The organism is Campylobacter parajejuni (assembly GCF_046764905.1).
Classification (GTDB): domain Bacteria; phylum Campylobacterota; class Campylobacteria; order Campylobacterales; family Campylobacteraceae; genus Campylobacter_D.
On the sequence record NZ_JBKORB010000002.1, the window covers coordinates 115,343 to 230,137 of the forward strand.

The following is a 114,795-nucleotide window of genomic DNA, read 5'->3' on the forward strand; positions in this document are numbered from 1 at the left end:
ACTCATTACAAGCTCTTCAATAGTATCTCTTGTTCCTGAGCTTGATGGAGGTCCATAAACGCTGATTTTGCGATTAGGTAAATTTTTATTGATTTGATTCCAGTTAGTGTAAGGATTTGGCACGAGTTTGCCATCTTGAGGAATTTCTTTAGCTAAGGCTAAAAAAAGCTCTTTTTTAGTGATATTAAGCGGGGTGTTGGTTTTATTTTGTGCTAAAACTATACCATCATAGCCTATCATAACCCCTACTATATCGGTAACTCCAGCCTTTTTGCAAGTTTCAAATTCACTTGGCTTAATGGCTCTTGAAGCGTTTGAAATATCGGTTGTGCCTTCACAAAATACCTTAAAGCCTCCACCTGTTCCTAAGCTTTCTATTATAGGAGTTTTTGTATTTTTAACTGAAGCGTATTCTTCGGCTACAAAAGAGCTAAAAGGATAGACCGTGGATGAACCCGCTATCTTTAAATCCGCCGCAGATAAAACACTTGACAAAGCAAAACTTGCCACACTCAAAGCTAGAATTTTTTTCATTTTTTCTCCTTAAAATTTAAAAAAGTGCTAGAAGTTTAGAAAAACTTGGAAACATTTTAGAAACATTTTTAACTTCGCAGCAAAAATAAATTTTGCTTTGCGACAGGGAGTTACACTCCCTTGACCCACCTAAAGCCCAAGCCGTCTGTGCCTTGTTTTGCTTTTAAATTTCACTAAAGGCTACCCGACCCTTTTACTTCGCAAAAGCCCCGTTACTTGCCTTTTTTATTTTTACACTCCCTTGACCCACCTTATGCCCCCGTCCCACTGAAGTGGGCATAGTCATTGCGAGGCGTAGCTAAGGCAAAAGCCACATTAATTAGAAATTCTTAAGCTTTGCGACACTTTAATCCACTCAAAAGCATATCTACATAAAAGCTTTATAAATTTTAATCTTTAATCTTTAAATTTTTAGCTTGTTTTCAAAAAAATAATATATCATTATGAAATAATTTCAAAACAAAAGGAGTTAAAATGCTTTCTAAAGAAGTTGTGAATTTGCTTAACGAACAAATAAACAAAGAAATGTATGCGGCAAACTTATACCTTAGTATGAGTTCTTGGTGCTATGAAAATAGCCTTGATGGTGCGGGAGCATTTTTGTTTGCACACGCAAGCGAAGAAAGCGACCACGCAAAAAAACTCATCACTTATCTTAACGAAACAGATTCGCATGTAGAACTCAAAGAAGTTAAGCAACCAGAACAAAATTTCAAATCCTTGCTTGATGTTTTTGAAAAAACTTACGAACACGAGCAATTCATCACAAAATCCATCAATACTTTAGTCGAACATATGCTAGTGCATAAAGACTATTCTACTTTTAACTTCTTGCAATGGTATGTGAGCGAACAGCACGAAGAAGAAGCACTTTTCCGTGGAATAGTTGATAAGATTAAACTCATCGGCGACAATGGAAACGGACTTTATCTAGCCGACCAATATATCAAAAACATTGCACTAAGCAGAAAAAAATAATCTTTGCCCTAAATTTAGGGCAAAACTTCATTTTGGATTTTAAGGTATGACTTATTTTTCTTTAGAATTTAGTATTTTAATGCTAACTTTTTTTGCTATTTATTGGACTTTTAAAAATGATTATAAAATACAAAATATTTTAATTTTAATTTTCTCTTACACAATTTATATTTTAATCAACCCTTATTTTGCTTTGGTTTTATTTATATATACCTTTTTCATACACTATTTTGCCTTGCTGATTTTTGTGCGTAGGAAGCGTTATATATTTGCTACTTGTATGACTTTTATTATTTTAAATTTATGTTTTTTCAAATACTTTGCTAGTATCAAAACAAGCTTAGATGAATTGCTTTATTTTTTTGGTTTAGAATTCTTAAATATTGATTTAGTATTGCCTTTGGGCATTAGCTTTTATACCTTTACTTCCATTACCTATCTTGTTGAAGTCTATCAAAAACGCCGTTTGGAGAGCTTTTTAAATTTGGCTACCTTCTTATCCTTTTTTCCTACTTTGCTCTCAGGTCCTATTATGCGAAGTTCTTTTTTCTTTGAACAAGCCTATCAAAAACGCGAATTTAAACATGCGAATTTAATTATCATCTTGCTTATTTTTGGTATAGTCAAAAAGGTCTTAATCGCTAATTATTTAGGAATTTACGCTAAAAGCATTTTAGACTTTCCACAATCTTATAATTTCGTGCAGCTTTTAAGTGCGATTTACGCTTATGCTATACAAATTTATTGTGATTTTAGCGGTTATATTGATTTAGTTTGTGCCTTTGCCCTAATGCTGGGCTTTACATTGCCGCCTAATTTTAATATGCCTTATCTTGCAAAAAATCTCAAAGATTTTTGGGCTAGGTGGCATATTAGTCTTTCAAGCTTTATAAGAGACTATATCTACATACCTTTAGGGGGCAATAGAAAAGGAATGCCACGCACCCTGCTTAATATACTCATAGCCTTCATACTTTCAGGTCTGTGGCATGGCAATACACTTGCCTTTGCTATTTGGGGTTTATTGCATGGTTTGGGTGTGGTTTTCATACATTTGCTGGCTTTAAGCAAATTAAGCTTACAAAAAATTCCAGCCTTAGGAAGATTTTTAACCTTTCAATTTGTATGTTTTACTTGGATTTTCTTTTATTATAGTAAAAATCTAGATGACGCAATAGAATATTTTAAAGCTTGTTATTATAATTTTTTCCAAATTCCATCTTACAATGACATTTACGCACTTGTAAGCTTTGGAGTGCTTTTTATGATTTATCCTTTATTTGTTAATTTTAAAGAATATTGCATTAAAATTTTAAATCTTACCCCCTTTTTACTCAAGCCTTTTATCATAGCCTTTATTTTACTTTTGGTTTTTGCCTTTATGCCCGATGGAATTCCTGATTTTATTTATTCGAGTTTTTAGATGAGTGTAGTTAGATTTTTCTTTATTTTGATTATAGTGCTTGCTTTAGTCGTTGTAGTTATGAATGAGAGTATTAGTTCTTATATAGAACAAAAATATCATTTTGCCTTCTATCCACAAAATGAACTTTTAAAAGAAGCCAATGGCTTTAAAATCAAGCTGGAGCAAATTCGTGCGATTTTAAGCAATGAACCTCTACCCAAAGTCAGCGAAGAGCAAGCTAATGAAGAATTAAAATTTCAAGAAAATAACAAAGCGGATGAAAATTTAAATCAAGATTTTAAAATTCTTTTACAAGAAGATGAAAATCTCACCCACGAAGAAACAAAGCTAAATTTAATCCAAGATGAAAATATAAGCTTTATCGACAATACCAAATTAGAAGTGCAGAAAAAAGATGAGTTTTTATTCATAGGAGATTCTTTAATGCAAGGTGTTGCCATAGCCTTAAATAGAGATTTAAGAAATTTAAATCTTAAAGTAAGCGACCTTAGCAAACAAAATACAGGACTTTCCTATAAATCCTATTTTGACTGGTCAAAAGCCACCAACGAAGCCCTTGTTAAAAACTCAAATATCAAATATCTTGTTGTTCTTCTTGGGGCAAATGACCCTTGGGATATTAAAAAAGGGGGGAGTTATCATCGTTTTGGTTCTACTTCTTGGATTGAAATTTATACAAATCGCGTAGATGAAATCATTAAAATCGCCAAAAAACACGGAGTAAAAGTCCTTTGGTTTGAAATTCCTCCAGTGAAAAAAGAAGACTTGAATAAAAAAATACAAATACTCAATAAAATTTACAGCGATGAAATTCTAAAAAATAAAGAAATTTTTATCAATACCAAACTATTTTTTAGCGTAAATGACGCATACTCAGCCTATATAAAAGATGAAAATAATAAAAGCATAAAAGTAAGAAGCGATGATGGAATTCATTTTACTCCAAGCGGTGCAAGAGAAATGTCTAAACTTTTATTAGAACACATAAAACTTAAGGAAGAAAATGCTAGTAAATAAAGTTAAAATTATCTTATTGTTTTTTATCCTTTTTACCTACTCTTACTCGCAAAATTTAAATGCCAATGACACCCTAGATTCCATACTCAATCAAAACAAAAATCATTCTGCTTTAACAAGCTATGCTCCCAAAAAAGAACTTAAAAATCTAGAAAAAAAATTAGAAAAAAATCAAAATATAGGCATTAGAATTTATGGGGACTCTCATATGGCGGCTGATTTTTTTCCGCGTGTGATTAGAGGGTATTTAATCCGCTCTAACTCCATAGGTTTTGCTTATCCTTTACAGCCTAAATACCAACAAAATCTTAATCTTGTTTATTCTTATAAAAACTTTGAAATTTTAAACTCGAGAAATCCTGCTAATGCTGGGTATAATTTTCCACTAGGGGGTGTTATAGCCAAAGCAAAAAATAAAGGCGCAAAAATTAATCTTGACACAAGTTTAGATAAAAAGAATTTCAAAGTAGGATTTTTGTTTAAAGCCAAACAAAACACCAATGCCTTTAGCATAAAAGATGCCAAAAACAAGAGCTATGAGCTAAGAACCACGCAGAGTAATAAATGGTCCTATAAAGAACTAGAGCTTGATTTTCCTTTGCAAATTTCAGCCTTGCAAAAAGATGCTGAGCTAGGTGGATATTTCATCACAAATAAAAATAATAATGTTTTCCTAGACACCATTGCAATCAATGGAGCTAAAAGCGATTTGTGGCTTTCTTGGAATGAAAATGTGGTAAAAAAAGAGCTTGAGCTTTTAAAAAATGACTTAATCATCATAGCTTATGGTTCTAATGATGCACTTTTTAAGGGTTTTGAAAAAGAAAAATTCAAAAATAATTTAAAAAAATGGATACAAATTCAAAAAACCTACAATAAAAACGCCACCATCTTACTCATGTCCCCTCCCACCGTGGTGCAAAAACAAGGCAAAAGCTACAAGATAGCCCCTGATTTTTATACTATACGCAAAGCCCTTTATGAAGTGGCTAAAGAAGAAAAAACTCTCATTTTTGATATGCACAAATTTATGCAAGATAGCGGGGGTAAAAACAAATGGATAGAGCAAAAGCTTTCGCTAAGCGATGTGCATCTTAGCATAAAAGGCTATGAACTGATGGCTAAAAAATTACTTGAAGATTTAAAAAATATCATCAATTATTAAAATTTAATACTTAAGAGCTTCTAAGTTTTCATCATTTAAGCTTAAAGTTGTGATTTTGTAGTAAGAATGAATGGTTTTTAAAAGATTAAACCTTGCTCTTAAAAGCTCTTGCTGAGTGGAATTTAAAGCATTGCTCGCATCCAAATAGTCTTTTAATTCGCTTTTTCCTAAAATATATTTTTCATAATACGCCTTAGTGATAAGCTCTTGTTTAGCCTTGATATTTTGCAAATTTTGCAAAAGCAAGGTATAACTTTGATAATCTTTATGGTTTAAAGTGAGTTCATTTATCGCACTTTGTAAAACTTGCTCATAAGAAATCAAACGCTCTTCATAAGCAAATTGCGAAATTTTGATATTTTGCCTTACCCTACCATAATCTAAAAAAGGCAAAGAAAGCTTAACATTACCGCTTAAAATTTCAAATTTAAAACTATCATCAATTCTCTCATCACTCCCGCTTAAGGCTCCACCTAAAGAAATACTGGGCAAAATAGATTTTTGCACGGAAGAATAATCCTTAAAAGCAGCCTTTAAGCTATTTAGTTTAGCTTTTACATCAGGACGGTAAGCCAAAGCTTTTAAAGGTATATTGAAATTAGGATTTAAGCTTTTAAAATCATACAAAGATAAGCCTTTAAAATACTCTATATAAGCAAAACCTTCTTGTTTTCCTATTAAATCTTGTAAATTTTTTATGAGTAAATTGCGGTTTTGCTCGTTGCTTAATAAATTCTGCCTAGCCTTTAATAGACTTTGTTCTATATTTAAAAAATCAAGCTCTTCGATTTTGCCTAGCTTTAATTTATAAGCATAAAGCTCACTCATTTGCTTTAAATTTGCAAGATAATTTTTAAGCAATTTATCCACATCATTAAAATAAATCAGTTCAAAAACATCATTTAAGGCTGTATTGATTAGGCTGATTTTTAAATTTTCAAGGTCATAAGCACTTGCATTTGCACTAAATTCACTCGCATTTGCAATGTCTCTTAACTTAGCAAAAATATCAAGCTCATAGCTTAAATTTAAAGAAGAATTGAAATTTTTACTTTGTTTGCCCGAATTTAAGTCTTTATCCACGCCAAAGCCCCAATTTGCACCTAAAGTTGGATACAAATCATAATCCATCAAATCAGCTCTAGCTAAGGCTGAAAGCAAGGTTTTTCTAGCGATATTAATATCACTATTATTCAGTAAAACAAAGGCTAAGAATTCATTTAATTTTACATTTTCATAAGACTTATACCAATCATAAGAACTATTTAAATCCCCCAGCTCTTCATAACTCAAATGAGTTTCTTCAGGCAAACTAAGTTTTACACCACAAGCACTTAAAAAAAGGGCTAAAAAAAGGCTAAGTATTATTTTCATTTTATTCCTTTGACAATGCACTAATAGGATTTAAATTGGCTGCATTTCTTGCAGGGAAAAAGCCAAAAATCACCCCAATTAGCATAGAACTTAAAAGCCCTAAAAGCACAGAATAAGCATTTAAAATCATAGGAAAATCCGTGCTTAAGGTATTAAAAGCAAAAATCACAAAAATCGATAAAATCACACCCAAAATCGCCCCTAAAGTGCAAATCATCACCGCTTCGATTAAAAATTGCATTAAAATATCTTCCCTTCTAGCACCTATTGCCATACGAATTCCAATCTCTCTTGTCCTTTCACTTACCGAAACAAGCATTATATTCATCACGCCTATACCCCCTACTATGAGTGCAATAACCGCCACACAAGCGGTAAGTAGGGTTGTAGTGCGTTTGTTTGCCGTGATGGCTTGTTTAAAGGTATCTGAATTAAAAGTGAAAAAATCCTTTTGACCCCTTTTGATTTCTAAAATTCTTATAATAGCATTCTCAGCCAAAGTTGAACTCACATCATCTTTAACCTTAACGATAATTTCACGCAAAGTTCTATCGCCTGTGAGTTTATTCATAAGCGTTGTATAGGGCATATAAAGACGCACCACATTATCCTCTATGGGCTTATCTGTATCCTTTTGTAAAATTCCTATTATCTTAAAAGGCTGGGAATTAAAAAGCACCACGCGTCCTAAGACACTTTGACTTGGCTCATTAGGAAAAAGATTTTTCTTAGCATTAAAATCAAGCACGGCAACATTAGCACTATTTTTCACATCATCTTCATTTAAAATTCTTCCCACATCTAAGCTCAAACCCTCTATGGCAAAATTATTTACCCCCACGCCTTCAGCTCTGGCATTTAAAGAAATATTTGTATAAGTTGCCACCCCTGAAGTGCTTGAATGCGCATCCACTGCTTCTAAATATTCTAAGGTTCTTAGCGTTTCTAAATCGCTAAAACTAAGCCTAGTCCTGCCCGAACGCAAATCCCCAAACCCCCTTCCGGGACGAATTTCAATGGTATTCGTGCCTAAACTTGCAATGGACGCAAGAACCTTAGCCTGAGAACCTAAGCCTAAAGCCACCACACAGACCACAGAAGCAATGCCTATGATGATTCCTAGCATAGTTAAAATAGAGCGAAGCTTGTGTGCAAGTATGGAAGAATAAGCTATCTTAAAACACTCAAAGGCTTGATTTTTAAGCAAAGCAAGGGTTTTTTTCTCCTTAGGCATTATTTTTAAAGCGTATTTTTCCCTAGTTTTTTCTTTTTTAGTATCGCTTAAAATTTCCCCATCTTTAATCTCTATAATCCTTTTAGCTTGCGCGGCTATTTTTGGGTCGTGAGTTACTAAAACTATGGTATGCCCTTGCTCGTTAAGCTTTTTTAAAATTTCAAGCACCCTAATACCGCTTTTGCTATCCAAAGCCCCTGTGGGTTCATCGGCTAAAATAAGCTCCCCACCATTCATCAAAGCTCTAGCGATGGAGACTCGTTGTTGTTGTCCGCCACTTAGCTCATTAGGTTTAAACTCCGCCTTATGTCCTAATTCTAAATCCTCTAAAAGCAATTTAGCCTTTTGATTTCTTTCTTGTTTGTTTTTTCCCGCATAAACCGCAGGCAAAGAAACATTTTCTTTAGCACTAAGCAAACTTAAAAGATTGTATCTTTGAAATATAAAGCCTATTTTTTCACGCCTTAGCTTTGCTTTTTCATCGTTATTAAGCCCGCTCACTTCAAATTCATCAAAAACATAGCTTCCGCTACTTGGCGTATCTAAAGTGCCTATGATATTTAAAAGTGAAGTTTTACCGCTCCCGCTTTGTCCTATAATGGCAACAAATTCGCCCTTTTCTATACTTAGGCTTACATTTTTTAAAATAGCATTTTCGCCTATATTTTTACAGATATTTTTAAGAAAAATCATTAAAATCTCAATCTCACTTTAGAAGCCAAACCATCAGCACTTGAGCTAATAATCAATTCTTCATTTTCACTCACACCTTCTAAAATTTGGGTATGGATAGAATCTTTAATGCCAAGCTTGACATATTTTTTAAGAACTTTTTGCTTTTCTAAAATTTCAACATAATAACCCTTATCATCGCTTTTAATCGCATAGGTTGGCACCGCTAAAACAGCTTTTGCACTCGCTACGACAATTTCATTTTGCAAACTCATACCAATACGCAAAAAATCATTCTCATTGGCTACATAAAATTTCGCATAATAATAAATCGCACTTGAGGAGCTTGAACTTGAAGTTGAGCTAGAATTTGAAGAGCTTGTAGAGTCGCTAAGCTCAGTATCGGCAGGGTCTATGCTTGCTATTGTAGCGGGATAGGTTTTTTGCGGGTCGCTTAAAAGTGCAAAGGCTAACTCCATACCCGTGTGTATCTTGCTTACATCAGCCTCAGCAATTTCCATTCTTACTTCCATCTCGTCTAAATTGGCTATGCGGACTATGGTAGGGGTGTTTTGATTGGCATTAACCGTTTGCCCTTCATCCACAGCCACATTAATCACTACTCCATCCATAGGGGCGGTGATAGTGGTATAATCTAAATCTTTTTGGGCATTTTTAAGAGTGATTTCAAGCTGAACGACCTGGGCATTAAGCTCGGCAACATTTGCCTTTAAGGTATAAAAATTATTTTTTTGACTCTCTAAATTTTCAAGCGAACTTGCCTTAGCCGCATAGAGTTTTTGCTCTCTTTGGTATTGTTTATTGGCAATTTCAAGGGCGATTTTTTTGCTCTCTAAATTAGCCTTAGCACTTTCAAGCTGTGCCTTTGTAATGTCTAAATCATTTTGTTGTTTATCTTTATCAATTTGTGCGATTAAATCGCCTTGCTTAACCTTGCTTCCAACATCCACATAAAGCTTTAGAATTTGTCCGCTTACTTGAGCACCCACATCCACTTGGTCCTTAGCATAGACCTTACCTACGGCTTCTATGGTTTGAGCTAGGTCTTTTTTTTGTATTTTTTGAGTAAGATAGCTGATTTTTTCATCATTATTAAAAAAAATAAAATAAGCCCCAAAACTCCCCAATATCACAACCAAAAGGATTAAAACCATCTTTTTTTTCATACACTAAACCCTAAAGAAAAATTAGGGTTTAATTCTACTTAATTATTTGTGAATTTTTTGTGAATTTTTAAGTTTGTTTTTTAAGTTTTAAGTGTGTTTAGCTTAATTTTCGTTATAATAATGCCCTTGTAAATAAAAAATTCTTAGGTTTAAAAAATGTTAGCAAGTGAAAAGAAATTTATGGATATTTTAGATGATATATTTTTGGGTGTGGAGTTTGAGAAAAGCGATGAAACGCTTTTTACAAATCACAAGGCTAGACAAAGGCAAGGATTTGTCAATTTACTAAGGGCAAAAAGTGCCTATTTTAGTGCTTTTAAAGAGAAATTTTTGCAAGATTTAAAAGCAAAAGTTGGCACTAATGAAGAGCTAAAAATTGAAATTTATGATAAGCTTTATGATTTTTTTCATCGTTATTTTAGTCCCACAGGCTCGGTTTTTTATCATCAAACGCCTTTATTTTACAATGTCTTTACAAAAAGTTATGAAAAAATCACTTCAAAAGATACTGAGCTTTTTTATAAAACAAATATGCTTTATTATGTTAAAAGCGATAAAATTTATAAGGAACTGACTATAAAATTAGCTAAAGATAAACTCATTAAATTTGATGTCAATAGCTTAGATGAAAAAAAGGCAAATCAAAAAACGCAAATTATATTTGAATTTTTAACGGGTTCTAAAGATACCCTAACCCTACAAGTAAGCCATTCTCAAAAGGGCAAAAAGACAGATAAAGAGAGCATTTTAAAAAAAGCTCATAAAGCAGGTTTTGATTTAGATGAAGAAATGCTAAAAAAGGCTTTAAATAGCTTTAATAAGCAATCAAGCTTTGATTTTTTCATTAACAAAAATGCAAAAGAATTTTTAAGCCGTGAGCTTGATTTATGGATTTATCAATACCTCTTTTCACAAAAAAATAGCTTTAGCCCTGAGCGTATCAAGCAAATTGAAGCCTTTAAAGAACTGGCTTTAAAACTCATAGACTTTATCGCTAAATTTGAAGATGAGTTAGTAAAAATTTGGACTAAACCTCGTTTTGCTTTAAATAGCCATTATCTTGTGAGCCTTAGCACGCTTAAAGAAAAGGGCTTTGATTTAGAAAAAATTTATAAACATAAGAATTTTGATGCACAAAAAGCCCATTGGCAAGAATTAGGACTAAAAAGCGATAATGGGCTTTTTTCTAATGAAACTTTAGCTCTTGATACTCGTTTTTTTGAGAGTTTAAAAGAAGAGATTGAAATGCTTTTTGATGAGAATGAGCTTAATGGACTTTTGATAAAGGCTGAAAATTTCGGGGCTTTAAATACGCTTTTGCCAAGATTTAAGGACAAAATTGATTTAATTTATATTGACCCACCTTACAATACAGGTGGCGATGATTTTATTTATTTAGATAAATTTAACCACGCCTCGTGGCTTACTATGATGAGTAACCGCCTTGAATTTGCAAAAGAATTTTTAAAAGAAAGCGGAAGTATTTTCATAAGCATAGACGATAATGAACAAGCAAGGCTTAAAATTTTATGCGATGAGCTTTTTGGAGAAGAGAATTTTATAAGTAATATCGTGTGGCTTAAGGGCAATGCACAAAACGATGCCGATACCATCCAACGCAATCAAGAATACATTGTAAGCTATGCTAAAAGTATAGAAACCAAACCCATAAAAGCTATCAAACAAGAAGTTAGCGTAAAGGTTTTTAAAGATGAAAAAATGGATAAATTTTACTATGAAGGTGCAGGACTTGCTATGGGCGGTGGCGATGGTGGTAATTTAGAAAAAAGACCCAATTTGGGTTATACCTTTTATTATAATCCACAAACAAAAGACATAAAACCGCTTTTAGACTACGATAAAAATTTTGTAACAACTACAATAAACCACGATGAACTTTATAACGATGATGAGAAGCTAATCAAGCAGGGTTATGTGCCAATACGCCCACCAAAAATGGGTGTTGGAAATGGGCGTTGGAAATGGGCGTTGGAGAAAACACTTAATGAGCTTAATAGAATACTTATTAAAAAAGGTAAAAATGGTTATTCTATCTCTCGTAAAGAGTGGCTAAACCCCAAGCAAGTCAGACAAGACGATGGTGGAGAACTTTATGCGATGATAGAAAAGGAAAATCCGCCGAAAAGTTTTATTGACTTTGTTGGTAGCGGAGCAGGGACAAAGGAACTAAAAGAAATCTTTAATGATAAGGTTTTCAACAATCCAAAACCCGAAAAGCTTTTAAAAAGAATTGTAGAAATCGCCAGTTCTTCCGAAGATGGGGGGGGGTAATCCCAGCATAGTGCTTGACTTCTTCGCAGGAAGTGGCACAAGTGCGGCTACGGCTTTAAAGCTGGGAAGAAAATTTATAGGCGTAGAAATGGGAGAGCATTTTGACTCTGTCATCATTCCACGCATTACAAAGGTTTTAAGTGGAGTGCAAAGTGGCATTTCTAAAGAATGCGAGTATAAAGGAGGAGGTATAGTAAAATACTACGAGCTTGAAAGTTATGAGCAAATTTTAAGCACTCTAAGCTTAGAAACTCCCCCACAAAAATACCTAGAATACTCTAAAAAATACGGCTTTGATGAGCCTTTTTTATTGGATACAAAATTAAGCAAATTTTTTAATGAAGATTTGAAATTTGAAAGTCTTTATAAGGGACTTGATTTAAAAGAAAGTTTGCTTAATATCAGGGGCTTAGAAGTTAAAAGCATAGATACTAAAACAAATCAGGTTGTTTTTAAAGATGGTAGTCAAGGGAATTTAATAGAGCTTTTAAGAAGGTATTTAGTATGGTAAAAAAAGAAAAAGGGCTATTTGAGCTTGAAGAAACAAGGCAAATTCTTTTACAAGGCTTAGCTGAAAATAGTAAAATAGAACTTAATGAACTTGATGAATATGACCTTGATAGTTTTAGCGATAAAAAAACCCTGCTTGAGTATCAAAAAGAAGCTTTAGAAAATGCCTTTAGCATTTTAAATCTCTTTTTTAATGAGTGTAGTGGGGATAAGGATAAATTTTATGCTCTGCTTGGGGTTAAAAATTCTTTGGATATAAGGGTGGGAAAAGACTCGCTTTTAAGGGAGTATTTTCAAATCTCAAGCTCTAATAGGCTGGAATTTAAGCAAATCGTTAATCAAATGTGCTTTTGGATGGCAACGGGTAGTGGTAAGACTATCGTTATCATTAAACTAATAGAAATGCTAAGACAAGCTATGGATAATGACCTTATCCCTAAAAAAAATATTTTCTTTTTTAGTGCCAGTGATGATTTGCTAGAAGCTTTTAAAAAGGAAGTTGAAGAATATAATCAAGGTAATATCCGCATAATATGTCATTCTTTAAAAGAATTTGAAAAAGTAAAAGGAGAGAATAACGGAAATTTATTTAAGCAAACTGATAAACCAACTGATGTTTTTATTTATGGAGCCTATAATCTCATAAGCGATGAGAGTAAAGAAAAGCAAATAAAATTTACAGAAGTGCTTGATAATGGGGATAATTATGTGATTTTAGATGAAGCACATAAGGGGGATAAAAGCTATTCTAAAATGCAGCATATTATGAATATCTTAAGTAAAAATGGCTTTTTATTTAATTTTTCTGCGACCTTTACTTCCGCCCAAGATATAGCTATGACGGTTTTAAATCTCAATGTGATAGAGTGGATACAAAAAGGATATGGCAAAAAGCCACTTTTGCTAAAGGATTCTGATTTGAGTGCTTTTAGAGAAAAGCAAGATTTTAATGAAAATGCCAAGCAAAAGGCGATTTTAAAATCTTTAATCGCTTTGTATTTATGTAAAAATAGCAAGATAAACTCTCAAAAAGATAGCTACCACGACCCTATGATGCTTATTTTTTGTAATTCCGTAACGGCACAAAACTCTGATGCGCATATCTTTTTTAAAACCCTGCAAAGCATTGTAAGTAACGACTGCAAAGAGCTTTTTGAAGAAGCAAAAGAAGAAATAGCTGATGAGCTTAAAAAGAGTGATTATTTAATACCCACAGAAGATAATGATAGTTTGGAATTTTTATCCGCTAAGGTGCTTAAACTAGAATTAAATGAGATAAAAAAACAGGTGTTTTATTCTCACAAAGGAAACTTAGAAGCGATTTATTATCCAAGCAATAGTCATGAAATTCTTTTTAAGCTAGATAGCGTGGAAAAGCCTTTTATGCTGATTAGAATAGGAAATATTATAGAATGGTTAAGGATAAATTTAAAAGGAATAAAGATTTCAAAAAGCCATAAGGATTTAGAAGCATTTAAAAACATAGATAAAAGCTCTATTACCATCTTACTTGGCTCAAGAATGTTTAGCGAGGGCTGGAATACCACAAGACCTAATGTTGTTTTATTTTTAAACATAGGTATAGATAAAGAGGCTAAAACCTTTGTAACGCAGTCTTTGGGAAGGACTTTTAGGATTAAAAGTTATGAGGGAAACACAAAGCGTGCGAACTTTATAGAAAATTCTAAGGTGGAAGCAAATCGTGTTTTAGAAACTTCTTTTATACTTGCGACTAATTCAAACGCCATAGAACAAATCATTGAAAACACACAAGTAAAAAATATCCCAAAGAAAACTTTAATCAAATTAGAAAAAAATCCTTTAGCTGATGGGAAAAATCTTTTAATCCCAAAATATAAGCACACAGAAGAAGAATCAAACAAAATTAAACAAAAGAGCAAAATAAGAGTAAGCAAACAAAATAAAGAAATGGCTCAAATTTATGCAAATATTAGCCATGCACTGATGGCATTAAGACACAATATAAGCGATAAAAATAAAATTGAACTTGTAAAAAAACTCTTAGATGAAAGCAATTTTTATGAGAGCAACGATAAGCATTATAAAAATATAAGCGTCCTAGTCAAAGAAGTGGAAAAAAGGTCTATTGTAAAGGTGGAGGCTTTAGATAAATTTGAAAGACTTAAAGATGAGATTAAGCATTTTGAAAAGATTTGTGTCAATACACTTAAAAGCACTGAAGTAGCAAGGGAAATTCATAAAATTAATGCCGATAAAAAGGAAGATAAAAGCAAGGTAACGAATGCTAGATATAAGTATTTGGAAAAGCACTATTACAATCCTTTAATATGCGAAAAAGATTCTGTGGATTTTTCCCATATTGTTAAAATTGAAAGTGAAATAGAATTTCTAAAAGAACTTGATAGCTTAAACGATAAAATCGATGAAAAAGTAAAATGGTGGTTTTTTAGCAAAATAGAAGAAAAAGATGAAATTTATATCCCCTATATAAAAGACGCTAAAGATAGGAGATTTTATCCTGATTTTATCTTTTGGATAAAAAAGCTTGATGGTTCATTGAAAATTGCCTTTATTGACCCAAAGGGGACTAAAAACACAGATTATGAATTTAAATGCGATGGATTTAATAAGGTCTTTGAAACAAACGATAATAAAAAGCTAGAAGTTAAGCTTTATCTTATTAAAAACAATGCAGAAATTTCGCAAGGATATGCTTCATATTGGCTTGATTTAAAGGGAAATGGAAAAGAGGGATTATTAGAAATCTTTTCATAGATAAAAAGCTAAGATTGCTTAGCTTTACTTAGAAAACCCTTTTTAAGAGTGCGAATTTAAAAATTCCAAAGCCATCATCGCATCGCCTTGCATTAAAAGCTTTAAATTTTCATCATCCCAGCAAAAAGTAGAGCTATGGTGCAAAGCAGGATGGTTTAAGTCTTTTGAAATTCCAACAAAAACATAAGCCCCCATTCTTTGGCGCGTTAAAAAAGCAAAATCCTCAGCTCCCATATCAGGCTTGGCTGTGCTAATGATATTTTTCTCTCCTAAAAGCTTTGCAAAGGCTTTTCTTGCTATGAAAGCAGCTTTTTCATCGTTAATCAAAGGGGGGAATTCTTTGGTATATTTAAGCTTATAAGCCCCGCCACACGATTTTGCCGTAGCAGCGGCTACTTCTTCTAAGGAATTTTTTAAAAGTTCTTGGGTTTTATCGTTTAAAAAACGAATAGTTCCTTTTAAATAGGCACTTGTAGGAATGACATTATAAGTTGTTCCTGCACAAAGTTGTCCTACGCTAATCACTCCCGCTTCACAAGGAGCTAAACGCCTAGAAATAATGCTTTGTATATTATTTACAAATTGCGTTGCCATAATGATGGGGTCTATACAAGTATGCGGATGCGCTCCGTGTCCGCCTTTGCCTATAAATTCCAAATCAAAAATATCCACTCCTGCCATCATTTCGCCACTTACAATTTGAGCGGTGTTTTCAAGCAAAGCTCCCCACAAATGACAGCCAAAAACAGCATCCACGAAAGGATTTTCCAAAACGCCCCATTCTATCATAGGTTTAGCCCCACCACTTCCTTCTTCTGCGGGCTGAAACATAAATTTAACCACACCACAAAACTCAGCTCTTAATTCATGGAGTATCAAAGCCGCACCCAAAAGCCCTGCTGTATGCCCATCGTGTCCGCAAGCGTGCATTTTGCCATCAATTTTTGAAGCATAATCAAGCCCTGTTTTTTCTTGCACAGGCAAGGCATCCATATCCGCTCTTAAAAGAACGCATTTTGGTTTTTTTTGTTCTTCTTTTTGACCTTCTATGATAGCCAAAATTCCTGTTTTTGCAATGTTTCTTTGATATTTAATGCCAAACTCATCTAAAATTTCACACACCAAATTCGCTGTATTTTCTTCTTCAAATTCAAGCTCAGGGTGCATATGAATTTGATGTCTTAAATGAACTATTTTTTCATAATACTTCAGGGCTAAATTTTCAATCCGTTTTTGCATATTTTTACCTAGTCTAAATCTTTTATTTTTTCATCGGCTTTTTTGCTATCAAGCTTTTCTAAATTCGCTTCCATTTTGCGTATTTCTTCTTCTCCACTACGCACTAATTTTACATCCATTTTAGAAAAATCTCCCGTTTTTTTATCTTCATACTCGACCTTAGAAAGTATAAAACGCAATAAATTCAGCCTAGCTTTTTTCTTATCATCTGAAGAGATAATAGTCCAAGGACAAGTTGGAGTATTTGAAGCTAAAAGCATAGAATATTTAGCCAAAGTGTATTTATCCCATAATTCTTGTGATTTTTGGTCCACTGGAGAAAGTTTGTATTGCTTAAGAGGGTCGGTACGGCGTTTTTCAAAGCGTTTTTTTTGTTCTTCTTTGGAAACTGAAAAATAGAATTTAAAAAAAATAATATCACTGCTTGAAATCATATTTTCAAACAAAGGCACTTCTCTTAAAAAATCCTTATGCTCTTGCGGAGTGCAAAAGCCCATCACAGGCTCAACTCCAGCGCGGTTATACCACGACCTATCAAAAATCACTATCTCACCTGCTGAGGGCAAATGCGTTACATAGCGTTGAAAATACCACTGCGTTTTTTCCACATCGCTAGGCTTTTCAAGAGCCACAACACGACAACCACGCGGATTTAAATGCTCTATCAAACGCTTAATTGCCCCGCCCTTACCCGCAGCATCGCGTCCTTCCATCAGTATAAGCACCTTTAAACCCTTTTCTTTAACATAATTTTGGAATTTCAAAAGCTCAATTTGTAAATTTTTCAAATCTTTTTCGTATTCAACCGTGCTTTTTTTCTTTTTAACCTTGATATATTCTTCTTTTTTTGGATTGGATTTTAAATTTTTCTTTTCTAACTTTTTTGGCTCTTCTTTTTTTTCTTCATTTTTTGCATCTTGTGTATTTTGCATAGTTTCATCCTTTAATTTTGAAGTATTTAAGGCAAATTTACCATAATAACTTATAATTGAAGCTAAAAATTAAGATAAAATTTAAGTTTTAAGGGAATTATGCGTATTATCGTTACAATTTTATTAAGTTTTTATTTATGCTTTGCTTCGGTATTATCCCTAAACGAAGCTTTTAATGTGAAATCAACTTCTTATGATAATTCTGTTTTTATTGATATTGAGCTTGGAAAAGACATTTATCTTTATGCTGACAAACTCAAACTTTATATCAATGAAAAGGATATAAGCTCTTTAATCAATCTGCCCCAAAGCTCCACAAGAAAAGATGGAAGTGTTTATTATCAAAAGCTAAATTTAGCCTTGCCAAACTTATTGCTAGAACGCTTTGCAAAAAATAATACCAATCTAATCAAACTTGAATTTCAAGGCTGTTCCGAGCAGGGCTTATGCTATAATCCTCAAATTTGGTATTTTGATTTAGCTTATAATGAAGGCAAATACACACTTTCAAGCCCTTATAAAAAAACAAAATCTTCAAAAAACACCCCGCTTAACGAAGAGAGCGAAATTGCCAATTTTTTAGCCACGGATAATCTTTTTTGGATTTTGCTGAGTTTTTTTGGCTATGGGCTTTTACTTTCGCTTACGCCTTGTATTTTACCTATGATTCCCATATTATCATCACTCATAGTCGCTAAGGGTGGGTTAAATTCCAAAAAACACAGCTTTTTTCTCTCTTTTGTTTATGTTTTTTTTATGTCTTTAGCCTATGCTATTGCTGGAATTATAGCTAGTTTTCTAGGCTCAAGCGTTCAAGGAATTTTACAAAAACCTATAGTTTTAACTCTTTTTGCTTTCATTTTCATTCTTTTTGCTTTTGCGATGTTTGGGGCTTTTCGCTTTGAATTGCCCTTGAAATTTCAAAACTTTATCCATAAAAAAAGCGAAAAAGGAAAAGGACTTGTAGGCATAGCCCTTATGGGATTTTTATCCGCTTTAATCATAGGACCTTGCGTAGCAGCTCCTTTAGCAGGCGCTTTGATTTACATAGCCGATACAGGAAATGCTTTATTGGGCGGTAGCGCGCTTTTTATTATGAGTTTTGGTATGGGCATACCCTTGCTTTTCATAGGCTTGGGACTAGGCTTTGTTAAACCGGGTGCTTGGATGGAAAAGGTGAAATTTTTCTTTGGCTTTGTTATGTTAGCTATGGCTATTTGGATACTTTCTAGGATTATCCAGCCTAGTTATATTTTAATGGCTTATGGAATTTTAGGCGTGTTTTTTAGCGTCTTTATGGGGATTTTTGAAAAAAGCTTCACAATAGTTTCTAAAATCAAAAAAAGCCTTTTAATTCTTGTTTTAGCTTATTCTTTAAGCCTATTTTTAGGAGGACTTTTTGGAGCTAAAAATTTCTTAAATCCCTTAGCTTTTAATAATGTTGCAAAACAAAACTCAGCCTTAAAATATGAATTTAACTACAATCTTAAGCACTTAAAACAAGAAATTCAAAATAGCACTCAACCTATAATGCTTGATTTTACAGCTTCTTGGTGTGAAAATTGCAAACTTTTAGATGAGCTTACCTTTAGCGATGAAAGGGTGATTGAAAAAATGCAAAAGTATAAACTCATCAAAGTAGATGTGAGTGAAAATAACAGCGAACAAATTAAAACTATGAAGGAATTTAAAGTCTTTGGACCCCCTGTTTTGATTTTCTTTGAAAATGGAAAGGAAAAACTAAAAATCACAGGTTTTATCAGTGCTGATGATTTGCTAAAAAGGATAGAGTAGTGGAAATTCAAAGCATGCAAGTAGGGAAAATTAAAAACTATAAAAATTTCCAAAGTGCCTTTATCAAAGACATTTACCTAGAAGAAGCACAGGTTGATTTTTTAGGTATTTTAAACGATGAAGTGGCTGATAAAATACACCACGGTGGCTACGATAAAGCAATTTTTGCCAATGCAAGCCAAAATTATCCCCTATGGGAAGAATTTCTAAACAAAAAATTACGATTTGGAATGATGGGCGAAAATTTAAGCATAGATGGACTTTGTGAAAATAATGTTTGCATTGGCGATATACATCAATTTTCAAATGTCATTTTACAAGTGAGCGAACCTAGAAAGCCTTGCGTAAAAATTTCAAAAATTCACAAAAATCCAAAATTTACGCATGAAATTTTTAAAAGTGCTTTAGGTGGATGGTATTATAGAGTTTTGCAAAACGGAACGATACAAAGGTCCGGAAAAGTGAAAATCCTAGAAAAAAATCCCATTTCGCTTAGTGTATTTGAACTCAATCAACTTTTTTATTCTCCCCATCAAATTCTTAAGCAAAATCCTAATTTGTTAGCTAAATTAGAACAATTAAACACCCTTTTAAGTCAAAATTGGCACGAAAGCATACATAAACGCTTAAAAAATACTTATGATACTAGCTATATGAGTAATTTATAATTATTTTTAGATAAAATAATTCTTTTTTAGAAGGGATAATAATGCAAAGACAAACTTGGAGCAGCACACTAACTTATATCTTGACGGTTGCTGGAGCGACCATAGGATTTGGAGCGACTTGGCGTTTTCCTTATCTTGTGGGAGAAAATGGTGGTGGTGCTTATGTATTGGTTTTTTGTATAGCTATGATTATCATAGGCATTCCTGTTATCTTGGTTGAAAATGTCATAGGCAGAAAAGCAATGACAAACAGCGTCGATGCTTTTAAGAAAAAATGGCAAGGTATTGGATATATGGGACTTTTGGGAAGTTTTGGCATTATGGCTTATTATATGGTGCTTGGTGGCTGGGTTTTAGTTTATATTTGGGAATTAACTTTAGGAAATTTTAGCCTTGCCAATGTAGTAAGTAAAGAATTTACCCATCAATTTTTTAACGATAAAATAGCCTTCAATCCTTTAGGAATTGGCATTTTTACCACAACTTTTGTGCTTGTTAATTATATTATTTTAAAAAGAGGCGTTATAGATGGGATAGAAAAAGCTGTGAAATTTTTAATGCCTTTGCTATTGATTTGTCTTATTGTTGTTGTTGGACGTAACCTAACCCTTGATGGTGCCGTAGCTGGAGTTAAATTCTATCTAGAACCTGACTTTAGTAAAATTTTATCATCAAAACTTTTAATCGATGTTTTAGGTCAGGTCTTTTTTGCTCTATCTCTAGGTTTTGGGGTAATGATAACACTTTCATCTCATCTTAACAAAAATGAAAATATGGCAAGAACTGCTATTTATACAGGAATTTTAAATACTATTATAGCTATTTTGGCTGGTTTTATGATTTTTCCAGCACTTTTCTCGGCAGGACTTGCTCCAGATAGTGGCCCTTCTTTAGTTTTTGAAACTTTACCTATAGCATTTTCTCATATCCATTTTGGCACCATTGTATGTATTTTATTTTTTATTTTACTCTTAATTGCGGCCTTAACCACAAGCTTACCAATTTATCAAGTTATTATTAGTGTTTTAGAAGAAAAATTTAAATATTCTAAAAATCTTTCTATTAATTTAACTCTAGGGTTTATCTTCATACTTGGTAATCTTCCTTGTATTCTAACTTACGGGCCTTGGCGTGATATTATTATCATTAAGGGAAAAAATATTTTTGATAGTTTTGATTTTATTAGTGGTAATATTTTGTTTGTTTTGACTGCATTTTTTTGCTGCATTTATGTGGGCTGGGTATTAGGCAAACAAGAAAGCTTAAAAGAACTTAGCAACAACAATACGCTTAAAAGTTTATGGTTTGAAATTTGGTTTTATTATGTAAAATATATAGTGCCTTTAATCATACTTATCATTTTTGTTTATGGGATTTTAAACTAATTTTTTAAATTTATATCTTTCTAACATAGTGGAATTTCCCAAAATTCCACCTTGATGAATATAAAGCAAGGGTTTTTTCCAAGTATTTTTTAAAACAATTTGCAAGCCCAACATATCATAGAGTAAATCAAATTCTATATCACATTCTTGCCTTAAATCCCTATAAAGTTCATAAAATTCCCTATAAGGCTTAGCAAAATGGTATTTTTTATCGCTTTTTAAAAGCTTTAAATTTGCAAAATCATAGTCCTTTATCAAGCTTAATATCTGCTTTTTTAAATAATTTTCATCACCCACACAAGCACAAGTAAAAACCCTAAACGCAGAATGTTTTGCCAAAAAAGCTGCACTAATACCTGTGCCTGAGGGCAAAAAAATGTCAAAATCAAGCTTTAAACTCCTTGCTTGCAACTCAAGTTCTTTAGCAAGTTCTTTTAGACCCTGCTCGGCTTTTAAACTCGCAATGCCTTGCTCTATAAAAATATCATCTTTTTCGCACAAGGCTAAGGCGAAATTCTTCAAATCCTTTGAGTTTAAATTTTCTATTATTTTAGCTTTATTTTGCAAAGCCAAAGCATAATTTCCACAAGGATTATTTTTAAGAAAAATAGGAATTTTCTCACAAGCATAAAAGAGTTCTAAGCCTCTTTGCTTGGTAAAAATACTAAGAGCCGCCAAGGCGTTACTTTGCACCCCACCATAGCTTACAAAACGCTGATTTTTAGGGTAAGTTTGTGAGAGATAAAAGGCAAGTTTTCGTGCTTTGTTTCCGTTAATTTCGCCCAATAAATCATCTCGTTTTACATAAAATTCAAAAGCTTTGAAATGGATTTTTTGTATAGGACTAACGGAATTCAAAGAATTTTTCTACATCTTTTAAGGCATTATCATTTTTAATGCTAAATTTTATCTCTATACGGCGGCTCCTGTCCTTATCTTCAACTCCATTCACAAAAATAGGGTCTGAAAAGGAACGCCCACTCGCCATTAGGAGTTTTTGAAGCTTATCATTTTTATAAAAAGTATAGATGAAATTCATCACTTCATAAGCTCTTTTTTGTGATAAATCAAGATTATAAATATAAGAGCCATCACTATCTGTATGCCCTTCGATGATGATATTTTCGATATTGGAAAGGATTTTTGAATCATCAAGTATGGCATCAAAATATTCACTTAAAATTTTTCTTAAACTTGCTTTTGCTTCATTTTTCAAAACATAAGAATCTTTATCGAAAAGCACTTCAGCAGGTAAAGAAATAGAACCTGTTTTCTCATCTATGCTGATATTATTATCCAGCTTGCTTTGTAGCTCTTTACTTAAATTTTCACGAATTAAACCAAGATTTTTTACCTTTTCTTTGGCTTTTTGAAAATCTTCCTCTAAATTTTTAAGCTCTTCATCTTTTTTTTCCAATTGCCCAAGCAAGATAAGAATTTGCTTGTCTTTACTATCTAAAGATGAATTTAAATCCTTGCTTAATTTTTCATAGCTTGTGATATTAGCCTCAAGTTCTGCCTTTTGAGAATTTACAAGATTTAAAGCACTAGAAGCATTATTTAAATCAGAGCTTAACTTAAACACTATGGCTTCTTTGTTTCTAAGCTCTTCTTTGCTTTCTTCTAACCTAGCTTCTTGCTTGTTAAGACTATCTTTAATTTCTTTTAAATCGCTTTGAGTTAAGACATATTTTACAACGATAGCACCTATTAGCAAAATAAAAACGAAGAGCAAACCTGCCATCAAATCCGCATAAGCTATCCAAAAATTACTATCTTCTTTTGACTTCATTTATTTTCTTTATCTTCGTTTTTTAACTCATCATGGCTTTCTGGCTTAGATATTTGTGTTTGAATTTCATCTTGATTTTCTTCGCTCTTAGCTAAAAAATCCTCCATTGGTTTAGTTTCATTTTCTTTATTCTGATTTTCATCTTTGCAAAGCTTATTCATTGCTTGGCTTGTTTCTTCATCGAGTGCTTTCATTTCTTTTTTAAGCTCATTCATCATTTTAATTTTTTCATCTATGCTTTTTTCTTCTTCATACACTTCTTTAAAGCTCTGCATACCCTCAAACAAACTCGCCTTAAACCCTTCAAAGACCTTTTCCTGAGCTTCTAACATCGCTTTTTCATAGAGTTCAAAATTCTTCCCAAAACGCTCCACTTTTTCATCAAAAGAACTTAAGGTTTTATCAAAATGATGAATTTTATCGCTACTGATATTAAGCAACCTATTATACTGCTCACTCATTCTTGTATTGATTTCTTTTAAATTTTGATTGAGTAAGCCTATACCATTTAGCATTTCACTATAAAGCTTTCCGAGGTCTCTTTGGTCTCTTTGTGCCTTACTTAGCTCACTCATACTCTGCTTAATATGCTCACTACTTAATCTTATAGCCTTTTCTTCTACATTAAGCATATCTTGAAAAATACCAAATTTTCTATCAATTGCATGGTCAAGCTCTGCAAAAAAATCATTATTGCTCACTTGTTTAAAAATAGCTCCAATTTTTTCAAAATGTTGCAAACTCTCGCTTAGATACCTTTGGTCAAGCTCTTCTTTAGTCCAAAAAAATCCGCTTGTAGCATTTTTTTGACGATTTAAAAGCCGCTCTATCTTACTTTTGCCATATTTTTCAAAAAACATCCACCATAAGGCAAGAAAAATTCCATAAATAGAAACATAAAAAGCTGTCCCTACTCCACTTAACAAAACTGCAATTTCTTGCTCTAAAGCCGCTGTATCGCTAGAATTAAAATTGGGCATTGACAAGGCTATACTGATAAAGGTGCCCAAAATTCCCATCATAGGAAAGATTGCTGAACCTATACTGGCAAAATTCTCATTTCTTGAGCCTTTGATATAAGCATAAGCAAAATCATCAAAATTAGCATTGGACTTTGTATCCTTACCAATGGCTAGAAAATGTCTCATAATATGGCGTTTTAAAGCTTGTTTAAATTCGTCTTTTTGTTGTTCGAAGATACTATAAGCATACTCAGCACTATGTCTAGCAAAAATCAATGCTGTAAAAAAAATCACGCCTGTCATTATAGCTGTATGCAACTGGACCTTAAAATCAATGATATTAAAATAACCCAATAAAATTAAAATATAAAGAAAAGCTGGAATAAAAATAATTTTTAAATAAACTAAAGAACCCCTTGCGTCTTTGCCTTCGGGCAAAACAAGTTCTGAAATTTCATCTGATTTAATATCCATAAAACAAATACTCCATTAATTTTAGTTTAAAAATTCTTAAAGCGTAAAAATTTTTAAACTAAAACCAAGCCAGAAGGCTTAGTTTTTGTTGATACAATTTAAATTTTCAAAAGCAATTTCAAGGCGTTTTACCATACTTTCTTCGCCACTTCTTAGCCAAACACGAGGGTCGTAGTATTTTTTATTTGGCTTGTCATCGCCTTGAGGATTTCCAATTTGCCCTTGCAAATAAGCTCTATTTTTAAGCTCATATTCACGCACCCCGTCCCAAAAAGCCCACTGGGTATCAGTATCAATATTCATCTTAATCACGCCATAACTCACCGCAGCTTTAATGTCTTTTAACTCGCTACCACTACCGCCGTGAAATACAAAATTTATAGGCTTATCCGTATTTAAAGCAAAGTTATCTTTAACAAATTTTTGCGAATTTTTAAGGATTTCGGGCTGTAAGCTTACATTTCCGGGCTTATAAACCCCATGCACATTTCCAAAACTTGCTGCGATTGAAAAGTTATCGCTAATTTTTCCAAGTCTTTCAAAGGCTAAAGCCACATCTTCAGGCTGGGTATAAAGCTTGGAATTATCAATGCCTGTATTATCCACCCCATCTTCTTCCCCGCCCGTGCAACCAAGCTCTATCTCAAGTGCCACGCCTAAGGCGTCAAGCTTTTTAAGATAGCTTTCGCAAGTGCTAAGATTTTCTTCCAAATCCTCTTCGCTTAAATCAAGCATATGAGAACTAAATAAAGCTTGTCCGTGTGTTTTTTTATGCTCGGCATTAGCCTCGATTAGCCCATCAATCCAAGGTAAAAGTTTTCTTGCAGCGTGGTCTGTGTGCAAAATCACAGGCACCCCGTAAGCTTTGGCTAATAAATGCACATGCAAGGCTCCACTAATGGCTCCTAAAACTTCAGCATTAGGACAATTTTTTCCTGCATAAAATTTCGCTCCCCCATTAGAAAATTGTATGATGACGGGGGAATTGACCTTTTTTGCAACTTCTAAAACCGCATTGATGGAATTGGTACCTACAACATTCACAGCAGGAATGGCAAAACCTTCTGCTTTAGCATAATCATAAACTTTATTTAGCTCATTACCGCTAACTACCCCTGCTTTTACAATGTTTAAAACCCCCATTATTTGTATTCCACTTTAGCATTATTTAAAAGGTCTTGTCCTTTTTGATTGATAACTTTTTTAAATTCTTCAAATTTAAGTCCGTTTTCAATGCCTTGTTTTACTTCATCAAATTTGATTTGACCCTTAGCTTGTGCATTTTCTTTTAATATGATGTGATAACCAAAATTCGTTTTAACAGGAGTTGTAGTGATAGTGCCATTTTTCAGTGCAAAAGCAGCGTCTGTAAAAGGTTTTACCATAGTGGATTGGTCAAACCATCCTAGTTCGCCACCTTGATTTTTTGAACCCGGGTCGATTGATTTTTCTTTAGCAAGTTCGCTAAATTTAGCATCTAATTCTTTGCCTTTTAAATTTTTAAGCTGGGCAATAATATCAGCAGCTTCTTTTTCAGTGCTTACTAAAATATGCTTAGCTTGCACTCTTGCGGGTTTAACATATTTGTCTTTATTTTGCTCGTAAAAAGCTTTTACTTTAGCTGCATCAATTTTAATGGTATTTAAAATTTTCTCTTGATAAACATTTACAAGTATAGCCTCTTTTGCACGCTCAAGCTCTTTAGCATAAAGCGGGTCTTTTTCTAAATTTTGTTTTTTAGCGTCTTGTAAAATCAAATCTTGCATAATGTATTGTTGAATCAATGCTTTCTTTTGCTCATTAGGCAAGGTTTTAAAATCCTGTCCTCTAAGCATAGGAGCAAAAAACTCACTTACTTCCGTATCACTAATACTCTTACCATTTACGGTAGCTACTGTAGCTGCATTTACATTTAAAGCTAGACCTGCAATCAAAGCTGCTGCGACTAAAGAAAATTTTTTCATTGGGTTTCCTTTTTAATAAAATGTAGTATGAAATCAATTATATCTAAACTTGGTTTAAAGCTAATTAACTAAAATTAAAAAATGAAAAGAAATTTACAAATCAAAGAACTTTTTTTAAAACATTTTGAAAAACCCGTTACAGAACTTAAATTTTCAAATTTATATGAACTTTTAGTCTGTGTAATGCTCTCAGCCCAATGCACGGATAAAAGGGTCAATCTCATAACGCCTGAACTTTTTAAAGCCTATCCCGATGTCAAAGCCCTTGCAAATGCTAATTTATCAAGCCTTAGAAGCTATATACAAAGCTGTTCTTTTTTTAACAATAAAGCACAAAATCTTATAAAAATGGCAAAGGCAGTTTGTGAAAATTTTAACGCTGAAATTCCTTTAAATGAAAAGGATTTAAAATCCTTAGCAGGAGTGGGACAAAAAACCGCTCATGTGGTTTTAATCGAATGGTGCGGGGCGAATTTTATGGCTGTGGATACTCATGTTTTTAGAGTTTCTCACCGCCTAAACCTTAGCAAGGCAAAGACCCCAGAAGCCACAGAAGAGGATTTGACACGCATTTTCAAAGACAATCTTAACTATCTTCATCAAGCTATGGTGCTTTTTGGACGCTATACCTGTAAGGCTAAAAAACCCTTATGCAAAGAATGTTTTTTAAACCATCTTTGCAAGAGCAAAGACAAAGAGCTTGGATGAAAATTTTTATCTTTTTAATAAGTCTTACACTTCACGCCTTTGCCCTAGAAGCTTATAAGGCTAGTGCTGATTTTTCTTCTTATTTTAACCCTATGAATTGCTCACAAGTTTTAAATAAATTTTTTTATTTAAATTGCTATGATTATAAACTTAAAGGCACAAAAGCAGTAGCTTACAGCCTAGAAGCTAAGAATTTAAATGCTAAACAGATTAAAAAACGTCCACGCTTTGAAGATGATACAAATATTCCTAAAAAATACCGCACTACTTGGAGTGATTATAAAAACAGCGGTTTTACACGCGGACATATCGCACCTAATGCTTCTTTTAGTTTTAGCAAGGCTGCTCAAAATTCCGTATTTTTAATGAGTAATATTACCCCACAAAACGCACAAATCAACAATAAAATTTGGAATGAAATAGAAAAAAGAGAAAGAATTTTGGCTTTAAAATTTCAAAGCGTTGAAGTTTTAAATCTCATACTCTATGATGAAAATCCAAAACACATCAAAAATCATATCGCCATACCCAGTTTTTATATAAAAATCATCAAAGCTCCAAAATTTAAAGAATGCTATAAGGTCCCAAACCACGAAGTAAATGATGAAAATATTAAAACATATCAAATTCAATGTGATAAATTTTAAGGCATAAATTATGGAAATAAATGCTCTTACCATAACCACTCTTTATATCATAGGCATTAGTGCAGAAGGAATGACAGGAGCCTTGGCTGCGGGGCGTCATAAGATGGATCTTTTTGGGGTAATGTTTATCGCACTAGTAACGGCTATTGGGGGTGGAAGCATTCGTGATGTGCTTTTGGGGCATTATCCTTTAACTTGGGTAAAACACCCTGAATATGTCCTACTTATTTGTTTTTGCGCCCTTATAGCGACAAAAATTCCACGCGTAGTAACTAAGCTTGAGAGTTTATTTTTGACCCTTGATGCTGTGGGACTTGTGGTTTTTAGTATCTTAGGAGCCCAAGTGGCTATCACACAAAAGCACGGCTTTATCATAGCCATTTGTGCGGCTGTAATTACGGGGGTTTTTGGGGGAATTTTAAGGGATATTTTATGCGTGAGAATTCCCTTAGTCTTTCAAAAAGAAATTTACGCTGGAATTGCTATCATAGCAGGAGGGCTTTACTACGCACTCATCGTTTGGCTTGAGCTTAATGCCCTAATTTGCACACTCATCACCCTTTTTATAGGGGTTATCGCAAGACTTTTGGCTATTAAATACCAATGGTCTTTACCTATCTTTTCTTACAATGAAGAAAAATAATTTATCATGGCTTTATATAAGTTTGCTAAGATATTAAAAATTTTAGGAGCTTGATAAATGCAAAAACTAAGTATTTTTCTTACCCTTTTAATCATTGTTAGCCTTATGGCTTGTGAGCAAACTAAAAGTGTGGAATACTATCAAAACCACCCTGAAATTGCCAAAAAAAGAAGTCTAGAATGCAGGGATAAAGCCATCATCAGTCAAGACTGCGTCAATGCCTATAAAGTAGGCTTTCCAAAGGATGAATGGGAAGATAAAGAAGGTTCTAATCCTTAAAAGCGATAAAGCTTTCAAAATTTGCCCACTTAAAAATACTTTCTATCCTTTTAAAACCGGCAATTTGGAGCATATTTAAATTTTCTTTTTGACTATAAGGGATTAAAACATTTTCTAAAGCCTCTCTTTTGCTCGCAATTTCGAATTTAGAATAGCCCTGCTTTTCTTTATAATCCGCATAAAGCTCAATCATATTTTTTGACAAAAAAGCATCTTCATAAAGGATTTTCTCGCTCATTATAAAAACCCCGCCTGTATTTAGCTTTTGATAAATGCTATCGATTAAAGCCTGTCTTTTGGGCGGACGAATGAATTGCATAGTATAATGTGCTACAATAGCCTCACAAGCAAAAAAACTAAACTCACTCAAATTCGCTTCAAAAAATTCTATTTTCAAGCCATAAGCCTTTATTTTAGACCTTGCAACTTCAAGCATAGAAGCAGAATTATCAACGCCAAAAAGTTTAAAATCCTTTCTTAAATGAGCTAAAAAAATCAAAAAATTAGCACTTGAACAACCCAAATCACAAATACTTGCATTTATAGGCAAAATTTTACTCAGCAAAGTTCCACAAAGCTCTAAATTTTCTTTGTAAAAAGGCACAGAACGATGAATCATATCATCAAAAACACTGGCGACACTTTTATCAAATTCGAATTGTTTTTTAGGGCTTTGCTTAAAAAGTTCATCTTTCATCATTTTTCCTTAATACTTGCTTAGCTTGTTCTATGTCTTTGGCGATTTGAATTTTAAGTTTTTGTAAATCTTGGAATTTTTGATTTTCTCTTAAAAAAGCTACAAATTCAAGCTCAAAAAACTCACCTTGCGTAAATTTTTCATCCAATTCCTCTAAAATATGGCTTTCTACGGCAAAATTCCCATCACTTGTTCTTACGCCTAAAAAACTCACGCTTTTGTAAATTTTTCTTCGACTTTTTAATAAACTAGCATAAACGCCATTTTGAGGCAAAAAATAAGCCTTGCAATCTAAATTTATAGTTGCAAAAAGCTCTTTAGAACCAAGCCCTTGCCCCTTAATCATTTTTCCTTTGATGCTGTAATTTCTTCCTAAAAATTCCCTTGCTTTTTGCAAATTCGCTTTTGCTAAAAAATCCTTAATCACACGGCTATGAACGGGGATTTTTTCTATGCTAAATTCATCGATTATTATGGTTTTTATCCCGCTTAAAGACTCAATATCTGTGGCTTTATAAGCCCTATTTTTCCCAAAAGTAAAATCATAACCCACCACTATGAGTTTTAAACTGACAAATTCCTTTTTCAAAAAACTTAAAAAATCTTTACCATCTAAGGATTTTATACTTTCAAAATCAAGCTCTATGACTTTTTTGCCTGAAATTTTTTCTTTTTCTTCGTTTGAGCAAAGTATATTGCCCTTGTATTTATTTATCACAAGCAAAACGCCTTTTTCATCTAAAGCCTGCACCAGTTTTAAATGCCCTAAATGCATACCATCAAAACAACCCATAGCTAAAGAAGTAATATTAATTTTTGGTATAGTAGTAAAAATATTCAACATTACCTTCCTTTCCTTTGATACAAGAAGCCTGAGTGCTTTTTAAAAGCCAACCCAATTTAGCACATTCTTTCTCAAAATTCTCCATCGCTTTTAAAACCGCTTTATCATCTTTTAAAACGCCTTTTTTATCTCTTTTAGCATTTTTTCCCACTTCAAACTGGGGTTTAAAGAGCAAAATAAGCTCTTTTAAAGCCAATTTATCTATATAAAAAAGCAAAACTCTAAGCGAAATAAAACTCACATCACAAGTGATAAGCTCAAATTTTTCTTCGCTTTTAAAGACTCTTAAATCTGTATTTTCAAAAAAAATCACTTTTTCATTGGCTCTTAAACTAGGATGAAGTTGGTTATTTCCCACATCAAGAGCAGTGATTTTCAAAGCCTTATTCTCAAGCAAAATTTGCACCCAACCGCCCGTGCTAGAACCTATATCCAAACAATTTTTACCAGCGATTTTAATTTCGTTTTCTTTAATAAAATTTTTAAGTTTCAAAGCCGCTCTTGAAACATAAATTTCACTCAAAAGCTTCAAATTTAAATCCTTTGACAAATAAAGCTCATCTTGATTTAAACCCTGTTTTTTTATCAAATTCTCTAAGAATTTTTTCACATCAAAAGAAGCTTTAAAATTTTTGCCATTAAGCAAAATTTCTTCATTTTCTATAAGTTCTAAAGCTTTATTTCTGCTGATATTTAAACGCTTTGAAACGAAAAAATCAAATCTCATGCAATCCTTGTCCAAGTGAGTAAAAAGGCAAAAAGACTGAGTAAAACTAAAAGATATAAGCTATTCTTTAATAAGCTCATTAAAGGCATTCTCATCTATACATTTTACACCCAGCTCTTTAGCTTTAGCAAGTTTAGAGCCTGCTTCTTCTCCAAAAAGCAAAAAATCCGTTTTTTTAGAAACCGAACCACTTACCCTACCCCCAAGTTTTTCTATCAAAGTTTCAAACTCAGCCCTAGGACGCGAAAGTGTGCCTGTAATCACAAAGCTTTTACCCAAAAACGCACTATCATTTTTAAGCTCTAGTTTTTCTATTTTTAACTTTAAAAGCTTGTAAAACTCATCTATTCTTAGGCAATTTACACGCACAAATTCATCCAAGCTTTTAGCCATTTGCTCTCCAAAACCTTCCAAATTCGCATAAGCTTCAAAACTCTGTTTGTGCCATTCTAAGCCAAAAGTAAGGCTAAGTTTCTTAGCCGCAACTTCTCCAATATGTTCTATACCCAAAGCCGTGATAAAACGAAAAAGCTCACATTCTTTAGCCAACTCAATGGCATTTAAAAGCTTATTAATTTTCTTTTCTTTAAAGCCTTCCAAACCTTCAAAATCGCTAAATTTTAAGCGAAAAATACTCTCAAGCGTAGTGATTTTTTTGTTTTTATACAAAAGCTGGACTATATTTTCGCCTAGTCCATCTATATTTAAACATTTTTTAGAAACAAAATGGATAATAGAATTTACAAGCCTATCTTCACAATCGATATTTTGGCATTTTATCAAGGCTCCTTCATCCAAAAGCTCACTTTGACAAGTGGGACAAATTTTAGGTCGTGTTATGCTTATCTCCAAGCCTTCCCTGCGTTCTTTAAAAACCTTAGTGATTTTAGGTATCACATCGCCACTTCTTATAATGCTTACAAAATCATTAATTTTCACATCCAATCTTGCAATCTCATCAAAATTATGAAGTGTGGCTGATTTTACCACAACCCCGTCCAAATTTACAGGCTCTAAAACCGCCACAGGAGTAAGCACTCCGCTTCTTCCTACTTGTAAATTCACGCCTATTAAACGCGTAGTTTTTTCAAGGGCAGGAAATTTAAAAGCCGCCATAAATTTAGGAAATTTCACGGTATAACCAAGTTCGTTACAAAGTGCCATATCATCAACTCTTACGACCATTCCATCCATCATCATAGGCTTTTTTTCCCTTAAGGTGAGAAGCTCATCATAGGCTTTTAAAACCTCGTCTAAATCCTTACAAACCCTAACAAAATCATCCTTTAAAAAACCAAGCCCCCTGATAAAGTCCATTATCTGGCTATGTTTGGCAAAATTTAAGCTATTTTCCCCCACTCCCCAAGGATAAAATTTCAAATTCCTTGTTCTAGTAATGCTTGTATCAAGTTGCCTTAAACTCCCACTTGCTGCATTGCGTGGATTTGCAAATAAACTTTGATTTTGCTCGGCTCTTTTTGCATTGATTTTTTCAAAATCATCTTTTAAAATCACCACTTCGCCGCGAATTTCTATCCTTTCTTTATAAGCAATATGTTTAGGGATATTTTCTATTTCAAAAACATTAAGCGTTATGTCTTCACCCACTTCACCATCACCCCTAGTAGCACCGCTTATTAATTTTCCATTTTCATAAAGCAAATTTAAACTCGCCCCATCAAATTTAGGTTCTATAAAAAAATTTTTCTCACTTCTTGCTCTTTTTGCCCAAGCTCTAAGCTCTGCTTCATCAAAAACATCTTCCATCGACCACATACGCTTTAAATGGCTAAGTTTTTTAAACTCACTTTGTAAAGTGGGTGCTATTTTTTGAGTTGGAGAATCTTGTGAAATTGCATCTTTATTTTGCTCTTCAAAGGCTCTTAACTCTCTAATCAAAGCGTCATATTCTTCATCACTGGCTAAAGGCTCATCGTTTTCATAATACGCTCTCATCCATAAATTAGCCAAAGCAATTTTTTCTAAATACTCTTCTTTTGTCATCTAAACTCCTACGCTATCCATAGCCTCTGCTAAAGCAAAAAGCTGTTTATGCTCGTATAAATCATGCACTCTTATAATGCTAGCTCCATTTTCAAAAGCCTTTAAATGCAAATACAAAGTGCCTGATAAACGCTCCTTAACTTCGCTTTGAAAATAAGCATTGATGACACTTTTACGGCTTGCTCCTATGAGTAAGGGCTTGTTAAATTGTAAAAAATGTTCTAAATGCTTGATTAAAAGCATATTATGCTCGGCACTTTTTCCAAAGCCAATACCCACATCTAAAATACTTTCTTTTACCCCTAAACTCTCTAAAATTTCAAGCTTTTGCTTAAAAAACAAAGTCATCTCATCAAGCAAATCTTCATAATAAGGATTATCTTGCATATTGCTTGGATTATTTTGCATGTGCATTAAGCAATATTTTGCCCCGTAGCTACTTGCAAGCTTGGCTAGATTAAGATTTCTTAAACTTGTAATATCATTAATGAGCTTAAAGCCCTTATTCAAAGCGTATTCTAAGCAATACTCATCAAAACTATCCAAACTAAAAATAGCTTTTTCATAGTATTTTTTTTCATAGATTAAATCCAAAATATTTTTAAGCCTTCTAAATTCTTCTTCCTTGCCGCAGTATTGACTTCCCGGTCTTGAACTTACCGCTCCTATATCGATAAAATCGGGCTTTAAAACAAGAAAATCATTAAGATTTTTTTCAAAGTCTTTTTCGCTCACACGACTTTTTGCATTAAAACTATCTTCATTGATATTCATCACTGCCATAAGCTGGGCTTTTTTGGGTTTTAAGAAATCCTTTTGTAAAAAACTAGCCAAATTTTTAAGTCCAAAATCTTGAAGTTTTTCTTTGGCGATAAGTTTTTGAATTTGCTCTTTTGTTGCCATTAAAAGAGCGTTTGAATGTGTGATTTTAGCCGTAATAATTTCTTTATGCGTTACAAGCTCGGCTCCTACTCTTAGGGCATCTTGTTTTAAAATATTTGCCGCAGCTGTGGGGATATTTTTTATCAAAATAAAATGAATTTGCGTTTTTTCACTCATAAGCTTTTGTCCTATTTTATGAGGCTTTATAAAGGGACAAAGCAGGTTAAAATCGGTATTGGCATTGATTTTAAAAAACTGCATTTTATTTCTTTGTATAGTAATTTAACAAAAGAGTCGCCAAAAGCACACCACTTTTGGAATTTAATCTTGCAAGCTCATAGCTTTCATAAAAAAACTCAAGCTCCTTAGCGTTAAAATCTTTGTATTTAACGCATTCTTTTGCAAGCAAAGCAATTTGCTCTGTAAGTTCATTCTTATCTAAATTTTCGTTTTTTTGCACAAAGTCAAAAAGCATTTTCAAATCCATTTTTTCAAGTTCTAAGTCTAATTTTTTCTCCTGCTTTGCTTCCTTGCGTTTTTCACAAATAAGACGCGATTTGATGGTAGGCAAAAGAAGATTTTTAGAAGGAACGACTATGAGGAATTTGATATTTTTTGGAGGCTCTTCAAGAAGTTTAAGTAAGAAATTTTGTGCTTCTATCCTATAAGAATTCGCCATCAAAACAATGATTTTTTCTTCACTCTCCGCTATATAGCTTTCTTTTTCAACTTCCCTTGCATCGCCGAGTAAAAACTCATTGTGTGGCATAAAAAATCTTAATTTTTTTATACCAAAATGATTTATCATCTCTTCTTTAATGCCTGCAAAATCTTCACTGATAATAATCTTACTCACAAACAAAGCAAGTTCCTAAATTTGAACCTTAGAAAACAAAATCGCATCCAAACTCACATCAAAAAGTTTATACAAACTAATAAGCTTAAGGTCTAAGTCCTTGTCTTTAGAGCTAAGATAAAAGCTATCTTGTAATTGCTCATCAAAAAGCCACAAAAGACTATTGTCCTTTGATTTTGCGATTAAAGCCTTATTATCAGCGGCACTGCCTATGTAAAAATACACATAGCCATTAGGAAAAGAAATGTCAAGCAAATCATTAAGCAAGGCTATATCTTCAGCATTTTGCACCTTTTTTTTACATAGAGAATTTAAAGACACGAAAGGAAGCATAGGGCGATTTGCCTTAGCGTTGATATTTTTTAAAAAATACTCTTCATACCAAGACCTTTGCTCATCACACATCAAAACAAAACTACGACCCTCTAAAAGATATTTTAATCTTGCAGCCATCAAAGGCGCCCATTCTAAGCGTCTTGATTCCATCCAAGCCATAAAAGCCCCGCCATTGCGGATATTTTCAAGAGTAAAACTTAAAAAATCACTCATTTATTTATCAAGTCCATAGCACTCGTGTAAGGCACGAACGGCTAATTCGCCGTATTTTTCATGCACTATCATAGAAATTTTAATCTCACTAGTAGAAATCATACCTATATTAATATTCTCATTAGCCAAAGCCTTAAAAGCCTTACTGGCTACACCTGAGTGTGATTTCATCCCCACTCCTACGATAGATACTTTTACCACAGCACTATCGCTTTCTATGCTTGTTTTTGAGCTTAAAATTTTCTGCATAGCGTTTTTGGCTAAGTCAAGCTCATTTTGAGGCACGGTAAAGCCCAAATTTGTCGCTCCATCCACGCCTACATTTTGTATAATCATATCTACATTAATATTTTCATTGGCTAAAACCGAAAAAATTTCAGCCGCAATGCCCGGTTTATCCTCTACATTTCTTAAGGTTACTCTTGCTTGGTTTTTATCTAAGGCTATGCCACTGACTAAAGCTTGTTCCATTCCATCTTCCTTTGTTATCATTGTTCCTTCATTGTCATTAAAACTACTTCTGGTTACTAAATTTACATTTAATTTTTTCGCAAGTTCCACGGAGCGATTTTGTAAGACTTTTGCACCTAAACTGGCAAGCTCTAACATTTCTTCATAAGAAATTTTATCCAGTTTTCTTGCCTTAGGTTCTATTCTAGGGTCGGTTGTATAAACCCCATCAACATCAGTGTAAATCTCACATAAATCCGCATTTAAAGCCCCCGCTAACGCCACCGCACTCAAATCACTTCCACCCCGTCCGAGCGTGGTTACATCGCCTTTTTCATCCACACCTTGAAAGCCTGCTATGACTACGATTTTACCCTGAGTTAGCTCATTATAAATGGCTTTGGTATCAATATGATGAATTCTAGCCTTGGTAAAAACACTATCTGTGATAATGCCTGCTTTTCTGCCTGAAAAAGATATAGCAGAATAACCCTTTTCATTTAAAGCGATAGAGAGTAAGGCGCAACTGACCCGCTCACCGCTACTTAAAAGCATATCCATATCTTTAGCATTGGGGTTTTTGCTAAAATACTCAGCCTGTTCGATAAGGGTATTTGTTACCCCGCTCATCGCAGACACTACAACAACAACTTGATTGCCCTCTTTTACGCTTTTAATAACCCGATTTGCCACCGCTTTTATACGCTCAAGTGTTCCAACGCTTGTTCCACCATATTTTTGAACTATAAGCATTTTAGATATAACCTTTCTCTTCAAAATATTTGATGACTTTAATATAAATATTTTTTTTAAAATGATTAACCATCTCAAAAATTTCTCTTACACTTACAAAGCGATAATCATCAAATTCAGGATTTTTGGTATGGATATTAATCGTGGCACCCTGCTTTAAACGCACTAAAAAATATTTTTGAATTTGCCCATCATAAGGATACATTTTTTTGACAATTTTACTTGGAAAATCATAACTTAACCAGCTAGGATATTCAGCGATAAGCTCCACCTCATCGGTGCCTATTTCTTCTTTTAACTCCCTTAATAAAGCACTCTTAGTGCTTTCGCCTTCATCAATACCCCCTTGTGGAAACTGCCAAATATGCTCCATATCACTTCTTCTAGCTATAAAAATTTTACACTCAAAAGGATAGGCACTTGATAAAACAATGGCTGCAACATTGGGTCTGTATTTTTTCTCGTTTTCCACTAATCTTTATCCTTGAAATTTTAAGGATACAATTTTAACCTAAATCAAATCAAATTTTTATTAAAATGAGAAAAAATTTAGCGAAGGTTTTTATGTATTTTTACATCCACATTCCCTTTTGCGAAAGCAAGTGTCATTATTGTGCTTTTACAAGTTTGAAAAAAAAGGACTATGAAAAAGCTTATTTTAAAGCTTTAAAGGAAGATATTTGCTTTCATTTAGAGCAGTTTCAAATCCAAGCAAAGCAAATTAAAACTTTATTTATAGGAGGAGGGACGCCAAGTTGTATTTGGGCAAGGTATTATGAACCTATCTTTGAAATTTTAGAGCCTTTTTTGGCTAAAGACGCAGAGCTTTCTTGCGAAGCCAATCCCAATTCAGCCACAGCCATTTGGCTTAAAACTATGAAAAATTTAGGGATAAACCGCATTTCTTTTGGAGTGCAAAGCTTTCATACTAAAAAACTTGAATTTCTAGGTAGAATTCACAGCCCACAAATGATTTTTAAAGCCCTAGAAAATGCTAATAAAGCAGGTTTTTCAAATATCAATGTGGATTTAATCTATGATACGAAATTAGACGATAAAAAAATGCTTGAATTTGAACTTTTAAATTTAGAAAAAATCAAAGCTCTCATCACACATCTTAGTGCTTATAATTTAAGCATAGAAGCAAACACAGCCTTTAGTAAAAAAGAACATTTTAAGAAAAACGCACCGAATTTGATGAAATTTTTTATAAAAGAGCTTGTGCGTCTTGGTTTTTTTCAATACGAAATCAGCAATTTTGCCAAAGATGAAAATCATAGCTGTAAGCACAATCTTGCCTATTGGCAGGGTTTGGACTATATAGGCTGTGGTTTGAGTGCGGTAAGCTTTTGCAAGGATAAGCGTTTTTACACAGCTAAAAGTCTAAAAGAGTATATCGCAAAGCCTACTTTTAGAAAAATAGAGCCTTTAAGCTTGAAAGATTTAAATTTGGAGCATTTATTTTTAGGTCTTAGAAGTATAGTTGGTATCAAAAAGAGCAAACTTGATAGCTTACAACAAGAAAAAATTGATATTTTGTTAAAAGAAAAAAAACTTTTTTACAAAAATCAAAGATATTTTAATCCTAATTTTCTCATTAGCGATGAGCTTGCTTTATATCTCTCATCTTAAATTTAAGCTTTTTTAAGTAAAATGCTTGATTAAAAATCATAAAAGAGTATTAATGAGTTTTGGTGAAATTATAGTTATTTTAGTTGTGGCGATTTTGGTTTTAGGTCCTGATAAACTTCCTCAAACCATCATACAAATCGCAAAAATTTTTAAAGCCATAAAACGCAATATAGACGATGCAAAATCCAGCATAGAAAAAGAAATACGCATCAATGATTTAAAAGAAGAAGCTAAAAAATACCAAGATGAATTCTCAAGTGCAAATGAAAACATACGCAAAAAACTGAGCTTTGAAGAATTTGATGAGCTTAAAAGAGATATTTTGGATAAAACGAAGGTGGATTTAACCTTTGACAGCAGAGCTAAAGATGACAAGGACGAAGCTATAAAAGATAACGAGACACTTTTAAATACTGAAGAAAAACCTAAGCTTAGTAAGTTGGAAACACAAAATAAAATGGAAAAAAATGTTTGAAGAATTAAAACCTCATTTAATAGAACTTAGAAAACGCCTTTTTATAAGCGTTGCTTGTATTGTAGTAATGTTTATAGTATGCTTTGCCTTGCGTAGCTATATTTTAGATATTTTAAAAGCCCCACTCATAGCCGTTTTACCTGATGTTGCTAAACATATCAATGTCATCGAAGTGCAAGAGGCTTTATTTACTGCGATGAAAGTCAGCTTCTTTGGGGCTTTTATTTTTTCCTTGCCTGTTATATTTTGGCAATTTTGGAAATTTGTAGCTCCGGGACTTTATGACAATGAAAAACGCCTTGTAGTGCCTTTTGTCAGCTTTGCAAGCCTTATGTTTGCTTTGGGGGCTTGTTTTTGCTATTTTGTAGTCGTGCCTTTGGCTTTTAAATTTTTGATTAATTTCGGTTTAAATGAAGATTTTAATCCTGTCATTACCTTAGGAGCTTATGTGGATTTTTTCACAAAGGTCGTTGTAGCCTTTGGTTTGGCTTTTGAAATGCCCGTGCTTGCCTTTTTCTTTGCTAAAATTGGGCTTATCGATGATAGCTTTTTAAAACGCCATTTTCGTGTGGCTATCTTAGTCATCTTTGTTTTTTCAGCCTTTATGACCCCGCCTGATGTTTTATCCCAATTTTTAATGGCAGGACCACTTTGCGGGCTTTATGGGCTTTCTATCCTAATCGTGCAAAAAATAAATCCCGCTCCAAAAGATGAAGAATAAAAAAGACTTGCTTCTTTCAAGCTACGATTACACCCTGCCTAATGAACTCATTGCTACTTATCCTACTTATCCAAAAGAAGAAGCTAGGCTTTTAGTTTTTAACAGAAAAAACAAGCAAATCTCTCATAGCACTTTTGGGAATTTGCAAGATTTTTTGCCTGATTGTGCTATATTTTTCAATGACACCAAGGTGATTAAAGCGAGAATTTATGGCAAAAAAACAAGTGGGGGGAAAATAGAACTTTTTCTCCATCAAGCTTTTTTAAATTCTCAAAATCAACTTTTTCTAGCTCAAATTAAAGGGCGTGTAAAAATAGGCGAAGTGCTGCATTTTGATGAAAATTTAAAGGCTGAAGTTAAAGAGCTTTTAGCTTGCGGTCTTCGCAAGGTGCAATTTTTTAGAAATGATGAAATTTTATCTCCTTCGCAACTTTATACCTTGCTTGAAAAAATAGGACACATACCCTTACCACCCTACATCAAAAGAGAAGATGAAAAAAGCGATTTAACCGACTATCAAAGCATTTTTGCAAAAAATTTAGGTGCCATAGCAGCACCTACGGCAAGTTTGCATTTTAGTGAGGCTATGCTTGAAAAATTAGCCAAAAAACACGAATTTTATCAGCTGACCTTGCATGTGGGTGCGGGAACTTTTAAAAGCGTAGAATGTGCAAATATAAAAGAACATAAGATGCATAGCGAATTTTTTGACATTCCTAAGAGAGCATGTGAAATTATAGATTCTAAACAAGCCATTTTAGGCGTGGGAACAACCGTAACAAGAACCATAGAATATTACATAAGAACTAAAACAAAAAGTGGTTTTTGCAATCTTTTCTTACACCCACAAAACCCGCCCCTAAGACAAAATCATCTCTTAACCAATTTTCATCTGCCAAAATCCACTCTTATTATGCTAGTTTCAGCCTTTATCGGTAGAGAGGAGTGCTTAAAGCTTTATGAACTTGCCATAAAAGAAAAATACCGCTTTTATTCTTACGGCGATGGTATGCTGATTTTATAAATTCACCCTCCCTTTTTTTCTAATTTTGTTTTTTTTGATATAATTACTCTTTTATTTTAAGGATTTAAATATGAAAAATATCATTTTGCTTGGCGGAAGCAATTCTCTCGCTCATAATGGCTTACAAAAAGGCTTAAAAGATGGCATTGACAAATGGGGGGGGGGGATTAGAATTTCACAATCTTGCCCTAGGTGGCTGTGATGGACTTCAAAAACTTTACGAACTCACTCATCCTAAAAATCAAAAACTTTTTAAAAATGCCGAAGCTGTTCTTATAGAAACTAATATCAATGAATACGATATGTTTGCTAGAAGTGGGCTTTGTTTTCAAAGCTTGGCCAGAAATTTCGAGCTTTTATGCAAAGCTCTAGCTAATTTAAATACAAAGGTAATTTTTCTCATCCTACCCCTAGAGCCTAGTGAAGATACGACTAGACACATAAAAATCGTCGATAATTTTAATAGAGAAAAAATCAAGCAATACAATTTTAATTGCATTGATATACAAAGATATTATAACGAAAAAGGACTTAATCCCTTTTTTGCTACCACAGACTATTTCCATCAACTTTTTTCTATGATGAAAATTACTGGCGAAAAAATCATAGCCAATCTTCATATCTTCAAAAAACATCCCCAAGCCCATTTTAAAATACCCCATTTTCTTGTAAAATCCCCTGAAGAACTTTTTAATCAAAATTTACCCTGCAAGGAACTTAAAAATTCTTTACTAAACGAACAAATATACAAACTGGATGAAAAAGATGTTTTAAAATTTCAAAATTCTTACTCAGGATATGGTATTTTAGGAATTTATATTTGTAATTTTTTTGAAGTTAAACCCTATAATATCGCAAGCTTTATTCTAAAAAATACAAAGCAAAAAATCATCAAAGGTATAGCTGCACACTTCTATCATTTGCATACTTTAGAGGAAATTTTCATTATCGATGAAGAAAGTTTTTTATATTTTAATAAGGCCAATGAAGCACTTAGCGAAGGTAGCATATGGCTACATAAAAATACTGAAATTTTAAACAATATCAGTCATATAGGTTTGGCTCATTTTTTCTTAGTCAAGCTTGATGAGAATTTTTACGAAAAAGACATAGACTTGCAAAGTTTAGAAACTAAAGAAAATATTGATATTACTTATGATTTTACCCACATACTTCCATCTTTTGAGTTTTATAAAGAGTTGATTGAAGAGTATTGTCAAAGAATGGATAGTGTCAAACAAAAACCTTTGGAAGAGCAAATTACACATCTTCATACCAAGCTTAACGCACTAAATGAGCAAAATGAAACTTTACAAAATACTCTCAACGCTCATCATTTTAAAAAAGAAAAGCTTGAACTTGAAAATTTGGAACAAGAGTTTATTTCAAAAAAATTGAGCAATGAAATTTTAGCTAAAAAATTAGGCAAAAAACTTGATTTTTTTATGCCAAAAATCACTCTTATAGAAGCTAATTCAGCCAAGGCAAAGATACACAATCACCTTGCCTATAAACTTGGCTCTTGTATGATAAGAAATTCTAAAAACCTTTTAGGCTATATTAAAATGCCTTTTCTCCTAATAGCCCTTACAATTACCCATAAAGAATGTCCTAAAATCCAACTTCCTAAGCTTGAAGATTACCCAGATTACAAAGAAGCATTAAGAGAAAAACAAAGCATCACTTATAAATTAGGACTAGCTCTTATACAAGCAAATAAAACTTGGTATAAGGGAGGCTATATACAATTTTATTTTGAAGTAAGAAGACTACAAAAAGAATTTAAAGCTAGTCGTTCTTAAATTTCATAGCAATCTTAGCTTGGAGTTTGAGCCAATCTTTTTGTAGCATTATAGGAAAGCCCCCATACACGCGTCCGCCTTCTAAATTCTTACTCACGCCCCCTCTTGCGGCTATGGTGCTAAAATCGCCTATCTTAAGATGTCCGCTAGTGGCACTTTGTCCGCCCATTACCACACTGCGTCCAAGCTCTGTTGAGCCTGAAATGCCTGTTTGAGCGACTAAAAGGCAGTTTTGTCCTATTTGAGCGTTATGTCCAATTTGCACAAGATTATCCACCTTAGTTCCAGCTTTGATAATAGTGCTATCAAAAACCGCTCTATCAATGGTCGTGCAAGCCCCCACTTCTACAAAATCTTCTAAAATCACATTGCCATTATGATAAATTTTATAATGTTCGCCGTTTTTATTGTGTGCATAGCCAAAACCATCACTTCCTATGACACAATTTGCAAGCAAATGGCATTTTTTACCGATTTTAGTATCATTATAAATGACAACATTAGGATGGATAATACTTTCATCACCAATACTAACATTATCGCCTATGTAAGCACCTGCCATAATGATGACATTATCGCCTATGCAAATATTATTCCCCAAATAAACATTAGGCATTATTTTTGCACTCTTGGCTATGGTTTGCACCTTGTTTTTTAACTCACTAAAAAGAGGCTTGGCAAAAATTTTGCTTAAAAAAGCAAAGCTTAAATGCGGACTTTGAGTGATTAAGGCTTTAGTGTCCTTAGGAACTAAATTTTCATATTCTTTAGCCACTAAAATCGCAGCCGCTCCGGTGTGGGGTATGTCTTTGGCATTTTTTTCGCCATCGCAATAAGTAAGCTCTGTGAAATTCGCTCTCAATAAAGAATTTAAAGCACTAATTTCCAAATCCTCGCCCCTATATTCTAAACTTAAAAATTCGGCTATTTCGCTTAGTTTCATTTAATCTCCATCAAAACAGATCCACTGCGAACAATATCACTAGGATTGTATTTTTTAATTGTTTTTAAAAAATTATCAATGCGATTGGCATCATCAGCAACCATCAAAAATAAAAAATTTTCATTGCTGTTTGCAATAGTACCATTATAAGCTTTCAAAACGGCATCAAGTCCGCCTAAATTTTCATTTAAAGGAATTTTCACTAAGGCCATTTCTTTATCGATAAATTCTTCGCTTTCTATAACCTTATAAGTGGGGATAAGCTTATGAAGCTGTTTGACTATCTGTTCAAAAGTTCTTTCATTGCCCGAAGTAACAATGTTAATACGTGAGAATTCTTTATTTTCCAAAGGTGCCACAGTAAGCGAGTCGATATTATATCCCCTTCCTGAAAAAAGCCCGACTATACGAGATAAAACCCCATGTTCATTTAAAACAATTACCGATAAAATTCTTCTCATTATCTATCCTTTGCCTTTGGTAAAATCATATTGTAAATCGCCCCACCTGCTGGCACCATAGGTAAAACATCTTCAAATCTATCTATCATCACATTTAAAAGTGAAGTTTTATCGCTTTTTAAAGCCTTTTGAAAGGCTTCTTTAAATTCCTGCTTCGTGCTTATATTAAAGCCCTCACAACCAAAGCCCTCAGCAATTTTGATAAAATCAGCTTGCAAACTTAAATCCGTTTGAGAAAAATGCTCATCATAAAACATGCTTTGCCACTGACGCACCATGCCCAAAAAAGCATTGTTTAAAATAATATGTATGGTTTTTATGCCGTATTCATAGGCTGTCATCAGCTCTTGAATATTCATCAAAACCGAACCATCACCTACAAAATTAATCACCACTTCTTCACCCACAGCCAATTTCGCACCCAAAGCCGCAGGCACAGAATATCCCATAGTTCCTTGCCCACCACTAGTAGCCAATTGACGCGGGTAATTAAAAGGGTAAAATTGTGCCACCCACATTTGATGCTGACCCACATCAGTAATTATCCTTGCCTCAGGTGCCATTTTCGCACACTCTTGCACCACCCACTGAGGCTTTAGCACTTCATCGCTATCTTCATAAGAGAGTGGATAAAGCTCATTATAACGCTTTAAAGTTTCGTGCCATTCTGTAAATTCGGTGCTAAATTTTTCCTTCTTTAACTCTTTTAAAAGTTCTTCAATGACTTCTTTAATATCGCCCACCACAGGAAAATGTGCATTAATAATCTTAGAAATGGAACTTGGGTCTATATCTATATGCACTATGGTAGCGTGCTTAGCAAATTCGCTTGTTTTGCCCGTAATCCTATCATCAAACCTAGCTCCTATACTCACAAGCAAATCACATTCGCTTAAAGCCATATTTGCCGTGTAACTGCCGTGCATTCCCGCCATTTTAAGATTAAAAACATCATCGCTTCTTAAGGTTCCTAAAGCCATTAAAGTTTCCACAGCAGGAATTTTTGTAAATTTCACAAGCTCTCTAATTTGCTCACTTGCATTTGAGCTAATACAACCCCCACCTAAATAAAACAAAGGTCTTTTTGCTTCTTTTAAAAGCTGGGCTAGTTTTTTAATCTGTTTAGAATTTCCCTTATAAACAGGTTTATAGGTTTTCATAGCTATTTCTTTAGGATAGTCCCAAAGTCCCAAAGTCGCACTCACATCCTTTGGCACATCAATATGCACAGGTCCGGGCCTACCGCTTCTTGCGATATAAAAAGCTTCTTTTAAAATACGTGGAAATTCTTCTATACAAGTAACCAAATAATTATGCTTGACACAAGGACGCGAAATTCCCACAGCGTCAATCTCCTGAAAGGCATCCGTGCCTATGAGAGAATTAGCCACCTGACCTGAAATGAGCACCAAAGGAATAGAATCGCTATAAGCCGTGGCAAGTCCTGTGATGGTATTGGTAAAGCCCGGTCCGCTTGTAACTATGGCTACACCCACTTCTCCACTCATCCTAGCATAAGCATCAGCAGCGTGCAAGGCGGCTTGCTCATGACGCACCAAAATATGCTTAAAGTATTTTTGATTGTAAATTTCATCGTAAATATTAAGCGCAGCACCCCCGGGATAACCAAAAACAATTTTAACCTTCTCTTCTTTTAAAGCCTCGCAAATCATTGCAGAACCACTTAATTCTTTCATAACCTACTCCAAAAATTTATTTCAAAAGCTCTTTTAGAGCTAAATTTAGCCTTTTCCCATCTACACTCGCTCCTAATTTCACTTTGGCTTCTTTCATAACCAAACCCTGCTCTTTTAGTGAGCTGACGCCTAATTCTTTTATAAGTTGTTTTAAGGCTAAAGTTAATTCTTCATCGCTTAGTTGTTTAGGCAGATAAATTTCAAAAAGGCTTATTTCGCTTTGTTCTTTTTGTGCTAAATCTTGGCGATTGGCTTTTAAATAAAGCTCGATTGCGTCTTTGCGTTTTTTAATTTCACTTGCAATGATTTTGTAAATTCTTTCATCATCTAACTCTATTCTTTCATCAACTTCTATTTGCTTAAAAGCTGCATTTAGAGTTCTTAAGCTATCTCTTTTAAAATCATCTTTTTGTTTCATCGCCTCTTTGATATCGTTTAAAATTTGTTCTTTTAAAGTCATTTTTTTCCTTATGTTAGTTAAAATTACAAGCCTTAAGATTTAAACCAAAACCTTCCAAGCCTATATAGTCTTTATCACAACTTTGAGATAAAAGTTTAATCTCCTCTATACCAAAATACCTTAAAATTTGTGCCCCTATGCCGTAGTTTTTAAACTGAGTTGTGCTTGATTTTTCCCCTTGCATAAAAACAATTAGCCCACCCTTTTCGCTAAGAAACTTAATTTGTTCTAAGAGTTTTGAAAATTTATCCGAAGTTAAAAGCTCGAAATCACTAGCACTAATATGAAATTTAACATTCTCGCATTTTTTTAGCTCTTTAAAACTAAAGGCTATATGCTGGGTTTGATTGTGGTCGCTAAAGATAAATTTTTGTGCCTTAAATCCAGCTAAAACACTCTGGCTTTTTTCTTCAAGCTTGATTAAGCTCTCGTGCTTTAAGCGATACTCTATAATATCACTAACAGCTATCATATTTAAATCATATTTTTGGCAAAAAATTTCTAAATCTTCCCTTCTTGCCATATCCCCATTATCTTTTACAAGCTCACAAATCACACAAGCTCCCTTAAGTCCTGCCAAATGACACAAATCCACAGAGCCTTCAGTATGCCCTGTGCGTTCCAAAACTCCGCCTTTTTTTGCAATTAAAGGATTGATATGACCCGGTCTTACAAAATCACTCGCTTTAGCATTATCATCAGCAAAAATTTGTATAGTCATATTTCTTTCATAGGCACTAACCCCTGTTGTGGCGTCTTTTGCATCCACTGTGATAGTAAAGGCGGTTTCGTGATTGGAAGTGTTTTTAGGCACCATTAAAGGAAGTTCAAATTTTTTTGCCAAAGCTTCATCTAAGGCTACGCAAACCACACCGCGTGCCTCTTTTATCATAAAATTTACTTTTTCTTGAGTGCTAAATTGTGCAGGGAAAATCAAATCCCCTTCATTTTCTCTATCCTCTGCATCCACCATAATAAGCATTTTTCCCGATTGCAAATCCTTAATCGCTTGTTCTACGCTAACAAATTTCATCTTTTTTTCCTTATAATTTTTGAGATTATAACTTAAATTGCTTGACAAATAAATTAAAATTCACTATAATCACACTTTTAAAATGTTGGGGTATAGCCAAGCGGTAAGGCAACAGGTTTTGGTCCTGTCATTTCAGGGGTTCGAATCCCTTTACCCCATCCACTTCTTAATTTTATTTCAAATACTTTATATGCCGCGAAGTAGAGCAGTGGTTAGCTCGTCGGGCTCATAACCCGAAGGTCGGGAGTTCAAATCTCCCCTTCGCAACCAAATTAATTTTTATCTTTTTTATTTTCTTTATCTCTTTAAAATCCTATCAAAACTTGTAAAAATGAGTAGAATAAGCTTTAAAACATTGTCATTACGAGCTTTGCAAAAGCGTGGTAATCTAGGATATTAAGGGGATTGCTTCACTTTCACAAATGAAAGTTCGCAATGACGCAATAGAAATTTATTGACTTCTTTAGTTGTGATTTACTCACACTGCTAAAAAAGAGTTAAAAATAAAAAGCGTTAGCTGTATTTAAAAATTTAAGATTTTATACTCTTAAGATAGGCTTTTAAAAGCTCTTCAAGCCTTGTTTTTAGCTCAAGTGGGGCAAGAATTTTGATATAGGGAATCCACTGCTTGACTAAATTTAAAAGCTCATCTTCATAAGAAACTTGAGTGCTTAGGGTGTAGCTTGTTTCATCTTGGTCTATGATTTTATAATTGCTTAAAACTTCCTTTCTAAAAAAATACTCCTTAGCTCTTTTATCTAGGCTTAAAATCACTTCCCTATTCTCCCCTAGCCAAATATTAGGATTACTCTCAATTTGTTCTTTGAAACTTTGTTTTGGGACAAAATTTTCATCCCTTAGCTGAAGTTTTGAAATTTTAGCCAAAGAAAAATGCTTTAATTTATCATTCTCATCAGCCAAAAGATACCAAATACCCCTGAAATTAACCAGTTTATAAGGCTTAACTTGGCGTTTTTTATCCTTGTAGCAAAAGTTTGAAATTTTATGGTTGAGTATGGCTACACTAAGCTCTTCAAAAAGCTCATAGGGTATTCTCTCATAAGCTTCATTTTTAATCATCAAAATCTTATTAACCCTTTGGCTTAATAAATCACTTATAAAACTCTTATCAAGCTTAGGATAAAGCTCACTAATCCCACTTAAGTCGGCGAAATTTTGTATATCTTTAAAGCTAAGTTGTCCTAAAGCAAAGCTTTCTAAAACATACCTGCCTTTTTCTTTTTTGATGGGCATAAAAGAAAGTCTCTCATTTAAATCCCTTTGTATGGTTCTTTCGCCCACATTAAATTCTTTGGCTAATTCTTCTATGCTTAGACTTTCTCCATTATTAAATTTAAGCAAAATTTGAACCAATCTAAAGCCTAATTTGTCATATTCTTTCATAATTTTTCCTTATGTATTAAAACACCCTTTAGCAAACTTTCATTCTCTATGCCTAAAAGCATATTTCTTAGCCTTTTAGCCTCATCAAAACTCGCAGCTTTAACATGAACGGCTTCATTGCGTATCTCTTGAATAAGGCTTAAATTCTTTGAAAAAACACCATTGATAAAGAAAATCAGCTTTCTTTCTAAATGCTTTTGCCTATAATAGCTAGGTATCAAGCTCTCTTCTGTATTTTTAGAGACCTTTATCACCTTAGCAACAAATAAATTCGCATAATCGCTCAAAAAAGTTGCAAAAAATTCTCTTCGCTTGTGGCTTGGTAAATTTGCTCTAAATCAAACTCTTCTATCCTGTCATTTAGCTTGGATTTGATTTTTCCAAAGGCGACTAGGGATTTTTCTTGCAAAATGCTTAAGTGCTGCTTAATCACATCGCTTTGATAATAAGGATTATATAGGATTAAAAGATGATTCATATTTTTGCTTTTTTCGCTTATTTTAGCAATTCTTTAATGTTTTGGGCTATTTCTTTAGGATTTTGCTCGTAACTTTGAAGCAAATCTTTGATGATTTCAAAAAGCTCATCAACAATACACCCTTAAACGCAAAAGCGAGATTAAACACAGATAAAATATTCATTAAATTTTCCTTAAGTTTTTATTTTAGGCTGCAATATCTTAAGCATTGTATTTACTTTTCCGCCCTTTTCTCCCTTGCAAGAAGGGCAAATAGGAAATATAAAATCGAGAGCATCACACATAGAATGATGCAAAAACATTCTGCCGCACCTCCTACATTTTTTAAAACTAGGTATCGGTGATTTTATTATCTGTCTTATCATATTTGCTCCTTAATCAAATCCTTTAGTCTTTTATTCGCAAAATTCCACCCCATAGCTAATTTCTTTCTTGCTTTGAGCGTTAAACTTAGAATGAAACTCCCCCTTAATTCCTAATTTCACACTCACTGCCTTAATCAAAGCAATAATTTTAGAACTTGCTTCCATCTTGCTTATAGCATTTTCATTGATTGTTTCCGTCCGAATTCCTTTAAATGAGCCTTTAACCACCCCCGTTTCTTTATACATTTCTACCAAGCTCTTAATACCCACAGGCAAGGCTTCGGTGCGAATTTTATTTTGCTTTAACCACAAGGCAAATTCTTCCTTAGATTTTTTCAGCGTTATAGCACCTTCAGCCTTGTGTCCTAGCTCATATTTTTCTTCTTTACTCACTTGTCCTTGTTTTGAATTTGCAACATTCAACAACCCTTTATTTTCTGGTAAATTTTGCTTATTTTGAGCCACATTTTGCACTAAGCCTTGCATTGTTTCTTGTATGACGCTTTTTGTATCTACACCCACACTTAGGTCTAAATTGCATTCTTCATTCTTTCTTTCTTCATTTGCTACTTTAATACAATAGCCCTTAGCCCCCATATAGCAAAAAATCAATTGCACAAGCTCCGCTAAGTCCTTATTATAAACCTCTTCAAAATCATTCATAGTATAAAAAGTCCGTTCATACAGAGGCGAACGCATTAAAGCATAGTCTTTTTGATTATTTAACTTATTTAATGCAATCTCCTTATCCTTCATTTTTAAAATGCAATTTTGCAAATCTTGACTTAAATCTTTTAATTCTAAAATATTATTTTGAGCCACTTCATCCTTATTCATTTCATCTTGTAATAGCTTACTAGCATTAGGACGGTAAACTATATTAAAATGCGTTTGTTCGCTAACTAACATTAATTTATCAGGCAAGTTCATCATTTATCCTTTATTACAAATATCAAAGTCAAAGCACAGAGCAAAAACACAAGTGCTAAATTCACAAGAGCTTTTTTTCTTTTCTTGCTTTTAAATTTAGCTCTACTTTGGTCAAATTCCTCCCAAGAAAGCCCCATAAGCTTAAGAGTGCTACGAAGCTCACCCTCATCAGCATTTTTATCCCACCAAATCATAGCTAGGCGTTCTCTATTATAAACATCCTTTTTAGGATGCACAAGGGTGCAGAAAAAATGCTTTTTAAACTCCCAAAAAACTCCTCATTGGCATTGATTTTATTTACACTTAAGAAGTCTAAGAGTGCGTCTATTTTTTCTTGTTGATTTTTTAATATTTTTCCATTTTCAGCACTCTCTTGCCCTCCTTGCTCACCTTGTATGCTAACAAAAATCATCCCTGTGCTTTCTCGATAAATTTCATAAGCTCTTCTTTTCTTTTTTCGCAATCTTCCTTAGTATAAATACCCTCAACCAACTCAAAAAATTCAAGCTCTATGCCTTCTTATGCTATTTGAGCTCTAATATCCCTTTCTTTAGCCTCATCTAATTTATCAGCCCTTGTTCCTATAGCCTTAAGTTTTGTGAAATTTTTATTAGCCCTAAGCTCTTTAAGAATTTCTTGTGAGAATTCTAAGGGATTAAAGACATAAAGCGTCATATCGCACTTTTCTTGCACCTGTTCATTTTTGCTATGAAAGTCCTTATTGCCTACTGTATCATAAAACTCATAAGCTTCAAACCAACCCTCTACAGACGCACTAGCCTCATTGGGAGTGCTAGCCGTTGCCATTCTAGCTTTTTTTAATTCTTCCACATCGCCTCTTAAAAGATGTATCAAAGTGGTCTTGCCACTTCCCATCTTGCCTCTTAAGGCAATTTTTTGAGTCTTGGAACTCCTAATCATTCTTCTTCCAAGCTCAAACGCACCCACTGCTACTAAAAATCCTCCTGCAATAACTGGTAGCATTACTATCCTTTCTTTTAAGATAAAAAATTTAAAGCTCTTATTTTATCAAATCCCCCCCCCCTGTCAAGGATGGCTATTTCTTACTCCCAATTATCAGCACCAATATCAAAAACACATAGAGAGTGCAAAATACTATATTGTAAGGAAAAGGCTGACTGGCAAGATAGGCAAAAAGTCCTATAAGCACACCTATTGCAATCAATAACGCAACAAAAACAAAATATGATAGGACAAGTATCATTGAAATCACTAAAGCAATAAAACCTAATATAGCCATTTTATTTTCCTAATCCAAACTTTTTTTACCCCAGAACTGAAGTTCTACTTTGACCTAACACTACATTTTGCCTAGCTCTTTAGCTTCATCTTTCAAGTCCTTCTGAAAAAATCTCACGAAGGGTCATTCTCATCTGCGATATTTAGCTCTTTTTTCAAAAAGCTCTCAAGCTCTATAAATTTGGGTAAATCTTTTCTCATATCATCGCTGTCATGAACAAAGAAAAGCTCTTCTCTTGCTTCCCTATAAGCTAGTAGTTCCCATACAAAGCTCGCAAAAAGATTATTAAGTCTAACAAAACGCAAGAAAAGGTCCCTTTCATCCTCGTTAAAGGCTTTAAAATCTCTCTTTTGAGAAAGCAAAGCATAAAAATCCTTTTGATATTTTTCGAAAAAATCATCTATCTTGCTAGACAAACCAAGAAAATTTACAAAAATAAAAAGTTCTCTTTGAATGATTAAAATTTCTCCTTCGAAATTATAAATTCTATAAAGCTTTTGATGAATATCATCAAAATTTTTAATCAGCCCATTATTTTCTTGAGTGGCTTTTGACTCACTCGTGCAAGAGTCATAAATTTCATAAAGCTTTTTAATCCCATATCCTGTGGCAGCTAGTGCTATGCCACCTAGCATTATTTTTTTAAACATCTTTTTTTCCTTTACTGAATAATTTTCTTGGTTTTTCAAAAGCCTTAGCTAAGATTTGGCTATTTTCTTGCTGTGTTTGTGGTAAAAATGTCATTTTTCTCTCCTTGAATTTTAAAATAACAAAGGAAGTATAAACTACCCTTGCGACAGCTTGTGTCGTAAAAATGAAATAATGAAAATTTTTTGAAAAAATTTTGAGAAGGGGATTGCTTCACTTTCACAAGTGAAAGTTCGCAATGACGATTGTAGGCAGGGGCTTTAGTGTATAGTCATTACGAGCCGACTTGTCGGCGTGGTAATCTAGAAGATTAAGGGGATTGCTTCAACTCTTACGAGTTTCGCAATGACGCAATAAAAGTTGCAATGACAGATGGTAGGCAAAATTTAAAAAGCAAGAAATGGTGGTAAATCCATAAGGATTTGAGTGAAGTAGCCTTTAGCAATGCGACTTTAGGCGGACTTGTTCGCACAAAGTGTTAGCAAGACACGGGTCGGGCAGCCTTTCTAGCCTCGAAATTCAGTAGCTTCGTAGCCCATAGGTTTATCCACAAAACAAGATTTTTCTTTCAAAAAGACAACATCGATGGTTCCAACAGGTCCATTTCTGTTTTTTCCAACGATAATTTCAGCATTTTCTTGCATAAGATTGGGTATAAAAACCCTTTGATAAGGCTTATTTTCGGCTTTAGCTTTATTTTCTCTTTCCTTTTCTTCCTGCTCTCTATAAACCTCATCTCTATACACAAACAAAATCGCATCCGCATCCTGCTCTATGGCTCCACTCTCGCGTAAATCACTCATTAAAGGGCGTTTGTTAGCCCTTTGTTCTAAGCTACGATTAAGCTGTGAAAGTGCGATGATAGGCATATCAAGCTCTCTTGCTAAAAGCTTCAGCCCCCTTGAAATTTCACTCACTTGCAAGTGCCTGTCATTAAAATTTGAATTACTCATCATAAGCCCTATATAATCAATCACACAAAGCCCTATGCTCTCATCTTGAGACTTTAAACGCCTTAAAATCGCCCTTACATCCGTAATAGTCGCATAGCCACTATCATAGATATAAAATTTCTTTTGATTATAATCATTACAAGCATCGCCTATACGCTCCCACTCATCATCGTTTAAATCCGCAGTTAAGATTTTTTGCAAAGGAATGGAAGTTTTGCAAGAAAGCATTCTTTGCATAATATGCGTAGCGGGCATTTCAAGTGAAAATAAAGCCACGCCTTTATTTTGCCTTAAAACCTTGTCAATAAAATTCAAACAAAGTGTCGTTTTTCCCATACCCGGTCTTGCAGCGATGATGATAAGTTCGCCCCCTTTAAAGCCCTTTGTCATTTTATTTAAACCCTCAAAACCCGTATCAAGTCCTATAATGCTTCTATCTTCTGCTATTTTTTGCTTTTCAAATTCATCAAAAAGTTCTGATATGACCAAAGTAATTTCTTTTATATCCTTAGAATTTACGCGGTTAGTGATATTAAAAATTTCCCTTCCCATTTCATCAGCAATCTCACTTACAGCACGATTTTCATTAATGCGAGTTGGCAAAAGATGGGCAAAGCTTAAAAGTTGTCTTTTGATGGACTTTTCGCGAAGCTCATTGACATGGGCTGGTAAATCTATCATAGAAGGAGTTGCAAGAATTTCTGCTAAAATTTGCTCGTCTATTTTTTTGTGTTTTCTTAAAAAACTCACAGAAATAGGCTCATTGGAATTAGCACAAGCTATGATGGCTTTAAAAATATCCTGATGGGCTTTAAAACTAAAATCCTTTGAATCAATATCCCCTGCTATACTTGCATATGCTTCTTCGCTCATAATACAAGAACTTAAAATAGCGCGTTCTAAATCCAAATCAAAATACTCTTGTTGCACAAAATTTCCTTATAGTGTAATAGCTAAATTCTAGCAAAAAAACTTGAAAATAAAGTTTATAACTCAATATATCATCATCGCAAGCCTTTAAAAAGCTTTTTAAGAAAAACAAAGGCTAGAATCAAAACACAAAATTCAGCAAAAAAAGGACTGAGCCAAACCCCATTTAAACCCATAAAATAAGGCAAAATAAAAAGAAAACACAAGGGGATAAAAAGATTTTGGCTTAAACTTAAAATAAGAGAAAAACTAGGCTTGTTAAAGGCGGTAAAAAAAGAACCACAAAGTGTATTAAACCAAGCAAAAAGATAATTTAAAGCAAAAAAAGCCAAAGCTATGAACGCAAAATGAATAAAAGCTTCATCATTATCCTTTGCGAAAAGTTTCACCCCAATTTCTCCAAAGGCAAAAATCATCAGCATAGAAAAAATGGACAAAAGCCCACCGGCTAAAAAGATTACTTTCATAATAGCCCTTATCCTAGTAAAATCCTTTTTAGCATAATTATAACTAAGAGCAGGCTGCATAGCATCGCCCATAGCAATGATAAGCATCATAATAAAACTATCCACATATAAAACGATAGAAAAGGCTGCCACAGCTTGAGTGTTAGCGATTTTAAGCAAAATCAAATTCGCAAAAACATTATACAAAGAGCCTGAAATATTGCCAAAAAACTCACTACTACCATTATAAACTATGCTTTTAAAGAGTTTTAAACTCATAAAAACTCCTGTAAATTTAAGCTCAAGATTTTGCAATAAAAAGGGCAAAATTCCAAAAATCCCGCCCAAAACAAGACCCAAACAAGTCGCAAGCACAGCCGAAAACAAACCCCAACCCAAAACCACGATAAAAAGATAATCAAGCAAGATATTACTAAGGGCTATAATGACATTCATCATCATACTATAAGTGCTTTTACCACAAATTCTTAGATAATTATCAAGGGCAAAAGAAAGCATAGTAAAAGGAGCAAAAAGAGCAAAGACTAGCATACATTCTTTAGCCATAGTTTTAATTTGACTGCTTACATCCAAAAATTCAATCAAAACAGGGCTTAAAAAATACTCCAAAAGTCCCACACAGCAAGAAATAATAAAAATAATAAGCATACTAGAGCTAAAAATCTTTTGAGCTAATTTTTTCTTCCCTCGTCCTAAATTCATCGCAATTTGCACGGCTGAACCTATGGCTATCATATCAGCTAAGGCAAAAGACATTATCACAAAAGGAATAATCAAAGCCAAAGCCGCTAAAGCATCACTTCCTAAATATTTTCCAACAAAAATTCCATCAACAACATAATAAACAGAAATAAAAGCCATACTTACAACATTTGGCACGGCACATTTCATAAAAAGCCTAAAAGGGCTTAGGGTGCTAAAAATATTTGACATAAAAATCCTTTAAAATATTTAATTTTGCAATAAAAAATATTTTAAGGTAAGCTAATAGAGTGTTTGAAGTCCTAGAATATAATAGTTTAAACGAAAAGTTCTCATATTTTGCATAATCATAATTTAAAATCAAAAACCAAATTTAGCCCGAAGGCTAAATTTTAAAGCACGGAGAGAATTTTTACAGCGTCATTTAGCCCTGTAACTATACTCGCACCATTTTTAGTGGCAATATCGCCTGCTACAAAGATACCTTTAACATTGCTTTGTTTATTCTCATCCATCAAAGGCACACCCTTATCATCAACATTTATCCCGCATTTTTGCAAAAAATCAAGCGGAGTAGAACCCCCGATGGCGTAGATTATTCTATCATAATTTTGGCTTGAACCATCGTTAAAATGCACCTTAGCCTTGCCATTATCATCTTCTATTTCACTGATGTCTATGCCTAGTTTTAATTCTATTTTGCCCGAATTTCCAGCCTCGCTTAAGTCTTTAAGATTTATATCATTAAGCCTTGTGAATTCTTTTTTGCGGTAGCAAAGACTGACCTTATTTGAACTAGCTAAATCCACAGCATACTCAGCAGCGGAATTTCCACCACCTACGACAAGGATTTTTTCATCGCCTAAAACGGAATTGGCGTTAAAATTGATGATTTTGCTTAGGGTCATAGGAAGCTTATACTCAGGCTTATTAGGCTTACCCATTCTACCTATGGCTATGATGATGTTTTTACACTCATAAACGCCCTTGCCCGTGCTAAGCAAAAAAACTCCATTTTCATTTTTGACACTCTCAACCTCAGAGCCAAATTCAACTTCTATATTATGCTCTTTTAAAGCATTTTCAAAGGTCTCTAGGGTGCTTTCTTTGGTGCCATCTTCAAAAGCAACATTGCCATAATTTGTCCCTTCACAACCCTTATAAGCCTTATCCACTCTTTTACCTGCCTTATAAAACTGCACTAAAGTTTGACAAATATTGTTTGATTTTTCTAGTATCAAAACTTCTTTATTCTTAAGCCTAGCTTCAACCGCACAGCCTATGCCAGTAGGACCTGCACCCACTATAATCAAATCTACTTTTTTCATTTGTATTTACCTTTCAATTTATAAATTTTTTTGTATAATTTATCAAGTTTTTTGTAAATAAGGAATTAAAAATGCGAAATTTGCTTGAAAATATTAAGAAAAATTCTCAAAAACTACTTAATTTAACACCCAAAGATAAAGAAAAAATTATTTTAAAATTAGTTCAAATTTTAAGAGAAAATTTCAAAATTATCCTAGAAGCAAATGAAAAAGATATGGCAAATTTCACAAAAAGCGGAGCAATAAAGGATAGACTTTTCCTAAACGAAGAACGCATTTTAGCTCTTTGTGAAGGTCTAGAAAAAATCGCTTATATCGAAGATCCCATAGGCAAAATTTCTAAAGGTTGGAAAAATAATGCGGGTTTAAATATACAAAAGATAAGCATTCCTTTAGGACTGATTTGTGTCATTTATGAAGCAAGGCCTAGCCTTAGTGCTGAAATCGTAGCCTTAATGATAAAAAGCTCTAATGCTTGTGTTTTTAAAGGTGGAAGTGAAGCAAAATTTACAAATAAAGCCATATTTAATCTTGTTAGCAAAGTGCTTAAGGAATTTGATTTAGAAGATTGTTTTGCTATGCTTTATGAAAGAGAGCAAATTATGGAAATTCTAGCCTTTGATGATATTATTGATGTGATTATCCCCCGTGGAAGTTCGAAAATGATACAAGAAATTGCTAAAAATACTAAAATTCCGCTCATAAAACAAGATAAAGGCTTATGCCACGCCTTTGTCGATGAAAGTGCTAATTTAAATATGGCTTTAAAAATAATCCTTAATGCAAAGTGCCAAAGAGTAAGCGTTTGCAACGCCTTAGAAACGCTTTTAATCCACGAAAAAATCGCCAAAGATTTTATAGAACTTCTAAGCCCTGAATTGGAAAAATTTAAAGTAAAAATTCACGCTCATAAAAATGCCTTATCTTATTTTCAAAACACAAATTTGGAACTTTTTAAAGCAAATGAAAACACCTTCGATACGGAATGGCTTGATTTTGCTATCAATGTAAAATTAGTTAAAGACTGCGACGAAGCCATAGAGCATATAAATAAGCATAGTTCCTTACACTCCGAAGCTATAATCTCAAACAATGCCCTTAATATAGGCAAATTCCAACGCCTTATAAACTCATCTTGCGTTTATGTTAATACCTCAACGCGTTTTAGCGATGGGGCTGAGTTTGGCTTTGGCGGAGAAGTTGGAATCGCAACAAGCAAACTTCACGCTAGAGGACCTATGGGTGTTGAAGACATTTGCACTTATAAATACATCATCTACGGGGAAGGACAAATTAGAGAGTGAAGAAAATACTCAAGCAACATTTTAAAGAAATCGCTGGCTTTACTTCAAGCGAACAAGTTTGGCAAATGCCTTTTTTTGCGGCTTTAGGCGTGGGGATAGTTTTGGGCGTGAGTGTGTTTTTTGTGAAATTAAACTATGGTCTTATTGCTATGATAGGCGTTATGGCTTTTTTATATGTTCCAAACACCCCTTTATATCACAGAATGGCTGTGGTAATGTGCTGTTCTTTTGGGATAGTATGTAGCTTTTTTCTGGGAATTTTAACCCATTTTTTACCTTCTTTTTTTGTTTTTATCCCCATAGGAATTCTTGCAATGGCGAGTTCTATTTTGATAAGATATTATAATCTTGGTGCACCGGGATATTTTTTCTTCGTGTTTGCTTGTGTTTTGGGTGCTTTCTCTCCATTTGAAGCTAAAGACTTTATTTTTTTAGTGGGGCTTGTCTTTCTTGGGACTATGGTGGCAAATTTAATGGCGTTTTTGTATTCTATTGTTGTGATTTATGGTTTTAAAAATGCTCTGCCTAGCGAAATTCCACCCCGAGAATATATAGGCTTTAATGCTGTCTTTGCGGATTCTTTAGTTATGGGTTTTTTTGTCGCTTTTTCTATTTTTTTGGGAACTTTTTTAGAGCTTGAAAGAAGTTATTGGATAGCCATTTCTTGCACAGCCATTATGCAAGGAGTAACCTTAAATTCCATATGGATAAAACAAATTCAACGCATAATAGGAACCTTTATAGGCATATGTTTTGCTTGGTGGCTTTTATCTAAGCATTTTAGCCAAATGGAGTTTGTTTTGCTGATGATGTCTTTGTTTTTCATAGGACAATTTTTAGTGAGCAGAAACTACGCCTTAGCAATGATTTTCTTCACACCCTATGCGACCTATCTTAGCGAAGCAGCAAATTTTATGAGCGAAAATGCCAAAAATTTATTAGAGGCACGATTGATTGATGTTGTAATAGGAAGTATTTTAGGGCTTTTGGGAGGTTTTGTTATTTATAAACCCTATTTAAGAATTTATTTTGAACGCCTTGCAAAATATATTTTTAAGACAAAAAATTTAGAATCCAAATAAAGCACAAGCATTATCCCCTAAAATTTGCTCCTGTTCTTTTTTGGAAACTACAATCTTATCAAAGGCTTCAAAGGCTGATGAAAAATCAACCCTCTTTTCAAAATTCGTATGAGGCCAATCACTCCCAAAAACAAAATGCCAAAGCCCAAAATGCTCCTTTAAAATTTCATAACTTTTCTTCGCAAACAAAATAGCTTCTATATTGCTCGTATAAGTTATTTTCGCCCTATAAAAACCACTGATTTTAAAAAATATTTTAGAACCCTTTAGCCGGGTTAATTCTTCTAAATGGCTTAAATTTGAACTCGCCCTTGCAAGATGGTCTATGACTATATCACAACCAAAAGGAAGTAAATTTTGGACAATATCCACAAGTTTATCATCTAAATCCCTTTGAATTTCAACTTGCATTTTAAGTTTGCTTAAATTTTCAAAAAATTCTATCCAAATGGGACTTTTAAAATCCATCAAATCTTTTCCAATTAAATTTAACCTTACCCCACAAGCCTTTCTTTCTTTAAGTTTTTTAAGCTCTTCAAAGCTGGTATTTTCATCCACTACAACCACAGCCTTTACATCTTCATCTTCTTGAATGCTTTGAAGCAAAAATTCATTATCATTGCCTAAAAAACTAGGCTGGATTAAAACCCCCTTATCAAAGCCGTGTTGGCGTAAATTCATCTTATAAGTTTTAAAATCAGCATCATAATCAGGCTTATATCTCGCATCCAAAATAGTATTTAAGCTTTTTAAAAATATATGTGCGTGAGTGTCGATTTTCATTTTCTTATCCTTATAAAATAAAGCTCATTATTATAGTGGCTAAAATAGCCGCCATAAATCCTAAAGGCACGGCTTTTACAAGCAAATCTTTAAAAAATTTTTCCTTGTATTTATCAGGACAAGAACCTAAAATCAAACTTCCCCCTGAAGAAAAAGGCGAAATCGCAGAAGCTTGCGCGCCTATAACAATACAAGAAAAAAGCAAAATCTCACTTAAACCACTACTTGAAGCTATGCTTGGAACTATGGGAAAAAGTGCGGGAGTAACCACGCCCAAAGTGCTTGAAAAAAGGGACATAAAAGCGGCAATAACACACATTACCAAAGGGATAAAAAGAACATTCACTTCATTTTTAACAAGATTTGAAAGCAAGTTAATAGTCCCAGCTTCCACTGCTATGCTAATAAGCATTCCCACCCCACAAATCATTATCAAAGTTCCCCAAGGAATCAAAGCAATAACCTTTTTCTCATCGGCTAATTTTAAAAACAAAGCAAGGGCAACAAAAATCATAGCAATCATAGCTATATCTATTTTTTTATTAAAATAAGCAAGGGTATCATTATGCGGGAAAATAATGCTTAATATAGGAAATATCAAAACAATAACTATCATCAAAAACATAAGAATCAAAGTGGTTTTTTGCTTCTTATCAAAAGGTTCTGGTTTGACAATAAAGCTGATTTTTGCCCTATTTTTAAAAGCCCCAAATACAAAAAAAGACAACACAACAATGGGCAAAAATATAGTAAAAGCAAAAATAATTCCTGAATTTACAAAAGCGGTGCTAGAATCAATCCCTGAATTTTCCATTAATCCACGAAAAATAATCCCACTTTGCGAAGTCATAAAATTAGCTCCTCCTAAAGCACCATAATTTATCGCCATAGCTCCAGCCACCTTACTTAAAGCCATTTTATCGCAAAGCAAAAAAGTAAGAGGTGCCATAAAGGCTAAGACCGAGTAAAATCCTGCCCCTAAAGCAGCGATGATAGCACTCACTGCAAAAATAACAAAAGGCAACAAATAAGGATAATTGGCAAAACGATACATCAAATGTCCGGATAATTTTTCCAGCGTCCCATTTGCCGTTGCAAAATTATAAAATAACGAAACCGCAAAAATAACAAAAAATATAGAAATAGGCCAAAAAGCTATGATTTTTTTAGGGGCTAAATCCATAAAAAAAGCTCCTATAATATAGGCAAAAATCATAGCGAAAATTCCAACATTATGCCTAGTAACATAACCTAAAACAATAGCCACTACAAGGCTAGCAATAATCAAAAAAACCATTATTAGTCTTTATTCTACATCCATAGCAAGTAAAGCAAAGCTTCCTAGCCAATGTGAGCCCAAATAATCATCTTCTATATGGGATATGGCTTCATCAAAATGCTTAGTGGCGTTGGCTTTTAAAAGCGTTTTTAAAGGCTCTTCGCAAAAATTAGCCAGTATCCTAAAACACCAAGCACGGCTGAGATTAAGCCCATCTAAGTGGGCTATTTTACCATCGCTTCTATCGCTAACACTCACAGGGCTAAATAAGCTCTTAGGCTCTTTTTGCTCTAAATGCGGCAAATAAGCTTTAAAAAATTCCACAAAATCATTTCTGGGTAAAATAGCACTTAAAAGCACCGCTTCCATCAAAACAGGGGATAAAAACTCATCTCCGCAAGGCTCTAAAACTTGCATATTTTTATCATTTAAAAACCATTTTTTAGCACTTTGGACTATACAATGCTCTAAGAACTCATCCTCATTAAATCTTGCATATTCTAAGGCAAAATAAAGGGCAAAAGAAGAGTTAAAATGTGTGCCTACGCGAATAGGATAATCCATCTTAGGCAAAAACTCCTTAAATTCCCTAACAAAAAAATCAGCTATACCCTGTAAATTCTCAGCCCAAATTCCAGCTCTTTCATTTTCTTTAGCTAGCAATTTTAATTCTAAATGCAGTTTTAAAAACCACCCCCAGCCATAAGGTCTTTCAAATCCCTTATGTGCAGGGTTTAAAAGATAATCAAGCTCACCCTTGGCCTTTTCTTTATCAAACTGACTATCTAAGGCTTTAAAAATATCTTGCTTGGGAGCAAAATGAGAAAAATCTTTAAGAATTTTCACCAAAAGCCAATGTGAATGCACACTAGAATGCCAATCATAAGAACCATAAAATATAGGATACATCAGCTTTGGAGCCTTAATATCATTAAGGTCATTAAAGGCGTGTGAGATTTTATTGGGTAATTCTTTAAAAATATTTTCCAAAGCGATGAAGCTAAATTGTTTGATAAAATTTTCCATTTTTTCTCCTTAAAATTTAAAAGCTAAAAAATACATCAAAAATATATTTCCTGCAAGCAAAACAAGCCCTGAGGCAAACTGAGCCTTAATCACTCCATTTTTATCGTCTAAATTCAAAAGTGCAGCTGGGACTATATTAAAATTCGCAGCCATAGGCGTCATCAAGGTCCCACAAAAACCACAAAGCATACCAATAGCACCCACAATAGCAGGATTAGCACCCATTTGCATAATCAAAACAGGCAAGGCAATAGCCGCTGTGATAACAGGAAAGGCAGCAAAGGCATTACCCATAATCATAGTAAATAAAGCCATTCCCACCCCATAAACCGCCACGGCGATAAAGGCATTATCTAAGGTAATATAAGTCGATAAAAGCTTAGAAACTTGCTCACCCATACCTGTGGATACAAAAACCAAGCCAAGCGTGGCTAGAATTTGGGGCAATAAAGCCGCCCAGCTAATGTGATCCATTGTATGTGCTGCGTCTTTAATGGCTCTTTTAGGCGAGGCTTTAAACATAAAACAAGCCAGAGTAAAAGCTACGATAATGCCTACAATAAGAGCTATGAGAGTGGAGTTTTTGTTCTCAAAAAGACTAAGATGGGGGAATAAAAAGGTGCCTACAAGAGTGATTAAAGGAACAAGCAAGGCAGGGATGAAAAGTTTGCTTTTATAAAACTTTGCATGTGTGATTTCGTATTCTTTTTCTTCTTCACTTGGTGTGATATTAGCAGGTTTTAGAAGATTAAATCCGGCTATTAAAGCCAGTAAAATCACTATACAACCCATCACAAAATGAGGCAAAATTCCAGCAAATAAAAAAGTTACGCTATAAGCTATCCAAAACACCCCACCACTTAGCCTTGCTTTCATAGTTTTAGCCTTATTGACAAAACTAAGAATTCCAAAAACCAAAAAGAGCATTCCTACTAAATAATAAAGCAAATCAAGACTTATCATCAAAAGCTCCTTTATAAGTTCTTTCAAGCTTTTTATCTAGCATATAAAGCCTAGTGCAGTGTATAAGCAAGGCTAAAATCCCTGTGGGTATAGCCCAAACTGAAAGCTGTAAAGGCTCAACTATGATACCATTGCTCTCATAAAAAGCCTTAATCAGCAAAATAGAATGCACGGCTATAAAAATATCCTCTCCAAAAAATACCGCCACATTATCCGTGCCTGAAGAATAAGCCTTAATCTTTTGGCTATCCTTGTGAGAGAGCTTTTTAAATTTAAGCCTTGCAGCAGCTTCTGCCATAGGAGCGATTAGGGGTCTTATCATTTGAGCGTGTCCGCCTAAGGATAGAAGTCCTAAAGCCGCCGTAATTTGCCTGAAAACAAAATAGCACATTAAAATCCTTCCTGTGCTAGCGGCTTTTACCTTAGAAATGAGATTTTTAGCCTGTTCTCTTAAGCCCTTGCGTTCTAAAATGGCAAGTAGGGGCAAAATCAGCCAAACCACAGCCACATAACGATTATCCACAAAGGATTTGCCTATATCACTAACGATTCTTATAAAATCAAAGCCTGACACAAGTCCTGCATAAATCCCCACCGCAGTAACCACCAAAAAAGGATTAATCCTAAGCACAAAGCCCAAAACAATCAAGGGTATAGAAGCAAGTAACCACCACTCCATAGTCCAACTCCTAAGATAAATTTAAAAAAATATTATAAAAATTCTAAATTGAAAAAAAGTTTAAAAAAATATTTTTAGAAGTTAAATGGGAAGTTAGGTAACAAATTCAAAAATTTCGGCTTGGAATACTCCAAAGCCTTATTTGTTTGCTTTTTCTATGTATTCGCCACGCACCGTATCTACGCGAATAAGCTCACCTTCAAGCACATGGAAAGGAATTTGCACCACAGCTCCCGTTTCAAGTGTGGCAGGTTTTTTATTTGAGCCTTGAGTGTCTCCTTTGAAATTAGGAGGCGTCTGAATAATTTTAAGCTCAACGACTTGTGGAACTTCCACGCCAATAGCCTTGCCATTGTGAAAAAGCACCTCCACCATCATACCATCTAAAAGCCATTTTTTTGCCTCGCCCACATCTTCATCGCTAATAGCGACTTGCTCATAACTTTGCGTATCCATAAATTGACAATTTTCACCGTCATCATAAAGGTATTGCATAGTCTTTTGCTCTAAATTAGGCGCCTCGCATTTATCCCCTGCGTGGAAAGTTTTTTCAAGAACCTTACCATCGATAAAAGATTTAATCTTAATACGCACAAAGGCTGGACCCTTGCCCGGTTTTACATGTTGATACTCTACTATCTTAAAAGGAACTCCATCAATTTCTATCTTAAGCCCTTTTTTTAAATCACCCATTGCATAAGTTGCCATCATTTTTCCTTGATAAAATTTAAAACTTCAAGTGTAGCAAAAAATCTTTTAAAATTTTATGAAAAAGCTTATTTTAAGCTTTTTTTGGGAAGGGGGAAGGGTAAAAAAGAAGGGATATGAGAAAAAAGAAAAAAGCTAAGATGGAGAGAAAAATGAATTAGGAGTTAGAGTTTTTAGGGCGGCAAGATGAGTGGGGAAAAATAAGTAGGAAAATGAGATGGCAAAAAAGGGCAAGAAAAGTGGGTTATAAAGCGACAAGATAGGGGTTAAGTAAAAATCCACTTGGAAATTCTTTTAGCTTCAATTTTTTTGATAAAAAAATAAGTAAAATTACGCTAAAATCACGCCTAAGCATAGCAAATGCTCGCTTCTTTTTGAAGAGGAAAGTCCGAGCTGCTAAAGACAAACATTCCATCTAACAGATGGCTAGGGCGACCTAAGGGATAGTGCAACAGAAAGCAAACTACCACAAAAGTGGAAAAGGTGAAACGGCGGGGTAAAAGCCCACCAGCGATTTTGGTAACAATTTCGGCTATGTAAACCCAATGTGCAGCAAGAAGGGATGGTTAGTGTCTTTGTTTTGACCCTTCGCTTGATTTTGTTTGCAAAAACAAAACTAGATAAATGAGCATTCTCGACAGAACTCGGCTTATCGCTATGCTTTTAGATAGGTTAAAGCCTTTTGAAATTTTTGAATTTCAACAGCCTTTGTTTTTTTCTTTTGCTCTATAAGCGTGATGGCTTCGCTTAAAAGAGCTTTGATTTGATAAAATATCTCATTTACATTTTCTTTCACATTGTCCCCTGAAAAGCTCTTGGCTGAATTTTGAGCTAAATCCTGCACAAAAGCTTTTATATCAAGTTCATCTAGCAAACTTTCAAGCTTAGAAAGATCTTCTTTAATGAGTGCGAGTTTAAAATCACTGAGCCACTGCTTCATGCACTTCCCGCCAGGCTTCTAATAAGCCCTTGGTTACCTTGATAACCTCGTCTATTCTTTCTTCATTATTTTCTAAATTGGCTAAAGAAAGAAGCTGAATTTCTCTTGTGTAAAGACCACTTAAGTAGTGAGCGACTTCTCCGCCTTTTTCATAGTCTAGGGTATTGATTAGCTCTATGAAAATAGCTGTGGTTCTTTTGACAAAATATACTCTTTGTTCTATATCTTCATTTCTTATCGCCACTTTAGCCCTTGAACAAAATCTTAAAATCCCTTCATAAAGCATTTCGATAAGTTTTTGTGGAGATTCTATCCCCACTTGACTTTGAGAATAAGCATTATAAGCTAAACTATTTTGCATTTTTTATCCTTAACTTGACTTATTGGCTGCGTTAATCATACTGGTTACGGTTTGTAATTGGGTATTGAGTTTATTTAAAATACTCTCATATTGCAACCACTGATTTGCCATAGTATCATATCTAGTGTCTATTGCTTTTTGGGCACTCTCTTTTGCTTTATTTAAAGCCTTTGTGTCATTAGTTAAACTTTCATCGTATTTAGTGAGCGAACCCTTTGTTCCTGTCATCCCTTGCAAGGTCGATTTAAGTTGTGAAAAAACGCCCTTACCTTCTATAGGTTTAGCTGTGATATTGGTTTCGCTAAGACCAAATTTTTTAAGAAAATCTTTATTTCCTTTGATAGAAAAATCAGACCCACCATCGCCTTTAATTTTAAGCTCCCAGCCTTTTTGATTGTTCTTATCATAGGCTTCAACCTTAACGCTTAAACCTTCTATACCCAGACTATTGATATGAGTGGCTAAATTTTGAAGCATTTCTTGCTCTGTTGCACCTGTAAGCTTAAAGGTGCTTCCATCGCGTGCTTTTGATATATCATAACTTTGATTATTATAAACTATAGTAAATTCGCCCTGCTTAAATTCTAAACCATCATTCGGTCCGGTGCCTACATATTGCTTCAAGCTTCCTTCTTTAATCAAATCCCCAGTATGATTAATGTCTTCATATTTGGTAATATTTGAGAAGAAGCTCTCTGTAAGGTCAGGGTTTTCTTTTACCTTTTTTTCAAATTTCGAAGAATCAAAACTTAAACTCCCTGAGTCTGTCAAACTCAAACCAAAATCCTGCATAGAAAGCATAACCTTAGTATTTACTTTATTCCCGTTTTTATCTTCAACCGTTCCATCTATACTTTGAGAGTCAAACAAAATAGAAGTTATACTAGAGCGTATGGAATTTACTTCTGTTACACCCTGCAAAGTTCCTTTGGTGCCAGTTTCTGAGTTATAATCCGTTGCGGCGTTAAGATTGGTTACTAAATTATTATAAGCATCCACTAGCTCTTGCATAGTTTTGGTTACAGCTTCATTGTCTTGCTGGACATCGAAATTAATCTCGCCTGTTTTATTTAAGGTTAAAGTAAGTCCTACGCCAAGGTCTGTGATGGTATTGCTTGAACGAATCATTTTAATACCATCAAGAGTAAATTCGGCATTTTGTGCTTTTTGTATATGCAAAGGGTCTGTGGCATTATCTTTAATCCCATAGCCTTTTTTATCCTGAGCTGGGTCAATTGTGCCTCCAGTAGTATCTAACTCCCAGCCAAGATTTTTAAAAATTTCTTTAGATTCATTGCTCTCAATATATTTGCCATTACCATCCTTCTTACCCGCGTAAAAACTTATAGCGTGGTCTTCGCCTGTTTCCTTGCTAGTAAGAGTCAGACGATAAGGAGTATTTTTTTCGCCTGTATTGACTATCTTTGCAACTATTTCACCCCCACTAGCCACATTAATCTTATCAGCTAAATCCTTATAAGTCGTGTTTTTATCTACACTTACGGTATATTCTTTGCCATTGGAAAAAAAGGTCAAATCCGTAGCCTTTGTTAAATTTGCATTGATATAACCAGAGTCGTTTGTAAGTCCCTTGCTTTGATACACATCTTTTTGAGCGATTTGAGTTACATTGACCTTCATACTTTGCAAAGCCACCCCGCTGTTCGCAGTCAAACTCGCAGGTGGGTTTTCGGTAATACTACCTACAACTTTTCTTTTAGCAAAGGCTGTGGCATCTGCCAAGGATGAAACAGCGGTTTGAAAGGTAAGCAATTTGGTTTTGATTTCAGTCAAATCCTTTTGCTTGGTTGTGTTTTCTTCAACTTTTTTTGTATAAGGCTCAACTTTAGCCTTCTCTTCTGCCTTTTGCATTTTATCTAAGGTCTCTTGTGTTAAAACATTTGACGCAAAACCCAAACTTGCTAATTGTCCTAATGCCATCTTAACTCTCCTTATCGAATATCATTCCTATCACATCTTTAAAATACTCAGCTAAACGCATAGCCTCTTCGCTAGGAATTTGGCGGATTTCCCTTCCTGTGCTTTTTTCTGTTACGCTAATATACATAGAGCCGATTTTATCGCTATAACCAAAGCGAACATTGGTATCTAAAGAGTCCATTTGCTCATTTAGTTTTTTTGCAATATCAGCTAACTTTTCACTCAAACCTTGTTCTTTTTGTCCATCATCGCCTCCTTGGCTTTGATTTTTCTCGGTTTGAATATTTGAACTAGCCTGCGTTTCGTTTTTCCTTTGACTGACACTTGTCAAAGTCGTATCCATTTGTCCATTTGCCTTCGATATTTCCATTTTAAAATCCTTTTTAAAATTTCCTATTGCTAGTTACAGACCATATCGGCAAATTGATAAATTTATGAATACCCTATAAAGAAAAATTTATTTTTCTATACAAAACAACAAGCAAAAACTATGCCAAGAATTTAAATTCTATCTTGTTTTTGAAAAAATTTAGCAAAAAAGAATTCTCAACTGCGACAAAGTGAAAAATTTAAAAAATTTCAAATTGCTTAAAAAGTTCAGTGTCATTTTCTAAAAGCTTACGCAAGATTAAATCTTCTATCACGCTTTTAGAACAGTCAGTTTGCTTAGGCCACTGCCTTGTATAGCCCTCAAGCTCACCCTTAGCACTAGCGTCTATACCTACTCTTTCGTGCTTAATCAAAATATCCCTTTTGGCATCGATGTTATTGACTAAACGCCACACAAGCATGTAAGGGTTTTCAAGCTTATTTTCAGCATCTAAAAATACCAAAATCCTAAAATGCTTTTTAAATTCCAAAAGCCTTTCAAAGCTTTTTAAAACTCTTTCTTTTTTATCTAGCAAAATACAAACTATGGGACTTTTGCTCTCTTTATAAAATTGCTTCAAAGTTAAAAGCTCAAGCCTAGTTTTAAAAAGCTCTAGCAATTTTTCATCTTCTAAAATTTCAAGCTCTTCTGCTTGTGTTTCTTCACAAGCATCCAACCCCGCTTTACCACCAAAACAAGCATTAGGCGAAGCATGGTCAAGCTGGTCGCAAATGCCTTGTGAGATTAAAATTTTATTCACATCAAAGCGGTTTAAGATATAAGGAATTAAAGCCTTATAATCTTTTAAAGCCGGTGCGTTTTTATCCACAAAAATAGCGTGCTTTACAAAGCTCATCTGCCCCACACCCCAAAAAGCATGCATAATTTGCTGGGCGTGGGCAGGGTATTTTGCGTCAATCTTAGCTAAAATAAGATTATGAAAGACCCCGTTTTCGGGCATATTGTAATCCATCAAATCAGGGACTGAAGTTTGCAGTAAGGGCAGGAAAATTCTTTCAGTGCCAAGAGCCATAACCCTATCTTCCAAAGGCGGTTTTCCCACAACCGTAGCTTGATAAATCGCATCCTTTTTAGCATAAATTTTTTCCACTTTCATCACAGGAAAAAGTTCAGCAGGGGTATAAAAACCCGTATGGTCCCCAAAAGGACCTTCGATTTTAAACTCTTCTAAATCCACATAGCCTTCAAGCACTATATCGCTATCATAAGGCACAAAAATTCCATTTTCACAAGGGGTAAGCTTTGCAGGAGTTTTTTTAATAAAGCCATAAAGCAAAAGTTCAAAAATTCCCTTAGGCAAAGGTGCTTGGGCACACCAAATATAAAGCGGATGCCCACCAATAGCTACACTTACGGGCATTTTTTTAAAACCAGCCTTTTTGTATTCGTGATAAAAATTAGCTGCGTCTTTGTGAATTTGCCAGTGCATTAAAAGTTCGTTTTTACCACTCACTTGCAAACGATACATACCCAAATTATTTTGCGTTTTATCTAAATTTTGCGTTAAAACTTGCCCCATAGTGATAAATTTACCCGCGTCATTCTCCCAAGTTTTAAGTATGGGAAGCTCTTCAAGTGAGCTTAGAATTTCATAATCATAAAGGGCTTTATTTTTTTTCAGTCTTTTAGGCGGAACATTTTTAAGACTTAGCAAATTCATAAAAAAGTCCATTTTTGCTTTAAAACTCGTAGGAATATGAAGCTTAGTTAATTTTGAAATTTCTTCAGCCACCTCCTCATAATCACGCCCAAAAGCTAAATTTAAAGCCTTTTCATTGCAAAAAGTATTCATCAAAACAGGAAAGTTGTATTGTTTGTTTAATTTTTTATCTACGGGATTTTCAAACAATAAAGCCTTGCCTTTCTCGCCTTTTTTAGCTTCTATATAGGCTAAATGAGCGATTTCAAGTTCTACATCCACAGGCTCTTTTATTATTTTTAAAAGTCCATTTTCTTTTAAAATTTGAATAAATTCTTTCATATCATACTCTCAGCTTTTTTTAAAAGTTCCTTAGCACCTTTAGCTATAAATTCCCTTGCCAATCTTTCGCCAAAGCCCTTAAAATCTTCCTTTTTAATCACTCTTTTTTCTTTTAAAATTTCACTTCCATCGGGTAGTCCTAGCACAGCACGCACACAAAGTTCACTCCCTAAAAGCTCGGCATTTATGCCTATGGGAACTTGACAACCCCCTTCTAAAGTAGCGATAAATTCCCTTTCAATGCTTGTTTCAAGCATAGCCTTTTCATCATTTAAGCATTTTAAAAGTTCTAAAATTTTTTCATCATTTATACTTTCTATACCTAAAGCTCCTTGAGAAGCCGCAGGAATAAGCTCATCCTTGCTAAATTCATAAACAAAATTAACTTCTTTATCTAGATTTAAGCGTTTAATCCCCGCCATCGCTAAAATGATTGCATCAAAATCACCCTTTTTTAATTTCTCTATACGAGAATTAACATTACCACGCAAGGAAATAAGCTCTAAATCAGGTCTTAAAGCCAGAAGTTGCATCTTGCGTCTAAGGCTTGTAGTGCCTATTTTTGCACCCTTTGGCAGGGAAAGAAAATCTTTATAGTTTTGACAAAGCATAGCGTCATTGCTCTTTTCTCTTTTGCTTACCGCAGCCAAAACCAAACCTTGAGGGAAAAAACTAGGCACATCTTTTAGACTATGCACGGCTAAATGCGCCTCTTTTCTTAACATACTTTCTTCAAGCTCTTTTGTAAAAAGTCCCTTGCCGCCAATTTTGGCTAAAGGACTATCAAGCAAAACATCGCCCTTAGTTTTAAAGCCTTCTAAGCTTACTTCTATCTTGTGCGTTTTTCTTAAAATTTGAGCTATATGCTCACTTTGCCAAAGGGCTAAAGGGCTTTTTCTTGTTGCGATAATAAGCTTCATTTTCTATCCTCTATAATTTCAACATCAATGATTTCTTCACTTGAATTTTGATTTTCTTGCTTACTGTGTTGATGATTTGATTTACTTGTAAATTTCAAAGCCATGCCAAAGAAAAATACAAAAATTCCAAAAACACTGGTAATAATTCCGGGAAAAATCAGCAAAAATCCTGCGATAACAAAAGAAAATTGTCTTAGCATATCTCTTAAACCGCCCACTTGAAACTCAAGCATATTTTTCCAAAAAATACCCAATAAAACCGCACCAAAAATCATACTCAAAAGTATGAAAAACAAAAAATTACCCAAACCAAAAAAGACTATAAAAAGCACACTTGCGATAATTTCAAGCACAAATAAGGGACTTAAACTTAATTTCATAATACTTTCTTTTTAAGAATTTCCATGAGGCAATCGCTTTTTATAAGTTCTTTTACCAAACCTTTTCTTTGGATAAGCTCTATTTCATTATTTTCCAATCCCTTGCCAATCACTAGAGCATAAGGAAAACCCATGAGTTCAAAATCATTCATTTTAACTCCAAATCGTTCATTTCTATCATCAAGCAATACTTCCAATCCGAGCTGGGTTAAATTCTCATAAAGCTTATTAGCAAATTCTAAAGCCTTTTCGTCTTTGATATTTGAAACAATAATTTCAAGCACAAAAGGAGCTAAGGTTTTATTCCAAACACATCCTTTTTCATCATAGCTCGCTTCCACAGCCACAGCCACCAAGCGTGAAACGCCTATACCATAACAACCCATATAAAAGGGCTTGCTCTTGCCATTTTCATCCAAGAAATTCGCATTCATAGCAGCTGAGTATTTTTGCCCTAGTTTAAAAATATGCCCTACTTCTATGCCCTTGCTCATTTTTAAAGTCCCTCCGCAACTTGGACAATTATCATTTTCTTTAACTTCTACTAAATCCTTAAATCTTTCTTTATTAAGATTCACCACATCAATGCCGATTAGATGATAATCTTTTTCGTTTGCACCCATTATCATTTGCTTTTCATCTTCAAGCTCTTTATCCACATAAAAATCCACTCCCTTAAGCCCCACAAAACCTATAAAACCCGCTACCAAACCCACTTTTTCAAGTTCTTCTTCACTGGCATCGACTAATTCTAAAGCCTTGCAAGCATTTTGAGCCTTAATTTCTTGCAAATCATCACTCCCCCTTATAAAAAACACAACCAATTTGCTTTCATTTTCATAAATAGCTTTTTTTACTACGGCTTTAATGGTATAAAAAGCGTTGATTTTAAAAAATTCGGCTAAGGCTTGTATGGTTTTAGTATCAGGCGTGTGAAATTTACTCGCATAATTTGCCTGCGGACGCTCATCTTGGCAGGTTTTTTTAGCTCTTTTTGCCGCTTCAATATTCGCTGCATAATTACAATTTTCGCAAAGCAAAATATCATCTTCGCCGTTTTTTGCCAAAACCATAAATTCCTTACTCCCACTTCCACCAATAGCCCCGCTATCAGCTTCAACAGCCCTAAAATCAAGCCCTAATCGCGTAAAAATTCTTGTATAAGTTTCATACATATTTTCAAATTCACGCCCCAAATCCTCTTCATTAGCGTGAAAACTATAACCATCTTTCATAATAAATTCTCTACATCTTAAAAGCCCAAATCTAGGTCTGGTTTCATCTCTAAATTTAAGTCCAATTTGATACAAATGCAAAGGAAGTTGCTTGTAGCTTGTGATTTTGTTTTTTACCAAAGAAAGCATAGCTTCTTCGTGTGTTGGACCTAGGACAAATTCACCTTCTTTTCTGTCTTTAAAACGCAACAACTCTTTGCCAAAAGCATTATAACGCCCGCTTTCTTGCCAAAGCGTAGCAGGGCTTACAAAACTAAGGCTTGTTTCTAAAGCCCCAGCCCTATCCATTTCTTCTTTAACCACTGCTTTAATCTTGTCAAAAACCCTTTTTCCTAAGGGTAAAAAATTATAAAGTCCGCTACCAATTTGCTCTACAAAACCCGCACGGGTTAAGAAAATATGACTAGGCAAACTTGCGTCCTTAGGGGCTTCTTTTAGAGTGGGTGCGTAAAAATTGCTAAATTTCATCATTATCCTCCATATCAAATTCACATTTATATTGATTTAAACCTTCAAGATTGTTTTGCAAATTAAAAACATAACGCATAGCATTAATCACAGTATCGCTTTGCATTTTGCCTTGCAGGTGCTTTAAATTCATAGTAGGACTATGCAAAAAAGCCTTAAAAACTTGATGGATAAGCTTTCTTGCTTCTTCCTTATCGGATTTTTTTAAATAGCCTTTTTTAAGGGCGATTTCAAGCTGTTTATCGGCGTTCTCTTTAGCTTGTAAGCGAATAGCTTTGATAATAGGCATTAAAGCCAAATCATTTAAATATCTAAAAAATTCACTGGTCTGCCGTCCTATTATCCCATAAGCCGTGCGCGCTTCTTGCTCTCTTAAAGCCAAATTTTTTTGCACTACAAGCTCAAGGTCATCTACGGCAAAAACAGCTATATTTTCATTCTGGCTTATATCAATATCCCTAGGAACTGCAAGGTCGAAAAAATAGCGTTTATAAGAACGCTCATTCATTAAAGAATTCGTGATGATAGCACAGGGTGCGTTAGTAGCTGAGAAAAAAAACTCATATTCATTTAAATAAAATTGTAAATTTTCCAAACTATCACACTGGCTTAAAACACCCAAGCTCTCGCACAAGTCTTTAGCCTTTTGTAAATTGCGGTTTAAAACAATGACTTTAGCTCCCGCAGCGATTAAATGCTTTGCGGCAAGTTCACCCATTTCGCCCGCTCCAATCACAACAGCTTTTTTTTGGCTTAAATCCGCAAGTTCTTTTGCCTTAGCCACAGCCACACTCGCTACGGAAATAGGATTTTTAGAAATTTGGGTTTCATTTCTTACCTTAGCTGCACATTTAAAAGCACTATGAATAGCCCTTGAAAGATGCACTCCGCAAAAATTATTTTTTATAGCAAAAGCAAAAGCGTCTTTTAATTGCCCTGCAATTTGAGTTTCGCCTATCACAAGGCTATCAAGTGAGCTAGCCACTGAAAAAAGATGGTGAATAGCCCCGCTATCTTCAAAAATATCGGCTTTTTCAAGCAAAGGCTCTTTATCCACTTCACAAAGCAAAGCCAAAGCCTTTATGATAAACTCAGCACAAGCTGCTTTTACAAAAGCAACAATTTCAACGCGGTTACAAGTGCTTATCACTAGGCATTCTTCGATATTTTCATGGGTGCTTATGATTTTTAAAAACTCATTTTTTTTAGTTTCATTAGAAAAGCTTAACTTTTCTCTCAAGGAAAGATCTGTATTTTTATGAGTAAAAGAGATACAATAATACATTAAAATTCCCTATCTATCATAGCTTTAATAATATCATTAAGCTTGTTATTATCATATTTTTCAATCGCTTGGCTTGCCTTTTTTGCATAAGCTTTAGCTTCTAAAATGGCTTTTTCTAAAGCCTTTTGCTCTTTAAATTGAGTTTTTAGCCACTCTTTTTCATTTTCATTTAAATCTTTTTTAAATAAGGTCTGCAAATATGCCCTGTCTTGTTCTTCTAAATTTTCATAAAGATAAATATAAGGCAGGGTGCTTTTGCCCTCTTTAAAATCACTCATAGCAGGTTTTCCAAGAATTTTTTCATCATTTTTAATATCTAAAACATCATCTATCATTTGAAAAGCAAGTCCTAAGTTTTTGCCGTATTGGGCAAAAGCTTCTTCATTTAAATGGCCTAAAATAGCCCCACATCTGGCACTAGCTTCAATTAAAACAGCTGTTTTATGATAAATCATTTTTAAATAAGCTTCTTTGTCTGTGTTAAAATACTGCGTTAAATTCACATCCATAAGCTCACCCATAGCAAGCTTTACAACAGCATCAGAAATTATACCTGCAAAATGAGAATTAATTTGGCTTAATTCATAAAAGGCTTTAGAATATAAAATATCGCCTAACATTAGGGCATTTTTTGTGCCAAACTCAGCATTAATCGACTTTGCTCCACGCCTTAATCTACTCTCATCAATAATATCATCGTGTAATAAACTAGCCAAATGGATAAGCTCTATGATTGCACAAAGTTTAAGAGAAGTTTCATTTTCTTCCGCAATAGCCAATAATAATTTTGAGCGTAATTTCTTGCCTGATTTTAGCTTTGAAAGCATAGTTAAAATAGGCTCATAATCAAGCTCTGCTAAAAATTGTTTTATTAAATCATCTATTTTCTGCACTATCTTTTCCTTATTCGTTGGCATTATTATTTTCTTTGCTTGTCAAGGGCTTTAGTTGAGGTTCATTAAAATTTATCATAGGAACGACTTGATTATTTTGGGGCGGGTTTTGCAAGGCTTGTTTTCTTGGGTCTAAAAACTCCACTTCCAAACGCCTTTGCTTGTCTTCTATATAAACCTTAAAAGTTGCCAAGCCCTTATCATACTGAGAAAATTCCAAAATAAGCCTTGCCCTATCAAGGTGTGGATTTGTATAATCAGGAATTAAGGTTTGAGTAACCCAATCTAAATTCCTTCTTAAACTCATCACAAATTGACGGGGATATTTACGGAATTTCGAATGCACGATGATATTGGTATTATCAAACAAGGTCCAATAAAAATCAAAATTTTGCACCTTATCCTCATAGCCTAGTTCTTTAATTTGCACACTGGCTCTCTCATCTTTTTTGAGTGTAAATTCATAGGTATAATCAAAACTAGGAGTGGCTGCGAAAATTTCACTAAAAATAAAAAAAATGCAAAACAAATAGGGGCTTATTTTAAACAATTCTAGCCTTCATGTCCTAAAATTTTTGCGCCCAATTCTATATAAATATCATTTTGCCTTTCTTCTATAAAATCGCTATTTTCTAAGATGAAATTTTTCACATCACTTTCTGTTAGACCCTGCTTTTCTAAAAGTTCTATCATAGCAATATAATCGGCAAAAAATTCCTCAAAAACTTTTTCTAAGGCTCCTAAATTTCCATTTTGTATGATTTCTATAAATTTTTCTTTTGGAGTTTTATTAAATATTTCATCAAAAAAATCCATGAATTTTCCTTGAAAATATAAGTTTTTGATTATAAAATTTTAATCGTTAAAAGTAGCTAAATTAAAATAATTAAAATTTAAATTTTATTTGTAATGTGTAAAATTTTTGAAATTAAATTCCGCATTTTTGCGGAATTTATTACGAATGCGGTTTTGTTTGGATGGCGTATTTTACACCCAAATCAAAAGCTTTAGCGTTTGCATCACGAGTTTTGGCTGGAACCATATGAAGCATAGTTTCTTTTAAAACATCTAAATCTATACATTTACTCATAAAAGCTGCAATAGCTAATGCCACTACTGACTGGGTAGCGACATTTCCCACCTCATCTTTAGCTATGGTAATGATGGGGATTTCAAAGATTTGCCATTTTTTATGGTCTTCATTTTCAGGATGGACTAAATTAGGCTCTATAACTATAATGCCCCCATCTTTGACACCTCCACGAAAACCTTTATATCCCTTATCTGCAGTTGAAAGCATAAAATCAACCTCGCCTTCGACAGCATAAGGAAAAAGAATTTCCTTATCATCAATGATAATATCCACCTTAGTAGGACCCCCACGCACTTGCGAAGTATAAGTAGAAGCTTTAAAAGCTTGACGCCCTTCTTTAATCGCCGCTTCGGCTAAAATTTCCCCTGCGGTGATAACGCCTTGTCCGCCTTCGCCACCAAATCTTAATTGATATTTCATTTCAAAGCTCCTAAATTGACCATTCTTTTTTCCTTAGCTGCCCTACGCACTTCTTCATAAGCCTCGCAATACTCAGGCTGGGTATTGTCTTCATGTAAAATTCCTGTTGGAAATTTATCTTTTCTTTCTTCAAAATCCATACTTTCAAATTTAGACTTTTCCACAACACGACTCTTAATCCAATCTAGCATAGCCACCGCTTCGCCCATTTTGTTTTTTCTGCCTAAATTAATATGACAATTAGAAAAAACATCAACAAAGCTATAACCCTTATGTGCTAAAGCTTTATAAATAAGATTTTCAAGTTTATTCGCTTCTATAACATTACCCCTTGCTACAAAAGAAGCTCCCGCAGCCTTAGTAAGCTCACACGCATCAAAATTAGGGTCTATATTTCCAAATTGTGCTGTTACCGTGTAAAAACCCTTTGGAGTGGTTGGAGAAGTTTGAGAATTGGTAAGTCCATAGATGAAGTTATTAATCACAATGTGCGTTAAATCAATATTCCTACGACAGCCGTGTATGGTATGATTTCCACCGATTGCTAGAGTATCGCCATCCCCACTTACCACTATGACTTTTTTATCAGGATTAGCCAGTTTTATGCCCGTAGCATAGGCTATTGCCCTGCCGTGCGTAGTATGGACGGTGTTGCAATTGACATAAGAACTCATCCTGCCACTACAACCAATTCCCGAAACCAAGCACACATCATCCATATTCCAACCCAGTTTTTCTATCGCACGGATAATACATTTTAAAACAACACCATCACCACATCCCCAACACCACTGAGTTGGAAGCTTATCTGTTCTTAAATACTCATCATAATTAAATGCCATTTTATATATTCTCCTTTACCTTAGCAATAATTTCACTTGGAGTGATAGGACGACCATTTGCACGGTGCAAAGAGATAAAATCACGGCGAGAACTCACTCTTTCGATTTCTTCTAGATATTGTCCCATATTAAGCTCACTTACCATTACTTTTTTAAATTTAGCTACAACTTCAGCAATTTTTTCTTCCGCCACCGGATAAAGAGTAATAGGACGGAAAAGCCCCACCTTAATACCTTCTTCTCTAAGTCTAATGATGGCTTCTTTTGCTGAACGACTCACACTTCCATAAGCTATAATCAAAAACTCAGCATCATCAAGCTTATATTCTTCATAGGCACAAATATCTTCTTGATTATTTTTGATTTTGCCTATAAGCCTTTCCATATTTTTCTTTACTAAGGCTCCATCTTCAGTTGGAAAACCTATATCGCCGTGATGAAGACCTGTTACATGATAGCGGTATCCGCTAAAGAAAGGATTAAGCGTTGCAGGCTCATTAGCTCCTGCTGCATAAGGTTTATAATCCTTTTTATCGCCTTCAAATTTCTTACGGTTATAAACCTTAATATCTTTTAAATCAGGCAAAATGGCTTTACCATTCATGTGTCCAACGGTCTCGTCCATAAGCAAAAACACCGGAGTCATATATTTTTCAGCCAAATTAAAAGCTCTAATCGTTTCCGTGTAAGCTTCTTCTAAAGAAGCGGGTGCAATAGCCACACTTGCAAAATCGCCGTGAGTAGGTGCCTTAGCTTGAAACAAATCCCCTTGTGCTACCCTTGTAGGAAGTCCCGTTGATGGACCCCCACGCATAACATTTACAATCACAAGTGGAATTTCAGCAATAAATGCAAGTCCTATTTGCTCAGCTTTTAAAGAAATTCCCGGACCCGAACTTGCCGTCATAGCCTTAACCCCGCTCATTGCCGCACCAATAGCCACGCTAACACCTGAAATTTCATCTTCCATTTGAATAAAAGTTCCATCATTTGCAGGAAGCATATGACTTAATTCATGGGCTATCTCACTACTAGGAGTAATAGGATAACCCCCAAAAAATTTACATCCACAATCAATCGCCGCTTTAGCGATTAAAACATTGCCTGTTGCTATAACTTCTCTCATTATTTTTCCTATGCTAATTTTTTATATTTATTGTTTTTTACAGCCACAGCTCTATCTTTAGCCTCTGGGGTAAGCTTGGCAAATTTAAATTCATCTCTTTTTGCTACCATAATAGCAAAATCAGGGCAATGTGTCTCGCACTCCGTGCAGCCTATACAGGATTCAGGGTGTATAACCTCTATCATTTGTCCTAAAACCGCATGCACATCATCACGCATAGCTAAAACCCCTGCGGGGCAATAGCTAACGCAAATATTACACGCTTTACATCTATGCTCATCTACCCAAACAGGGGTATCTTTTGGAGCCGTCATACTCATATTTTTTCCTTTATTAAGCTAATATTTTTTGAATTTCTTCGCCAATGAGAGCTGGAGAATCCACCACTGCAATTCCATAGCTTTTTAAAACTTCTTTTTTAGCTGCAGCACTTTCATCACTACTTCCTACTATGGCTCCTGCGTGTCCCATTCTTTTGCCTTTTGGAGCAGTTGCACCCGCTATAAAGGCTACCACAGGCTTAGAAATATTTTCTTTGATAAATTTAGCCGCTTCTACTTCTAAACTACCTCCAATTTCGCCTATCATCACAATAGCCTTAGTTTCATCATCTTTTTGGAATTCGCTCAAAAGTTCTTTATAGGCAAGTCCTATGATAGGGTCCCCTCCAATTCCTACTGCGGTAGAAATTCCATATCCACTTTGAACGACTTGATTAGCCGCTTCATAAGTTAAAGTTCCGCTTTTTGAAATCAGTCCCACACAACCTTTTTTAAAGATAAAGCCCGGCATAATGCCTAATTTACATTCTTCTGAAGTTATAATGCCCGGACAATTAGGTCCTATGATTTTCATACCTTTTTTATTGGCATATTGTTTAGCAAACATCATATCTTTCACAGGAGTATGCTCTGTGATTACAACAGCTAGTTTTATACCCGCACCCGCTGCTTCAATCACGCTATCGCCCACAGCAAAAGCCGGAACAAAGATGAGACTCACATCGGCTTTTGTTTCTTTAACCGCTTGTGAAACGGTATCAAAAACAGGTTTGCCTAAATGAATTTGTCCGCCCTTATTAGGCGTTACGCCCCCGACTATATTTGTGCCATAAGCCATACATTGCTCAGCGTGAAAAGTTGCTTCCTTACCTGTGAAACCTTGAACGATGACCCTTGTGTTTTTATTTACCAAAATACTCATTTTTTATCCTTATCCTACTAAACTTTTTACAAGCTCTGCGCCGTTTTTAAGACTACTGGCTGCTTTGATATTTTTAAGCTTTGAATTATCTAAAATCGCCTTTGCCTCTGCTGCATTTGTGCCATCAAGACGAACAACAATAGGAATGCTTACTTCTACATTTTTAGTCGCTTCTAAAATTCCATTTGCGATTCTATCACAACGCACTATGCCTCCAAAGATATTGATGAAAATTACCTTTACATTTTTATCTCTTAAAATAATCTCAAATGCCTTAGCCACAGTTTCAGGCGAAGCCCCACCGCCTACATCTAGGAAATTTGCAGGTTTTGCACCGCTGTAATTAATAATATCCATAGTCGCCATCGCTAAACCCGCGCCATTTACCATACAAGCTACATCTCCATCTAATTTCACATAGCTTAAGCCAAACTCAGCCGCTTCTCTTTCGGCAGGATTTTCTTCTGTAATATCCCTAAGTTCAGCAATTTGAGAATGACGATAAAGCGCACTATCATCAAAACTACACTTAGCATCAAGGGCATAAAAATCTCCTTGCGCGGTTTTAATCAAAGGATTAATCTCAAGCATATTCATATCCTTATCCATATAAAGCTTATAAAGCTTGGCTATCATAGCAATAAGTTTTTTACCCTCGTCCTTATCAAGTCCTAAAACTTTGGCTACTTCAAGCCCATGAAAAAGTTTAAAACCAATTTGCGGGTCAATGCCTACTTTTGCGATTTTTTCAGGGTTTTCTTTGGCTACTTTTTCTATATCCATCCCCCCTTCACTTGAAGCGATAATAGTAATTTGTTCTGCCATTCTGTTAAACAAAATAGCTAAATAATATTCTTTTACAATACTCGCTCCACTTTCTATATAAAGCTTTTGCACGAGTTTGCCTTCGGGTCCTGTTTGATGTGTGATTAAATTCATTCCTAGAATTTGACTCGCATAAGTTTTTACCTCGTCTAAATTCTTAGCAATCTTAACCCCACCGCCAAGACCACGACCCCCTGCGTGAATTTGAGCCTTAACCGCCCAAACACTACCGCCTAAATCTTTGGCATTTTGCACAGCTTCATCTACGCTAAATGCAACCTTTCCCTTTAAAGTAGGGATGCCATTATCCGCAAAAATTGCTTTTGCTTGATACTCGTGTATATTCATTTATTCTCCTTTATATTGATATTTAATCAAAGATTTTTCTAATTTATCTTTTTCTTGCAAACTAAGCTCTAAATTCATAATCTCTATAACCCCTTCAAGACCTAATCTTGCCATTACTCCTAAAGCTTTATTTTGCACTCCAAATTCTCCATGCAAAATCACACTCATAGGCAAAAACTCTCCACTTCTTAAGGACTCAAGCATTCTTACACAAGCACTAGCAGGGGCTAAATAAGCTGAAGTTTTAAGATGTTTTATAACCTTTGCTCCCCCTGTTTTAACCTCATTTTCCAAATCTTCAAATTCTTCTTCATTTAGAAATTCCGCTATGTTTTTATTCCTAACACTTGCATAAGATTTTACCAAAACCATATCATCATTATGAAAACCTATGAGCCTAGTATCCACGCTTGACATTTTGACATTAAGTTTTTTCGCAAGTTCATACTTAAACCTTGCATTATCCAAAACCCCTGCCATAGCTACAATTTTTTTTGATGAAAAAATCCCACTCTCATAAAGAGTATTGAGTAAAAAATCCACAGGATTGGTTAAGATGATAAAAAGCGGGTCTTTCGTGAATTCTTTGATTTTCTTAGCACAATCAAGCATAATGCTCGTATTAAGCTGAAGTAGTTCCTCCCTACTTTGCCCGTCTTTTCTAGCAAATCCTGCGCTAAAAAGCACTAGGTCTGAATTTTGAGTATGGGTGTAATCTTGGGTGCAGATTAAATCTATATCTAAATTTAAAGCGGCTATGCTTTGAGAAAGCTCTAATTCTTTGGCATAGAGTAAAGCTTCATTAATGTCTATCAAAACAATTTCACTTGCTAATTCCCTTAAAATCAAAGCATAGGCTACGCTTGAGCCTACATTCCCAGCTCCTATAATAGAAATTTTCATCTTTGTCCTATTTTTTCTAAAATAGCATTAAAAGTCGCACTTGGACGCATAATTTTATTTGCTTTTACCTCATCTATTTTATAATAACCACCCAAATCCACGCTTACGCCCTGAGCGTCATTAAACTCGGCTCTAATTTTTTCTTCATTAGAAGAAAATTCCAAAGCAATATCTTTAAAAAAGCTTTGCAATTCCATATCATTAGCCTGTCTTGCCAAATGATTTGCAAAATACATAGCCAAATAAAAATGACTGGTGCGATTATCATCTTCTCCTACCTTTCTTGATGGGGCTTTGTTATTCTCAAGCCACTCGCCTATGGCTTCATCAAGGCATTGTGCTAGAACCTTAGCTTTATGGCTGCTACATTTGTTAGCATAAAATTCCAAACTCGCTTGCAAGGCTAAAAATTCGCCCAAGCTATCCCAACGCAAATGGTTTTCTTCTACTAATTGCTCTACTTGCTTAGGTGCTGAACCGCCTGCTCCCGTTTCAAACATCGCTCCACCGTTTAACATCGGCACGACTGAGAGCATTTTTGCACTCGTTCCAAGCTCTAAAATAGGAAAAAGGTCAGTCAAATAATCTCTTAAAACATTGCCCGTTATAGAAATAGCATCCTTACCCGCTCTAATAAGTTCAAGGCTTTTTAGACAAGCTTCTTTTGGAGCTAGAATTTCTATATTTTTACCCTTTTCTTTTAAGCGATTTTTTACAAGTTTAATCATAAGGTTATTACTAGCTCTTTTACTATCTAGCCAAAAAATCGCTTCAGCACCCGTAAGTTCGGCTCTTTCTATACCCAAATCAATCCAATTTAACACAGCATCAAATTTAGCCTGATTAGCTCTATAAATATCGCCTTTTTTAACCCTATGCTCTAATAAAACTTTGTCCTTAGAAACTATTTTAAAAGTCCCATCTTCTTTAGCCACAAAGGTTTTATCGTGTGAGCCGTATTCCTGGGCCTTTTTTGCCATCAAGCCCACATTAGACACGGAGCCTAATTTTGCAGGATTTAAAGTGCCATTTTTACGCAAATCTTCAAGCACAGCTTCGTAAATAGTCGCGTAAGTTTGGTCAGGGATTACGGCATTTGTATCTTTTTCTTTGCCTTCTTTATCCCATAATTTTGCACCATTTTTAAGCATAGCAGGCATAGAGGCATCGACAATCACATCGCTTGGAACATGAAGATTGCTAATGCCTTTGTCTGAATTTACCATAGAAAGCGGGGCTGATGAGGCTAAAATTGCCTTGTATTTTTGTAAAATTTGCTCTTTTTGACTTGAATTTTCAATCTTGCTTAAAAGCTCACTTAAGCCATTATTAGCATTAACTCCTAAGCTCTCTAATTCATCTTTAAATTCATCAAACAATTCTTTAAAAAATACCTTTAGGGCATAGCCAAAAATGATAGGGTCGCTTACCTTCATCATCGTAGCTTTTAGATGTAAAGAAAAAAGAACACCATCATCCTTACTGGCTTTAATTTCTTTGGCATAAAATTCTTTAAGCTTCTCTACATCCATAAAAGTGGCGTCTAAAATTTCATTTTTCTCAAGCTTTAAGTTCTCTTTTAAAATTTCACTCTTGCCATTCTCATTTACAAATTCAATATGCACTTGGCAATCTTCTTCAATCAAAACCGCCTTTTCATTGGAGAAAAAATCCCCTTCTTTCATATAAGAAACACGGGTTTTTGAATTAGGATTAAACTCCACTACACGGTAAGGATTATTTTTTGCATAGTCTTTAACCGCCTTTGTAGAACGGCGGTCTGAATTACCCTGTCTAAGCACAGGATTAACGGCTGAACCTAAAACCTTTTGATATTTGGCTTTAATTTGCATTTCTTCATCATTTTTTGGCTCATCTGGGTAATTTGGTAACATATAACCCTTCTCTTGTAATTCTTTAATGGCTGCTTTAAGCTGAGGAATAGAAGCCGAAATATTAGGAGTTTTAATAAGATTTGCATCGGCTTTTTTTACAAGCTCACCTAAAAGCTCCAAAGCATCTTCGCTTCTTTGTTCTTCTTTTAAATACTCGTTAAAAGTAGCCAAAATCCTTCCTGCTAAAGAAATATCAGCTGTTTTAACCCCTATATGTGCCTTACTTAAAAAAGCTTTTACTATGGGTAAAAACGAATAAGTCGCCAGTGCTGGGGACTCATCTGTTAAGGTATAAGTAATTTGCATTTTGGTCCTTTAAAACACTATTTTTAATTTTCGTTTTTAAGTATATTATAAATAAAAAAAAATTCAAGGGTAAATTTAAAGTTTGTTTTAGTTTTCAAACAAACTTTAAATATTTTTAGTTCAGCAAATTAGCAGGAAGTTGTATAATATTTTTGATAAGATTAAAAGGAGTTTTTAGGGTATCGCTTAAAATTTCAGTGTGAAATTTAGGCTCATCAATGCTTCCATCTACTTTGATATTGGTGCTAATTTCTTGATTTTTACCCAAAATAACATAGTTTAAAATAGGAACCTTTGATATGGCTTCGGATGCGGATTTTAAGGTTTTTAATTCTAAATTAAAATCTAGGGTATTTAATCTTAAATTAGCAGAACCTAAACCATAAATATCCACGCTATCGCCATTTAAATTAATGGCTGATACGCTTAAAAGGTCTTTTTTTCTATTGAAAATAATTTTTCCATCGTGTAAGCTCAAGCCTTTTTGATTAAAAGTTGGAGATTTAAACATCAATAAACTTGGCACCGTATCGATAAAAGAAATAAGCTGATTTAAGCCTTTTAAATCTTTTGCATAGGTATTTTTAAAATCAATCACCCCATCAAAATATTCCACCCCGCTGCCCTTTAAATTTAAATAAAATTCCCCATATCTCACGGCTTGTTTTTGTAAAAATTCATTTAAATATTCATCATCGGCTTTAACACTTAAATTTAAATCATCAACCGAATAGGCAAGATTAAAAAGGGCATTCCCCCTAGAACCCTTAAGATTTAAAACACTAGCTTTTAAATCAGCTTCCACGCGGTCAAATGCCAAAGTTTTATTCATATCCTTTAAAACCAAAGCCACATTTGCCCCGCCCAAACTAATATTTTGCGTGTTAGTGGAAATATCAAAAGGCAAAGATTTGGAAGAATTGGTGTCCTTTTCATAAACATAGTTTAAATTTTTTAAATGAATTTCTTTGTTATTAGGACTTATTTTAGCACTGATTAAATCACTTTGAGTGTAAATTTGTGTGTAGTCTTTATTTCTTGTAATGCTAAAACTATCCTTTTCATAGGGACTTTGATTTTTAAGAAAGAGCTTATTTTTAAAAGAAGCATCTGTTATACTTGCGTTAAAATCCCCAAAATCTAAGGTTTTATAATAAACATTTTTAGCATTAATAAAGCCCAATTTTTTAAGCAAAGGAGAATAGGCAAATAAAAGCTTGGGACTATTTAAATTCGCTTCAAGTCCGTCTTTAAAATTAAGACTCAAATCCCACTGAGGAACGCTTATACTAGGCTCTTTAGAATAATCCAAATTCACAGCTATTTTTTGATTTCTTAAATCCAAAAGCTCCCCATTATCAAAATAAAGCCTTGAAATTTGGGTATCAAATTGCCCCTGTTGTTTTTGCAAATCCAATCTAGCATTAAAATTAGCTTCTAAAAACCCATTTTTAACACTAGCATTTTCTATGCTTAAATCATTTTGATTGAGCTTCACAAAGGCTTTTATCACATTCAAATTGGCCAAAGAAAGATTAGCATTTTCTAAGGCTAAAGTCCCTCCATAAGAAATCTTGCCCCTTTCGTGAAAATCGATTTTAAGTTCCAAATCACTCCCAAGTTTTCCACTTTTTTGATAAAAAGGCAAAGAAAAATGGTAATTTTCTAAAGCCTTAGCCAATCTTTCATCAAATTGTAAATTACTAGCCTTAAGGCGTAAATAAATCCCCGCTTTCTTTGGGTCAAACAAATCATACAAATAAACCTTACTCGCACTTAAATCCGCACCCTTATAAGAAGCTTTTGTGAAAGCAAAATCAAGCTTTTGTTTGCTTAAATTTAAATCAAGTTTGGGGATAAAAATGGCATTCATTTTGTCATCTAAACGCACCTGGACCTTATTTACAAAACCTAAAGCGCTAATATCCTCTAAAAAATTATTTTTAGAAAAATCGCTAAGTCCTTTTAAAAAATCCAAATGATAAAATTCCCCCCTAGCCCCACTTGTAAGCCAAAATTTAAGACTTTGTGGAAGCTCAAATCTTGCATCTATCTTTGTTATCAGCTCTGTAATATCTCTAATATTAATATTTTCAAACTCATAGGCTAAAATTTTATCCTTGTAAAAGATATTTGCGTTAAATTCAAGCAATTTACCCCTTGCCCTGCCTTGAAAATAATAAAATTCACTTTTAGTGTCGATATTTAAACTTCCATCAACGCTTAGGTTGTAATCCTTAAGCAAAAGCTTTTTAATATCGGCTTTAATATCTTCTTTTTGACGCTGCAAATTCAAGACTAAAAATAACAAATCATTATCTATAAAAAATTCATTATCTTTAAACAAAATACGCACATGATTATCTTTTATGTTTAAATTTTGTATATCAAGCTCTTCAACCAAAGCATAAAGATATTTTAAATTTTTTGTGATTTTTAAAAGCTCGGCTGAAGCACTATCAGGGCTTTGAATTTGTGCTGTGCTATCACTCTTACTAATGACAATATTTTTTGCCCGCACAATGAGTTTTTTATCTAATTTAATATATAATTGCTCCAATTTAAAAAAATCAAATTGGATACTAGAGATGACAATTCCGTTTTTAAGCACTATAAATAACGCTAAAATAAGCACAGCAAAAAACAAACTTATAAATAAAATTTTCTTTTTCATACGCAACTTCTTTTTAATCTTTATTTTGGGAATTTTTTATTATCTTACTCAGCCTCTGCCAAGTGCTTCGGTTGTTTTTATTCCTCAAGGTTCTATTTCACAGATTATAGCACATTTAAAGCAAAATAAATATTCTTTAAGCAGTATAGACAAATATGTTTTATTTTTTTTAGGTCATCCTCAATCAGGCTGGATTAATATAGGCACTAAAAACTTAAACAGGGCTGAGTTTTTACACAAGCTTACCATTGCTAAAGCAGCTCTTGAAAGCCTTACACTTATTCCGGGAGAAACAAGTATAATCTTTTTAGAGCAAGCGGCTAAACAGCTAGGACTTGATGCTAACTTGCTTTTAAAAGAATTTGAAAAACAAGCTCCCTATAAAGAAGGAGTTTTTTTACCTGAAACTTATAAAATTCCCAAAGGAGTTACCGAAAAACTTCTTATCCAAATGCTTTTAAATTACGCTCAACTTAGCCATCAAAAGACCTCTCAAAAAATTTTTGGAGCTTATAATCCTAAAAAATGGCACCAATACATTATCATAGCTTCTGTGATACAAAAAGAAGCCGCCAATGAAAGCGAAATGCCTGTGGTTGCAAGTGTGATTTATAACCGCCTTAAAAAGGGAATGAAACTCCAAATGGACGGCACTTTAAACTATGGAATTTATTCCCATACTAAAATCACTCCCCAAAGAATAAGAGAAGATAATAGCTCTTATAACACTTACAAATTCGAAGGCTTACCCAAAGAAGCGGTTTGTAATGTCTCTTTAGCCGCTATTCGTGCGGCTATTTTTCCAGCAAAAACAGATTATTTGTATTTTGTGCGTGATAAAAACACTGGAATTCATATCTTTAACACCCATATAGACGCCCATAACAAGGCTGTAAATTTACAAAAAGGAAAATAAATTTTGATATTTTTGTGCGAAATAATAAATTTGGAACACTATTTGCTTGTTAATTTTCAAAAAATAAAAAGGATAGAAAATGATTAACCCCTTTAAATCAAAAGAGCTAGTTACTGGAGCTTTAGCAGGTAGAAATCTAAGAAACCAACTTATCAATTCCAATCTTGCTAATGTGGATACTCCTTTTTATAAAGCAAGAGATATTGAATTTGAAACAGCTTTGATTAACCGTGCGAATGAAATTTTTAAAAAAGAAGATAGCAAAGAATTAAAACTCGCATTAACCGAAGAAGGACACCAAAAACCTTGGAAATTCCCAGACCCTAGTAAATCTACTATTTATTTAAGAGATGGGCATTTAGCAAGAAATGATGCAAACACCGTTGATTTGGATGTAGAAAGCACAGAAATGAGTAAAAACACGGTGATGATAACAGCTCTTGATGGGGTATTAAGAAGACAAAGCAATATCTTTAGTTCCATACTCGATGCGAGTTCTAAATTAAGTTAAAGGTAAATTATGGCATACTTAAGTGATTTTGATATTAGCGGATACGGCTTAAGCGCACAGCGTTTTAGAATGAATGTCATTAGCTCCAATATAGCTAATGCAAATACCACTAGAACAGCTGAAGGTGGTCCTTATAGAAGGCGTGAAGTGATTTTCAAAGCGACAGATTTTGACAAGCTTTTAAACGAGCAAATCAACAAGGACAATAATTTTTTAAAATATGAAAATCCTTTAAACGACCCAAGCTCACAAAAAGAAGCTAAACCTGCTATTCAAAGTGTGGTAGTGGATAAAGTGGTTAGAGATGATAAAGATTTTCGTATGAAATACGACCCTTCTCATCCTGATGCCAATGCTGAAGGTTATGTAGCCTATCCAAATGTCAATCCTGTGATTGAAATGGCGGATTTAATCGAGGCTACAAGAGCTTATCAAGCCAATGTAAGTGCCTTTACCAGTGCTAAGACCATAGCTCAAAGTGCGATTGATTTATTAAGAGGATAATAAAAAATGAATATCAATGATTTAAGATTAAACAACAATGTTTCAGGCACCAGCAAAAGCCAAAACCAGCAAGGGGGTATAGGCGATGAATTTGCTAAAATGCTTAAAAATGAAATTGATGATTTAAACAAAGCCCAAGAAGCAGGCGAGGCAGCTATGACAGACATCGCCACAGGGCAGGTTAAAGATTTACATCAAGCAGCCATAGCTATTACTAAGGCTGAAAGCAGTATGAAATTTATGCTAGAAGTAAGAAATAAAGCCATCAGTGCCTACAAAGAAATCACAAGAACTCAAATTTAAACCCTAATGCAAGAATATAAAAAAAATAGGGTTTCAAAAGTTGCCTTTGCTTATTGCATGGCACTTTTGTTTATGATTATTTTTATCAGCTCTACTTTTTTTCTTACCTCTAAACGCCATATACCCAATACCGAAAAAGACCAATATAATCTTGCTTTAAGAGGTTCTATCATCACTAAGGATAATTTTACCCTTACAAGCTCAAAGCAAATTTATCGTGCTGAAATAGACTTAAGAAGCATTAACAAAGACAAATTAGAACTATTTTTAAAACTCTTTCAAATTTACAGCGGAATAAGCGATAGTCAAGTTGCCGACATCAAAAAAAGAATGCAAAATCAAAAAAAACGCTCCCCTAATTTCGTTTTGCTACAAAATTTAGATTCCAAACAAGCAAGTTATCTTAAAGACTTGGCTAAAAAACTTTATATACAGGGCTTTTTCAAAACCTTTGCAAATAATTTGGGCAGGGTTGAAACAAGGGGCTTAAATATCATCGAGCATGAAGAAGATAGAATTTATATGTCAAAAGACTCCACCACTCCTATCATTGGCTATACTAAAATGCTCTTAGATTCTCAAAGTGGAGTTTTAAAAAATGTGGGAGTTAAAGGCTTGGAAAAATCTTATGAAGAATGCTTAAGTCCTGTTCAAAATGAGAAAATTCAAGGCTTAAAAGATATAGGGGGCAATATCATTTTAAATTCCCAATCCCTAAGACAAAAGAAAATCAATGGTTGTGATTTATATTTGAATCTTTCCTTAAAATTACAAAAAAGCATAGAAAAAGCCATAGACCAAAGAAATGAAGATTTAAAAGCCAATGAAATTATCGTTGGAGTGATGGAGAGTAAGACGGGTAAAATTTTAGCCCTAGCAAGCTCAAGGCGTTATGACCCGCAAAATCGTGGCAAAGATTTGTCCGTTCTTAATGCTAGTGCCATAGAATATGGCTACGAAGCGGGTTCTGTTATCAAGCCCTTTATCTTCACCACAGCCTTAAGACTTGGAAAAATTAAAATCGATGAAGTCATTAATACTTATGGCGGGTCTTATAAATTAGGTCGTTTTACCATTAAAGATGACCATAGAATGGATAAAATGACTATGGAAGAAGTGATAAGATACTCCTCAAACATAGGTATGATACAAATTGCTAAAAGACTTAACAATATAGAAATCATATCAGGGCTTAAAATCTTTAAATTCGGCGAAAAAAGTGGGATTGACCTTCCTTATGAGCAAAAAGGAGAAATTCCCAACCCCAAACGCCTAAGAGACATAGAAAAATCGGTTTTAAGCTATGGTTATGGACTTAAAACAACCTTCATACAACTACTTGCAGCTTATAATGTTTTTAATAATGATGGAATTTACATCACGCCCCGCTTGGCTGAGAAATTCTATCAAGATGGTCGTTTTGTCAGTCTTGATGAAGATGTAAAAAAAGAAAAAATTCTTTCTAGTGAAGCAGCTGGGATTATGCAAAAAGTTCTTATCAATGTTATAGAAAAAGGCACGGGCAAAAAAGCTATCACGCAAGGTATTGTCGCAGGGGGCAAAACAGGAACAGCTCGTATCGCTGAGAAGCAAGGCTATACTTCTAATCGCTACAATGCTTCCTTTTTTGGCTTTGCCAATGATGAAAATCATACTTACACCATAGGCGTTTTGGTAAGAAATCCAACCAAGCCTTATAGCTACTATGCCGCACAAAGTGCCTTGCCTATGTTTAAGGATGTTGTGGATATTTTGATTAATGAAGAATTTTTAACACCCAAACAAACTAATAATTAATTTGCAAATCCTTAGAAAATATCACTTCAATAGCCGCTATAAGTTCCTCGGCAATCTTAGCAGCAAAGGTCGTGTCATTGAGTATGGAAATACCCTGGGCACTTGTAATTTTTCGTGCTGAAATAAGTTCTTCAATCTTATTTAAAGTCAAAATATCAATTTCTTTTAAAATTTCTTTTCCTTTTTGAAAATTTTTGATAATGAGGTAAAGTCTTTCATCATCTTCAACCACCCTAAGCTCTTCTATACTTCTTAAAAGCTCTCCTAGATTAGACCTGATTTTGTTGTATTCTAAGGCTAGAAATTCATTAGGAGAGCTGGAATATTTTTTAATATTTGCTTGAATGATTTTTAAATTTTTAGTCGTTTCAGCCAAATTTTTAGCCGCCATTTTAAAGCTAAATATTTTATGATTTTTCGCTTCATCTTCTATATAAACTTGTGCTTTGGTTGAAAAATCAATAATAGCTTCAAAAAGAACTTTTATCCTGCTTTGATACAAATAATCCAAATCCACATTTTTACTAAACCATTTTTTATTTTCTAAAATTTCCTTAAAGCTTTTATTGCTTTGTATATCTTTGCGACTAAAACCTATGGCGTGGGCGATGATGGCGTAGGTGTTATTATAAAGGTGTTCGCTTTCTTTTCTTAAAGCTTCAAGAGCTGTGTCGCTAAATTTAACCAAACTATTATCAAGATATAAGGGCTTATCTTTATTTTTATCCTTAGGGGCTTTAATCACTTTGTTTAGAAAAAAAACGATTTGTGGAATAAAGAATGAAAAAAGCACCACAGCAATCAAATTAAACAAAGTATGAAACAAAGCCACTTTCAAAGCTAATTCTTCTATATCCAAAACAGAACATAAAAAATTAAGAAAAGATACAAAATAAGGAAAAATAAGCACAAGCAAAAAGGCTATACCGAAATTAAAAATACAATTTGCAAAAGCCAATTTTTTCCCTTCGATATTGGTGCTTAAAGAGGCTAAAACAGCCGTTACAACCCCACCAACACTCGTGCCTAAAGTTGCTGCTAGGGAATTTTCAAAACTAAGCTGCCCAGCAAGTAAGGCAGAAACGATGATAGCCATTGTGGCTGTGCTTGATTGAATAATACCTGTAAGCAAAGCCCCTAATCCTACAAAAACCAAAACCCCCTTAAAACCAACAAAATCAAAACGAGAAAGGTCGATGATATGCTTAAAATTCTCAAAGCCATTTTTGATATAATCCACTCCCAAAAAGAAAAATCCTATACCGATAAAAATATTGCCAAGAGCTTTTAAAATAGTATCTTTTTGAAAGAAAAATAACACTCCAATCACCAAAAGCGGGATAGCCAATAAAGAAATTTTAATATGAGTTAAACCCGCAATCAACCAAGAACTAGCTGTATTTCCCAAATTTGCCCCAAAGATAATCCCTATACCCACTGCTAAAGAAATAAGTCCTGCGCTCAAAAAAGAAATTGTGATGATGGAAACTAAGGTTGAAGATTGCATAATCAAAGTGCTTAAAGCACCAAAACATATACTTTTTATCTTAGTATCGGTTGATTTTGTCAAAATTTTTTCAAGCAAACCCCCGCTAAAAGCTTTAAAACCTACGCTTAACTTTGTCATTCCTATAAGAAGTATCGCCACTCCAGCTAAAAGATTGGCAAGTTCGCTATAAGAAATTAAAACAAAAACCAAAACTAAGCTAAAAATACCCCACAAAATAAACTTAAAATATTTTAAAGAATTTCTTTCTTCTTGCAATGCCTAACCTTTTAGTTTTTCAAACTCATTCATAAGAAATTCTCTTAAATTTTCAGCCTCTTCTTCACCTTTTGTCAAAAATTCAAGCAATAATTTTTCTAATTCTTTTAAAAAAGAAAAAAGTTCATTTTGCCAAATGCTATCGTTTTTATTACTTAAATTCATAGTCTGTATGAAAGTCAGCTCCCTGCTTAAATCTCCAAGCTTTTCTAAAAATTCATCTTTTTGCTGGGGATTTTTTAATGTTAAATTATCATTTTGTATATTTTCTTTAAATTCTCTGATTTTTTCATCGATTAAATCGCAAAATTTAGGATAAATATCCATTTTAATAGGCTCTAAAAGAGCCTGTTCGTCTATATTTAAGGTAAGTTTTTTAAGAGCAAAATAAAGAGCTAAAAAAGACAAAGCTGTTATAAGTAAATAAATTCCTAGCATTATTTACCTTCTAAAGCTAACATGCCGCCGTCTAAATTGACGCCTTCAATACCTAATTTTTCCGCTACAAATTCAGCCGCAACCCTACTTCTATGACCGCTGCGGCAAATGAAAGCAAGTTTTTTGCTTTCATCTCTTTTGCCTTGAAACTCGGCTAAAAAGTTAGCATTTAAAAGCCCTTGATTATCATATAAAGCCACACATTGAGCCTGAGCTAAAACGCCTTCTTCCCATTCCAAAGGGGAGCGGACATCAAAAATTTGATAAGCGTTTAAATCTTGCTTGGTCCAAAGATTTGCAGGGATATTTTCTATCATGAAAAAGCCTTGTTGATAATCTTTGTAAGACTGGCATTAAACTCAGCCGGATTATCCACACCCATACCTTCACTAAGCTTTGCCATATTTAAAACCAAAGTTGCTATATCAGCACTAAAGCTTTCGTTATTTTTAAGTCCAGCAAAAATAGCGTGTTTTGGATTTAGCTCTAAAATAGGCTTGAAGCTTTGCTCTTGTCCCATTTGCTTTAAGAGCTGTTGCATAGCAAAATCGGGCTTATTTTTATCATAAACTATACAACTTGGGCTATCCTTTAAACGACTTGTAAGCCTTACATCTTCTACTTGCTCTTTTAAAAGCTCTTTAAATTTAGCCACAAGGGGAGCAAAAGCGGTTTTTTCTTCATCGCTTAGTTCATTTTTATCTTCTACTTGATTAATCGCTACAAATTTCAAGCCTTCAAATTCCAACATAGGACTTACTAAGGAATCAATCTCATCATCTAAGAGTAAAACTTCTATATTTTTTTGCTTATACTCTTCAAGTAAAGGAGAATTTCTTAATAGGCTTTCATTATTTCCTGTGATATAAAAAATTTCTTTTTGCTCTCCTTGAAGTTCATTTTTATATTCTTCTAAGGAGCGTAAATTTTCACCCTTAGTGCTTTTATAAAGCATAAGTTTTAAAAGACTATCTTTCTCACCACCAAAACCATAAAGCCCTTCTTTTAATACTTTTCCAAAAGTTTTAAAGAAAGATAGATATTTTTCTTTGTCCTTATTTTTAAGCTTTTCAAGTTCGCCTAAAATCTTTTTCACGCTAGCTTCTTTGACAGCTTTTAGAATTTGATTTTCTTGCAAAATTTCACGGCTTACATTAAGTGGCAAATCTTCCACATCGATAATCCCACGCACAAAACGCAAATAAGTCGGCAAAAGTTCCTTATCATCATCGCTGATAAATACGCGTTTTACATAAAGCTTTAAGCCGCTTTGATAATCTACACGAAAAAGGTCAAAGGGTGCATTTTGCGGGATAAAAAATAAAGAATTGTATTCTAATTTTCCTTCGCTTTTAGTATGAAGATAAAGCAAAGGCTTGTTATTATCGTGGAAATTTTGCTCATAAAATCTTTCATAATCTTCTGCCTTAAGGCTTGATTTTTGCATCCTCCAAAGAGCATTGGCTTTATTGATTTGAGAAATTTTAACTTCGCTTTTTCCTTCTTCTTCGCCTTCTTTAGCGGGAGTGAATTCTTCTTTTTCCATAAAAATAGGAAATTGAATGTGATTGGAGTATTTTTCTATAATACTTTCGATTTTATAAGTATTAGCAAATTCATCATCTTTTAAGTGTAAAGTAATGCTTGTGCCTTGCTCTTGCTTACTCGCATCTTCAATCTCATAGCCCTCCGCATTAGAAGTCCAAAGATAGGCTTTATCATCTAAGGCTTTTTTGCTTAAAACTTCGATTTTGCTAGCCACCATAAAAGCAGAATAAAAACCTACGCCAAATTGCCCTATGAGTTGCGAATCTTTTTTAGCATCACCGCTTAAATTTTCTAAAAAGCTTTTGGTTCCGCTTTTTGCTATGGTTCCAAGATTGTTGATTAAATCATCCTTATCCATACCTATGCCATTATCGCTTATAGTGAGAATTTTTTCATCCTTAGCTATTTTAATTTCAATTCTTGGCTCAAATTTTAAGCTTTTATATTTATCATCACTGACGCTTAAAAAATTAAGCTTATCCAAAGCATCACTTGCATTGGAGATAAGTTCTCTAAGAAAAATTTCTTTATTAGAATATAAAGAGTGAATCATAAGCTGTAAAAGCTGATTTACTTCGGTTTGAAATTGCATTTTCTATCCTTTTGAAATTTTTAAAAGTGTTATTTTAGCAAAAAATATAAATTCTAAGATAAATTTAGCCATAAAAGCACAGCAGATAAAGAAAATTTAAAGCTCAGCTCTTTCTTTATCTAGCAATTCTTGCATCTTTTTTCTGGTATTTTCAAGCCATTTTTCATCCCTTGTATCAACCAAATCCATACAAATTATCTTAAGCACCCCGCTGCTTGTGCTAAAATTTTTAGTGTCTAAAATCTTGGCTGAATCCACTATCAAAATGGGCTGAACCTTGAGATTTAATTTCTCGCTTAAAATTTTAGCCCCGCTTTGGAATTTAAGTAGTTTTTCGCTTTTAGAACGAGTGCCTTCGGGGAAAATAGCCAAAACCCTATCTTCATTAAGCCTTTCTTTAGCTTCTTTTAAAACACGCACCAAAGCTCTTGGATTTTGCCTATCTATACAAAGAAGTTTGGGTTTTTTAATGGCGATTTTAAAAAGGGGAATTTCACCTAGCTCTTTTTTGGCTATCCAGCACAAATTCTTAGGATACAATTCCTCTAAGGCTATGATGTCTAAAGCACTTTGATGATTCATTAAAATCATATTAGCCTTAGGATTAAAACTCCCCACAAGCTCTTGTTTATAAGATATAATATATTTTTGAGTTTTAGCCCAAATTTTACGGATTTTCCAAAGTGTGTTTTGAGATTTTGTAAAACAAAAGCATAAAACCACAAAAGCAACACTTAAAATAAAAAAAATCCAAAAATAAAAAGCTTTAATTCTTTTGTAAATCATCTTTGTTAATCCAACCTATCTTTCCATTGGAAAATAGCACTTTAATATAATTTTGCCTCTTAGCTAGAATTTCTACTTTTTCATCTGTATTTGCCGTGTAAAAATAAGTCGAGGGTTCTGTAGGCAAAATTTTAACCCTAGAACCTGCCTTCATCACTGCACTTTGAGTTTGGGTATCCACAAGAAAACTCAGCATAAAACAAACAAGGGCTAAAGCTAAGATGAGATAATTTTTTCTCCATACAAACAAAATTCCAAAGCCCAAAGCCAAAGCCCAAAGGGCGTATTGTTTGTAAATATTTAAATCCTTATTCACGGGATTTAAATCACTTTGAGTGCTAAGTTCATCATCGCTAATTTTTAGTTTTAAATTCACATTTTCAAGTTTTTTGCTGTCTTTATTAAAATATGAAAATTCAAAATTCGTTTTACTTAAAGGCAAAATAGCATAATAAAAAGCACTAGAAGCGTTAAAATCGCCTTTTAAATTTTCAACGCCTTGTTTTGCAATCCCATCTATAAAAAAACTTTTTAAATTGGCATTAGTGGCATTAAGCTCTACCATCATAATCATATTTTCATCATCAAAATAACTTGCCTTGACCTTTTTAACCTCTAAAGAGCTTACCACTAAATGCGAAAAATCTTTAGCAAATAAGGTATTTTCGAATTTGATAGGATTAAGATTAATCTCAGCTTCTTGAAAGGCTTGATTATTTCTAAGTAGTTTGACAGAAATCTTACTTAAACTTGCATTGGAATTTTTAGCTTCGAACCACAGAGTTGTCTTGTATTCATTATCCATAAATTCCCATTTTGCATCCGGATTTAAAAAAGATAAATTAGCCCTTTCTACACTGATATTAAAATCAAATTTCGTATTTTCAGTAGTGCGTGCATAAATTGTAATAGGAAAAACTTCCCCCACAAATACCTTACTTGCATACTCATCACTAGTAAGAACTAAACTCCCTTGAGCTACAAAAGGGTCTTCAACATTGCTTTCAAAATCACTATTTTCATCGCTTGGAGAGATATTTTGGTAAATTCTCTGTTCTTCTTGAGGAAGCTTTTGTAGCTCTTTTTTCATATTTTCATCTTGTCCGCCAAAAACAGAAATTTCGCCAAATAAAAGGACAATGCTAAAAAACAAAGCGAATAAAATTTTCAAGATAAAAAACCTTCAAGCATTTTTAAACCCACTTCATTGCCTAAGATTTTTTCACAAGCACGCTCAGGATGGGGCATAAGTCCAAAGATTTTTTTATTTTCATCGCAAATTCCTGCTATATCAAGCACAGAGCCATTTGGATTTGGCTCGTATTTTAAAGTGATAAGTTCTTTATCTTGCAATTCTTTTAAAGTGGCTTCATCAGCATAATAATTCCCCTCGCCGTGAGCGATAGGCAGATGAATAAGCTCATCTTTTTTGAATTTTTTCAAAAAGACATTGTCATTAGAAACTACCCTTAAATTTTGATTTTTAGAAATAAAACTGAGCTTATTATTGTGCTTCATCGCCCCCTTTAAAAGACCACTTTCAAGTAAAATTTGAAAACCATTGCAAATACCTAAGATATATCTCCCTTTTTTTGCGTGATTAAAAACACCTTGCATAGCAGGAGCAAGTTTTGCAATGGCTGCACATCTTAGATAATCCCCATAAGAAAATCCCCCCGGCAAAACAACCAAATCCACATCAAATTCTTTTTCTTCGTGCCAAATGATTTGTGCTTTTACTCCAAGTTTTTCAAAGGCATAAGCCGTGTCAAATTCACAATTTGTCCCCGGAAATCTAATAATAGCAACTTTCATTTTATTCTTTCAAGCTTACAAGTTCATAATCTTCAATAACACTATTTACCAACAATTCTTCACACATTTTTTTTACTTGTTCTTTAGCAAGTTGTGCGTCTTCTTCCTTAAGAGAAATTTTGATTTGTTTTGCAATTTTGACTTCTTCAACCTGATTAAAATTTAAAGAATGTAAAGCTTTTTCCACTGCTTTGCCTTGCGGGTCTAAAACTCCATTTTTCAAAGAAATATTGACAATAACTTCCATTTTTTTCCTTAATTTAATATTCTTTTTAAAACTTCTTCATAAGCCATTTTTACGCCACCTAAATTTTGACGAAATCTATCCTTATCTAATTTTTCATTACTGAATTTATCCCAAAATCTACAACTATCAGGACTTATTTCATCGCATAAAACAAGCTCATTATCCTTAGTTAAACCTAGCTCAATCTTAAAATCAATCAGCCTTAAATTCTTAGCATCAAAAAACGGAGTTAAAACCGTATTAATCTTTCTAGCCATATTTTTAATTTCACTAATTTGAGCTTCATTTTGCACTAAATTTAAAATCAAACAATGCTCATCATTGATAAAAGGATCGCCCAAAGCATCATCTTTAAGGCAAAATTCCACTAAAGCAAAAGGCAGCACCGCGCCATCTTTAATCCCCAATCTTTTGGTTAAAGAACCCGTTGCGACATTACGCACTATCACTTCAATAGGCACAATCTTGCATTTTTTAACCACTTGCTCCGTATCGCTTAGGGTTTTAATCAAATGGGTTTTAATCCCATTTTTTTCAAGCAAATGAAAAAGTTCCGTGCTAATCTTACAATTTAACGCACCTTTTCCGCTTTCACTCCCTTTTTTTTCAGCATTAAAAGCCGTTAAATCATCCTTAAATTCGCTAATGAGTAAATTTTCATCCTCAGTTTTGAAAAGTCTTTTGCCCTTTCCTTCATAAAGCATTTCTTTTTTTGTCATTTTATCCGCCTTATTTAAGGTTTAAAATTTTAATCGTATCCATAGCCGATTTTAACTGAGCGTCATTATTAATTTGCTCTTGAGTAAGGATGTTTTTATTGTTTTTAGTTTCCGCCTTGTCTTCTTTTTTGTCCTTATTGATTTTTTCAAGCTCACTTTCTAAATGCTGTTTTAAATCACTTTCTTTAATGCTAAAACCATCTTCTTGAGTATTGACCTTGCCCGGAAAAACTTCTATATCAGGCTTTACGCCCACAGCTTGGATAGTGCGTCCGCTTGGCAAATAATATCTTGCGATAGTAAGTCTTAAAGCTTCAGTTTTGTTAATAGGTATGATTTGTTGCACGCTTCCTTTTCCAAAGGTATTTTCACCCACAACCACAGCCCTTTTTAAATCCTGTAAGGCTCCGCTTACAATTTCACTCGCACTCGCACTTCCACCATTGACAAGCACAACCAAAGAAGCATCAGAAATTTTATTTTTAGGATCGGCTTTGTATTCTTGATTTTCACTGGCTATGCGTCCTTTTTGAGAGACGATAATACCTTTATCCACAAATAAATTTGTCAGCCCTATGGCTTGATTTAAAAGTCCGCCCGGATTATTTCTAAGGTCTAAAATAACGCCCTTAACCTTAGGATATTTTTTAAGTTCTTTTTTTGCCATATCTACAACATTTTTGTCAAAATTTGTAACCCTAAGATAAAGAATATTTTCATTTTCTATCATTTTCGCATAAACGCTTTCTATCTTGATAATTTCTCTTGTTAGCGTAACATCAAAAGGCTTTGTCGCACCTTTTCTAAAGATGGTTAAAGTGATTTGAGTTTTTGGCTTGCCACGCATTTTATCCACTGCGTCATTAAGATTAATTCCCAAAGTAGCCTCATCATTGATTTTTAAGATAATATCTCCTGCTTTTATCCCAGCTTTATCCGCAGGGGTTCCTTCTATGGGCGAAACCACGCTCAAAGCTCCATCTTTCATTCCCACCGTGATTCCAAGTCCTCCAAATTCTCCATTGGTTTGAATTTTCATATCATTAAAATCTTTTTCATTCATAAAAGAAGAATGCGCATCAAGATTGCTTAAAAGCCCTGATAAAGACTTATCCACCAAATCACTGATATTTTGGTCATCCACATAGTATTGCTCAACTATGGCAAGGGTTTTTGTCAGTTTATCTAAAGCCTCTAAACGCTTCCCAAGTTGCTCCTTGCTAACTTCAGCCTGTAAATGGCTTGTTAAAAACAAACACAAAATCAAAGTGCTAGTAAAACCCGCAAGACTTGCGAAAAATCTTTTCGTTTTCAAAATAAGCTCCATTTTTTAAATTTTGAAGTAAAATTCTAGTAAAATTTACTTAAAGATTTGTAAATTGCGTTAAATTTTTTCAAACTTCTTCAATATTTTAAATTTAAGGGAAAAATATGCAAAAAAAAATACATTCTCATGTGCATTCTAAAGGACACGATAAGGCGATGATGAACCGCCTTAGCCAAAGCATAGGACACTTAGAAAGCATTAAAAAGATGATAGAACAGGGCAGGGATTGTTCTGAAATCTTAATCCAACTTGCCGCTGTGCGTGGAGAGATTAACAATACAGGAAAGGCTATTTTAAAGGAGCATTTAAGACACTGCATTGTTCATGCTATCGAGGATAAGGACGAGAAAAAAATCGAGGAATTAAACAAAGCCATTAATAGCTTCATCAAATAAGCTATTTGACAAGGTAAAATTCTAATTGTTAAAATTTTTTACTTAGATAACTTGACATTATATGACTAAAGTTATATAATAGCAGGTATATAAACTAACAAAGGATAAACAATGACAAATTTACAAGATTTTTTAACCGACAATATGCTTTCAAACCTTGAAAGTGCAGTATCTTTAGCTATACATTCTAAAAATAATGAAGTTAGCTCTTTACACTTTTTGTGGGCTTTGAGTGTAGATAGCACCAGTATATTCAATCAAATTTTAAATAAGCTTGGCGTCTCCAAAGAAGCTTTAGAACTTGAAATTAAGAGCAAAATTGCAAAACTTCCCACAAGCTCCAATGTCCGCCGTGAAAATATCCGCTTTTCTAGTGAATTCATAAGCTCTTTAGAAAATGCTAAGGGATTGATGAGCGCTAAGGGCGATAGCTATTTAAGTGTGGATACTTGGCTTATAAGCGAGAGTGAAAAAAGCCCTGTGAGAGAACTTTTATCTTCTTTTTTAGACCCTAAAGAATTGCAAAAAGAGCTTGAAAAATTAAGAGCTGGACGCAAGATAGAAAGCAAAACAAGCGATGAAACTCTAGATAGCTTAAATAAATTCGGCATAGATTTAACCCTAAAAGCAAGCGAAGGCAAGCTTGACCCTGTTATAGGTAGAGAAGAAGAAATCGAACGCTTAATGCAAATTTTAATACGCAAAACAAAAAACAATCCCATACTTTTAGGCGAACCGGGAGTTGGAAAAACAGCCATAGTTGAAGCTTTAGCTCAAAGAATTATCAAAAAAGATGTTCCAAAATCTTTACAAAACAAAAAAGTCATAGCCCTTGATATGAGCGCCTTAATCGCAGGAGCAAAATACAGAGGCGAATTTGAAGACAGGTTAAAGGCTGTGGTTAATGAAGTGATTAAAAGCAATAATATCATTCTTTTCATAGATGAAATTCACACCCTAGTGGGTGCGGGGGCTAGCGAAGGAAGTATGGATGCGGCAAATATCCTAAAACCCGCTCTTGCAAGGGGCGAACTTCACGCAATAGGAGCAACAACCCTAAAAGAATATCGCAAATATTTTGAAAAAGATGCGGCTTTGCAACGCCGTTTTCAACCCGTAAATGTGGGAGAGCCTAGTGTCAATGAAGCTTTGGCTATGCTAAGGGGCATAAAAGAAAAGCTTGAAATTCATCACAATGTAACCATCAACGATAGTGCTTTAGTAGCAGCGGCTAAACTTTCTAAGCGTTATATTAATGATAGATTTTTACCCGATAAGGCTATTGATTTAATCGATGAAGCTGCAGCTGAGCTTAAAATGCAGATTGAAAGTGAGCCAAGTTCGTTAAGAAAAGTGCGTAAAGATATAGAAACCTTAGAGGTTGAAAATGAAGCTTTAAAAATGGAAAATGATGAGAAAAATCAAAAAAGACGAGATGAAATCGCCAAAGAACTTGCGAATTTAAAAGAAAGGCAAAGTGCTTTAAATTCACAATTTGAAAATGAAAAAAATGTTTTTGATGGCATAAGTGCAAAGAAAAAAGAAATGGATATGCTTAAAAATGAAGCTTCTTTAGCCAAAGCCAAAGGCGAATTTCAAAAAGCAGCCGAGCTAGAATATGGCAAAATTCCAAGCCTTGAAAAAGAAGTGGAAATTTTAGAAGAAAAATGGAAAAAAATGAGTGAAAATGGGGTTTTGCTTAAAAATCAAGTCGATGAGGATTTAGTCGCTGGAATTTTAAGCAAATGGACAGGTATTAGTGTGCAAAAAATGCTAACTTCGCAAAAACAAAAATTCCTAGAAGTAGAACAGCACTTAAAAGAAAGCGTAATAGGACAAGATGAAGCGATGAGAGCTTTAGCAAGAGCCATTAAACGCAACAAAGCAGGACTTAATGCGGATAATAAACCCATAGGAAGCTTTTTATTCTTAGGTCCTACTGGGGTAGGCAAGACCCAATCAGCTAAGGCTTTGGCGAAATTTTTGTTTGATGATGAAAAGGCAATGATTCGTTTTGATATGAGTGAATTTATGGAAAAGCACAGCGTTTCAAGACTTTTAGGCGCACCTCCGGGCTATATAGGACACGAAGAAGGCGGAGAGCTTAGTGAAGCGGTGCGTAGGAAGCCTTATAGTGTGCTTTTGTTTGATGAAGTTGAAAAAGCCCACAAGGATGTATTTAATGTGCTTTTGGGAATTTTAGATGATGGTAGAGCCACAGATAGCAAGGGTGTAACTGTGGATTTTAAAAATACCATCATCATTTTAACTTCTAATATCGCCTCAAGTGCCATTATGAATTTAAGCGGAAAAGAACAAGAAGAAGCAGTAAAAAACGAATTAAAAAATTTCTTCAAGCCTGAATTTTTAAACCGCTTAGATGATATTATCAGCTTTAATCCGCTTGGAAAAGATGAAGCTTATGAGATAGTGAAACTTTTATTTAAAGACTTAGAAAAAAGCTTGGAAAATAAAGGTATCAAGGCAAGTTTAAGCGAAAATGCCGCACTTTTAATCGCTAAAGAGGGCTTTGATTGTGATTTTGGTGCGCGTCCTTTAAGAAGGGCTATTTATGATTTGGTAGAAGATAAATTAAGCGATATGATACTCTCTGATGAGCTAGGTGAAAATGATAGCATACTCATCGATGCGGAAAATGACAAAATCATTATCAAAAAAGCTTAAAAAAATTTGAAAGTAGATTTTTCTACTTTCTTGCTTTAAATTCCCTTTTCAAGCTAGGCACATCTTTGAAATAAAACCTTATATATCCACCTTTATACCAATTTTTATGAGCTTTGATAAAAGCTTCTCCTAATTTATAAGTAAAACATTCTTTTTCTTTTAAAGCTTCATTATAATCAGGATAAGTTTCTAAAGAAGGTAAAGCTAAATTTGGATTTTCTTTTATCTTTGTTTCATAGCTTAGTCGTTCTTTTTGATGCTTATCTTTTATATAAGATAATACATAAGGCATCCTTATATAGCCTAATATACTTTTTGAATTTTCTATCAAAGCTTGTCCTAGTTTATAAGAAAGTTGATTTTGAATTCTTTGCTTGGCTGTTGAAAAAGTTTTTAAATGATTAAGCTGATGGCTTAATGAAGATATTTGTCGTTCTAGTAAATGTGTTTGGGCTGGAGTATTTGTTTTCAACATATATTCTTCTATAAGCTCTTTATACACTTCAATAGGTGGAATTAAATGTGAAAAATCATTTTCATGCTTGTATTGCAAGATGGCATCCCCCCCCCCCAATTTTTTTTGGTTGAATGAAATTTACATCATTTTTAACCAGTAAAAAATTCACTATACCTGCTCCAGCTAAGGTATTGGGCAAATTATCAACTATAAGTGTTTCATAAGAAATTTCGTTTAAGGGAATATTATCTTTATTATAAGTAACAACGGTATCCTTATCGATTAAGAAATCATCATACAACCAATCAAAATTATAATAACACCTAAAGCTTTTCACTAGCTCTTTTTGTGAATTTTTAAAAACCATACTGAAATAATTTTGGCACATTGAAGTCCAAGTAGCCAATGCTCCTTTTTTTGGAGGAAACAAGGTATGAACTCCTAAAATTCTATATCCTATGTATTGTTTTGGAAAATAAATCAAATCTTTGCCTGAAATTTCAATATATTTATCTTTATACAATAAATCTTTAAAATATTTAGGCGAAGCATTATCCACTAAATTCATAGGATTTAAAACTTTAAAAAGGGTATTTGTTTGAGAATTTAGCTCTCTTTTAGAAAATTTAAAAGAAGCTAAATTTTGAGAAATATTTTTTCCAAGTTGATACATTATGGTAGCTAAAAGATGATAAGGGTCTAAAGATGTGCTATAAAACTTATAACACTGAGTATCTATCATTTTTTGATGCACATCAATGAGATTAAAATCATAAAATAAGCTTAGATTTTTATGAGTTTGCATCATTAAATTAGCACTTTGCTTTTTTGGACTATCACTTACACATCGTAAATCAAAAAGTAATAAAACTAAAATTTTCTTATTTAACAAATGTAGCTGCTCATAAAGATAACTCACATTTCTAACCATCTTAAAATCAAGACTTTCATAACCATAATAGCCAGTAGTCATTGCAATGTCCATTATATTAACCTCAAGCACAATCAAATCAGCCTTATGTAGAAGTTCTTGATTTTCTTCTCTTTTAAGTTCATAAATTTTATGCACACAATCTGTGCCTCCTATGGATAAATTATATAAATTGATATTATTTTGATTTAAACCCGCCGCAAGTCCTCCGGGAACTCTTGAATTACTAGCTCCTAACAATACTATATTTTTCTTTTGCAAAAGACAAATCCTTTAAGTTAAATTAAAAAGAATGTATTATACAATAAAATACAAAAAAAAAAAAAACAATTTTTAAATGAAAGTGAGCTTTTAAAATGGAAGAAAAAATAGTTTCTATAATCTTAAATGTTTTAAAAAATTCAGCTGACGATTATGAGATAGAAGAGTTAAAATCAGCCAATATAGATACTAAACTTTATAGCGGCTTAGGAGGTCTTTTAGACTCTTTAGCACTTGTAAATCTTATCACAGACTTAGAAGAAAGTATCAATACAGAGCTTGATATAGAGCTTACTCTTGCGGATGAGAAAATGATGAGTTTAAGAAATTCTCCCTTTAAGGATGTTAGAACTTTAGCTCAATACATAACAAGTCAAATTAAGGACTAAAATGCAAAAAATCATCATCATAACGGGCACAAGAAAAGGCATAGGCAAACAATTAAGCGAATATTATCTTTCTTTAGGTCATATAGTTTGTGGATGCTCTAGGGGCATTTCAAGCATAAACCATCTCAATTATAGACATTTTGAGCTTGATGTGAGTGATGAGAAAAAAGTAATCTCTATGGTTTATGCTGTGCGTAAGGAATTTTCCCGCATAGATGTATTGCTAAATAATGCAGGTATTGCTTCTATGAATCATATTTTAACCACACCCTATAAAAGCATTCATAATATTTTTAATACCAATGTTTTTGGCACTTTTTTATTTACAAGAGAAGTGGCAAAAGTTATGGCTAATGTTTATAAAAAACAATACAAAAACACAAAGACTATGCCTTTTCGTATAGTTAATTTTACCACCGTTGCCACCCCTTTAAGACTTGAAGGAGAAGCTATATACGCAGCATCAAAAGCTGCTTTGGTAAATTTAACCCAAGTATGTGCTAAAGAATTAAATGAATTAGGCATTACTGTCAATGCTGTTGGTCCCACTCCTGTTCCAACCGATTTGATTAAAAATGTTCCTCAAAATAAATTACAAGACTTATTAAATCAGCAAGCCATTAAACGCTTTGGTAAATTTGAAGATGTGTTGAATGTGATTGAATTTTTTCTTAGCGAAAAGAGTGATTTTATAAGCTCACAAGTAATCTATTTAGGTGGAGTCAATGCATAGCTTAGTTTTTTCTCATCCTTTTTTAAATAAACTTGTAGCTTATCAAAATCAAAGCTGTTTAATCTATAAAGATAAAACTTATTCTTATTTAGAACTTCTACTTGAAGTAAAAAAATATATGAATGAATTAAATCCTGTAAAAGGTGTTGTAGGGATTTTAGGCGATTATGACTTACAAAGTATAGCTTTGTTATTAGCTTGTATAGAAAAAAGATTGATAGTCGCTCCTTTTTTAAAGTCAAAAAATCAAGACCTTAAAGAATTAAAAGACAAAATCTCTCAAGGACAAATAGACTATCTTTATGATGATAATCAATTTATAGCCTATCAAAATGATAGTTTAAAACATCCCCTTATAAAAACCCTTAAAGATTCAAGTGGCTTAATCCTTTTTTCAAGTGGTAGCACAGCAAAGCCTAAAGCTATGGTGCATAATCTTGATGTGATTTTAAGCGTCTATCAAGATAAAAAACCTAAAAATATGAATATTATTTTATTTTTAATGTTTGACCATATTGGTGGTTTAAACACTTTATTTAATGTTTTGGCTATGGGTGCTTGTGGTATAGCTTTTGAAGATAGAAAGAATGTTGAAGCTTTAGCACAAAATATACAAAAATATCAAGTTTCTTTATTACCTGCGAGTCCTAGTTTGCTAAATCTTATGCTGATGGGTGGAGTGAAAGAAAAATATGATTTAAGCTCTTTAAAACTTATTACTTACGGAACAGAAAAAATGAGCGATTCCTTACTCAAACGCTTAAAAATAGAATTTCCTAAAGTTAGATTTCATCAAACTTTTGGCACAAGTGAAGTGGGCATAGCTCAAACCAAAACTAAAAATAATATGATAAAGCTAGAAAGTATGGCTTATAAAATCATCAATAATGAGCTTTATATCAAAAGCAAAACCCAAAGCTTAGGCTATTTAAATGCCGATAATGCTGTGTTTGACGAAGAAGGGTATTTTGCAACAGGAGATTTAGTAGAACTTCACAAAGAAAATGGGGAGGAGTATATAAAAATTATAGGAAGAAGCAAGGAAATAATCAATGTAGGAGGAGAAAAGCTTATCCCTGAGGAAGTTGAAGGTGTTATTTTAGAACTTCCCTTTGTGCAAGATTGTTTAGTGTATGCAAAGAATAATAGCATTACAGGACAAAGTGTTTGTGCAAAAATAGTCTTAAGGGCAAATGAAAAATTTACAAAGCTTGAACTTAAAAAACAAGTAAGAATGTATTGTAAGAATAAATTGGCTAATTATAAAATCCCAACCCAAGTTGAGCTTGTAGAACAATTAAAACTAAGCAATAGGTTAAAGAAAGTAAGGGGGTAGATTTTTCTACTTTCAAAATATAATCTCACTTTCATTAAATTTCATATTCGCCTTAGGTAGGGGGGATTTAGTGGTGTAATAAGCACTTTCGCCTTTATAATTCCCACGATACACTCCATTGGGTATGCTAAATTTTCTAGTGGTATCGGGAAATTTTTCTATATATTTACTCAAAAATTCCCTAAACACAGGAGCAGCCGTTCTAGCACCCCCTTCTGTGTAACGCATAGGCTTGTTATTGTCATTGCCATACCAAATAATCGCTTCTATTTCAGGCGTGATTCCGCAAAACCAAGCATCTACATTTTTATTTGTTGTGCCTGTTTTTCCTGCTATTTCTATATCCTTTACCCTTGCATTGCGTCCTGTGCCTTTTTCAACAACATTTTTCATCATATCCAGCACCAAAAAGCTTTGTGCTTCTTCGCTGACTTGACGCTCACTGGCGTTAAATTCCATAATTGTTTTGCCATTTTTATCTTGAATTTGCCTGATAATTTGCGGCTCTTTAAGGGTGCCATAATTACCAAACATAGTATAATACTTCGAATATTCCAAAAGCGAAATACCAAAGCTTCCTAGCACTATCGACAAATTAGGCGGAATATCCTTAAATCCAAATTCCAAGAGTTTAGCATAAAGCACATCAAGTCCCATATCAAGAGCGAGATTAATGGTTGCTAAATTCCTTGACCTTGTTAAGGCTTCTTTTAAAGTGATTAAGCCTAAAAATTTTCCCCCATCATTTTTTGGCTTCCAGTCTTCATTATTGCCTGCTCCACCTTCAAAAATACGCGAAATATCTGCAATTTCACTCATAGGCGAGTAGCCAAGATTAATCGCTACTTGATACACAAAGGGCTTAAAAGAACTTCCGGGCTGTCTTAGACTTTGAGTGGCTCTATTAAAATTACTCTTTTCATAATCGATGCCCCCAACCAAAGCCAAAACATCGCCACTTTGATGATTTACCACCACCATAGCCCCATTTAAAGTGCTTAAATTCGCATCCTTATCCCTCTTAATTATCTCATCATAACCAAATTTTAAAGCAGCTTGTGCCATATTTTGAACATCTAAATCCACATTTAAAACAATCTTATAACCCCCCGTTTTTAAATCTTTAATACTAGGGCTTAATTGCTTAATCACTTCATCTACAACATAAGGAGCAGCATTTTGAGTGAGCGTATCATCATAAACTTGTGGAATTTCTTTAAGGGCTGTATCATACTCTGCTTTAGAAATCCAGCCTAAAACATACATTCTTGAAATAACATTATTCGCCCTTGCGATAGAAAGGTCTAAATGCTTAGTCGGGTCATAACTACTAGGAGCCTTTGGCATACCCACTAACATAGCAAGCTCTTTAAGGCTAAGTTCGTTTAAATTTTTATGAAAATACCCCAAAGCTGCTGTTTTAACCCCATAATAGCCGTGTCCAAAAAAGATAAAATTTAAATATCTTTCTAAAATTTGTTCTTTAGTCAAAAAAGTTTCCATTTTATAAGCCAGTAAGGCTTCGCGAATTTTACGCGTAATCGTTCTTTCTGGGGTCAATTCTGTATTTTTAATAAATTGCTGAGTAAGGGTGGAGGCTCCTTCCATAGTCTTCCCGCCACTTTTGACAATCTTTACCACAGCTCTAAAAATCGCATCAATATTGACTCCATTATGCTCAAAAAAACTCGTATCTTCTATGGCTACTAAAGCTTCTATAAGGCGTGGAGGCAATTCTTCATAGGGAGCATAAAAGCGGTGTTGTTCAAAGATATTTGCCACAAGCTTGCCATTTCTATCATAAATTTGCGTTGTAAGCGGGGGTTTATACTCTTTAAAAGTATAATCTTGCGTATTGGCACTTGTAAAAAGATAAGCCACATAAATAAACGAAGCTATAAATAAAAGAGTGAAAAATGAAAAAATATATTTTAATATTTTCATAAATAAGCCTTTAAAGTCTCTATATCAAGCCCTAAAGCCGTGCTTAGCCTTCCTACTTGTTGGGTGATGAAATTTTGATGGAAACCCTCGCACATAATACAACCTGCCTTGCCTTTATAAAGTTCATTTTCCACATAAGCTTTTAAAGCATTTTCATCAAAATTTTTAAAATAAAGTGTGGTTTTAGAAAGAGAAAAAACCCTTTTTTGCGAAGTTTGAAGCAAAAAAGCCGATAAAACACTCGCATACTTGCCACTTTGCAAAGCAAGCATTTCATAAGCTTCTTTTTTATCCTTTGCCTTAGTGAGAATTTTTTCTTCTATACACACTATGCTATCTGCAAAAAGTAAGTTTTCATCCTTTAAATTCTCATAAGTAGCCAAAAACTGCCTTTCTTTTTCTAGCACTATTTTTTGCACATAAGAGCTTGGTTTTTGCTCTTTACTTAAATTTTCCTTATAATCAAGGCTAATTTGCTTAAATTTTATACCCGCTTGTTCTAACAAAGCCGCCCTTGAGAGAGAAGTTGAAGCTAGGATTAACATAATGCTTTTTCTATGCTTTCTAAGCTTTGCTTTAAGGCTTCATCGATTTTGCTTAAATCCTTCCCACCTGCAGTGGCAAAATCATCTCTTCCTCCGCCATTGCCTCCTAGTATTTGTGCGGCTTGTTTGACTAGCTCCCCTGCTTTAAGCGGGGCTTCTTTTACTCCCGCTGCAAGGGTGATTTTGCCTTCTTTTTCTTGAATGAGTAAGATAACAGCCTTGTTAAATTTATTTTTAAACTCATCTATCATCATTTTAATATCGCCCCCAAACACACGCTCCACACAAAGCTCAACGCCCTTGAAATTTTTAGATTTAAACTCTGTTTTACTTGAGTTTTTAAGCTCATTTTTTAAATTTAAAATTTCATTTTTAAGCTTTTTGACCCCGCTTAAAATATCATTATTTTTAAGCTCATCTTTTGCTTTAGAAAGCTCTTTAAGCTGATTTTTTACAAAGTCTAAAGCCGCTTTAGAAACCACAGCTTCAATGCGTCTAACCCCCGCACTCACTCCGCTTTCTTTGACTATGTAAAAACTTCCTATTTGAGCCGTGTTTTTAACATGAGTTCCCCCGCAAAGTTCCTTGCTTTCACCTAGAGTGATGACGCGCACCACAGCTTGATATTTTTCATTAAACAAAGCCATAGCCCCGCTTTTTTTAGCCTCTTCTAAGGGCATATTTTCTAAGATGGTTTCACTTGAGTTTATAATCATTTCATTGACTCTTTTTTCAATGCTTTCTAATTCTTCCTTGCTTAAAGCCTTATGATGGGTAAAATCAAATCTTAATTTATTGCTTTCAACCAAAGAACCCGCTTGAGAAATATGGCTTCCTAAAATTTCTCTTAAAGCATAGTGCAAAAGATGAGTAGCTGAGTGATGGCGTGCGATTTGTTCTCTTTTTTCTGTATCGATTTTCGCATAAACCCTAGCACCCACTTTTAACTCTTCGCCTGTTTTTACAAAGCTAAGATTGAGATTAAAAAACTTTTGCGTATCTAAAACTTCGCGTTTAGCTATAAACCCACTATCAGCACTTTGCCCACCACTTGTTGCATAAAAAGGCGTGTTTTCAAGCATTACCCAGCCTGCATTTTTAAGAGTAGAAACTTCTTTAAAATCTTCATCTAAAAGGGCTAAAATTTTACTTTCACATTCTGTTTTTTCATAGCCTACAAAATGATTTTCTCCAAATTTTTCAAGTAAGTTTTTAAAGTCTCCACTAGCACTTTTATCCCCACTTCCTTTCCAAGAAGCCTTTGCTCTATTTTTTTGCTCTCCCATTAAAAGTTCAAATTTTTCTTCATCGACTTTAAGATTTTTTTCTCTTAACATATCAGCCGTTAAATCAAGCGGAAAACCATAAGTATCATAAAGCTTAAAGGCGACTTCGCCGCTAAAAATTTCTTTAGTCTTTTCAAGCTCTTCGTTAAAAATTTCAATTCCATTTTCTATGGTGCTTAAAAATCTTTCTTCTTCAAGGCGAATTTGCTCTTTTATAAAGTCTTTTTTCTCATTAAGATAGCTATAATGCCCACCCATAAGCTCACAAACCTTATCCACTAATTGATACATAAAAGCCTGTTTAAATCCTAGCAAATAGCCGTGTCTTAAAGCACGGCGTAAAATGCGGCGTAAAACATAGCCCCTGCCTTCCTTATCAAAACTCACGCCTTGAGCTAGTAAAAACGCAGATGAGCGTATATGATCAGCTATCACTCTAAAACTGGCTCCATCTTCATAAACATAAGTTTTACCACAAAGTTTTGAAATTTCATTGATAATTGGCATAAAAAGTGAGCTATCAAAATTACTGAATTTACCTTCTTTAATCGCCGTTACCCTCTCAAGTCCCATCCCCGTATCAATGCTTGGCTTTGGTAAAGGACTAAGCTTTCCATCAGCACTTCTTTCATACTGCATAAAAACAAGATTCCAAATTTCTAAGAACCTATCTCCATCCCCGCCCATATAATCTTCGCTTGAATTAAAATGCTCCTGCCCTTGGTCATAAAAAATCTCACTACAAGGACCACAAGGACCCGTATCGCCCATTTGCCAAAAATTATCCTTATCGCCAAATTTATAAATTCTCTCTACTGCGATGTGTTTTTGCCACAACCCAAAAGCCTCATCATCGCTTTCATGCACGGTTACGAAAAGTTTTTCTTCAGGTAGTTTTAAAATCTGCGTTACAAATTCCCAAGCATAGGCTATGGCTTGTTCTTTAAAATAATCCCCAAAACTAAAATTCCCAAGCATTTCAAAAAAGGTATGATGGCGTGCTGTGTAGCCGACATTATCTAAGTCATTGTGCTTTCCACCTGCTCTTATGCAGGTTTGGCAACTAGTTTTGCGTGGGGGATTTGGGCGTGGAATTTCTCCTGTAAAAATGCTTTTAAAAGGCACCATACCTGCATTGGCAAAAAGTAAGCTCGCATCATCAGGAACCAAAGGACTTGACGGGGTTATCTCGTGTCCTTTTGAAGCAAAAAAATCCAAATAAGCTTTTCTAATATCCATAAGTTTTCCTAAGAAATTTTTACAAAAGCATATCATACCAAAATTACTTTAAATTAAGTAAAGCTAAAATACAATAAGCCTTTTTTATTTAAGCTTTTGTAAATTTTTAAGTGTGATATTGAAAAAGGCTGTGAAATTTAAGCACACAATATTTTAGAAAAGGTATTTTAGAAAGGTTGATATGAAATTAGTTTTATTTTTAAATATGGGTGGGGCTACGAATTTGCAAGATTGTGAAGTGTTTTTAAAAAATATGTTTAATGACCCTTATATTTTGGGGATTAAAAATGCTTTTTTAAGAAAATTTGTAGCGTGGATTATAACAAAAGCTCGTGTTAAAGCCATGCAAGAAAATTATAAACAAATGGGCGGAAAATCCCCTTTAAATGAGCTCACTCAAAGCTTATGCCTTAAGCTAAGTGCAAAACAAAAGGCTTTTTGCTTTGACTTTGTCAATCTCTATGTCCCGCCTTTTGCTAAGGAAGTGCTAGGAAAATATAAGCTTGGCAAGGAAGATGAAATCATACTTTTTCCACTCTATCCCCACCACTCACGCACAACGGTTACTTCATCCTTAGAAGTCTTGCAAAATAGGGTTAAAAGCCTAAAAATCGATGCTAAAATAAAAATTATCGATGTTTTTTACAAAAACGAACTTTATAATCAAATGATAATTTCACATATTTTAGAAAAACAAAAGCATTTTGGGGCGAAAACTTTGATTTTTTCAGCCCATTCTTTGCCTGTTTCTGTGATAGAAAAGGGGGATTTGTATGAAAAGCATATCAATGAGCATGTAGAGCTTTTAAAAGAGAAGCTTAAAAATCATTTTGATGAATTTATCATCGCTTATCAATCTAGGTTAGGTCCTATAAAATGGCTTGAGCCTAATACGAGTGATATTTTGGCAAATTTAAAGCAAAAAGCCTTGATTTATCCCCTGTCTTTTTGCATAGATTGTTCTGAAACCATTTTTGAGCTGGGTATAGAGTATAAACACTTGGCTAAAGAAGCTTATGAGCTAATAAGTTGTCCTAATGATAGCGATGAATTTGCGGAGTTTATTTTAGATTGCTTGTAAAATATAAACTAGCCTATTTTAAAATATCCTAAAAGCTCTTCTTTAGCCTTTAAAATATCATCTGTATTTAGCTCAAAATCGATTTTACTGGGCTTTTTATAACTTTTATCATAATAATCTAAAAGCAAAACAATAAGCTTTTGCCATTCTTTTTTCTCATAATTTTCAAATAAATCTTGACGCAAATTTAAACTGATATAAGGGCTAATCTTTTGCAAGGCTTGTTGAAATTTCAAGGGCGTCATTTTTTCTTGGTAAATTTTTTGTATTCTTTTAACACGATTTTCCAAAGAACAAGAACAATGGATTTTAAAAGCTTTTTGCATATGCTCATAAAGCCTTAAGGGTAAAACTAATTCCCCTATTTTACGACTTTCGCTTTCTATAAAAATAAAATCTTTTAAAGAATTTAAAGCGTGAAAAAGCTCCGCTTCAAAAGCTTTTTGCGTGGGTTGTTTTCCTAAAATATCCCCAAAAGATGAGCCTAAATGATTTGCCATTTTTTCCAAATTTAAAGCGTGAGGTAATTGCTCTAAAAGCTCTGTTTTTCCACATCCTGTATTGCCACAAAGAGAGAAAAATTTAAAATTCATTCCCCTTTCAAAAAACTGCATTATAAAACTTCTATAAGCCTTAAAACCGCCTTTTAAACGCACCACTCTAAAGCCTAATTCACTCAAAATTAAGGCTAGGGATTTTGAACGCAAACCCCCACGAGAGCAGTAAATTCCTATCTTTTCGCCTATGCGAAAATTTTGAGTGATTTTAGGTATATGTTGAGCCATATTTTGACAAATATAACTTGCTCCTTTAGCCTTAGCTAGAGCTTGATTTTTTTTATAAATCGTGCCTATTTCTTGATGCTCTTCATCGTTTAAAGCATAAAAATTTAAAGCCCCAATCAAATGAGAATGTAAAAATTCCCTAGGACTTCTTGCGTCAATTAAAAGAGAGAAATTTTCTTTTTGAAATTCTAAAAATTCAACTTCACTTAACATTTTTAAAAGCCAAAACAAGTTTTTGATAAACTTGCTCTATATGAGTGCCACAAACCCTAGTTTCTCCTATGGTTGTAATGAAATTTGTATCCCCAGCCCAACGCGGAACTAAATGATAATGACAATGAGCAGCTATCCCAGCTCCTGCGTCCTTGCTTAAATTCATACCGATATTTACTCCACTTGCGTGAATTTGCTCTTTTAAAATTTTTACCCCCAAACGCACAAAATGACTCATTTCTTGCCAAATTTCATTATTTAAATTTTCTATATGCTCTTCGTGCAAATAAGGAATTACCATAAAATGTCCCGCAGAATAAGGATAGCGATTCATCACCCCAAAGCAATATTTGGCTCTAAAAATCACACCCAGCTCTTCATCGCTTTTAATTTTACTAGCACAATCACAAAAAGGACAAACGCTTTTTTCTTTTTCAAAATACTCACTCCGCCACGGTGCATACAAATACTGCATTTTACTCCTTTCAAAGCAAAGCTTTTAAAGCCTTTCCTTCATCGCTCTGACGCATAAAATACTCACCGATTAAAAAAGCATCAACACCTAAATTTTGTAAATGCTCTAAAAATTCCTTATCTTCCAAACCACTTTCTGCGATGATGATTTTTGAATTGGGAATTTGTGGGATAAGCCTTTGGCATAAACTCATATCCATAGAAAAATCTTCTAAATTACGATGATTTATACCTATAATATCCGCTCCAGCAAAAATAGCCTTGCTTAAATCTTGGGTGTCGTGAATTTCAACCAAAGCTTCAAGTCCTAAATGCCTTGCAAACTCAAGTAGTTTTTTAAGCTCTTTCATACTTAACATTTTAGCGATTAAAAGCACAAAATCAGCACCATAAACCAAAGCTTCTAAAAT

The 114,795-nt window shown here is 34.0% G+C and carries 112 protein-coding genes, 2 tRNA genes, 1 other RNA gene and 3 pseudogenes (2 of these 118 only partly in view); 36 read left to right on the forward strand and 82 right to left on the reverse strand.

Features of this window, described 5'->3' with window-relative positions; genetic code table 11:
* Positions 1–534, reverse strand: the 5' portion of a protein-coding gene (locus ACLL8X_RS02255) for a substrate-binding domain-containing protein (protein ID WP_411989336.1). 462 nt of this gene lie to the left of the window's left edge; 534 of the gene's 996 nt are visible here — the first part of the coding sequence; it begins with the start codon at positions 532–534; its stop codon lies beyond the left edge, outside the window.
* Positions 535–1,008: 474 nt separating this feature from the next.
* On the opposite strand from ACLL8X_RS02255, the gene ctf reads away from it, so the two are divergent.
* Genes ctf through ACLL8X_RS02275 form a run of 4 tightly spaced genes read left to right on the forward strand, consistent with a single transcriptional unit; the run spans position 1,009 to position 5,120 of the window.
* Complete coding sequence (gene ctf / locus ACLL8X_RS02260) at positions 1,009–1,512, forward strand: non-heme ferritin (protein WP_411989337.1); 504 nt, start codon at positions 1,009–1,011, stop codon at positions 1,510–1,512.
* A 46-nt stretch (positions 1,513–1,558) separates the two neighbouring features.
* Entirely contained in the window at positions 1,559–2,935 is a 1,377-nt protein-coding gene (locus ACLL8X_RS02265; RefSeq protein ID WP_411989338.1) for an MBOAT family O-acyltransferase, read from the forward strand.
* Positions 2,936–3,955 (forward strand): SGNH/GDSL hydrolase family protein, encoded by a 1,020-nt coding sequence (locus ACLL8X_RS02270; RefSeq protein ID WP_411989339.1) that lies wholly within the window; start codon positions 2,936–2,938, stop codon positions 3,953–3,955.
* Positions 3,942–5,120 (forward strand): SGNH/GDSL hydrolase family protein, encoded by a 1,179-nt coding sequence (locus ACLL8X_RS02275; RefSeq protein ID WP_411989340.1) that lies wholly within the window; start codon positions 3,942–3,944, stop codon positions 5,118–5,120. Before ACLL8X_RS02270 ends, ACLL8X_RS02275 begins: the two co-directional genes overlap by 14 nt.
* A gap of 3 nt (positions 5,121–5,123) precedes the next feature.
* Here the strand turns inward: ACLL8X_RS02275 and ACLL8X_RS02280 are convergent, their stop codons facing one another.
* From ACLL8X_RS02280 to ACLL8X_RS02290, 3 genes are read right to left on the reverse strand one after another with little or no spacing between them, the layout of a single operon-like run.
* Positions 5,124–6,494: a TolC family protein gene (locus ACLL8X_RS02280; protein WP_411989341.1), complete on the reverse strand. Its 1,371-nt coding sequence runs from the start codon at positions 6,492–6,494 to the stop codon at positions 5,124–5,126.
* 1 nt (position 6,495) lies between these two features.
* Positions 6,496–8,421 carry an ABC transporter permease gene (locus ACLL8X_RS02285; protein ID WP_411989342.1) on the reverse strand — a complete coding sequence of 642 codons (1,926 nt, stop codon included), beginning with the start codon at positions 8,419–8,421 and terminating at the stop codon, positions 6,496–6,498.
* Positions 8,421–9,587: an efflux RND transporter periplasmic adaptor subunit gene (locus ACLL8X_RS02290; protein WP_411989343.1), complete on the reverse strand. Its 1,167-nt coding sequence runs from the start codon at positions 9,585–9,587 to the stop codon at positions 8,421–8,423. The genes ACLL8X_RS02285 and ACLL8X_RS02290 overlap by 1 nt, the downstream gene beginning before the upstream one ends.
* A 156-nt stretch (positions 9,588–9,743) precedes the next feature.
* Here ACLL8X_RS02290 and ACLL8X_RS02295 point away from each other — a divergent pair, with 156 nt between their 5' ends.
* Genes ACLL8X_RS02295 through ACLL8X_RS02305 form a run of 3 tightly spaced genes read left to right on the forward strand, consistent with a single transcriptional unit; the run spans position 9,744 to position 15,146 of the window.
* Positions 9,744–11,879: a site-specific DNA-methyltransferase gene (locus ACLL8X_RS02295; RefSeq protein WP_411989344.1), complete on the forward strand. Its 2,136-nt coding sequence runs from the start codon at positions 9,744–9,746 to the stop codon at positions 11,877–11,879.
* On the forward strand, positions 11,866–12,390 hold the full coding sequence (locus ACLL8X_RS02300; protein ID WP_411989345.1) for a DNA methyltransferase: 525 nt from the start codon (positions 11,866–11,868) through the stop codon (positions 12,388–12,390). The genes ACLL8X_RS02295 and ACLL8X_RS02300 overlap by 14 nt, the downstream gene beginning before the upstream one ends.
* Complete coding sequence (locus ACLL8X_RS02305; protein WP_411989346.1) at positions 12,384–15,146, forward strand: DEAD/DEAH box helicase family protein; 2,763 nt, start codon at positions 12,384–12,386, stop codon at positions 15,144–15,146. Before ACLL8X_RS02300 ends, ACLL8X_RS02305 begins: the two co-directional genes overlap by 7 nt.
* A gap of 42 nt (positions 15,147–15,188) precedes the next feature.
* On the opposite strand, the gene ACLL8X_RS02310 is transcribed toward ACLL8X_RS02305, so the two are convergent.
* Together ACLL8X_RS02310 and ppk2 are read right to left on the reverse strand one after the other, a co-directional pair.
* The gene (locus ACLL8X_RS02310; RefSeq protein WP_411989347.1) at positions 15,189–16,385 is read right to left on the reverse strand and encodes a M20 metallopeptidase family protein; all 1,197 of its coding nucleotides are present in this window, start codon (positions 16,383–16,385) and stop codon (positions 15,189–15,191) included.
* 8 nt (positions 16,386–16,393) lie between these two features.
* On the reverse strand, positions 16,394–17,317 hold the full coding sequence (gene ppk2, locus ACLL8X_RS02315; RefSeq protein ID WP_411989348.1) for a polyphosphate kinase 2: 924 nt from the start codon (positions 17,315–17,317) through the stop codon (positions 16,394–16,396).
* Positions 17,318–17,416: 99 nt separating this feature from the next.
* Here ppk2 and ACLL8X_RS02320 point away from each other — a divergent pair, with 99 nt between their 5' ends.
* Genes ACLL8X_RS02320 through ACLL8X_RS02330 form a run of 3 tightly spaced genes read left to right on the forward strand, consistent with a single transcriptional unit; the run spans position 17,417 to position 21,164 of the window.
* On the forward strand, positions 17,417–19,111 hold the full coding sequence (locus ACLL8X_RS02320) for a protein-disulfide reductase DsbD family protein (protein WP_411989349.1): 1,695 nt from the start codon (positions 17,417–17,419) through the stop codon (positions 19,109–19,111).
* A complete protein-coding gene (locus tag ACLL8X_RS02325; protein ID WP_411989350.1) occupies positions 19,111–19,779 on the forward strand; it encodes an MOSC domain-containing protein in 669 nt (222 codons plus the stop codon). Before ACLL8X_RS02320 ends, ACLL8X_RS02325 begins: the two co-directional genes overlap by 1 nt.
* Before the next feature lie 41 nt (positions 19,780–19,820).
* On the forward strand, positions 19,821–21,164 hold the full coding sequence (locus ACLL8X_RS02330; protein ID WP_411989351.1) for a sodium-dependent transporter: 1,344 nt from the start codon (positions 19,821–19,823) through the stop codon (positions 21,162–21,164).
* On the opposite strand, the gene ACLL8X_RS02335 is transcribed toward ACLL8X_RS02330, so the two are convergent.
* The 5 genes from ACLL8X_RS02335 to ACLL8X_RS02355 form a co-directional block, all read right to left on the reverse strand.
* Entirely contained in the window at positions 21,156–22,022 is an 867-nt protein-coding gene (locus ACLL8X_RS02335) for a 1-aminocyclopropane-1-carboxylate deaminase/D-cysteine desulfhydrase (RefSeq protein ID WP_411989352.1), read from the reverse strand. The two genes, ACLL8X_RS02330 and ACLL8X_RS02335, sit on opposite strands and share 9 nt — an antisense overlap.
* On the reverse strand, positions 22,009–22,956 hold the full coding sequence (locus ACLL8X_RS02340) for an OmpA family protein (protein ID WP_411989353.1): 948 nt from the start codon (positions 22,954–22,956) through the stop codon (positions 22,009–22,011). Before ACLL8X_RS02340 ends, ACLL8X_RS02335 begins: the two co-directional genes overlap by 14 nt.
* On the reverse strand, positions 22,953–24,392 hold the full coding sequence (locus tag ACLL8X_RS02345; protein ID WP_411989354.1) for a MotA/TolQ/ExbB proton channel family protein: 1,440 nt from the start codon (positions 24,390–24,392) through the stop codon (positions 22,953–22,955). Before ACLL8X_RS02345 ends, ACLL8X_RS02340 begins: the two co-directional genes overlap by 4 nt.
* Before the next feature lie 78 nt (positions 24,393–24,470).
* Positions 24,471–25,535 (reverse strand): class II fructose-bisphosphate aldolase, encoded by a 1,065-nt coding sequence (gene fbaA, locus ACLL8X_RS02350; RefSeq protein WP_411989355.1) that lies wholly within the window; start codon positions 25,533–25,535, stop codon positions 24,471–24,473.
* A complete protein-coding gene (locus tag ACLL8X_RS02355) occupies positions 25,535–26,356 on the reverse strand; it encodes a peptidylprolyl isomerase (RefSeq protein WP_411989356.1) in 822 nt (273 codons plus the stop codon). Before ACLL8X_RS02355 ends, fbaA begins: the two co-directional genes overlap by 1 nt.
* Before the next feature lie 81 nt (positions 26,357–26,437).
* Between ACLL8X_RS02355 and nth the strand changes: the two genes are divergently transcribed.
* Genes nth through ACLL8X_RS02375 form a run of 4 tightly spaced genes read left to right on the forward strand, consistent with a single transcriptional unit; the run spans position 26,438 to position 28,633 of the window.
* Positions 26,438–27,064, forward strand: a complete 627-nt coding sequence (gene nth, locus ACLL8X_RS02360) for an endonuclease III (RefSeq protein WP_411989357.1) — start codon at positions 26,438–26,440, stop codon at positions 27,062–27,064.
* Positions 27,061–27,711 carry a DNA/RNA non-specific endonuclease gene (locus ACLL8X_RS02365; protein ID WP_411989358.1) on the forward strand — a complete coding sequence of 217 codons (651 nt, stop codon included), beginning with the start codon at positions 27,061–27,063 and terminating at the stop codon, positions 27,709–27,711. The genes nth and ACLL8X_RS02365 overlap by 4 nt, the downstream gene beginning before the upstream one ends.
* Before the next feature lie 10 nt (positions 27,712–27,721).
* A complete protein-coding gene (locus ACLL8X_RS02370) occupies positions 27,722–28,354 on the forward strand; it encodes a trimeric intracellular cation channel family protein (RefSeq protein WP_411989359.1) in 633 nt (210 codons plus the stop codon).
* Between the two features lie 57 nt (positions 28,355–28,411).
* Positions 28,412–28,633, forward strand: a complete 222-nt coding sequence (locus ACLL8X_RS02375) for an EexN family lipoprotein (RefSeq protein ID WP_411989360.1) — start codon at positions 28,412–28,414, stop codon at positions 28,631–28,633.
* On the opposite strand, the gene cmoA is transcribed toward ACLL8X_RS02375, so the two are convergent.
* The 10 genes and pseudogenes from cmoA to ACLL8X_RS02425 all read right to left on the reverse strand — a co-directional run bounded on the left by cmoA (position 28,623) and on the right by ACLL8X_RS02425 (position 36,867).
* The gene (gene cmoA / locus ACLL8X_RS02380) at positions 28,623–29,333 is read right to left on the reverse strand and encodes a carboxy-S-adenosyl-L-methionine synthase CmoA (RefSeq protein WP_411989361.1); all 711 of its coding nucleotides are present in this window, start codon (positions 29,331–29,333) and stop codon (positions 28,623–28,625) included. The two genes, ACLL8X_RS02375 and cmoA, sit on opposite strands and share 11 nt — an antisense overlap.
* On the reverse strand, positions 29,320–30,174 hold the full coding sequence (locus tag ACLL8X_RS02385; RefSeq protein ID WP_411989362.1) for a bifunctional riboflavin kinase/FAD synthetase: 855 nt from the start codon (positions 30,172–30,174) through the stop codon (positions 29,320–29,322). The genes cmoA and ACLL8X_RS02385 overlap by 14 nt, the downstream gene beginning before the upstream one ends.
* Positions 30,140–30,901, reverse strand: a complete 762-nt coding sequence (tlyA, locus tag ACLL8X_RS02390) for a 23S rRNA (cytidine-2'-O)-methyltransferase TlyA (protein WP_411989363.1) — start codon at positions 30,899–30,901, stop codon at positions 30,140–30,142. Before tlyA ends, ACLL8X_RS02385 begins: the two co-directional genes overlap by 35 nt.
* Positions 30,901–30,981 (reverse strand): annotated as a pseudogene (locus ACLL8X_RS02395) (hypothetical protein); the annotation flags it as partial. The gene tlyA and the pseudogene ACLL8X_RS02395, both read right to left, overlap by 1 nt.
* Positions 30,962–32,905 carry an NAD-dependent DNA ligase LigA gene (gene ligA, locus ACLL8X_RS02400; protein WP_411989364.1) on the reverse strand — a complete coding sequence of 648 codons (1,944 nt, stop codon included), beginning with the start codon at positions 32,903–32,905 and terminating at the stop codon, positions 30,962–30,964. The pseudogene ACLL8X_RS02395 and the gene ligA, both read right to left, overlap by 20 nt.
* Positions 32,906–34,048: a dihydropteroate synthase gene (gene folP, locus ACLL8X_RS02405; RefSeq protein ID WP_411989365.1), complete on the reverse strand. Its 1,143-nt coding sequence runs from the start codon at positions 34,046–34,048 to the stop codon at positions 32,906–32,908.
* A gap of 1 nt (position 34,049) precedes the next feature.
* Positions 34,050–34,649: a DNA polymerase III subunit delta' gene (locus ACLL8X_RS02410; RefSeq protein WP_411989366.1), complete on the reverse strand. Its 600-nt coding sequence runs from the start codon at positions 34,647–34,649 to the stop codon at positions 34,050–34,052.
* Positions 34,650–34,658: 9 nt separating this feature from the next.
* The gene (locus ACLL8X_RS02415; RefSeq protein ID WP_411989367.1) at positions 34,659–35,192 is read right to left on the reverse strand and encodes a HobA family DNA replication regulator; all 534 of its coding nucleotides are present in this window, start codon (positions 35,190–35,192) and stop codon (positions 34,659–34,661) included.
* Positions 35,193–36,395, reverse strand: coding sequence for an aspartate kinase (locus tag ACLL8X_RS02420; protein WP_411989368.1), 1,203 nt, complete (start codon positions 36,393–36,395; stop codon positions 35,193–35,195). It abuts the gene before it with no gap.
* 1 nt (position 36,396) lies between these two features.
* Positions 36,397–36,867, reverse strand: coding sequence for an RNA pyrophosphohydrolase (locus tag ACLL8X_RS02425; protein ID WP_411989369.1), 471 nt, complete (start codon positions 36,865–36,867; stop codon positions 36,397–36,399).
* Between the two features lie 92 nt (positions 36,868–36,959).
* On the opposite strand from ACLL8X_RS02425, the gene hemW reads away from it, so the two are divergent.
* From hemW to ACLL8X_RS02455, 6 genes are all read left to right on the forward strand, one after another.
* A complete protein-coding gene (gene hemW, locus ACLL8X_RS02430; RefSeq protein WP_411989370.1) occupies positions 36,960–38,027 on the forward strand; it encodes a radical SAM family heme chaperone HemW in 1,068 nt (355 codons plus the stop codon).
* A 52-nt stretch (positions 38,028–38,079) separates the two neighbouring features.
* Positions 38,080–38,502: a Sec-independent protein translocase protein TatB gene (gene tatB, locus ACLL8X_RS02435; protein WP_411989371.1), complete on the forward strand. Its 423-nt coding sequence runs from the start codon at positions 38,080–38,082 to the stop codon at positions 38,500–38,502.
* On the forward strand, positions 38,495–39,223 hold the full coding sequence (tatC, locus tag ACLL8X_RS02440) for a twin-arginine translocase subunit TatC (protein WP_411989372.1): 729 nt from the start codon (positions 38,495–38,497) through the stop codon (positions 39,221–39,223). Before tatB ends, tatC begins: the two co-directional genes overlap by 8 nt.
* A complete protein-coding gene (gene queA / locus ACLL8X_RS02445; RefSeq protein WP_411989373.1) occupies positions 39,213–40,247 on the forward strand; it encodes a tRNA preQ1(34) S-adenosylmethionine ribosyltransferase-isomerase QueA in 1,035 nt (344 codons plus the stop codon). The genes tatC and queA overlap by 11 nt, the downstream gene beginning before the upstream one ends.
* A 70-nt stretch (positions 40,248–40,317) precedes the next feature.
* Positions 40,318–40,449 carry a hypothetical protein gene (locus ACLL8X_RS02450; RefSeq protein ID WP_411989374.1) on the forward strand — a complete coding sequence of 44 codons (132 nt, stop codon included), beginning with the start codon at positions 40,318–40,320 and terminating at the stop codon, positions 40,447–40,449.
* The gene (locus ACLL8X_RS02455; RefSeq protein WP_411989375.1) at positions 40,388–42,049 is read left to right on the forward strand and encodes a glycosyl transferase; all 1,662 of its coding nucleotides are present in this window, start codon (positions 40,388–40,390) and stop codon (positions 42,047–42,049) included. Before ACLL8X_RS02450 ends, ACLL8X_RS02455 begins: the two co-directional genes overlap by 62 nt.
* On the opposite strand, the gene lpxD is transcribed toward ACLL8X_RS02455, so the two are convergent.
* Genes lpxD through ACLL8X_RS02480 form a run of 5 tightly spaced genes read right to left on the reverse strand, consistent with a single transcriptional unit; the run spans position 42,036 to position 46,643 of the window.
* A complete protein-coding gene (lpxD, locus tag ACLL8X_RS02460; RefSeq protein ID WP_411989376.1) occupies positions 42,036–42,992 on the reverse strand; it encodes a UDP-3-O-(3-hydroxymyristoyl)glucosamine N-acyltransferase in 957 nt (318 codons plus the stop codon). The two genes, ACLL8X_RS02455 and lpxD, sit on opposite strands and share 14 nt — an antisense overlap.
* On the reverse strand, positions 42,989–43,453 hold the full coding sequence (gene ilvN / locus ACLL8X_RS02465; RefSeq protein ID WP_070292754.1) for an acetolactate synthase small subunit: 465 nt from the start codon (positions 43,451–43,453) through the stop codon (positions 42,989–42,991). Before ilvN ends, lpxD begins: the two co-directional genes overlap by 4 nt.
* Positions 43,453–45,150: an acetolactate synthase large subunit gene (locus tag ACLL8X_RS02470; RefSeq protein ID WP_411989377.1), complete on the reverse strand. Its 1,698-nt coding sequence runs from the start codon at positions 45,148–45,150 to the stop codon at positions 43,453–43,455. The genes ilvN and ACLL8X_RS02470 overlap by 1 nt, the downstream gene beginning before the upstream one ends.
* Positions 45,151–45,166: 16 nt before the next feature.
* Complete coding sequence (locus ACLL8X_RS02475) at positions 45,167–45,610, reverse strand: GatB/YqeY domain-containing protein (protein ID WP_411989378.1); 444 nt, start codon at positions 45,608–45,610, stop codon at positions 45,167–45,169.
* Between the two features lie 13 nt (positions 45,611–45,623).
* A complete protein-coding gene (locus tag ACLL8X_RS02480; RefSeq protein WP_411989379.1) occupies positions 45,624–46,643 on the reverse strand; it encodes a bifunctional 3,4-dihydroxy-2-butanone 4-phosphate synthase/GTP cyclohydrolase II in 1,020 nt (339 codons plus the stop codon).
* 86 nt (positions 46,644–46,729) lie between these two features.
* Between ACLL8X_RS02480 and ACLL8X_RS02485 the strand changes: the two genes are divergently transcribed.
* Together ACLL8X_RS02485 and ACLL8X_RS02490 are read left to right on the forward strand one after the other, a co-directional pair.
* Positions 46,730–46,805: transfer RNA gene (locus ACLL8X_RS02485), tRNA-Gln, on the forward strand.
* Between the two features lie 32 nt (positions 46,806–46,837).
* Positions 46,838–46,913 (forward strand) — tRNA-Met (locus ACLL8X_RS02490).
* Between the two features lie 261 nt (positions 46,914–47,174).
* On the opposite strand, the gene ACLL8X_RS02495 is transcribed toward ACLL8X_RS02490, so the two are convergent.
* The 11 genes and pseudogenes from ACLL8X_RS02495 to ACLL8X_RS02545 all read right to left on the reverse strand — a co-directional run bounded on the left by ACLL8X_RS02495 (position 47,175) and on the right by ACLL8X_RS02545 (position 56,109).
* Positions 47,175–48,047: a helix-turn-helix transcriptional regulator gene (locus ACLL8X_RS02495; RefSeq protein ID WP_411989380.1), complete on the reverse strand. Its 873-nt coding sequence runs from the start codon at positions 48,045–48,047 to the stop codon at positions 47,175–47,177.
* Between the two features lie 161 nt (positions 48,048–48,208).
* Positions 48,209–48,525, reverse strand: a pseudogene (locus ACLL8X_RS02500) (HP0729 family protein); the annotation flags it as partial.
* 395 nt (positions 48,526–48,920) lie between these two features.
* Entirely contained in the window at positions 48,921–49,820 is a 900-nt protein-coding gene (locus ACLL8X_RS02505) for a hypothetical protein (protein WP_411989381.1), read from the reverse strand.
* The gene (locus ACLL8X_RS02510; RefSeq protein WP_411989382.1) at positions 49,820–50,014 is read right to left on the reverse strand and encodes a hypothetical protein; all 195 of its coding nucleotides are present in this window, start codon (positions 50,012–50,014) and stop codon (positions 49,820–49,822) included. The genes ACLL8X_RS02505 and ACLL8X_RS02510 overlap by 1 nt, the downstream gene beginning before the upstream one ends.
* A 2-nt stretch (positions 50,015–50,016) precedes the next feature.
* On the reverse strand, positions 50,017–50,283 hold the full coding sequence (locus tag ACLL8X_RS02515; protein WP_411989383.1) for a hypothetical protein: 267 nt from the start codon (positions 50,281–50,283) through the stop codon (positions 50,017–50,019).
* A gap of 56 nt (positions 50,284–50,339) precedes the next feature.
* Positions 50,340–50,804 carry a GTPase gene (locus tag ACLL8X_RS02520; protein WP_411989384.1) on the reverse strand — a complete coding sequence of 155 codons (465 nt, stop codon included), beginning with the start codon at positions 50,802–50,804 and terminating at the stop codon, positions 50,340–50,342.
* A gap of 73 nt (positions 50,805–50,877) precedes the next feature.
* A complete protein-coding gene (locus ACLL8X_RS02525; protein ID WP_411989385.1) occupies positions 50,878–51,081 on the reverse strand; it encodes a hypothetical protein in 204 nt (67 codons plus the stop codon).
* Positions 51,082–51,194: 113 nt separating this feature from the next.
* Positions 51,195–51,731, reverse strand: coding sequence for a hypothetical protein (locus ACLL8X_RS02530; RefSeq protein ID WP_411989386.1), 537 nt, complete (start codon positions 51,729–51,731; stop codon positions 51,195–51,197).
* A 504-nt stretch (positions 51,732–52,235) separates the two neighbouring features.
* On the reverse strand, positions 52,236–53,612 hold the full coding sequence (locus ACLL8X_RS02535; RefSeq protein WP_411989387.1) for a replicative DNA helicase: 1,377 nt from the start codon (positions 53,610–53,612) through the stop codon (positions 52,236–52,238).
* Positions 53,613–53,686: 74 nt separating this feature from the next.
* Entirely contained in the window at positions 53,687–55,012 is a 1,326-nt protein-coding gene (locus ACLL8X_RS02540) for an MATE family efflux transporter (protein ID WP_411989388.1), read from the reverse strand.
* 161 nt (positions 55,013–55,173) lie between these two features.
* Positions 55,174–56,109, reverse strand: a complete 936-nt coding sequence (locus ACLL8X_RS02545) for an NAD(P)-binding domain-containing protein (protein ID WP_411989389.1) — start codon at positions 56,107–56,109, stop codon at positions 55,174–55,176.
* Between the two features lie 71 nt (positions 56,110–56,180).
* Between ACLL8X_RS02545 and ACLL8X_RS02550 the strand changes: the two genes are divergently transcribed.
* Together ACLL8X_RS02550 and ACLL8X_RS02555 are read left to right on the forward strand one after the other, a co-directional pair.
* Positions 56,181–57,413 (forward strand): glutamate-5-semialdehyde dehydrogenase, encoded by a 1,233-nt coding sequence (locus ACLL8X_RS02550; RefSeq protein WP_411989390.1) that lies wholly within the window; start codon positions 56,181–56,183, stop codon positions 57,411–57,413.
* Between the two features lie 65 nt (positions 57,414–57,478).
* The gene (locus ACLL8X_RS02555) at positions 57,479–58,495 is read left to right on the forward strand and encodes an FUSC family protein (protein WP_411989506.1); all 1,017 of its coding nucleotides are present in this window, start codon (positions 57,479–57,481) and stop codon (positions 58,493–58,495) included.
* Here ACLL8X_RS02555 and ACLL8X_RS02560 read toward each other — a convergent pair.
* From ACLL8X_RS02560 to efp, 6 genes are all read right to left on the reverse strand, one after another.
* Positions 58,481–59,278, reverse strand: a complete 798-nt coding sequence (locus tag ACLL8X_RS02560; protein WP_411989391.1) for an amidohydrolase family protein — start codon at positions 59,276–59,278, stop codon at positions 58,481–58,483. The genes ACLL8X_RS02555 and ACLL8X_RS02560 overlap by 15 nt on opposite strands.
* Positions 59,279–59,288: 10 nt before the next feature.
* Complete coding sequence (locus ACLL8X_RS02565; RefSeq protein ID WP_411989392.1) at positions 59,289–60,575, reverse strand: SLC13 family permease; 1,287 nt, start codon at positions 60,573–60,575, stop codon at positions 59,289–59,291.
* 9 nt (positions 60,576–60,584) lie between these two features.
* Positions 60,585–61,583 (reverse strand): DUF2891 domain-containing protein, encoded by a 999-nt coding sequence (locus ACLL8X_RS02570; protein ID WP_411989393.1) that lies wholly within the window; start codon positions 61,581–61,583, stop codon positions 60,585–60,587.
* 9 nt (positions 61,584–61,592) lie between these two features.
* Positions 61,593–62,546, reverse strand: coding sequence for a DUF979 domain-containing protein (locus tag ACLL8X_RS02575; protein ID WP_411989394.1), 954 nt, complete (start codon positions 62,544–62,546; stop codon positions 61,593–61,595).
* Entirely contained in the window at positions 62,533–63,225 is a 693-nt protein-coding gene (locus ACLL8X_RS02580; protein ID WP_411989395.1) for a DUF969 domain-containing protein, read from the reverse strand. Before ACLL8X_RS02580 ends, ACLL8X_RS02575 begins: the two co-directional genes overlap by 14 nt.
* Before the next feature lie 138 nt (positions 63,226–63,363).
* Positions 63,364–63,933 carry an elongation factor P gene (gene efp / locus ACLL8X_RS02585; RefSeq protein WP_411989396.1) on the reverse strand — a complete coding sequence of 190 codons (570 nt, stop codon included), beginning with the start codon at positions 63,931–63,933 and terminating at the stop codon, positions 63,364–63,366.
* A 348-nt stretch (positions 63,934–64,281) separates the two neighbouring features.
* Here efp and rnpB point away from each other — a divergent pair.
* Positions 64,282–64,601: RNase P RNA component class A (gene rnpB, locus ACLL8X_RS02590), an RNA gene on the forward strand.
* Here the strand turns inward: rnpB and ACLL8X_RS02595 are convergent.
* From ACLL8X_RS02595 to ACLL8X_RS02695, 21 genes are all read right to left on the reverse strand, one after another.
* Positions 64,589–64,873, reverse strand: coding sequence for a hypothetical protein (locus tag ACLL8X_RS02595; protein ID WP_411989397.1), 285 nt, complete (start codon positions 64,871–64,873; stop codon positions 64,589–64,591). The two genes, rnpB and ACLL8X_RS02595, sit on opposite strands and share 13 nt — an antisense overlap.
* Positions 64,854–65,234 (reverse strand): flagellar export chaperone FliS, encoded by a 381-nt coding sequence (fliS, locus tag ACLL8X_RS02600; protein ID WP_411989398.1) that lies wholly within the window; start codon positions 65,232–65,234, stop codon positions 64,854–64,856. The genes ACLL8X_RS02595 and fliS overlap by 20 nt, the downstream gene beginning before the upstream one ends.
* 9 nt (positions 65,235–65,243) lie before the next feature.
* A complete protein-coding gene (gene fliD / locus ACLL8X_RS02605; protein ID WP_411989399.1) occupies positions 65,244–67,175 on the reverse strand; it encodes a flagellar filament capping protein FliD in 1,932 nt (643 codons plus the stop codon).
* 1 nt (position 67,176) lies between these two features.
* Positions 67,177–67,545, reverse strand: a complete 369-nt coding sequence (gene flaG, locus ACLL8X_RS02610) for a flagella length regulator FlaG (protein ID WP_411989400.1) — start codon at positions 67,543–67,545, stop codon at positions 67,177–67,179.
* Positions 67,546–67,744: 199 nt separating this feature from the next.
* Entirely contained in the window at positions 67,745–69,547 is a 1,803-nt protein-coding gene (locus tag ACLL8X_RS02615) for a menaquinone biosynthesis decarboxylase (RefSeq protein WP_411989401.1), read from the reverse strand.
* On the reverse strand, positions 69,544–70,467 hold the full coding sequence (hemC, locus tag ACLL8X_RS02620; RefSeq protein WP_411989402.1) for a hydroxymethylbilane synthase: 924 nt from the start codon (positions 70,465–70,467) through the stop codon (positions 69,544–69,546). The genes ACLL8X_RS02615 and hemC overlap by 4 nt, the downstream gene beginning before the upstream one ends.
* Positions 70,464–70,847, reverse strand: coding sequence for an FxsA family membrane protein (fxsA, locus tag ACLL8X_RS02625; RefSeq protein WP_411989403.1), 384 nt, complete (start codon positions 70,845–70,847; stop codon positions 70,464–70,466). The genes hemC and fxsA overlap by 4 nt, the downstream gene beginning before the upstream one ends.
* Complete coding sequence (locus ACLL8X_RS02630) at positions 70,844–72,553, reverse strand: proline--tRNA ligase (RefSeq protein WP_411989404.1); 1,710 nt, start codon at positions 72,551–72,553, stop codon at positions 70,844–70,846. The genes fxsA and ACLL8X_RS02630 overlap by 4 nt, the downstream gene beginning before the upstream one ends.
* Positions 72,540–73,835: a glutamyl-tRNA reductase gene (gene hemA, locus ACLL8X_RS02635; RefSeq protein WP_411989405.1), complete on the reverse strand. Its 1,296-nt coding sequence runs from the start codon at positions 73,833–73,835 to the stop codon at positions 72,540–72,542. Before hemA ends, ACLL8X_RS02630 begins: the two co-directional genes overlap by 14 nt.
* Complete coding sequence (locus tag ACLL8X_RS02640) at positions 73,835–74,728, reverse strand: hexaprenyl-diphosphate synthase (protein ID WP_411989406.1); 894 nt, start codon at positions 74,726–74,728, stop codon at positions 73,835–73,837. The genes hemA and ACLL8X_RS02640 overlap by 1 nt, the downstream gene beginning before the upstream one ends.
* Before the next feature lie 10 nt (positions 74,729–74,738).
* Positions 74,739–75,278: an exporting protein gene (locus ACLL8X_RS02645; protein ID WP_411989407.1), complete on the reverse strand. Its 540-nt coding sequence runs from the start codon at positions 75,276–75,278 to the stop codon at positions 74,739–74,741.
* 2 nt (positions 75,279–75,280) lie between these two features.
* The gene (locus ACLL8X_RS02650; protein ID WP_411989408.1) at positions 75,281–75,544 is read right to left on the reverse strand and encodes a DUF2018 family protein; all 264 of its coding nucleotides are present in this window, start codon (positions 75,542–75,544) and stop codon (positions 75,281–75,283) included.
* 139 nt (positions 75,545–75,683) lie between these two features.
* Entirely contained in the window at positions 75,684–76,241 is a 558-nt protein-coding gene (locus ACLL8X_RS02655) for a 2-oxoglutarate:acceptor oxidoreductase subunit OorC (RefSeq protein ID WP_411989409.1), read from the reverse strand.
* Positions 76,238–77,083: a 2-oxoglutarate ferredoxin oxidoreductase subunit beta gene (locus ACLL8X_RS02660; protein ID WP_411989410.1), complete on the reverse strand. Its 846-nt coding sequence runs from the start codon at positions 77,081–77,083 to the stop codon at positions 76,238–76,240. Before ACLL8X_RS02660 ends, ACLL8X_RS02655 begins: the two co-directional genes overlap by 4 nt.
* 1 nt (position 77,084) lies before the next feature.
* The gene (locus ACLL8X_RS02665) at positions 77,085–78,209 is read right to left on the reverse strand and encodes a 2-oxoglutarate synthase subunit alpha (protein WP_411989411.1); all 1,125 of its coding nucleotides are present in this window, start codon (positions 78,207–78,209) and stop codon (positions 77,085–77,087) included.
* Between the two features lie 8 nt (positions 78,210–78,217).
* Positions 78,218–78,529 carry a 4Fe-4S binding protein gene (locus ACLL8X_RS02670; RefSeq protein WP_411989412.1) on the reverse strand — a complete coding sequence of 104 codons (312 nt, stop codon included), beginning with the start codon at positions 78,527–78,529 and terminating at the stop codon, positions 78,218–78,220.
* Positions 78,530–78,542: 13 nt separating this feature from the next.
* Positions 78,543–79,412, reverse strand: a complete 870-nt coding sequence (gene sucD / locus ACLL8X_RS02675; protein ID WP_411989413.1) for a succinate--CoA ligase subunit alpha — start codon at positions 79,410–79,412, stop codon at positions 78,543–78,545.
* A 9-nt stretch (positions 79,413–79,421) separates the two neighbouring features.
* Positions 79,422–80,585, reverse strand: coding sequence for an ADP-forming succinate--CoA ligase subunit beta (gene sucC / locus ACLL8X_RS02680; RefSeq protein ID WP_411989414.1), 1,164 nt, complete (start codon positions 80,583–80,585; stop codon positions 79,422–79,424).
* Positions 80,586–81,488, reverse strand: a complete 903-nt coding sequence (locus ACLL8X_RS02685; protein ID WP_411989415.1) for a malate dehydrogenase — start codon at positions 81,486–81,488, stop codon at positions 80,586–80,588. It lies immediately after the preceding gene.
* Entirely contained in the window at positions 81,485–83,689 is a 2,205-nt protein-coding gene (locus ACLL8X_RS02690) for an NADP-dependent isocitrate dehydrogenase (protein ID WP_411989416.1), read from the reverse strand. Before ACLL8X_RS02690 ends, ACLL8X_RS02685 begins: the two co-directional genes overlap by 4 nt.
* A 115-nt stretch (positions 83,690–83,804) precedes the next feature.
* Positions 83,805–86,363, reverse strand: coding sequence for a YhdP family protein (locus ACLL8X_RS02695; RefSeq protein WP_411989417.1), 2,559 nt, complete (start codon positions 86,361–86,363; stop codon positions 83,805–83,807).
* On the opposite strand from ACLL8X_RS02695, the gene mltG reads away from it, so the two are divergent.
* From mltG to ACLL8X_RS02720, 5 genes are all read left to right on the forward strand, one after another.
* The gene (mltG, locus tag ACLL8X_RS02700; protein ID WP_411989418.1) at positions 86,278–87,279 is read left to right on the forward strand and encodes an endolytic transglycosylase MltG; all 1,002 of its coding nucleotides are present in this window, start codon (positions 86,278–86,280) and stop codon (positions 87,277–87,279) included. The genes ACLL8X_RS02695 and mltG overlap by 86 nt on opposite strands.
* A 79-nt stretch (positions 87,280–87,358) precedes the next feature.
* Positions 87,359–87,790, forward strand: a complete 432-nt coding sequence (gene flgB / locus ACLL8X_RS02705) for a flagellar basal body rod protein FlgB (RefSeq protein ID WP_411989419.1) — start codon at positions 87,359–87,361, stop codon at positions 87,788–87,790.
* A 9-nt stretch (positions 87,791–87,799) separates the two neighbouring features.
* Positions 87,800–88,294, forward strand: a complete 495-nt coding sequence (gene flgC / locus ACLL8X_RS02710; RefSeq protein ID WP_411989420.1) for a flagellar basal body rod protein FlgC — start codon at positions 87,800–87,802, stop codon at positions 88,292–88,294.
* A gap of 6 nt (positions 88,295–88,300) precedes the next feature.
* Positions 88,301–88,597 carry a flagellar hook-basal body complex protein FliE gene (gene fliE, locus ACLL8X_RS02715; RefSeq protein WP_411989421.1) on the forward strand — a complete coding sequence of 99 codons (297 nt, stop codon included), beginning with the start codon at positions 88,301–88,303 and terminating at the stop codon, positions 88,595–88,597.
* A gap of 6 nt (positions 88,598–88,603) precedes the next feature.
* Entirely contained in the window at positions 88,604–90,394 is a 1,791-nt protein-coding gene (locus ACLL8X_RS02720) for a peptidoglycan D,D-transpeptidase FtsI family protein (protein ID WP_411989422.1), read from the forward strand.
* Here ACLL8X_RS02720 and ACLL8X_RS02725 read toward each other — a convergent pair.
* The 10 genes and pseudogenes from ACLL8X_RS02725 to ACLL8X_RS02770 all read right to left on the reverse strand — a co-directional run bounded on the left by ACLL8X_RS02725 (position 90,384) and on the right by ACLL8X_RS02770 (position 99,631).
* A complete protein-coding gene (locus tag ACLL8X_RS02725; RefSeq protein ID WP_411989423.1) occupies positions 90,384–92,159 on the reverse strand; it encodes a Na/Pi cotransporter family protein in 1,776 nt (591 codons plus the stop codon). The genes ACLL8X_RS02720 and ACLL8X_RS02725 overlap by 11 nt on opposite strands.
* Positions 92,160–92,162: 3 nt before the next feature.
* A complete protein-coding gene (locus tag ACLL8X_RS02730) occupies positions 92,163–92,597 on the reverse strand; it encodes a hypothetical protein (protein ID WP_411989424.1) in 435 nt (144 codons plus the stop codon).
* Positions 92,597–92,914, reverse strand: coding sequence for a rhodanese-like domain-containing protein (locus ACLL8X_RS02735; protein WP_411989425.1), 318 nt, complete (start codon positions 92,912–92,914; stop codon positions 92,597–92,599). Before ACLL8X_RS02735 ends, ACLL8X_RS02730 begins: the two co-directional genes overlap by 1 nt.
* Positions 92,911–94,737 carry a molecular chaperone HtpG gene (gene htpG / locus ACLL8X_RS02740; RefSeq protein WP_411989426.1) on the reverse strand — a complete coding sequence of 609 codons (1,827 nt, stop codon included), beginning with the start codon at positions 94,735–94,737 and terminating at the stop codon, positions 92,911–92,913. Before htpG ends, ACLL8X_RS02735 begins: the two co-directional genes overlap by 4 nt.
* Positions 94,738–94,833: 96 nt before the next feature.
* Complete coding sequence (locus ACLL8X_RS02745; RefSeq protein WP_411989427.1) at positions 94,834–95,523, reverse strand: lysophospholipid acyltransferase family protein; 690 nt, start codon at positions 95,521–95,523, stop codon at positions 94,834–94,836.
* Positions 95,504–96,694, reverse strand: a complete 1,191-nt coding sequence (locus tag ACLL8X_RS02750) for an SH3 domain-containing protein (RefSeq protein WP_411989428.1) — start codon at positions 96,692–96,694, stop codon at positions 95,504–95,506. The genes ACLL8X_RS02745 and ACLL8X_RS02750 overlap by 20 nt, the downstream gene beginning before the upstream one ends.
* Positions 96,666–97,338, reverse strand: a pseudogene (purQ, locus tag ACLL8X_RS02755) (phosphoribosylformylglycinamidine synthase I). Before purQ ends, ACLL8X_RS02750 begins: the two are co-directional and overlap by 29 nt.
* Before the next feature lies 1 nt (position 97,339).
* Complete coding sequence (gene purS, locus ACLL8X_RS02760) at positions 97,340–97,585, reverse strand: phosphoribosylformylglycinamidine synthase subunit PurS (protein ID WP_411989429.1); 246 nt, start codon at positions 97,583–97,585, stop codon at positions 97,340–97,342.
* A gap of 8 nt (positions 97,586–97,593) precedes the next feature.
* Positions 97,594–98,304 (reverse strand): phosphoribosylaminoimidazolesuccinocarboxamide synthase, encoded by a 711-nt coding sequence (purC, locus tag ACLL8X_RS02765; RefSeq protein WP_411989430.1) that lies wholly within the window; start codon positions 98,302–98,304, stop codon positions 97,594–97,596.
* A gap of 10 nt (positions 98,305–98,314) precedes the next feature.
* Entirely contained in the window at positions 98,315–99,631 is a 1,317-nt protein-coding gene (locus ACLL8X_RS02770; RefSeq protein WP_411989431.1) for a S41 family peptidase, read from the reverse strand.
* A gap of 104 nt (positions 99,632–99,735) precedes the next feature.
* On the opposite strand from ACLL8X_RS02770, the gene ACLL8X_RS02775 reads away from it, so the two are divergent.
* On the forward strand, positions 99,736–100,026 hold the full coding sequence (locus ACLL8X_RS02775; RefSeq protein ID WP_411989432.1) for a metal-sensing transcriptional repressor: 291 nt from the start codon (positions 99,736–99,738) through the stop codon (positions 100,024–100,026).
* Positions 100,027–100,137: 111 nt separating this feature from the next.
* A complete protein-coding gene (locus ACLL8X_RS02780; protein ID WP_411989433.1) occupies positions 100,138–102,711 on the forward strand; it encodes an ATP-dependent Clp protease ATP-binding subunit in 2,574 nt (857 codons plus the stop codon).
* Between the two features lie 22 nt (positions 102,712–102,733).
* Here ACLL8X_RS02780 and ACLL8X_RS02785 read toward each other — a convergent pair whose 3' ends face one another.
* Both ACLL8X_RS02785 and ACLL8X_RS02790 read right to left on the reverse strand, forming a co-directional pair.
* Positions 102,734–103,285, reverse strand: a complete 552-nt coding sequence (locus ACLL8X_RS02785) for a hypothetical protein (RefSeq protein WP_489671745.1) — start codon at positions 103,283–103,285, stop codon at positions 102,734–102,736.
* Complete coding sequence (locus tag ACLL8X_RS02790) at positions 103,248–104,360, reverse strand: SGNH/GDSL hydrolase family protein (protein ID WP_411989435.1); 1,113 nt, start codon at positions 104,358–104,360, stop codon at positions 103,248–103,250. The genes ACLL8X_RS02785 and ACLL8X_RS02790 overlap by 38 nt, the downstream gene beginning before the upstream one ends.
* A gap of 95 nt (positions 104,361–104,455) precedes the next feature.
* Here ACLL8X_RS02790 and ACLL8X_RS02795 point away from each other — a divergent pair, with 95 nt between their 5' ends.
* Genes ACLL8X_RS02795 through ACLL8X_RS02805 form a run of 3 tightly spaced genes read left to right on the forward strand, consistent with a single transcriptional unit; the run spans position 104,456 to position 106,818 of the window.
* Positions 104,456–104,749, forward strand: a complete 294-nt coding sequence (locus tag ACLL8X_RS02795) for a hypothetical protein (RefSeq protein ID WP_411989436.1) — start codon at positions 104,456–104,458, stop codon at positions 104,747–104,749.
* A 1-nt stretch (position 104,750) separates the two neighbouring features.
* Entirely contained in the window at positions 104,751–105,482 is a 732-nt protein-coding gene (locus tag ACLL8X_RS02800) for an SDR family NAD(P)-dependent oxidoreductase (protein ID WP_411989437.1), read from the forward strand.
* Positions 105,475–106,818: an ANL family adenylate-forming protein gene (locus ACLL8X_RS02805; RefSeq protein WP_411989438.1), complete on the forward strand. Its 1,344-nt coding sequence runs from the start codon at positions 105,475–105,477 to the stop codon at positions 106,816–106,818. The genes ACLL8X_RS02800 and ACLL8X_RS02805 overlap by 8 nt, the downstream gene beginning before the upstream one ends.
* A 12-nt stretch (positions 106,819–106,830) precedes the next feature.
* Here ACLL8X_RS02805 and ACLL8X_RS02810 read toward each other — a convergent pair whose 3' ends face one another.
* From ACLL8X_RS02810 to alaS, 3 genes are read right to left on the reverse strand one after another with little or no spacing between them, the layout of a single operon-like run.
* Positions 106,831–108,762: a penicillin-binding protein 1A gene (locus ACLL8X_RS02810; protein ID WP_411989439.1), complete on the reverse strand. Its 1,932-nt coding sequence runs from the start codon at positions 108,760–108,762 to the stop codon at positions 106,831–106,833.
* Positions 108,759–109,307 (reverse strand): septum formation inhibitor Maf, encoded by a 549-nt coding sequence (maf, locus tag ACLL8X_RS02815; protein ID WP_411989440.1) that lies wholly within the window; start codon positions 109,305–109,307, stop codon positions 108,759–108,761. Before maf ends, ACLL8X_RS02810 begins: the two co-directional genes overlap by 4 nt.
* On the reverse strand, positions 109,301–111,832 hold the full coding sequence (gene alaS / locus ACLL8X_RS02820; RefSeq protein ID WP_411989441.1) for an alanine--tRNA ligase: 2,532 nt from the start codon (positions 111,830–111,832) through the stop codon (positions 109,301–109,303). Before alaS ends, maf begins: the two co-directional genes overlap by 7 nt.
* A gap of 181 nt (positions 111,833–112,013) precedes the next feature.
* Between alaS and hemH the strand changes: the two genes are divergently transcribed.
* Positions 112,014–112,913, forward strand: a complete 900-nt coding sequence (gene hemH, locus ACLL8X_RS02825) for a ferrochelatase (RefSeq protein WP_411989442.1) — start codon at positions 112,014–112,016, stop codon at positions 112,911–112,913.
* Positions 112,914–112,921: 8 nt separating this feature from the next.
* Here the strand turns inward: hemH and mnmH are convergent, their stop codons facing one another.
* The 3 genes in view from mnmH to trpC are tightly spaced (at most 10 nt apart) and all read right to left on the reverse strand, a layout consistent with a single transcriptional unit that may run on beyond the window.
* Positions 112,922–113,911, reverse strand: a complete 990-nt coding sequence (mnmH, locus tag ACLL8X_RS02830) for a tRNA 2-selenouridine(34) synthase MnmH (protein ID WP_411989443.1) — start codon at positions 113,909–113,911, stop codon at positions 112,922–112,924.
* The gene (locus tag ACLL8X_RS02835; protein WP_411989444.1) at positions 113,901–114,386 is read right to left on the reverse strand and encodes an HIT family protein; all 486 of its coding nucleotides are present in this window, start codon (positions 114,384–114,386) and stop codon (positions 113,901–113,903) included. The genes mnmH and ACLL8X_RS02835 overlap by 11 nt, the downstream gene beginning before the upstream one ends.
* A 10-nt stretch (positions 114,387–114,396) precedes the next feature.
* On the reverse strand, positions 114,397–114,795 hold the 3' portion of the coding sequence (gene trpC, locus ACLL8X_RS02840; protein WP_411989445.1) for an indole-3-glycerol phosphate synthase TrpC. The gene runs 378 nt beyond the window's last position; 399 of the gene's 777 nt are visible here — the last part of the coding sequence; the start codon falls outside the window, past its right edge; it ends in the stop codon at positions 114,397–114,399.

What these genes read in the sequence shown, in the direction of transcription:
- ACLL8X_RS02310 (WP_411989347.1), bottom strand. Translation starts at nt 16,385, where the DNA reads ATGCAAAAACGGATTGAAAATTTAGCCCTGAAGTATTATGAAAAAATA.
- ACLL8X_RS02570 (WP_411989393.1), bottom strand. Translation starts at nt 61,583, where the DNA reads ATGGAAAATTTTATCAAACAATTTAGCTTCATCGCTTTGGAAAATATT.
- ACLL8X_RS02685 (WP_411989415.1), bottom strand. Translation starts at nt 81,488, where the DNA reads ATGAAAATTTCTATTATAGGAGCTGGGAATGTAGGCTCAAGCGTAGCC.
- htpG (WP_411989426.1), bottom strand. Translation starts at nt 94,737, where the DNA reads ATGCAATTTCAAACCGAAGTAAATCAGCTTTTACAGCTTATGATTCAC.
- ACLL8X_RS02690 (WP_411989416.1), bottom strand. Translation starts at nt 83,689, where the DNA reads ATGCAAATTACTTATACCTTAACAGATGAGTCCCCAGCACTGGCGACT.
- ligA (WP_411989364.1), bottom strand. Translation starts at nt 32,905, where the DNA reads ATGACAAAAGAAGAGTATTTAGAAAAAATTGCTTTGGCTAATTTATGG.
- ACLL8X_RS02370 (WP_411989359.1), top strand. Translation starts at nt 27,722, where the DNA reads ATGGAAATAAATGCTCTTACCATAACCACTCTTTATATCATAGGCATT.
- fxsA (WP_411989403.1), bottom strand. Translation starts at nt 70,847, where the DNA reads ATGAAATTAAGTTTAAGTCCCTTATTTGTGCTTGAAATTATCGCAAGT.
- ACLL8X_RS02655 (WP_411989409.1), bottom strand. Translation starts at nt 76,241, where the DNA reads ATGAAATATCAATTAAGATTTGGTGGCGAAGGCGGACAAGGCGTTATC.
- ACLL8X_RS02660 (WP_411989410.1), bottom strand. Translation starts at nt 77,083, where the DNA reads ATGGCATTTAATTATGATGAGTATTTAAGAACAGATAAGCTTCCAACT.
- sucC (WP_411989414.1), bottom strand. Translation starts at nt 80,585, where the DNA reads ATGAATATACACGAGTATCAAGCAAAAGCAATTTTTGCGGATAATGGC.
- ACLL8X_RS02540 (WP_411989388.1), bottom strand. Translation starts at nt 55,012, where the DNA reads ATGTCAAATATTTTTAGCACCCTAAGCCCTTTTAGGCTTTTTATGAAA.
- flaG (WP_411989400.1), bottom strand. Translation starts at nt 67,545, where the DNA reads ATGGAAATATCGAAGGCAAATGGACAAATGGATACGACTTTGACAAGT.
- ACLL8X_RS02475 (WP_411989378.1), bottom strand. Translation starts at nt 45,610, where the DNA reads ATGACTTTAAAAGAACAAATTTTAAACGATATCAAAGAGGCGATGAAA.
- mltG (WP_411989418.1), top strand. Translation starts at nt 86,278, where the DNA reads ATGACAATTCCGTTTTTAAGCACTATAAATAACGCTAAAATAAGCACA.
- ACLL8X_RS02745 (WP_411989427.1), bottom strand. Translation starts at nt 95,523, where the DNA reads ATGATTTACAAAAGAATTAAAGCTTTTTATTTTTGGATTTTTTTTATT.
- ppk2 (WP_411989348.1), bottom strand. Translation starts at nt 17,317, where the DNA reads ATGCAAAATACACAAGATGCAAAAAATGAAGAAAAAAAAGAAGAGCCA.
- ACLL8X_RS02345 (WP_411989354.1), bottom strand. Translation starts at nt 24,392, where the DNA reads ATGGATATTAAATCAGATGAAATTTCAGAACTTGTTTTGCCCGAAGGC.
- folP (WP_411989365.1), bottom strand. Translation starts at nt 34,048, where the DNA reads ATGCAGTTTTTTAAAATCAATGCCAATACCGATTTTAACCTGCTTTGT.
- ACLL8X_RS02575 (WP_411989394.1), bottom strand. Translation starts at nt 62,546, where the DNA reads ATGATAAGTCTTGATTTGCTTTATTATTTAGTAGGAATGCTCTTTTTG.
- ACLL8X_RS02520 (WP_411989384.1), bottom strand. Translation starts at nt 50,804, where the DNA reads ATGCTACCAGTTATTGCAGGAGGATTTTTAGTAGCAGTGGGTGCGTTT.
- ACLL8X_RS02800 (WP_411989437.1), top strand. Translation starts at nt 104,751, where the DNA reads ATGCAAAAAATCATCATCATAACGGGCACAAGAAAAGGCATAGGCAAA.
- tlyA (WP_411989363.1), bottom strand. Translation starts at nt 30,901, where the DNA reads ATGAGATTTGATTTTTTCGTTTCAAAGCGTTTAAATATCAGCAGAAAT.
- ACLL8X_RS02545 (WP_411989389.1), bottom strand. Translation starts at nt 56,109, where the DNA reads ATGAAAAAAGTAGATTTGATTATAGTGGGTGCAGGTCCTACTGGCATA.
- ACLL8X_RS02480 (WP_411989379.1), bottom strand. Translation starts at nt 46,643, where the DNA reads ATGAAATTTGTTAGCGTAGAACAAGCGATTAAGGATTTGCAATCGGGA.
- ACLL8X_RS02340 (WP_411989353.1), bottom strand. Translation starts at nt 22,956, where the DNA reads ATGAAGTCAAAAGAAGATAGTAATTTTTGGATAGCTTATGCGGATTTG.
- ACLL8X_RS02615 (WP_411989401.1), bottom strand. Translation starts at nt 69,547, where the DNA reads ATGAAAGAATTTATTCAAATTTTAAAAGAAAATGGACTTTTAAAAATA.
- fliS (WP_411989398.1), bottom strand. Translation starts at nt 65,234, where the DNA reads ATGCAAAATAGTTTAGCTTATAATGCTTATTCTCAAAGTCAAGTGGGG.
- fbaA (WP_411989355.1), bottom strand. Translation starts at nt 25,535, where the DNA reads ATGGGGGTTTTAAACATTGTAAAAGCAGGGGTAGTTAGCGGTAATGAG.
- ACLL8X_RS02455 (WP_411989375.1), top strand. Translation starts at nt 40,388, where the DNA reads ATGGCATTGACAAATGGGGGGGGGGGATTAGAATTTCACAATCTTGCC.
- maf (WP_411989440.1), bottom strand. Translation starts at nt 109,307, where the DNA reads ATGTTAATCCTAGCTTCAACTTCTCTCTCAAGGGCGGCTTTGTTAGAA.
- ACLL8X_RS02630 (WP_411989404.1), bottom strand. Translation starts at nt 72,553, where the DNA reads ATGATGAAATTTAGCAATTTTTACGCACCCACTCTAAAAGAAGCCCCT.
- ACLL8X_RS02450 (WP_411989374.1), top strand. Translation starts at nt 40,318, where the DNA reads ATGAAAAATATCATTTTGCTTGGCGGAAGCAATTCTCTCGCTCATAAT.
- fliE (WP_411989421.1), top strand. Translation starts at nt 88,301, where the DNA reads ATGAATATCAATGATTTAAGATTAAACAACAATGTTTCAGGCACCAGC.
- ACLL8X_RS02320 (WP_411989349.1), top strand. Translation starts at nt 17,417, where the DNA reads ATGCGTATTATCGTTACAATTTTATTAAGTTTTTATTTATGCTTTGCT.
- ACLL8X_RS02730 (WP_411989424.1), bottom strand. Translation starts at nt 92,597, where the DNA reads ATGCTAGGAATTTATTTACTTATAACAGCTTTGTCTTTTTTAGCTCTT.
- queA (WP_411989373.1), top strand. Translation starts at nt 39,213, where the DNA reads ATGAAGAATAAAAAAGACTTGCTTCTTTCAAGCTACGATTACACCCTG.
- ilvN (WP_070292754.1), bottom strand. Translation starts at nt 43,453, where the DNA reads ATGAGAAGAATTTTATCGGTAATTGTTTTAAATGAACATGGGGTTTTA.
- ctf (WP_411989337.1), top strand. Translation starts at nt 1,009, where the DNA reads ATGCTTTCTAAAGAAGTTGTGAATTTGCTTAACGAACAAATAAACAAA.
- ACLL8X_RS02265 (WP_411989338.1), top strand. Translation starts at nt 1,559, where the DNA reads ATGACTTATTTTTCTTTAGAATTTAGTATTTTAATGCTAACTTTTTTT.
- ACLL8X_RS02285 (WP_411989342.1), bottom strand. Translation starts at nt 8,421, where the DNA reads ATGATTTTTCTTAAAAATATCTGTAAAAATATAGGCGAAAATGCTATT.
- ACLL8X_RS02560 (WP_411989391.1), bottom strand. Translation starts at nt 59,278, where the DNA reads ATGAAAATCGACACTCACGCACATATATTTTTAAAAAGCTTAAATACT.
- purS (WP_411989429.1), bottom strand. Translation starts at nt 97,585, where the DNA reads ATGGAAGTTATTGTCAATATTTCTTTGAAAAATGGAGTTTTAGACCCG.
- tatC (WP_411989372.1), top strand. Translation starts at nt 38,495, where the DNA reads ATGTTTGAAGAATTAAAACCTCATTTAATAGAACTTAGAAAACGCCTT.
- ACLL8X_RS02595 (WP_411989397.1), bottom strand. Translation starts at nt 64,873, where the DNA reads ATGAAGCAGTGGCTCAGTGATTTTAAACTCGCACTCATTAAAGAAGAT.
- ACLL8X_RS02275 (WP_411989340.1), top strand. Translation starts at nt 3,942, where the DNA reads ATGCTAGTAAATAAAGTTAAAATTATCTTATTGTTTTTTATCCTTTTT.
- ACLL8X_RS02775 (WP_411989432.1), top strand. Translation starts at nt 99,736, where the DNA reads ATGCAAAAAAAAATACATTCTCATGTGCATTCTAAAGGACACGATAAG.
- lpxD (WP_411989376.1), bottom strand. Translation starts at nt 42,992, where the DNA reads ATGAAACTAAGCGAAATAGCCGAATTTTTAAGTTTAGAATATAGGGGC.
- ACLL8X_RS02810 (WP_411989439.1), bottom strand. Translation starts at nt 108,762, where the DNA reads ATGAAAATATTAAAATATATTTTTTCATTTTTCACTCTTTTATTTATA.
- ACLL8X_RS02330 (WP_411989351.1), top strand. Translation starts at nt 19,821, where the DNA reads ATGCAAAGACAAACTTGGAGCAGCACACTAACTTATATCTTGACGGTT.
- ACLL8X_RS02770 (WP_411989431.1), bottom strand. Translation starts at nt 99,631, where the DNA reads ATGGAGCTTATTTTGAAAACGAAAAGATTTTTCGCAAGTCTTGCGGGT.
- ACLL8X_RS02295 (WP_411989344.1), top strand. Translation starts at nt 9,744, where the DNA reads ATGTTAGCAAGTGAAAAGAAATTTATGGATATTTTAGATGATATATTT.
- ACLL8X_RS02580 (WP_411989395.1), bottom strand. Translation starts at nt 63,225, where the DNA reads ATGGAGTGGTGGTTACTTGCTTCTATACCCTTGATTGTTTTGGGCTTT.
- hemW (WP_411989370.1), top strand. Translation starts at nt 36,960, where the DNA reads ATGTATTTTTACATCCACATTCCCTTTTGCGAAAGCAAGTGTCATTAT.
- ACLL8X_RS02780 (WP_411989433.1), top strand. Translation starts at nt 100,138, where the DNA reads ATGACAAATTTACAAGATTTTTTAACCGACAATATGCTTTCAAACCTT.
- ACLL8X_RS02355 (WP_411989356.1), bottom strand. Translation starts at nt 26,356, where the DNA reads ATGAAAAAATTTTCTTTAGTCGCAGCAGCTTTGATTGCAGGTCTAGCT.
- ACLL8X_RS02300 (WP_411989345.1), top strand. Translation starts at nt 11,866, where the DNA reads ATGGGGGGGGGTAATCCCAGCATAGTGCTTGACTTCTTCGCAGGAAGT.
- purC (WP_411989430.1), bottom strand. Translation starts at nt 98,304, where the DNA reads ATGACAAAAAAAGAAATGCTTTATGAAGGAAAGGGCAAAAGACTTTTC.
- ACLL8X_RS02795 (WP_411989436.1), top strand. Translation starts at nt 104,456, where the DNA reads ATGGAAGAAAAAATAGTTTCTATAATCTTAAATGTTTTAAAAAATTCA.
- hemA (WP_411989405.1), bottom strand. Translation starts at nt 73,835, where the DNA reads ATGTATTATTGTATCTCTTTTACTCATAAAAATACAGATCTTTCCTTG.
- flgC (WP_411989420.1), top strand. Translation starts at nt 87,800, where the DNA reads ATGGCATACTTAAGTGATTTTGATATTAGCGGATACGGCTTAAGCGCA.
- ACLL8X_RS02670 (WP_411989412.1), bottom strand. Translation starts at nt 78,529, where the DNA reads ATGAGTATGACGGCTCCAAAAGATACCCCTGTTTGGGTAGATGAGCAT.
- hemC (WP_411989402.1), bottom strand. Translation starts at nt 70,467, where the DNA reads ATGAAGCTTATTATCGCAACAAGAAAAAGCCCTTTAGCCCTTTGGCAA.
- hemH (WP_411989442.1), top strand. Translation starts at nt 112,014, where the DNA reads ATGAAATTAGTTTTATTTTTAAATATGGGTGGGGCTACGAATTTGCAA.
- ACLL8X_RS02305 (WP_411989346.1), top strand. Translation starts at nt 12,384, where the DNA reads ATGGTAAAAAAAGAAAAAGGGCTATTTGAGCTTGAAGAAACAAGGCAA.
- ACLL8X_RS02270 (WP_411989339.1), top strand. Translation starts at nt 2,936, where the DNA reads ATGAGTGTAGTTAGATTTTTCTTTATTTTGATTATAGTGCTTGCTTTA.
- mnmH (WP_411989443.1), bottom strand. Translation starts at nt 113,911, where the DNA reads ATGTTAAGTGAAGTTGAATTTTTAGAATTTCAAAAAGAAAATTTCTCT.
- ACLL8X_RS02495 (WP_411989380.1), bottom strand. Translation starts at nt 48,047, where the DNA reads ATGAAAGAATATGACAAATTAGGCTTTAGATTGGTTCAAATTTTGCTT.
- nth (WP_411989357.1), top strand. Translation starts at nt 26,438, where the DNA reads ATGAAAAGAAATTTACAAATCAAAGAACTTTTTTTAAAACATTTTGAA.
- ACLL8X_RS02530 (WP_411989386.1), bottom strand. Translation starts at nt 51,731, where the DNA reads ATGTTTAAAAAAATAATGCTAGGTGGCATAGCACTAGCTGCCACAGGA.
- alaS (WP_411989441.1), bottom strand. Translation starts at nt 111,832, where the DNA reads ATGGATATTAGAAAAGCTTATTTGGATTTTTTTGCTTCAAAAGGACAC.
- ACLL8X_RS02420 (WP_411989368.1), bottom strand. Translation starts at nt 36,395, where the DNA reads ATGCTTATAGTTCAAAAATATGGTGGAACAAGCGTTGGAACACTTGAG.
- ACLL8X_RS02375 (WP_411989360.1), top strand. Translation starts at nt 28,412, where the DNA reads ATGCAAAAACTAAGTATTTTTCTTACCCTTTTAATCATTGTTAGCCTT.
- cmoA (WP_411989361.1), bottom strand. Translation starts at nt 29,333, where the DNA reads ATGATGAAAGATGAACTTTTTAAGCAAAGCCCTAAAAAACAATTCGAA.
- ACLL8X_RS02720 (WP_411989422.1), top strand. Translation starts at nt 88,604, where the DNA reads ATGCAAGAATATAAAAAAAATAGGGTTTCAAAAGTTGCCTTTGCTTAT.
- ACLL8X_RS02525 (WP_411989385.1), bottom strand. Translation starts at nt 51,081, where the DNA reads ATGGCTATATTAGGTTTTATTGCTTTAGTGATTTCAATGATACTTGTC.
- ACLL8X_RS02505 (WP_411989381.1), bottom strand. Translation starts at nt 49,820, where the DNA reads ATGAACTTGCCTGATAAATTAATGTTAGTTAGCGAACAAACGCATTTT.
- ACLL8X_RS02510 (WP_411989382.1), bottom strand. Translation starts at nt 50,014, where the DNA reads ATGATTTGGTGGGATAAAAATGCTGATGAGGGTGAGCTTCGTAGCACT.
- flgB (WP_411989419.1), top strand. Translation starts at nt 87,359, where the DNA reads ATGATTAACCCCTTTAAATCAAAAGAGCTAGTTACTGGAGCTTTAGCA.
- ACLL8X_RS02415 (WP_411989367.1), bottom strand. Translation starts at nt 35,192, where the DNA reads ATGAGTGATTTTTTAAGTTTTACTCTTGAAAATATCCGCAATGGCGGG.
- sucD (WP_411989413.1), bottom strand. Translation starts at nt 79,412, where the DNA reads ATGAGTATTTTGGTAAATAAAAACACAAGGGTCATCGTTCAAGGTTTC.
- ACLL8X_RS02290 (WP_411989343.1), bottom strand. Translation starts at nt 9,587, where the DNA reads ATGAAAAAAAAGATGGTTTTAATCCTTTTGGTTGTGATATTGGGGAGT.
- efp (WP_411989396.1), bottom strand. Translation starts at nt 63,933, where the DNA reads ATGGCAACTTATGCAATGGGTGATTTAAAAAAAGGGCTTAAGATAGAA.
- ACLL8X_RS02565 (WP_411989392.1), bottom strand. Translation starts at nt 60,575, where the DNA reads ATGGTTTTTTTGATTATTGCTAGCCTTGTAGTGGCTATTGTTTTAGGT.
- ACLL8X_RS02695 (WP_411989417.1), bottom strand. Translation starts at nt 86,363, where the DNA reads ATGAAAAAGAAAATTTTATTTATAAGTTTGTTTTTTGCTGTGCTTATT.
- ACLL8X_RS02835 (WP_411989444.1), bottom strand. Translation starts at nt 114,386, where the DNA reads ATGCAGTATTTGTATGCACCGTGGCGGAGTGAGTATTTTGAAAAAGAA.
- ACLL8X_RS02735 (WP_411989425.1), bottom strand. Translation starts at nt 92,914, where the DNA reads ATGATAGAAAATATCCCTGCAAATCTTTGGACCAAGCAAGATTTAAAC.
- ACLL8X_RS02470 (WP_411989377.1), bottom strand. Translation starts at nt 45,150, where the DNA reads ATGAAAGAATTAAGTGGTTCTGCAATGATTTGCGAGGCTTTAAAAGAA.
- ACLL8X_RS02650 (WP_411989408.1), bottom strand. Translation starts at nt 75,544, where the DNA reads ATGGATTTTTTTGATGAAATATTTAATAAAACTCCAAAAGAAAAATTT.
- ACLL8X_RS02665 (WP_411989411.1), bottom strand. Translation starts at nt 78,209, where the DNA reads ATGAGAGAAGTTATAGCAACAGGCAATGTTTTAATCGCTAAAGCGGCG.
- ACLL8X_RS02805 (WP_411989438.1), top strand. Translation starts at nt 105,475, where the DNA reads ATGCATAGCTTAGTTTTTTCTCATCCTTTTTTAAATAAACTTGTAGCT.
- ACLL8X_RS02385 (WP_411989362.1), bottom strand. Translation starts at nt 30,174, where the DNA reads ATGTTGAATATTTTTACTACTATACCAAAAATTAATATTACTTCTTTA.
- fliD (WP_411989399.1), bottom strand. Translation starts at nt 67,175, where the DNA reads ATGGCATTAGGACAATTAGCAAGTTTGGGTTTTGCGTCAAATGTTTTA.
- ACLL8X_RS02365 (WP_411989358.1), top strand. Translation starts at nt 27,061, where the DNA reads ATGAAAATTTTTATCTTTTTAATAAGTCTTACACTTCACGCCTTTGCC.
- tatB (WP_411989371.1), top strand. Translation starts at nt 38,080, where the DNA reads ATGAGTTTTGGTGAAATTATAGTTATTTTAGTTGTGGCGATTTTGGTT.
- ACLL8X_RS02280 (WP_411989341.1), bottom strand. Translation starts at nt 6,494, where the DNA reads ATGAAAATAATACTTAGCCTTTTTTTAGCCCTTTTTTTAAGTGCTTGT.
- ACLL8X_RS02550 (WP_411989390.1), top strand. Translation starts at nt 56,181, where the DNA reads ATGCGAAATTTGCTTGAAAATATTAAGAAAAATTCTCAAAAACTACTT.
- ACLL8X_RS02555 (WP_411989506.1), top strand. Translation starts at nt 57,479, where the DNA reads ATGCCTTTTTTTGCGGCTTTAGGCGTGGGGATAGTTTTGGGCGTGAGT.